The 115343-nt window shown below is 51.6% G+C and carries 100 protein-coding genes and 3 tRNA genes (1 of these 103 running past the window's edge); 37 read left to right on the top strand and 66 right to left on the bottom strand.

The genetic code is table 11. The features are described from left to right. Together rsgA and KSO86_RS06380 are read left to right on the top strand one after the other, a co-directional pair. On the top strand, positions 1–201 hold the 3' end of the coding sequence (gene rsgA, locus KSO86_RS06385) for a ribosome small subunit-dependent GTPase A (protein ID WP_216379153.1). 825 nt of this gene lie to the left of the window's left edge; 201 of the gene's 1026 nt are visible here — the last part of the coding sequence; the start codon falls outside the window, past its left edge; the stop codon is at positions 199–201. 4 nt (positions 202–205) lie between these two features. Then, complete coding sequence (locus KSO86_RS06380; RefSeq protein WP_216379152.1) at positions 206–1501, top strand: hypothetical protein; 1296 nt, start codon at positions 206–208, stop codon at positions 1499–1501. A gap of 67 nt (positions 1502–1568) precedes the next feature. Here KSO86_RS06380 and KSO86_RS06375 read toward each other — a convergent pair whose 3' ends face one another. Then, a complete protein-coding gene (locus tag KSO86_RS06375) occupies positions 1569–3059 on the bottom strand; it encodes a PAS domain-containing protein (protein ID WP_216379151.1) in 1491 nt (496 codons plus the stop codon). Positions 3060–3160: 101 nt separating this feature from the next. Here KSO86_RS06375 and KSO86_RS06370 point away from each other — a divergent pair, with 101 nt between their 5' ends. Further along, complete coding sequence (locus KSO86_RS06370; protein WP_216379150.1) at positions 3161–4339, top strand: exonuclease SbcCD subunit D; 1179 nt, start codon at positions 3161–3163, stop codon at positions 4337–4339. Between the two features lies 1 nt (position 4340). Continuing rightward, the gene (locus KSO86_RS06365; RefSeq protein ID WP_216379149.1) at positions 4341–7406 is read left to right on the top strand and encodes an AAA family ATPase; all 3066 of its coding nucleotides are present in this window, start codon (positions 4341–4343) and stop codon (positions 7404–7406) included. Here KSO86_RS06365 and KSO86_RS06360 read toward each other — a convergent pair. The 3 genes from KSO86_RS06360 to KSO86_RS06350 are packed head-to-tail and all read right to left on the bottom strand — an operon-like array spanning position 7403 to position 9566. Continuing rightward, a complete protein-coding gene (locus KSO86_RS06360) occupies positions 7403–7861 on the bottom strand; it encodes a DUF6912 family protein (RefSeq protein WP_216379148.1) in 459 nt (152 codons plus the stop codon). The genes KSO86_RS06365 and KSO86_RS06360 overlap by 4 nt on opposite strands. Then, complete coding sequence (locus tag KSO86_RS06355; RefSeq protein WP_216379147.1) at positions 7840–9036, bottom strand: CpaE/TadZ family protein; 1197 nt, start codon at positions 9034–9036, stop codon at positions 7840–7842. Before KSO86_RS06355 ends, KSO86_RS06360 begins: the two co-directional genes overlap by 22 nt. After that, the gene (locus KSO86_RS06350) at positions 9033–9566 is read right to left on the bottom strand and encodes a hypothetical protein (protein WP_216379146.1); all 534 of its coding nucleotides are present in this window, start codon (positions 9564–9566) and stop codon (positions 9033–9035) included. The genes KSO86_RS06355 and KSO86_RS06350 overlap by 4 nt, the downstream gene beginning before the upstream one ends. A 164-nt stretch (positions 9567–9730) precedes the next feature. Here KSO86_RS06350 and KSO86_RS06345 point away from each other — a divergent pair, with 164 nt between their 5' ends. Next, a complete protein-coding gene (locus KSO86_RS06345; protein WP_216379145.1) occupies positions 9731–9943 on the top strand; it encodes a helix-turn-helix domain-containing protein in 213 nt (70 codons plus the stop codon). Positions 9944–9959: 16 nt separating this feature from the next. Here the strand turns inward: KSO86_RS06345 and KSO86_RS06340 are convergent, their stop codons facing one another. Beyond that, the gene (locus KSO86_RS06340; protein ID WP_216431956.1) at positions 9960–10514 is read right to left on the bottom strand and encodes a hypothetical protein; all 555 of its coding nucleotides are present in this window, start codon (positions 10512–10514) and stop codon (positions 9960–9962) included. A 339-nt stretch (positions 10515–10853) separates the two neighbouring features. Between KSO86_RS06340 and KSO86_RS06335 the strand changes: the two genes are divergently transcribed. Next, entirely contained in the window at positions 10854–11279 is a 426-nt protein-coding gene (locus KSO86_RS06335; protein WP_216379143.1) for a LysM peptidoglycan-binding domain-containing protein, read from the top strand. 62 nt (positions 11280–11341) lie between these two features. Further along, on the top strand, positions 11342–11857 hold the full coding sequence (locus tag KSO86_RS06330; protein ID WP_216379142.1) for an Rv3235 family protein: 516 nt from the start codon (positions 11342–11344) through the stop codon (positions 11855–11857). Between the two features lie 74 nt (positions 11858–11931). Here the strand turns inward: KSO86_RS06330 and secA are convergent, their stop codons facing one another. The 18 genes from secA to KSO86_RS06240 form a co-directional block, all read right to left on the bottom strand. Further along, the gene (secA, locus tag KSO86_RS06325) at positions 11932–14742 is read right to left on the bottom strand and encodes a preprotein translocase subunit SecA (RefSeq protein WP_216379141.1); all 2811 of its coding nucleotides are present in this window, start codon (positions 14740–14742) and stop codon (positions 11932–11934) included. Between the two features lie 102 nt (positions 14743–14844). Then, positions 14845–15795 carry a polyprenyl synthetase family protein gene (locus KSO86_RS06320; protein ID WP_216379253.1) on the bottom strand — a complete coding sequence of 317 codons (951 nt, stop codon included), beginning with the start codon at positions 15793–15795 and terminating at the stop codon, positions 14845–14847. A 62-nt stretch (positions 15796–15857) separates the two neighbouring features. Beyond that, the gene (gene nuoN, locus KSO86_RS06315; RefSeq protein ID WP_216379140.1) at positions 15858–17459 is read right to left on the bottom strand and encodes an NADH-quinone oxidoreductase subunit NuoN; all 1602 of its coding nucleotides are present in this window, start codon (positions 17457–17459) and stop codon (positions 15858–15860) included. Then, positions 17456–18988: an NADH-quinone oxidoreductase subunit M gene (locus tag KSO86_RS06310; protein ID WP_216379139.1), complete on the bottom strand. Its 1533-nt coding sequence runs from the start codon at positions 18986–18988 to the stop codon at positions 17456–17458. Before KSO86_RS06310 ends, nuoN begins: the two co-directional genes overlap by 4 nt. Before the next feature lie 19 nt (positions 18989–19007). After that, positions 19008–20879, bottom strand: a complete 1872-nt coding sequence (nuoL, locus tag KSO86_RS06305) for an NADH-quinone oxidoreductase subunit L (protein ID WP_216379252.1) — start codon at positions 20877–20879, stop codon at positions 19008–19010. 75 nt (positions 20880–20954) lie between these two features. Beyond that, entirely contained in the window at positions 20955–21254 is a 300-nt protein-coding gene (gene nuoK, locus KSO86_RS06300) for an NADH-quinone oxidoreductase subunit NuoK (RefSeq protein WP_091278700.1), read from the bottom strand. Next, positions 21254–22258 (bottom strand): NADH-quinone oxidoreductase subunit J, encoded by a 1005-nt coding sequence (locus tag KSO86_RS06295; RefSeq protein WP_216379138.1) that lies wholly within the window; start codon positions 22256–22258, stop codon positions 21254–21256. The genes nuoK and KSO86_RS06295 overlap by 1 nt, the downstream gene beginning before the upstream one ends. Beyond that, positions 22258–22941, bottom strand: coding sequence for an NADH-quinone oxidoreductase subunit NuoI (gene nuoI, locus KSO86_RS06290; RefSeq protein ID WP_216379137.1), 684 nt, complete (start codon positions 22939–22941; stop codon positions 22258–22260). The genes KSO86_RS06295 and nuoI overlap by 1 nt, the downstream gene beginning before the upstream one ends. Before the next feature lie 3 nt (positions 22942–22944). Further along, a complete protein-coding gene (gene nuoH, locus KSO86_RS06285) occupies positions 22945–24264 on the bottom strand; it encodes an NADH-quinone oxidoreductase subunit NuoH (protein ID WP_253280616.1) in 1320 nt (439 codons plus the stop codon). Positions 24265–24269: 5 nt separating this feature from the next. Beyond that, complete coding sequence (locus KSO86_RS06280; RefSeq protein ID WP_216379135.1) at positions 24270–26864, bottom strand: NADH-quinone oxidoreductase subunit G; 2595 nt, start codon at positions 26862–26864, stop codon at positions 24270–24272. Then, complete coding sequence (nuoF, locus tag KSO86_RS06275) at positions 26861–28192, bottom strand: NADH-quinone oxidoreductase subunit NuoF (protein WP_216379251.1); 1332 nt, start codon at positions 28190–28192, stop codon at positions 26861–26863. The genes KSO86_RS06280 and nuoF overlap by 4 nt, the downstream gene beginning before the upstream one ends. Before the next feature lie 5 nt (positions 28193–28197). After that, complete coding sequence (gene nuoE / locus KSO86_RS06270; protein ID WP_091278707.1) at positions 28198–28878, bottom strand: NADH-quinone oxidoreductase subunit NuoE; 681 nt, start codon at positions 28876–28878, stop codon at positions 28198–28200. After that, a complete protein-coding gene (locus KSO86_RS06265; RefSeq protein WP_216379134.1) occupies positions 28878–30227 on the bottom strand; it encodes an NADH-quinone oxidoreductase subunit D in 1350 nt (449 codons plus the stop codon). Before KSO86_RS06265 ends, nuoE begins: the two co-directional genes overlap by 1 nt. Further along, positions 30227–30925: an NADH-quinone oxidoreductase subunit C gene (locus KSO86_RS06260; protein ID WP_216379133.1), complete on the bottom strand. Its 699-nt coding sequence runs from the start codon at positions 30923–30925 to the stop codon at positions 30227–30229. Before KSO86_RS06260 ends, KSO86_RS06265 begins: the two co-directional genes overlap by 1 nt. Then, complete coding sequence (locus KSO86_RS06255) at positions 30922–31479, bottom strand: NADH-quinone oxidoreductase subunit B (protein WP_216379132.1); 558 nt, start codon at positions 31477–31479, stop codon at positions 30922–30924. The genes KSO86_RS06260 and KSO86_RS06255 overlap by 4 nt, the downstream gene beginning before the upstream one ends. A gap of 5 nt (positions 31480–31484) precedes the next feature. Then, entirely contained in the window at positions 31485–31844 is a 360-nt protein-coding gene (locus KSO86_RS06250) for an NADH-quinone oxidoreductase subunit A (protein ID WP_091278715.1), read from the bottom strand. 64 nt (positions 31845–31908) lie between these two features. Beyond that, on the bottom strand, positions 31909–33192 hold the full coding sequence (locus tag KSO86_RS06245) for an NAD(P)/FAD-dependent oxidoreductase (RefSeq protein WP_216379131.1): 1284 nt from the start codon (positions 33190–33192) through the stop codon (positions 31909–31911). Between the two features lie 160 nt (positions 33193–33352). Further along, positions 33353–34093, bottom strand: coding sequence for a class I SAM-dependent methyltransferase (locus KSO86_RS06240; RefSeq protein ID WP_216379130.1), 741 nt, complete (start codon positions 34091–34093; stop codon positions 33353–33355). Positions 34094–34131: 38 nt separating this feature from the next. Between KSO86_RS06240 and KSO86_RS06235 the strand changes: the two genes are divergently transcribed. Then, on the top strand, positions 34132–35442 hold the full coding sequence (locus KSO86_RS06235; protein ID WP_216379129.1) for an isochorismate synthase: 1311 nt from the start codon (positions 34132–34134) through the stop codon (positions 35440–35442). Between the two features lie 63 nt (positions 35443–35505). Here the strand turns inward: KSO86_RS06235 and KSO86_RS06230 are convergent, their stop codons facing one another. The 3 genes from KSO86_RS06230 to KSO86_RS06220 all read right to left on the bottom strand — a co-directional run bounded on the left by KSO86_RS06230 (position 35506) and on the right by KSO86_RS06220 (position 39711). Then, positions 35506–37002, bottom strand: coding sequence for a S1C family serine protease (locus KSO86_RS06230; RefSeq protein WP_216379128.1), 1497 nt, complete (start codon positions 37000–37002; stop codon positions 35506–35508). Between the two features lie 86 nt (positions 37003–37088). Further along, positions 37089–38720, bottom strand: coding sequence for a 2-succinyl-5-enolpyruvyl-6-hydroxy-3-cyclohexene-1-carboxylic-acid synthase (menD, locus tag KSO86_RS06225; RefSeq protein WP_216379127.1), 1632 nt, complete (start codon positions 38718–38720; stop codon positions 37089–37091). A 1-nt stretch (position 38721) separates the two neighbouring features. Next, entirely contained in the window at positions 38722–39711 is a 990-nt protein-coding gene (locus KSO86_RS06220) for an o-succinylbenzoate synthase (RefSeq protein WP_253280599.1), read from the bottom strand. Between the two features lie 39 nt (positions 39712–39750). Between KSO86_RS06220 and KSO86_RS06215 the strand changes: the two genes are divergently transcribed. Genes KSO86_RS06215 through KSO86_RS06195 form a run of 5 tightly spaced genes read left to right on the top strand, consistent with a single transcriptional unit; the run spans position 39751 to position 43875 of the window. Then, positions 39751–40347, top strand: coding sequence for a class I SAM-dependent methyltransferase (locus KSO86_RS06215; protein ID WP_216379126.1), 597 nt, complete (start codon positions 39751–39753; stop codon positions 40345–40347). 10 nt (positions 40348–40357) lie between these two features. Continuing rightward, a complete protein-coding gene (locus KSO86_RS06210; protein ID WP_216379249.1) occupies positions 40358–41341 on the top strand; it encodes a 1,4-dihydroxy-2-naphthoyl-CoA synthase in 984 nt (327 codons plus the stop codon). Next, positions 41341–42531, top strand: coding sequence for an AMP-binding protein (locus KSO86_RS06205; RefSeq protein WP_216379125.1), 1191 nt, complete (start codon positions 41341–41343; stop codon positions 42529–42531). The genes KSO86_RS06210 and KSO86_RS06205 overlap by 1 nt, the downstream gene beginning before the upstream one ends. After that, a complete protein-coding gene (locus tag KSO86_RS06200; RefSeq protein WP_216379124.1) occupies positions 42518–43396 on the top strand; it encodes a 1,4-dihydroxy-2-naphthoate polyprenyltransferase in 879 nt (292 codons plus the stop codon). The genes KSO86_RS06205 and KSO86_RS06200 overlap by 14 nt, the downstream gene beginning before the upstream one ends. Before the next feature lie 47 nt (positions 43397–43443). After that, positions 43444–43875 carry a PLD nuclease N-terminal domain-containing protein gene (locus tag KSO86_RS06195; protein WP_216379123.1) on the top strand — a complete coding sequence of 144 codons (432 nt, stop codon included), beginning with the start codon at positions 43444–43446 and terminating at the stop codon, positions 43873–43875. A gap of 12 nt (positions 43876–43887) precedes the next feature. Here KSO86_RS06195 and KSO86_RS06190 read toward each other — a convergent pair whose 3' ends face one another. The 4 genes from KSO86_RS06190 to KSO86_RS06175 form a co-directional block, all read right to left on the bottom strand. Further along, complete coding sequence (locus KSO86_RS06190; protein ID WP_216379122.1) at positions 43888–44550, bottom strand: histidine phosphatase family protein; 663 nt, start codon at positions 44548–44550, stop codon at positions 43888–43890. Positions 44551–44576: 26 nt separating this feature from the next. Beyond that, a complete protein-coding gene (locus KSO86_RS06185) occupies positions 44577–45053 on the bottom strand; it encodes a MarR family winged helix-turn-helix transcriptional regulator (protein ID WP_216379121.1) in 477 nt (158 codons plus the stop codon). A gap of 214 nt (positions 45054–45267) precedes the next feature. Continuing rightward, complete coding sequence (locus KSO86_RS06180) at positions 45268–45366, bottom strand: 30S ribosomal protein bS22 (protein ID WP_005504750.1); 99 nt, start codon at positions 45364–45366, stop codon at positions 45268–45270. Positions 45367–45453: 87 nt separating this feature from the next. Beyond that, the gene (locus tag KSO86_RS06175) at positions 45454–45669 is read right to left on the bottom strand and encodes a helix-turn-helix domain-containing protein (RefSeq protein WP_216379120.1); all 216 of its coding nucleotides are present in this window, start codon (positions 45667–45669) and stop codon (positions 45454–45456) included. Between the two features lie 282 nt (positions 45670–45951). Between KSO86_RS06175 and KSO86_RS06170 the strand changes: the two genes are divergently transcribed. From KSO86_RS06170 to radA, 3 genes are read left to right on the top strand one after another with little or no spacing between them, the layout of a single operon-like run. After that, positions 45952–47397, top strand: a complete 1446-nt coding sequence (locus tag KSO86_RS06170) for a TrkH family potassium uptake protein (RefSeq protein ID WP_216379119.1) — start codon at positions 45952–45954, stop codon at positions 47395–47397. Between the two features lie 35 nt (positions 47398–47432). Continuing rightward, on the top strand, positions 47433–48101 hold the full coding sequence (locus tag KSO86_RS06165; RefSeq protein ID WP_216379118.1) for a potassium channel family protein: 669 nt from the start codon (positions 47433–47435) through the stop codon (positions 48099–48101). Positions 48102–48148: 47 nt separating this feature from the next. After that, the gene (gene radA / locus KSO86_RS06160) at positions 48149–49525 is read left to right on the top strand and encodes a DNA repair protein RadA (RefSeq protein ID WP_216379117.1); all 1377 of its coding nucleotides are present in this window, start codon (positions 48149–48151) and stop codon (positions 49523–49525) included. 2 nt (positions 49526–49527) lie between these two features. Here the strand turns inward: radA and KSO86_RS06155 are convergent, their stop codons facing one another. Further along, positions 49528–50415: a hypothetical protein gene (locus KSO86_RS06155; protein ID WP_216379116.1), complete on the bottom strand. Its 888-nt coding sequence runs from the start codon at positions 50413–50415 to the stop codon at positions 49528–49530. 99 nt (positions 50416–50514) lie between these two features. After that, on the bottom strand, positions 50515–50676 hold the full coding sequence (locus KSO86_RS06150) for a hypothetical protein (protein WP_216379115.1): 162 nt from the start codon (positions 50674–50676) through the stop codon (positions 50515–50517). Positions 50677–50853: 177 nt separating this feature from the next. Here KSO86_RS06150 and KSO86_RS06145 point away from each other — a divergent pair, with 177 nt between their 5' ends. The 4 genes from KSO86_RS06145 (at position 50854) to KSO86_RS06130 (ending at position 54395) form a co-directional block, all read left to right on the top strand. Continuing rightward, positions 50854–51300, top strand: a complete 447-nt coding sequence (locus tag KSO86_RS06145) for an MFS transporter (RefSeq protein ID WP_216379114.1) — start codon at positions 50854–50856, stop codon at positions 51298–51300. 212 nt (positions 51301–51512) lie between these two features. Beyond that, positions 51513–52991: an MFS transporter gene (locus KSO86_RS06140; protein ID WP_216379113.1), complete on the top strand. Its 1479-nt coding sequence runs from the start codon at positions 51513–51515 to the stop codon at positions 52989–52991. After that, complete coding sequence (locus KSO86_RS06135) at positions 52978–53508, top strand: TetR/AcrR family transcriptional regulator (protein ID WP_216379112.1); 531 nt, start codon at positions 52978–52980, stop codon at positions 53506–53508. Before KSO86_RS06140 ends, KSO86_RS06135 begins: the two co-directional genes overlap by 14 nt. After that, positions 53505–54395: an HhH-GPD family protein gene (locus tag KSO86_RS06130; RefSeq protein WP_253281452.1), complete on the top strand. Its 891-nt coding sequence runs from the start codon at positions 53505–53507 to the stop codon at positions 54393–54395. The genes KSO86_RS06135 and KSO86_RS06130 overlap by 4 nt, the downstream gene beginning before the upstream one ends. On the opposite strand, the gene KSO86_RS06125 is transcribed toward KSO86_RS06130, so the two are convergent. After that, entirely contained in the window at positions 54396–55346 is a 951-nt protein-coding gene (locus KSO86_RS06125; protein WP_216379111.1) for a sugar-binding transcriptional regulator, read from the bottom strand. Between the two features lie 180 nt (positions 55347–55526). On the opposite strand from KSO86_RS06125, the gene glpA reads away from it, so the two are divergent. From glpA to glpK, 6 genes are all read left to right on the top strand, one after another. Continuing rightward, the gene (gene glpA / locus KSO86_RS06120) at positions 55527–57251 is read left to right on the top strand and encodes an anaerobic glycerol-3-phosphate dehydrogenase subunit GlpA (RefSeq protein ID WP_216379110.1); all 1725 of its coding nucleotides are present in this window, start codon (positions 55527–55529) and stop codon (positions 57249–57251) included. Beyond that, positions 57251–58450: a glycerol-3-phosphate dehydrogenase subunit GlpB gene (gene glpB / locus KSO86_RS06115; protein ID WP_216379109.1), complete on the top strand. Its 1200-nt coding sequence runs from the start codon at positions 57251–57253 to the stop codon at positions 58448–58450. Before glpA ends, glpB begins: the two co-directional genes overlap by 1 nt. Beyond that, positions 58447–59709, top strand: coding sequence for an anaerobic glycerol-3-phosphate dehydrogenase subunit C (locus tag KSO86_RS06110; RefSeq protein WP_216379108.1), 1263 nt, complete (start codon positions 58447–58449; stop codon positions 59707–59709). Before glpB ends, KSO86_RS06110 begins: the two co-directional genes overlap by 4 nt. A 74-nt stretch (positions 59710–59783) precedes the next feature. Further along, positions 59784–60443, top strand: a complete 660-nt coding sequence (locus KSO86_RS06105) for an ATP-binding protein (RefSeq protein WP_216379107.1) — start codon at positions 59784–59786, stop codon at positions 60441–60443. 180 nt (positions 60444–60623) lie between these two features. Next, the gene (locus KSO86_RS06100) at positions 60624–61370 is read left to right on the top strand and encodes an MIP/aquaporin family protein (RefSeq protein ID WP_216379106.1); all 747 of its coding nucleotides are present in this window, start codon (positions 60624–60626) and stop codon (positions 61368–61370) included. A 59-nt stretch (positions 61371–61429) separates the two neighbouring features. Next, positions 61430–62962 (top strand): glycerol kinase GlpK, encoded by a 1533-nt coding sequence (gene glpK / locus KSO86_RS06095; protein WP_216379105.1) that lies wholly within the window; start codon positions 61430–61432, stop codon positions 62960–62962. Between the two features lie 75 nt (positions 62963–63037). Here the strand turns inward: glpK and KSO86_RS06090 are convergent, their stop codons facing one another. The 15 genes from KSO86_RS06090 to dacB form a co-directional block, all read right to left on the bottom strand. After that, on the bottom strand, positions 63038–63502 hold the full coding sequence (locus KSO86_RS06090) for a hypothetical protein (protein WP_216379104.1): 465 nt from the start codon (positions 63500–63502) through the stop codon (positions 63038–63040). Positions 63503–63727: 225 nt separating this feature from the next. After that, positions 63728–65311: a lysine--tRNA ligase gene (gene lysS, locus KSO86_RS06085; RefSeq protein WP_216379247.1), complete on the bottom strand. Its 1584-nt coding sequence runs from the start codon at positions 65309–65311 to the stop codon at positions 63728–63730. A 69-nt stretch (positions 65312–65380) separates the two neighbouring features. Continuing rightward, entirely contained in the window at positions 65381–65797 is a 417-nt protein-coding gene (gene panD / locus KSO86_RS06080; protein ID WP_216379245.1) for an aspartate 1-decarboxylase, read from the bottom strand. 16 nt (positions 65798–65813) lie between these two features. Continuing rightward, the gene (gene panC / locus KSO86_RS06075) at positions 65814–66641 is read right to left on the bottom strand and encodes a pantoate--beta-alanine ligase (RefSeq protein ID WP_216379246.1); all 828 of its coding nucleotides are present in this window, start codon (positions 66639–66641) and stop codon (positions 65814–65816) included. A gap of 59 nt (positions 66642–66700) precedes the next feature. Then, positions 66701–67582, bottom strand: coding sequence for a Rossmann-like and DUF2520 domain-containing protein (locus KSO86_RS08695; protein WP_216379103.1), 882 nt, complete (start codon positions 67580–67582; stop codon positions 66701–66703). Continuing rightward, positions 67572–69083, bottom strand: a complete 1512-nt coding sequence (locus tag KSO86_RS06065) for a PH domain-containing protein (protein ID WP_216379102.1) — start codon at positions 69081–69083, stop codon at positions 67572–67574. Before KSO86_RS06065 ends, KSO86_RS08695 begins: the two co-directional genes overlap by 11 nt. A gap of 3 nt (positions 69084–69086) precedes the next feature. Further along, positions 69087–69590, bottom strand: coding sequence for a PH domain-containing protein (locus KSO86_RS06060; RefSeq protein ID WP_216379101.1), 504 nt, complete (start codon positions 69588–69590; stop codon positions 69087–69089). A 45-nt stretch (positions 69591–69635) separates the two neighbouring features. Then, entirely contained in the window at positions 69636–70124 is a 489-nt protein-coding gene (locus tag KSO86_RS06055; protein WP_216431954.1) for a DUF3180 domain-containing protein, read from the bottom strand. After that, positions 70114–70989, bottom strand: coding sequence for a 2-amino-4-hydroxy-6-hydroxymethyldihydropteridine diphosphokinase (gene folK, locus KSO86_RS06050; protein ID WP_216379099.1), 876 nt, complete (start codon positions 70987–70989; stop codon positions 70114–70116). The genes KSO86_RS06055 and folK overlap by 11 nt, the downstream gene beginning before the upstream one ends. Before the next feature lie 12 nt (positions 70990–71001). Beyond that, positions 71002–71808, bottom strand: a complete 807-nt coding sequence (gene folP, locus KSO86_RS06045; RefSeq protein ID WP_216379098.1) for a dihydropteroate synthase — start codon at positions 71806–71808, stop codon at positions 71002–71004. Positions 71809–71820: 12 nt separating this feature from the next. Continuing rightward, a complete protein-coding gene (gene folE / locus KSO86_RS06040) occupies positions 71821–72411 on the bottom strand; it encodes a GTP cyclohydrolase I FolE (protein WP_216379097.1) in 591 nt (196 codons plus the stop codon). Further along, positions 72404–74644, bottom strand: a complete 2241-nt coding sequence (gene ftsH / locus KSO86_RS06035) for an ATP-dependent zinc metalloprotease FtsH (protein ID WP_253280596.1) — start codon at positions 74642–74644, stop codon at positions 72404–72406. Before ftsH ends, folE begins: the two co-directional genes overlap by 8 nt. Before the next feature lie 17 nt (positions 74645–74661). Continuing rightward, complete coding sequence (gene tilS, locus KSO86_RS06030; RefSeq protein ID WP_216379096.1) at positions 74662–75756, bottom strand: tRNA lysidine(34) synthetase TilS; 1095 nt, start codon at positions 75754–75756, stop codon at positions 74662–74664. Next, complete coding sequence (locus KSO86_RS06025; protein ID WP_216379095.1) at positions 75735–76601, bottom strand: zinc-dependent metalloprotease; 867 nt, start codon at positions 76599–76601, stop codon at positions 75735–75737. The genes tilS and KSO86_RS06025 overlap by 22 nt, the downstream gene beginning before the upstream one ends. A gap of 28 nt (positions 76602–76629) precedes the next feature. Further along, complete coding sequence (gene dacB / locus KSO86_RS06020) at positions 76630–78003, bottom strand: D-alanyl-D-alanine carboxypeptidase/D-alanyl-D-alanine endopeptidase (protein ID WP_216379094.1); 1374 nt, start codon at positions 78001–78003, stop codon at positions 76630–76632. A gap of 83 nt (positions 78004–78086) precedes the next feature. On the opposite strand from dacB, the gene KSO86_RS06015 reads away from it, so the two are divergent. Continuing rightward, a complete protein-coding gene (locus KSO86_RS06015; RefSeq protein WP_091278797.1) occupies positions 78087–78587 on the top strand; it encodes an inorganic diphosphatase in 501 nt (166 codons plus the stop codon). A gap of 61 nt (positions 78588–78648) precedes the next feature. Here KSO86_RS06015 and KSO86_RS08605 read toward each other — a convergent pair whose 3' ends face one another. Together KSO86_RS08605 and KSO86_RS06005 are read right to left on the bottom strand one after the other, a co-directional pair. Next, the gene (locus KSO86_RS08605) at positions 78649–80205 is read right to left on the bottom strand and encodes a C40 family peptidase (RefSeq protein WP_216379093.1); all 1557 of its coding nucleotides are present in this window, start codon (positions 80203–80205) and stop codon (positions 78649–78651) included. A 247-nt stretch (positions 80206–80452) separates the two neighbouring features. Next, positions 80453–81763: an MFS transporter gene (locus tag KSO86_RS06005; protein ID WP_216379092.1), complete on the bottom strand. Its 1311-nt coding sequence runs from the start codon at positions 81761–81763 to the stop codon at positions 80453–80455. Between the two features lie 155 nt (positions 81764–81918). On the opposite strand from KSO86_RS06005, the gene KSO86_RS06000 reads away from it, so the two are divergent. Beyond that, complete coding sequence (locus tag KSO86_RS06000) at positions 81919–82935, top strand: alpha/beta hydrolase (protein WP_216431953.1); 1017 nt, start codon at positions 81919–81921, stop codon at positions 82933–82935. On the opposite strand, the gene KSO86_RS05995 is transcribed toward KSO86_RS06000, so the two are convergent. The 4 genes from KSO86_RS05995 to KSO86_RS05980 all read right to left on the bottom strand — a co-directional run bounded on the left by KSO86_RS05995 (position 82932) and on the right by KSO86_RS05980 (position 91554). After that, on the bottom strand, positions 82932–84167 hold the full coding sequence (locus tag KSO86_RS05995) for a hypothetical protein (RefSeq protein ID WP_216379090.1): 1236 nt from the start codon (positions 84165–84167) through the stop codon (positions 82932–82934). The genes KSO86_RS06000 and KSO86_RS05995 overlap by 4 nt on opposite strands. Positions 84168–84293: 126 nt before the next feature. Next, a complete protein-coding gene (locus tag KSO86_RS05990; protein WP_216379089.1) occupies positions 84294–86141 on the bottom strand; it encodes an acyltransferase family protein in 1848 nt (615 codons plus the stop codon). A gap of 180 nt (positions 86142–86321) precedes the next feature. Next, complete coding sequence (ppdK, locus tag KSO86_RS05985; protein WP_216379088.1) at positions 86322–89060, bottom strand: pyruvate, phosphate dikinase; 2739 nt, start codon at positions 89058–89060, stop codon at positions 86322–86324. 226 nt (positions 89061–89286) lie between these two features. Next, entirely contained in the window at positions 89287–91554 is a 2268-nt protein-coding gene (locus KSO86_RS05980) for a bifunctional metallophosphatase/5'-nucleotidase (RefSeq protein WP_216379087.1), read from the bottom strand. Positions 91555–91746: 192 nt separating this feature from the next. Between KSO86_RS05980 and KSO86_RS05975 the strand changes: the two genes are divergently transcribed. Beyond that, the gene (locus tag KSO86_RS05975; RefSeq protein WP_216379086.1) at positions 91747–93087 is read left to right on the top strand and encodes a Na+/H+ antiporter family protein; all 1341 of its coding nucleotides are present in this window, start codon (positions 91747–91749) and stop codon (positions 93085–93087) included. Positions 93088–93251: 164 nt separating this feature from the next. Next, positions 93252–95435: a coiled-coil domain-containing protein gene (locus KSO86_RS05970; RefSeq protein ID WP_216379085.1), complete on the top strand. Its 2184-nt coding sequence runs from the start codon at positions 93252–93254 to the stop codon at positions 95433–95435. A gap of 168 nt (positions 95436–95603) precedes the next feature. On the opposite strand, the gene trpB is transcribed toward KSO86_RS05970, so the two are convergent. The 7 genes from trpB to KSO86_RS05935 form a co-directional block, all read right to left on the bottom strand. Next, positions 95604–96935 carry a tryptophan synthase subunit beta gene (gene trpB, locus KSO86_RS05965; RefSeq protein WP_253281451.1) on the bottom strand — a complete coding sequence of 444 codons (1332 nt, stop codon included), beginning with the start codon at positions 96933–96935 and terminating at the stop codon, positions 95604–95606. A gap of 261 nt (positions 96936–97196) precedes the next feature. Then, entirely contained in the window at positions 97197–99779 is a 2583-nt protein-coding gene (locus tag KSO86_RS05960) for an ATP-dependent Clp protease ATP-binding subunit (RefSeq protein ID WP_216431949.1), read from the bottom strand. Positions 99780–99869: 90 nt separating this feature from the next. Further along, complete coding sequence (gene dtd / locus KSO86_RS05955) at positions 99870–100319, bottom strand: D-aminoacyl-tRNA deacylase (protein WP_216379082.1); 450 nt, start codon at positions 100317–100319, stop codon at positions 99870–99872. Then, complete coding sequence (gene ygfZ, locus KSO86_RS05950) at positions 100319–101416, bottom strand: CAF17-like 4Fe-4S cluster assembly/insertion protein YgfZ (protein WP_216379081.1); 1098 nt, start codon at positions 101414–101416, stop codon at positions 100319–100321. The genes dtd and ygfZ overlap by 1 nt, the downstream gene beginning before the upstream one ends. Further along, positions 101413–102027 (bottom strand): heme-binding beta-barrel domain-containing protein, encoded by a 615-nt coding sequence (locus KSO86_RS05945; RefSeq protein WP_216379080.1) that lies wholly within the window; start codon positions 102025–102027, stop codon positions 101413–101415. The genes ygfZ and KSO86_RS05945 overlap by 4 nt, the downstream gene beginning before the upstream one ends. A gap of 33 nt (positions 102028–102060) precedes the next feature. Beyond that, a complete protein-coding gene (locus tag KSO86_RS05940) occupies positions 102061–102924 on the bottom strand; it encodes a hypothetical protein (protein ID WP_216379079.1) in 864 nt (287 codons plus the stop codon). A gap of 474 nt (positions 102925–103398) precedes the next feature. Then, the gene (locus KSO86_RS05935; RefSeq protein WP_216379078.1) at positions 103399–104841 is read right to left on the bottom strand and encodes an alanine/glycine:cation symporter family protein; all 1443 of its coding nucleotides are present in this window, start codon (positions 104839–104841) and stop codon (positions 103399–103401) included. A gap of 243 nt (positions 104842–105084) precedes the next feature. On the opposite strand from KSO86_RS05935, the gene KSO86_RS05930 reads away from it, so the two are divergent. The 4 genes from KSO86_RS05930 to KSO86_RS05915 all read left to right on the top strand — a co-directional run bounded on the left by KSO86_RS05930 (position 105085) and on the right by KSO86_RS05915 (position 110137). Then, complete coding sequence (locus KSO86_RS05930) at positions 105085–105711, top strand: DUF47 domain-containing protein (RefSeq protein ID WP_216379077.1); 627 nt, start codon at positions 105085–105087, stop codon at positions 105709–105711. Then, complete coding sequence (locus KSO86_RS05925; protein WP_216379076.1) at positions 105711–106724, top strand: inorganic phosphate transporter; 1014 nt, start codon at positions 105711–105713, stop codon at positions 106722–106724. The genes KSO86_RS05930 and KSO86_RS05925 overlap by 1 nt, the downstream gene beginning before the upstream one ends. A gap of 109 nt (positions 106725–106833) precedes the next feature. After that, positions 106834–107322: a hypothetical protein gene (locus KSO86_RS05920; RefSeq protein ID WP_216379075.1), complete on the top strand. Its 489-nt coding sequence runs from the start codon at positions 106834–106836 to the stop codon at positions 107320–107322. Between the two features lie 4 nt (positions 107323–107326). Next, positions 107327–110137: a PKD domain-containing protein gene (locus KSO86_RS05915; protein ID WP_216431947.1), complete on the top strand. Its 2811-nt coding sequence runs from the start codon at positions 107327–107329 to the stop codon at positions 110135–110137. Positions 110138–110201: 64 nt separating this feature from the next. Here KSO86_RS05915 and KSO86_RS05910 read toward each other — a convergent pair whose 3' ends face one another. Then, positions 110202–110798, bottom strand: coding sequence for a hypothetical protein (locus KSO86_RS05910; RefSeq protein ID WP_216379766.1), 597 nt, complete (start codon positions 110796–110798; stop codon positions 110202–110204). Positions 110799–111072: 274 nt separating this feature from the next. On the opposite strand from KSO86_RS05910, the gene KSO86_RS05905 reads away from it, so the two are divergent. Then, positions 111073–111146, top strand: a tRNA-Lys gene (locus KSO86_RS05905). A gap of 101 nt (positions 111147–111247) precedes the next feature. Here KSO86_RS05905 and KSO86_RS05900 read toward each other — a convergent pair. Genes KSO86_RS05900 through KSO86_RS05885 form a run of 4 tightly spaced genes read right to left on the bottom strand, consistent with a single transcriptional unit; the run spans position 111248 to position 114982 of the window. Then, complete coding sequence (locus KSO86_RS05900) at positions 111248–112156, bottom strand: EamA family transporter (protein ID WP_216379765.1); 909 nt, start codon at positions 112154–112156, stop codon at positions 111248–111250. 21 nt (positions 112157–112177) lie between these two features. Next, complete coding sequence (locus KSO86_RS05895) at positions 112178–112960, bottom strand: endonuclease/exonuclease/phosphatase family protein (RefSeq protein WP_216379764.1); 783 nt, start codon at positions 112958–112960, stop codon at positions 112178–112180. Beyond that, positions 112960–113412 carry a peptide-methionine (R)-S-oxide reductase MsrB gene (gene msrB / locus KSO86_RS05890; protein WP_216379763.1) on the bottom strand — a complete coding sequence of 151 codons (453 nt, stop codon included), beginning with the start codon at positions 113410–113412 and terminating at the stop codon, positions 112960–112962. The genes KSO86_RS05895 and msrB overlap by 1 nt, the downstream gene beginning before the upstream one ends. A 1-nt stretch (position 113413) precedes the next feature. Further along, a complete protein-coding gene (locus KSO86_RS05885) occupies positions 113414–114982 on the bottom strand; it encodes a mechanosensitive ion channel family protein (protein ID WP_216379762.1) in 1569 nt (522 codons plus the stop codon). 166 nt (positions 114983–115148) lie between these two features. On the opposite strand from KSO86_RS05885, the gene KSO86_RS05880 reads away from it, so the two are divergent. Continuing rightward, a tRNA-Glu gene (locus KSO86_RS05880) sits at positions 115149–115221 on the top strand. A 45-nt stretch (positions 115222–115266) separates the two neighbouring features. Continuing rightward, positions 115267–115343, top strand: a tRNA-Asp gene (locus KSO86_RS05875).

Raw genomic sequence — 115343 nt, 5'->3', positions numbered from 1 at the left:
GTTACCCCTGACGGTTTGCTGCGCGGATTCCCTGATTTAGAAGAGATTGCCGCCAACTGTCCGCGTGGATGTACCCACGAAGACGGCGTGATCGAGTGTGCACTGGATGATCCAGAATTCGTTGAGCCCGGTTCGATGCTGGCAACTCGAGTGGAATCCTTCAGGCGGCTCCTAGCTTCGCGTGGGAAGAAAGAGTGGTGAGACTATGCTTACGCGTCGTCGGTTGTATGCCATCGGGGCGGTTTTAATAGGAGTTATTGTTGCGTCTTTTGGCATCTCTTGGGCACGCTATCAGGAATCCCCTATCGTTGGGCAATCCGTGTTTCATGTCGCTGAAGACAAAACCGAAACATCTTCCAGTCCGCAACGTGTGACTACTCAACACATGGCTGCATGGTTCCACCGATGGACGACTGAGCATTCGTCGTTCTTCGTTGCCCCGTCTTTTCAGCTAAGTAACGGATCAGTGAACTCAATTAAGGAGCTGTCGCCTCCAATTAATCCTGACGGCTCTCAGGTTTTCCACCTTGACGTTACGCTTCGTCCCCGTTTTTCTGCGGTCGAACAGTTCTCTAAAAATACCGATTATTTACTTCGCAAAGATAACGATGGAGCACTCCACGGCGATTGGGTAATCTATCTCAATCGCGATAAAAACGTTCATGTTATTACGGATATGATGTTGCCAGCCCGATACGATATTATGACGAACCCGGAGCTTCTCGCCGATCCCATTCCAGCCGAAAAGCTCCCAGACACCACTGTTGCCAACACCTACCGCATAGCAGACCACACGCTGAGCGTCAGCTACGATTTCGGTAAAACATGGATAGAGGTTCCAGGCGCATATGATGCCGTTACCCGCACTACCAACGGTTCTCACAGCACGAGTTTAACGCGCGGTTCGTACGTTATCTCCCCGGACTTTACCGGTTTTATTGGTTTCAATGAGGATAAGGTGTCCTTGATCTTTTCTACTGATTCGGGAGCTACGTGGGCAACAACAGATATCGGTTCTGGTTATTCTGCTCCCTGTTTCCTTTCCTATACCGAAGGCAACGTGATTGCCACGTTCGCCCAAGAGCGCACCGGCGGATCGGATTATTATGTCTCTTGGCGAAGCGATGCAAAAACCAAATTTTCTCGCTGGGCATCACAGCCCCTTTTCCGCGATTTCCCGCCTCATCTTTCCCTAGCGACATGGCTATCAGCTGATAACGGTTTCATTGGATATGCGGGAGAAGAGCCTACTATTTACGTCACTTCCGATCGTGGAATCACATACCAGAACGTTGCACTGGACACTGTATTACCGGGCTATTCAACGCCTGAGATTTTCTACATCGATGACGCGATTTATGCCATTATCGGGCAGGGTTTAGACGGTGACGATTCGATTGACGGAATTGTGCAAGAGGCAGTCTATCGGTATGACGAAGAAAGCCATATGCTCACATTCGTCCGTAAGCAGGATGCTCCAACGTCTGTTGATGCCGGATAAAATCTCGAATATCAGCACGATAGAGCTGTATAGCGCACTACCGTGTCGGATCTCGTGATTTTGTACGTCACCCCTGCATGATCAGCACTTTTGCGTGGATTTCTAACACGATGCGAGACAGTGCATCAAAGTTCTCAGTACCGTTAGCCTCGATGAGGTCACCTTGGAAAGTAGTCAGGCGTTCGTGAGAGACGTGAGCATGATCAATTGCTTGCGAGACTGTAGCGTCAGCCGACTCCATGATCTCTGGCATTGTTACTTCACTAGCCGACATTTGCCAAAGTTCGAGTAGCTGACGCGGAATCGAAATCGCATGGAGTACGCGGTCCATGTATTTGGCGATGTCTGCAGCAAATTCTTGGTAGGTTTGGGCGTCCTTCTGAATTGTCTCGACGTCAGCCATCAAGACGGAACTGAGCATTTCTAAGGATTCTAGCCGCTCACGTATCTCGCGTTCTTCTGGTGTTTCATTCTTGGCAACATCGAACACTTCGCGCGTCACAAATCCGGGGGCTAAGCCTGGGACGCCGATCTTAGCGTCGTATCCAGTGTCGATCAGTTCCGCAATGAAAATGCCACACATATCGGAGTGCAAACGCGATAGTGCTATATGGAATCGGGTCTGCGCAATATGCGAATTCAGTGCAGTGATCTTAGAGATTAATGAGTTGAGGTATGTCCGGGTAACACCTTGCATCCGGTTCCACACCAACAATGGTTCAAGGGTTGTGGCTAGTGCTGGATTACCTTCGCCGAGTTGTGTGAACTCATGCGACACTGCAGACATTTTCTCCATGTCGTTACGTACATGTTCAACGACGGCGGTCAGCCGCTCACTCATCCGCACAAGTTCGTCTTGGTGACGCATCCACGTATCCAACGTGTCGTGCTCGTTGTGGACGGCGAGGAGCATGTCATGAAGTTGGGAGTCCCCGTCACGTTGCGGGAATTTCGCACCGGCAGCTTCTCTGATGGCGACTTCTTCTGGTAACGAACGGGTTTGGAAATCTTCATATGATTCGATTCCGATTTCACTGAGTGCCTGTGCTAGAAATGGTACGGCGGCTTCGGCGGCTTGCCGACGGTTGAGTCCGCCGTCGATCAGGGACTTTTCGTGGTCAAGTACGCGAGCATAGACGCCACGAATCTGCGCGAAAACGTCCTCGCGCATGGGCCGGGCACGCACGGATAAGTATCCACCACCAGGCAACGGAGTGATAGTTGCAAACACATCGTATTCGGATCCATCACCAGCTAAGTTGAGCATATACGCCGCGAATGGCTTGCCTGTTTCGAGATTGTCCCATACTAGTTTAAAAACAGAGGCAGGCATATCTGGGTGGCGAACGATGTTATGCGGTGCGCCATGCAACTGATCGACGTCGTAACGTGATAGCCGGGCAAAGACGTCGTTCGAAAGTTTGATAACGCCTTTTGAGTCCGTAGTGGAAAAGAACAGTTCGTGTGGAGCGACGTTTTGGATTTCTCCAGTAGGTTCAGGTTTCACGTAAATCTCCTTGAGGAACGACGGCGATGCCAAAGCCTGACAAGTTTTCATTTTACCAGTTTGCTAACCGACGGGTATGCTCGGCGCTGTTCGGACCCCAAATTTTAGGGCGCACCAGAAACTATGTGGGAGGTGCTCGCTAGACTGTAGACATGAAGTTTTTACATACATCTGACTGGCATTTAGGCCGTACTCTACATGGCGCGGATTTATACGATGCATTTATTTTGTGGTGTGATCACGTCGTGGAATTGGCACGCACACGCAGCCTAGACGCAGTGCTTATTGCCGGCGATGTATTTGACCGTGGAATTCCGCCTGTTTCTATGGTCCAGGTATTATCGGAAACCTTACAGCGGCTTTCTCAATACACGACGGTCATTCTTACCCCTGGCAATCACGATGCGCCCACTCGGCTCGGATTCACTGCAGGATTGTTGAAAGACGAAGTTGTTATTGCATCAGATCCACGGCTATCAGGTAAGCCAATTGATATTTGTCGCGATGGCGGGCTCGTAGGGCAAGTGTATGCATTGCCCTATTTAGAACCGGATGTTGATCGTGTACGGTTAGCGGCTGATTCTGAAAAACCATTGGCGCGCAGTCATGAAGCGGTTGTTAGCGCAGCTATGGGGCTAGTCCGTGAGGATATTGTGGCTCATCCAGATGTTGATGTTCCGCGCGTTGTGATGGCTCATGAGTTCGTTGTAGGTGGTGAACCATCAGATTCCGAACGCGATTTGCATATCGGTGGTGTTGATAGTGTTCCCAGCGCAGTTTTCGATGTCAGCGTTGATGGAAAATCAATGATCGATTACGTTGCACTTGGGCATTTGCACGGACCACAACAAGTGAGCGAAAAACCGTTAATGCGTTATGCGGGTTCCCCTATCGCCTTCTCTTTTTCGGAGGAGCACCACCATAAATCCGCTGTGATTGTCACGATTGATAAGCCAGGCGATACTCCGGAAATTGAGCTTGTACCAGCACCTATCTATCGCCCGTTGGCAACTATTCGCGGTAAATTTGAAGAACTTTTATCAGAACAATTTACCGGCTACCGTAATCATTTTGTTCGAGTTTACGTCACCGATATTGATCGTCCACCTCGAATGGTTGCCCGGCTTCGCCAACGTTTCCCGCATCTACTTGAAGCTCATCACGATATTCCGCTACACCACATACAGACACAAGAAATATCGCTCTCTCGCACTCGGCCGATTGATGTGTTAACCGAATTTTTCACCAGCGCTGGTGGCCGTGAACTACATGCTAACGAACGGGACTTAATTATTTCGCAGTGGGAAAATCTAACCAAGGGAGAAAACTGATATGTTGTTTCGTCGCTTAGTTATTGACGGCGTTGGCCCTTTTGGCGGACACCATGAAATCGATCTTGACGCTCTTACCGCTGGCGGATTATTCCTGCTCGAAGGCCCAACCGGATCAGGGAAATCGTCCCTCATAGATGCCATAGTTTTTGCACTTTACGGCAACCCGGCAGGGGCGAATTCAGACTATAACCGAATCCGTTCTACGCACGCTGAGGAAACAAAACCATCGCGCGTAGAGCTCGTTTTTACGGTCAGTTCCGGAACCTATCGAATCGAACGGATGCCCCGTTGGGATAAACCAAAGCGTGGTGGGGGCACAACTCAAGTCTCAGAAAAAGCAAATTTAATTCGGCTCTCCGAAACAGCTATAGAAGAAGGCCAATGGAGTAACGGTGAAGTTCTCGCTACCGGAGCTCGCGAGGTCGGAACTGAGCTGACCACTATCTTAGGATTAACCCGGGAACAGTTTGTTCAAACTGTTGTTCTGCCACAGGGCCAGTTCGCAGATTTTCTGCGTCTGAAGTCCGAAGACCGGTCTCATCTTCTGGAAACACTTTTTAACACCCGCCCGTATCGAGATTTTTCCCAAGCTTTACATCAGCAAGCGCTGGACTCAACACAGCGGATCGACAAAGCGAGACTTGCTATTTCACAAGCGGTGGCAACATGGTCTGGCAATTCTGCCGTTTCACAGTGGGAACACGTCATACAAGACTTAGTTGATAGCCTCACTGAACCTGATGATGCTCGATTGCTAGAGTTTCTAGACCAACGAGATCAAGAACTACGTGTCACTCAAGTTGCCACACAAGAAAATCTCACTCATCGGGTGAAAGAACTCGAAGATGCAACAACAGCTCTTGCTGATGAAAAAAGACGTTCCGAAAATCTCCAGAAACGCGCCGATTATATAGTGCAGAAAGATAAACTCGACAAACAGCGTTTCGAGATTGAGGAAGACAAAAAACGTATTGCTCAACATCATCGCGCAGTGGTGCCAATGGAGCGTCTGAAGGTACTCCATCATCTTAAAGACGATGTTCATCAGCAACAAGAAAGCGTCAGTTCTGCGCTGTCCAAAATCGACTCATCTTTAGTTATTTATGGAACATCAGATACCACCGATTTAGCATTGCTGTCCTTTGAGGAAACAACGCAAAACATTGAATCCCAACTCGAGGAGTATCGCGAACGAGTTGTGCATTTGCAACAGGCAGATGCACTTAGTAACAATGTCCGCGCTCGGGAAGAAAACATCAAACAGTCCTTAGCAAAGCGTGACAAGCTCACTAACGCTATAGACAAAATTAGTTCCAAATACAGCGAGCTTCCGGACCAGATAGCTCAAGCTGAAACCGAACTTGAACAGGCTCAATCTAGTGCACTCACGTTACCGAAGATTATTCAAGATATCGATAAGCTTAATGGCATATCTCAAGCTCTAGAAGCATTGACGCAAACACAAGATGGAGTATCTCAAGCAACGGAAAAGCACTCTGATCTTCTCACATCATTTTCTGTCACCAACCAACACTTCCAAGATGTCAATAACCGCTGGATTGCTTCTCAGGCAGCAATATTATCCTTGGATTTAGCAGAGGGTCTTCCCTGCCCAGTGTGCGGATCGTTAGAGCATCCACACCCGGCGCAAGCCACTGCAATTCATGTCGATAAGTCTGATGTGAAATCAGCACAACACGAGTTAGACATTGCACGCAATAACGTAGACGAGTCCAAAACCAAGCTCGCTGCTCTACAAGCACGATGCGAAACACTACAAACGCAGATTGGCGATATAGACGGTGAGCAAATCTCCGGTCAGCTGGCTGATTTAGACAAGCAGCGAAATGTTGCTATGCTAGCTCAACAGCGCGCCAAGGAGCTGACAGAAAGAATCACTCAGCTACGAAGTGAACGCGAAGAGAGTTTTACCGAGCTCACAGAACTGAAATCTACACTAGTCACGCTCAATGAATCATTGGCAAAGGAACAAGAAAGCCAACACCATGATCGCGAAGAAATATCTCGCGCACAAGGCGAAGCCGATAGCATCAGCGAACTCATTACCGATGCTAAGACACACATAACACACCTATCAGATGCTCATCAGGAGCTGCATGATTATGCTTTATTGTTATCGAAATTCCGGCAGTCTAAAGAACTCCTAGAAGAAGCACTCCTAGAAGCTGAACTCTGTCAAAACGAAGCGCAAGAAGCGTTTATCGAACCAGATCAACTAGATTTGCTAACAGATCGCGTCAGTTCCTTCGATTCAGCATGGGCTTATGTCACCACCCAGCTCAACGCTCCAGAGATTGCTAGTCTAACTGGGGATGAGAAAATTGATATAGAGTCGGCCGAAGAACGTTTTAGGCTAGCACAAGAGAACCATCACGAAGCCACTCAAGCCTCAGCACTGGCTAACGATGCAGTTAACACTGCACAGCGTGCTCAAATCGCAGTAACAAAGGCATACCAGCACTGGGCAACTGAAGTGAATAATTCCGGTCCAATAGCTCGATTGGACCAGCTCGCTCAAGCAGGTAAAGCTTCACATACCAACGTCAGCCTACACGTATGGGTCTTAATGCGTCGCTTCGATATGGTGATCGATCATGCTAACGAATATCTTGCTCGTTTCTCGCGCGGTCGTTATCAACTAGTGCGATCTGAAGGAGCTGAAAAAGAACGCAAAACAGGCCTTGGTATATCTGTTATTGATTACGATGCGCACGGCGAAGGAGAAAGCGATATCCGGTCAACACGTAGCCTATCCGGTGGAGAGACATTCTATACTGCGCTTTCACTTGCCTTAGGCCTAACTGATGTAGTCCAACAAGAAAATGGCGGGATCCGAATAGATACCCTCATGATTGACGAAGGATTTGGAACTTTATCCGGCGAAGTACTTGATGAAGTAATGAGCACCTTAACAGAACTAGCTCGGGACGGCCGTAAGGTCGGCATTATTTCGCACGTCGAAGAGCTTAAGTCCCGAATCCCCAATCAGGTTCGTATCAAGCCAACGAAAGGTCAGGGATCTACACTAAGCATTATTAGCTAGTCTAAGCCATCACGGCCTAGACGGTTGCGTTCGCTAATATCGAACCATAGTAATTCGATGTCGCCTGTCGCTAGGAATGCATCTTCATCGCCCTCGATAGCACGCTGAACAAGTTCCTCTGAGCCAGGCGCATCAATATGGAACGATTCCACGTTCTTCCAAAATACCTGCACGTCTAAATCGATTTCAGTTGGTAGATCTGGCTTAGATGCAGGAAGAAGACTGCCATCTGGAACCTCGGCTACGGCAACTATTCGTCGGCGGCGTTCATCCGGGTAGTTATTCAGCAGCCGCAACGAATCGTCTGCTGCAGCTAGCGTTGCTATATATTCGTATGATTCGTTATCCTCATGTGGCACCGACGCTCGTAACGCCGACGTCACTGCATGGACACGACGTGGGGAAACATGGTCAGCTAGTAGCTCGCTGAAAATCATTGGAATGTAGATGCGCATACCTGCATTCTAGCCTCAATCCAGGAACAAACCCGGGCAACATCACGAGAATACCCACTTTTCGGGAAAGAAACAGGCATTGAGCTACCTTGAATCAGCACCTTGTCCAGCCTATTCCTATCATCACGTATACCGAAAATAGGAATATCTCCTATTCCTACTTCCCGTAGAACGTTTTGCGCCTGAAATAACGGACGTGGACCTAAAGCAGTTGACCTCAGCGAGGTCAGGACAACAGCTTCATGCTCAACATGTGCCTCCGACAACGCATCCCAATGTTCAATTAGCCTGCGCAAACCGATTGGTGTAGCAGTAGCAACATGCAGGCGAATATCTGCCTGATCGACGACAGATCGAGTTAAACTCCACCGGTCAAGACGTTCTGCTCTATCATCTAGTCCCCCGGCACTATCTACTACAACACATTCGAATTCTGCGCACAGAACTGACCACAGCCGGTCTGCCACAAACCGCGATATCTCACGCCACCTCTGACCCGTATTCATGCCTGCTAACAAACTAACGTTTCCAAACATTGGCGACAAAGCTGAAAGCATCCCATCAATATCCACTTTGCGGCCTTGATCGATCATTCTCGCCACGCCAATAAGTCCCGAGCTTTCTTCGACGTCGAACAACTGAGCCAACGATGGCGAAAAGTTATCACCGTCACATGCCAAAACGCGATGACGTTCAGATAGAAGCACACTACAATCACGGACAAGTGCAGACCGCCCATGGGACCCTGCTGGTCCCCAGAACACTGTTAGTACTCCATGCGAAGACTGTCTACTGCTTACAAATACATCATCGGAGACAACTGAGGGCTTTCCTAGACCTTTGGTTTCTCTAATGCGGTTGGCGATCTCATGTGGTAGCGGGGAAAGAACATCGACATTGCTCAAATATCGTCTCGCATCGCTATCGCACGACGAACGACTACCAGCGACAAGCGCCACTGCAACATACTGACGAAGCTCAGCTATTGCCGTCATATCTAAACCGTCGAGGTCTTCAGAAACAATGGCCATCTGAGCAACTCGCGCGCGAGCACCTGCTAATACTTCTACTAGATCGGCACATCGTCGTGCAATCAAATGAGTTTGGCTTGTCTCTGCTAATTGGGCCAAAACTGCAGAGTCAAGCTCAGATGGCAAACAAAGTAGAACGCTCATTGTTCATCACTCGAATCAACAATGACAAAACTGTCCCCATGACTTAAAGAATCAATAATATTTGCTACTCCACCACGTGACACTCGAACTTCTACCGTAACTTTCCCGTCCGTCAGTGCTCGGTTCTCTCTAGCTTTCACAAAGGTGGCCTGCTGAGCCACAACCTCGCTATTGCCTTCCTTACTTCGCGGAACGCTCCATATCGTCACCTGATCTCCAGCTTTCATATTCGATGGGATCGGGAGCACAAGTGGCAACGCCAATACTGCCCCACTTTTCTTCCTACTTAATGTTTTAGTAGAAAGCAATTCACCCGTAGCAATCGATCGTTGTGCACGGCTCTCTAGTGGGATGGACATCCCATGCACATAACTCTCAGCAATATTCTGCGGGACTTCCACGAGCCTAAAACTATCTGTATGAAGATCACTTCCCACAGCAATATTCTCAATAGCCTGCGGCACTAGAACTGTCGTAGATGTGCCAGCCAAAGCAGCTCCTGCTACGCCACCGCCTAGAATTAATACCATACCTAAAAGCAAACGTGGATCTCTTACACGTTGCGAAAATTTTTGTAGCGAAACCATGCACATATCTTCTCAAAAAGTATCAAATCGGCATTAAAGTTATCCACAGGTCCCAAACCTGGGGATAAAGTTCTGCGACAAGAGCGAAGTCGTGGGAAAATATGTATATGCAAAAATTTCTTACAATCGCAGACGTTGCCGAGAACCTGAGCGTCTCAGCAGGGCAAGTGCGAACACTTATTAAAAACGGTGAACTCGCAGCTATTCAGGTTGGCGGACGAGGCCAATGGCGTATTTCCGAACAAGCTGTCGAAGACTATATTCAAGCCGGTTATGAGAAAGCTAGAATCAAGATCAATGCCAACGAGTTTGATGACTAACTAACACCATTTTTTATTAACCGATTCCCCGTCTGCTACTGACGGTGGAAATGTGCTTAATCGGCATATAAATTTCTGTTGCAGACTCTCCATTCACCGTAGACATCTCATAGCCTGCCGCCTGCACAGACGCGGACGGCAAAATAACGATATAGTCGCACCCAACTGCCAACAATTCGCCAGACAGAGACTTTCTACAACGATTGACCACGATGTGCGAACCTATTAACCGCCGCAATATTGAGTTTAGCGTCGGGACATACCGTGAATCGTCGGATACTGCGAGACTGAGTCCGCTGAGCTGCCACACATGATTAAGCGATACTATCTCTACTCCCAGTTGAGACCGATAGGTAAACCAGTCCGCTCCAGAGTCGATCAACATCCCCGATAACTCGCGATCGCCAACATAAAAATTCACATACTTCCCAAGTGAGCCACGTATTCTTTGGCTCAAATATACGCTGGCATGTTCAGCCTGAGAAAAATCATCTGCTTCTTCGAATAAGGCCTCTCGATGCTCAGATCGAATCCGAGCTCCGATTCTTTCGATTTCCGTCTGCCATGTCATAAATTACAGTCTAAATACTTACGGCTTCTAGCTTTTATTTTTATCCACAGAAACCTAGCCGGGTATACCCTATTCCGTCTCCTTAAATTCAGCTAAAGAATATTAAACGTAATCAAACATCATTAAATAGAGGATTAGATGATGGTTAAGGGTTTTATTCTCGGAGGCGCAGGATATTTATCCGGCTATGCAGCCTTCCGACTTTGGTCCAGCCAACCTAACCCGTCCACCAATACAACATTAGAATTGTTCGGGTTATGTTGTTTGACGCTTATATTCCTATGGAATAGTTTATCGTATTTATTGCTAGATGTGGGTGAAAATGGGCAATACCGCCACATGTTACAATTCGTTTCACGGTATGGTTCACCTAGAGCTCGCCGCTTAGCGCTCGCGGCCGTACTCATGTATCCAGCACCAGCATATGCAAGCTCGGTAAGCGATCATTCGCCAAACATAGAAACATATGAATACGGCGTTCAAGCTGTACACCATACCCCAGTATCACTTCGCCGGGTTCACCTCAAACCAGCAGTGCTCGATACAAACGTAACAGCACAGCCCCACGTAACAGGACAGCCCGGCATAACAGTGCAGCCCGGCGATAGCCTTTGGTCAATTGCGAAAGAGATCTCTCCACAGTACCCAAATGTTTCAATTACTCAGATTGCAACCAATTTATGGGAAGAGAATAAAGACCTTATTGCGGATCCCAACATAATTCACCCTGGCCAGCATTTCCAGCTTCCCACGTTCCGAAAGTAAACCTCATGTCCAGCGTCCTACACACTTCAGCGGTAAGCTACGAGTCCCCACGCTTCACGACAGTGAATACCACTACACGTCCAGCACTGTCACCTATACTTTCAGACGATCAGCACCTCTCCCATCAGCTGCCGATCTCTTCTCCAGAAGAACCGTACGATCGGCTGTCCATTTTCGTACAAACCCAGCAACCTATCGATTATGACGACGACGATCGCTTTGCTCTCGACCGCCCACTGCCTGCGGACATCGTTCCTGCCACAACCTTCTCCGCACGAATAGTAGGTCAGGCAATTGAAGTATTACACGGTCATCGTCCTGTCCGTCAGCTCCAATCGTGGCTTGCTTCCGGGGTATATCGTGCACTGGTTTGCAGAGCAGGACTAAATCAACGACTACACGGACCGGCACCGCAAACATCGCGCCCGGTCATACGCCGCGTACATGTAAATCATCCACGGCGACGCATCGCCGAAGTCTCAGTTGTTGTCCACGACGGTTTTCGAATAAGAGCAGTGGCATTACGCCTAGAAATACATCGAGATCACTGGATTGTTACCGCTTTAGAAATCGCCTGATACTCACTGTCAACATAACAGTGGTGGGGCATACAGACGACTCTGTATGCCCCACCACCTAGGCTTAATGCGGCTTACTTCTTTTTCTTAGCTGCCCGGCGCTGTGCACGATTCATATGTGGCTCACCAGAGCCTGCTGTTGTTTGTCCATGCACTTCACGACCTTGAGCATTAGTCGCCCGAGCTTGGCCAGATCCATCCTTCGCCGAGGATGTGTATGTCATCTTTGTAGCTGTTGTTGGACGCTTCAAACCAAGAATCTTCTCGGTAGCCGCTTTCGTCGCTTCTGATTTGGAAGCAGCTGCCGCTGCGGCAGCACGCGACACGGCTTGAGCATTCATCAGTGATTCTTGACCAGCCATCACTTCAGCAGCCTCAGCTGCTTCACGTGCAAGACGTTCCGAAGGCAACTCAAATCCCATCAGGAATGTTACTGTTTCACCGCGGATCTGGTCATTCATGGACTGGAACATCTGGTAACCTTCTTGCTTGTATTCAACAAGCGGATTACGTTGAGCCATGGCCCGCAAGCCAATGCCTTCCTTCAGATAATCCATCTCGTACAAGTGCTCACGCCAGTTGCGATCCAAGGTCTGCAACAAGACCTGACGTTCGATGAGTCTCATCTGCTCATCTCCGAGTTCTTCTTCACGTTCTTCATACAATGCATGAATATCTTGTTCGAACTCTTCTCGAACCACATCGGCAGTTAACAGCTTCTGGTCACCATGCTCTTCGATGAATTCAGCAGGAGTAAAGCTTGGCTTGTAGTAGCGACGCATATCCGCCCACAACATGTCCAAATCCCAATCATCGGGAGAGCCCTCAGTATTAGCTGAAACGATATCGTTAATAACAAAGTCCATGAACGACTGGATCTGGTTTTCTACATCGTCTCCAGCCAAAATACGCCGGCGCTCAGTATAAACAACAGTTCGCTGATCATTCATAACGTCGTCGTACTTGAGCACATTCTTACGCTGTTCCGCATTACGGCCATCAAGTTGTGCCTGGGCTTTTTGAATAGCGTTCGCCATCATCTTAAAATCAAGCGGTTCGTCTTGAGCCGAGTTACGTAGCGTATTAACAATTGTGGAGCCGAAAAGACGCAACAGATCATCGTCAAGAGAAAGATAGAATCGAGATTCACCCGGATCGCCCTGACGTCCTGCACGACCACGCAACTGGTTATCAATACGGCGTGATTCGTGGCGTTCTGAACCAAGAACATACAAACCACCAAGCTCGGTTACTTCATCATGTTCTGCAGCAACTTGGTCCTTTGCCGCCTGAAGTATTTCTGGCCAGCGCTCTTCGTACTCTTCTGTATTTTCTTCCGGGTCAAGACCGAGCTTGCCCATCATTTCCAACGCAATATGCTCAGCGTTACCACCGAGCATGATGTCGGTACCACGACCAGCCATGTTCGTTGCCACAGTGATCGCGTGCTTGCGTCCTGCCATCGCCACAACCGAAGCTTCTCGCTCATGCTGTTTAGCATTCAGTACTTCGTGCGGAATATGAGCTTTCTTCAGCAGACTAGATAACAGTTCCGAATGCTCAACCGAGGCAGTACCAACCAAGACCGGCTGCCCCTTGGCATAACGTTCCTTAATATCCTCAACAATCGCTGCGAATTTCAGTTCCGAGGTCGCATAAACGATATCGCGATGATCCACCCGTGCAACTGGCTTATTGGTTGGGATAGGCACCACACCAATATCGTACGTTGAAGCAAACTCCTCAGCTTCGGTCTCTGCCGTACCCGTCATGCCCGAAAGCTTGTTGTACATGCGGAAGTAGTTCTGCAAAGTAATGGAAGCCAAAGTCTGATTTTCGGCCTTGATCTCCACACCTTCTTTAGCTTCAATCGCCTGGTGCATACCGTCGTTGTATCGACGTCCAGGCAAAACACGGCCAGTATGCTCATCAACGATAAGCACCTCACCATCACGCACAATATAATCTTTGTCGCGATGGAACAGTTCCTTGGCCTTAATAGCATTGTTTAAGTAGCCAATAAGCGGGGTATTAACAGACTCGTAGAGGTTATCAATACCGAGCAGATCCTCTACCTTGTCAATACCTGGTTCAAGAATACCCGCGTTGCGCTTCTTCTCATCAACCTCGTAATCAGTATCCCGACGCATCTTGCCCACTGCGTCAGCAAACGCAACATACCAGCGGTTGGCATCGCCGTCGGCCTGACCCGAAATAATCAACGGAGTACGTGCCTCATCAATAAGAATCGAATCAACTTCGTCGACGATAGCAAAGTTATGGCCACGCTGAACCATTTCGCTTTCATCCATCGCCATGTTGTCGCGCAAATAATCGAAACCAAACTGGTTGTTCGTTCCATAGGTAATATCAGCGGCATACTGCTCACGACGCTGCTGCGGAGTCTGACCTTCCAGAATACAGCCGGTCGTCATCCCTAGGAACCGGAAGACACGTCCCATGAGTTCCGACTGATAAGACGCCAAATAGTCATTGACGGTCACGACGTGGACGCCATCTCCCGACAAAGCATTCAAGTACGAAGCCAGCGTCGCCACCAAGGTTTTACCTTCACCGGTTTTCATTTCGGCAATGTTTCCCAAGTGGAGAGCCGCGCCACCCATAATCTGCACATCATAGTGACGCTGACCGAGGGTACGCACCGAAGCCTCACGTACTGCTGCGAATGCATCCGGCATCAGCTCATCAAGAGTCTCACCTTGCGCTAACCGTTCCCGAAGCTCACCGGTGACGGCTTTGAGTTCATCGTCAGTCATGTCTTTGTAGACATCCTCGAGCAAGTTTACTTGCTGGGTAATAGCATTCAGCTTCTTAAGGATTCGGCCTTCACCGGCTCGAAGAAGCTTATTGAGAAGATTACGCACGTGCGACTCCTTGGTTCTGGGCGCTGTGATTAGCGCATATACTGCACACTATTTTACTCTGTTTTACCGGAATGAGAATAGTGAGATCGTGTGGGGTTCGTTCTAAGCGAGACGATCTACCATTGCTCGCGCGAACATCTCCAAGCCTTTCTTGACCTTTCGGTGCGAGACAGTATCAAGATGCTTCAACGCGTCATCCACCCACTTGTGGGCCAGTTGTCGAGTTTCTTCGACGACGGAGTGCTCACGTAGCATGCTTACAACCGTTGCGAGATTATCGTCTTGGCTAAGATCACGTTCGTCAAGGTATGACAATATGCGTTTCCCAGCTTCATCGATAGTGCCTTGTTGAGCCCGTTGACGAAGCAGTAACGTTGGCATCGTTGGCACACCTTCAAGGAGGTCAGTTCCTGGAGTTTTTCCGGTAACCTCTGGGTCTGACACGAGATCGATAACATCATCGGCAATCTGGAAGGCGACGCCAACTTTTTCACCAAACTGAGCAATATCGTCAGCAAGCTTCGGATCTCCACCAGAATAAAGCACTCCATAACGACCCGATGCCGCGATAAGCGATCCAGTCTTATCTGCCAAAACCTGAATATGATGCTCGATCGGGTCTTCGCCGTCACGTGGCCCAATAGTTTCATGAAGTTGACCCATACACAGCCGTTCAAACGTTTCGGCATGCAAAAGCACTGCTTCAGGGCCTAATTTAGCCACAATACCAGATGCTCGAGCGAACAGAACATCGCCGGCAAGAATAGCAGATGAATTTCCATAAATATATTGGGCTGTTGGCACACCGCGGCGCAGTGGAGCTTCGTCCATGACATCGTCGTGATAAAGAGTGGCCAAATGTGTCAGCTCAACTACCACTGCCGAATCTAAAACATCTTTATCTGCTGGACGCGGACCAAGCTGCGCAGTCAATAAGCACAATGCGGGCCGAAGCCGCTTCCCACCTGCTTTAGCTAGATGAGAAGTGGCTTCGTCCACAACAAGATCATCAACCTGGACGGCCTCTCGGAGCAAGCATTCAACTTCCTCCATCCGGGAAGTAAGCTCGGTGACGAGTGGCGTCGATTGTTGATCAAATAGTTTCGATATAAGACTCACTGGAAAATACCCGTAATAAAGTTGAGGATCGGACTTGGGAAGATACCAAGAACGATAGTACCAGCCAGTGCAACGCTAATGGCAACTATACTTAGGCCTTCCGATGAAACAACCTCAATCTGTTCGGTTTCTGGCTCAGTGAAGAACATTAGCTGGATCAGACGGAAATAGAAGAACGCAGTCACCACTGAAGCAATGATTGCAATAATAACGAGCACTGAGTTGCCAGCCACGATACCGGTACTGAACACCTCGAATTTTCCGATGAATCCTGCTGTTAGTGGGATGCCAGCGAAAGACAACAAGAACACAACCATTGCTGTAGCAAGGAACGGGTTAGTCTTGCCCAAACCTGCCCAGTGCGAAAGCTTGGTAGCCTCGCCGCCAATATTGCCATCACTATCTTTACTACGTACCAACGTGACAACGCCAAATGCGCCGACTGTTGCCAGACCATAGGCCAATAGGTAGAAAACAATCGAGCCTAGTGCCGCCAGCTGCACACCGTTAACATGTGCTAATACCGACTTCACAGCGATCAAGATGAATCCCGCATGGGCAATCGACGAGTATGCAAGCAGACGCTTGACATCATCTTGTACTAAGCCCATAACTGTTCCCACAACGATCGTGGCAATGATGATAACCCACATAAATATCTGGAACGAATCTGGGACAATCGCGACTATCCATGCGAACACACGTACCATTGCGATAAACGCAGCAGCTTTTGTCCCAGCAGCCATAAATCCGGTGATCGGAGTTGGCGCTCCTTGATATACATCTGGAGTCCAGGAGTGGAACGGCACTGCTCCAACTTTGAACAGCAAACCGATGACAAGCATAATTGCGCCGACAGCGAGGAACAAAACTGTGGCCTGCTGCTGTTGTGCCAAAACGGCTACGCCATAGAAACTGAGCGTACCGGTAGCCCCGTAAATAAATGCCGCGCCCATCAAGAAAATTGCTGACGAAAAAGCTCCAAGCAAGAAATACTTTAACGCAGCTTCTTGGGACAGCAGGCGACGTCGTCGAGCAGTTGCACTCAAAACGTACAGTGGCAAGGACAGTAGCTCAAGAGCAATGAACATTGCTAGCAAATCGAATGCTGAAACGAATGCCATCATGCCACCGGTAGCAAAGAGGGCAAGAGGGAAAATTTCAGTTTGTTCCCGCTGTGCTTCAGTTGATTCCCGCTCTGCGGCTGAACCTGGGCGCGTCGCCGCCGAAGCGACGAAAGCACCATCGCGCAACGAGGTACGATCAGCAATCAGCATGAAGGACAGCAGAGCACACAGCACGATAACTGCTTGGCCCATGACTGAAAAACCGTCTTCAACGAAGGCAACGCCAGAGAACGGAGCTTCTTGCGCAATCGACAATGGACGCAACATACCAGGAGTTTGTTGGTGGGACAAGTCAGTCCATCGCCAAATAATAGTGACAAAAGCAGCGGCAAGCGCCAAAAGCGAAACCGTTACTTGTACGATACGACGAATTGAGCGTGGTAGAAATGCCTCCAGCAATGTACCTAGCACGCCGGCACCCAGAACAATAATTAATGGTAACGATGCGAGCCAATTAATCGTGAGATTCACTTGTCGCTCCCTTCAATAGAAACCTGGGTATTGTCCGTTGCAGTGACCGGAATAATCGTGGCATTGTCAGCAACTGGGGATACCATCTCCAAAACCGGAGCTGGATAAAAGCCCAAAGCCAGCATCGCAACAATCAAGCCACCTGCAACGACCTTTTCCCGTCCGCCCATGTCTTGAACTTCGATATCTGGCTTTGGTCCAGTGAAAGCTCGTTGGTATGGCAACAAAATATAAATCGCGGCTAGAACAACACCGACTACTGCACACAGTGCGACCACCGGCCAAACACTATATGTTCCCATCAAGACTAGGTACTCCGGAATAAATCCGGATAGACCAGGTAGCGCAATGGTCGCTAGTCCGGCGATAAGGAATGTTCCCGCGATGATTGGTGTTACACGTTGCCAACCTCCATAAGAAGAAATCAAGTAGGAATGTCCACGTCGTTCTAAGAATCCAACGATGAGGAACAAACCAGCTGTACCAATACCGTGTGCCACCATGTAAAGAATCGAACCTGTTAATGCGAGTGCCGATCCAGAGAAAATACCCATGACCATGAAGCCAAAGTGGGAAATAGATGTGTAGGAGACAAGTCTCAAGAGGTTATCTGATGAGATTGCCATGAGGGCACCCCAGATAATCGAAATGATAGCCAAGGTAAGCACTACCGGTGCTGCAACAGTGACAGCACGCGGGAAAAGTGGCAAGCAAATGGCAATCATGCCAAAGGTGCCAAGCTTATCAAGGATTCCGACCAGCAATGTTGACGTTCCGGTAGAAGCGGAAGCAGCTGTATCAGGTAGCCACGTATGCACTGGCCACATCGGCGCTTTGATCGCAAACGCGATAAAGAATGATAGGAACACCCACATCTGAGCAGTATCGCTCAACCGCAGCGTACCTTGGATGTGGTCGAGAATGAACGCTTCGGATCCGCCTTGGCCATAGGCGTAAACGGCGATAATTCCGGCAAGCATAATAAGTCCACCAGCAAGAGAGAACAGCAAGAATTTCATTGCTGCTCGTACACGGCCGGTTCCGCCATAACGACCGATCATGAAGTAGACCGGAACGATCATGGCTTCGAATAGAACATAGAAGAGGAATACATCGCGAGCAGCAAAGAGACCAATCATCACCGCTTCTAGAACTAGTACCCAGGCAAAATAACCTGAGTCTTCGCGAGCGTCAAAGTCTTCCCATTCTGCGAGGATAACAAACGGAACCAGAAGTACTGCTAGGCCGATCATGACTGCGCCCATGCCGTTGATTCCCCATGTTAGCGAAACACCGATTTGAGGGATCCACGGATAGGACTCGTAGAGTTGCGTAGTACCAGCATTGGCCATATCAAAACTCGTTGCTAAAGCAGCAACAAATCCTGCTAGTACTAAAACAGAAATAGCTAGAGCGAATTGCCGAGCAAAAGTCCGAAGTTGCGGAACACGCCACAGCACTAATCCGCTAACAAACGGAATCGCAACGAGGACAGTGAGCCACGGAGCGGTTGCTTCAATGATGTTCATGTGAATAAATCTCCTAGTCTCACATCGATGCTTGAACTGCTAAAACCAAAGCCAGCACAACTCCGAATGTAATCCAGCTGGCATAGGTTCGAACATATCCTGTTTGTAGTTTTCCAACCAAATGGCCAGAAGAGTGGGTCGCCTTTGCTAGTCCTTCAACGCCGCCGTCGATCAACACCTGGTCAGCTACTGATGTACCCTCAACAACGGCGATACCTGGTTTCATAAATACGTTCTCATTAAAGGCATCCTGGTAAAGATCAACACGGGCAGCCCGCACAAGTGCGTTGCTGTGCGGAGCGAGCATCGGAACTTCGCTAGCAACATACATCTTCCAAGCCACTCCGACGCCGATCGCAACGACGACTAGCGTTGCAACCGTGATGAGCCAGACCGGCAAAACTGGGTCTGGATGCTCTCCGTGCCCGATAGCTGGCTCAAGCCAGGTCAGGAATCCGGTGTAGTTTAGAACCGCACCTAAACCCAACGAACCAAGTGCAAGAATTGCCATTGGGACCCACATAAACGGTGATGGATCATGCGGATGCTTTTCGTTGTGGTCCCAGCGTTCGTTGCCTAAGAAGATTGCGAAGAATACGCGCGACATGTAGAACGCGGTTAGCCCAGCAACCAACACTGTGATTGTTCCGAAAATCCACGGCTGCACACCACTACCTGTGAATGCGACTTCGATGATCTTGTCTTTGGAGAAGTATCCAGACAGGAACGGGAATCCAATGATTGCCAAATAGCCAGCCATAAATGTAACGAATGTGATCTTCATGTGGCGGGCCAAGCCACCGAAGCTGCGCACGTTAACTTCATCGTTCATAGCGTGCATAACTGCACCGGCTCCCAAGAACATGTTCGCCTTGAAGAAACCGTGAGTAACGAGATGGAAGATAGCAAACGCGGCGCCCACCGGCCCCATTGTTGCAGCGAGCATCATGTAGCCGATCTGCGACATTGTCGAAGCCGCCAAAACTTTCTTCATATCGTCTTTAGCCGCACCAACGACAGCTCCGAATACCAGGGTAATCAGGCCGATAATTGCGACTGCTAACGATGCCGTTGGCGAGGCAGCGTAGATAGCTCCAGAACGTACCATGAGATAAACACCGGCAGTGACCATAGTTGCTGCGTGGATGAGTGCCGAAACCGGGGTCGGGCCGGCCATTGCATCGCCTAACCATGCCTGCAATGGGAACTGCGCTGATTTACCACAAGCTGCTACCAATAGGAACAGACCGATAAATGTTGCGGTGCCAGGAGTTATCGCGGGAGCTCCCGCTACGACGTCGGTAAACGCGACTGACCGGAAGGATGCAACCATTGCCATCATTGCGATAAGCATTCCAAGATCACCAATACGGTTCATAACGAATGCTTTCTTACCGGCTGTGGCGTATGCCGGCACATGGTTCCAGAAGGAAATCAGCAAGTAAGAAGCTAAACCAACGCCTTCCCAGCCGAAGAACAACACCAGATAGGAGTTGCCGAGAACAAGAAGAAGCATCGAAGCTACGAACAAATTCAGATAGGCGAAGAAGCGACGGCGGTCCGGGTCATGTTCCATATACGAAATCGAATAGATATGGATAAGCGTTCCGACGAACGTTACCAGCATAACGAATGTCATGGACAGTGGATCCACACGGGTTCCAAAATCAATGCTGAGTTCACCTGCCGGTACCCAAGTATAAAGTGTTGATTCAAGAACGCGTTCGGTACCTTCCATGCCGAGAAGTTGCACGGTTGCGGTCAAGCCGACGACGAAGGCCGCAGCGGACGCTAGCGTACCGAGCCAATGTCCCCAGCGATCAAGACGGCGTCCACCGACAAGAAGAATTCCACAAGATACGAGCGGGATCGCTACAGCTAACCAAATCATGCTAGCTGCCCCAGTTGCCTGCCCAACCTGTGCTACTGCGGTTAGATTAAACAAGAGATTCACACCTGCTTTCCGTCAGTGCTTCATGAGGTTGGCACCGTCAAGCGATGCAGACCTACGGGTTCGGAAAATAGAAACAATAATAGCGAGTCCAACGACAACTTCAGCGGCTGCGACAACCATGACGAAGAACGCGAACTGTTGTCCGGCCAAGTTGCCATGCATTCGCGAGAATGTAATGAATGCAAGGTTGCATGCCGAAAGCATCAGTTCGATGCCGAGAAGTGCGATCACACCGTTGCGACGCGTGAGAACTGTGGCAGCTCCAATCGCAAACAAGATGGCCGCTAAAGCTATGTAAAACATGAGGTTCATCAGTTTTCCTCCGACTTCTCAGTGTTTTCTTCAGTAATGTCGCGCTCGTGTTTGAGCGTCTGCGCATCGGGTACTGAGGGCTCAGTTTGTTCGGAAGCCACAGCATCGGACTGTCGCGATGTGAGACGTGACAGCGCGCCATCATGATCTGGAGCTTGTTCACCAGGCATTCCGGCGACACGAGCACGGCCCGTTGCGCCGTATGTTGCTGGGCCATCAATTCCACCAGAGACGACACGCTTAACTGTTACTGGCGAGATTTCACCAACAGTGCGGACTTGGCCTCGGATGTGGAGCACTCGGCTAGTAGATTCCTCAACTGGCTGCCCGCCAGTTGTCAGCGCTGGATTGGCAGACGAATTTGATTCTGCATAGACACCCGGCGGTGGCTTCTGGCCAACATGGACCGCTTGCGAGGTAAATTCTTGCATCCGCTGGTGGGCTAGTTCTTCTTGAGAAATGCGCTTTTGCACCCGATCTCGATGAGTAAGTGTCATTGCGCCTAAAGCGGCCACAATCAGAAGTGTTCCGGTTAGCTGTAGGGTTAGTATCGAGCTAGAGAAGATCAGCTTTGCTACGCCCACTGGATTAGTCTCGGCATTTGCTTGTTCTAATCCAATGCCGGCCGGAGCGTGTGCACCGAAAGCAACACCGATCAAAATAGCTGCGATTCCTACGCCACCGAGAGCAGCAACGGGACGCTGTATCTTCAGTGTTTCGTGTCCTGAATCAGCTGAATCAACACCGATAAGCATCAGGACGAACAAGAACATCATCAAAATTGCGCCGGTGTAGACAACTACCTGAACCACACCCATAAAAGGTGCTTCAAGCGCGGTGTAGAGTACGGCCAGACCGACCATAACTCCGATGATGCTCAAAGTTGTGAGTACGGCTTTACGAGTAATAAGGAGACCAAAAATAGCTAAGGCCACCATGCATACTGAAGTGACTGAGAAGAGGATGGTCTCCCCCATACCAATTGTTAGCGTTTCGCTAGGCATCAGTGCTGAGCCTCCTTCTGCGGCGCGGACGTCACTTGTGCTGAGGTAATAGTCGGATCTTCAGGACGCGCCTGCTTGACCCATTCGACTTGGTCTTGAGTCGGACCAGTGATGTTACCTTTATAGTAGTCCGCGTCGGTAGTGCCTTCGGCCATCGGATGCGGAGTTGAGAGCATTCCCTCGGCTAACGGTACGAGCAAATCTTGCTTCTCGTAGATCAACGATTCCCGGCTCTCATCTGCCACTTCGTACTTATTTGTCATTGTCAACGCGCGTGTAGGACATGCCTGAATGCAATACGAGCAGAAAATACACCGCAGATAATTGATCTGATATACCCGTCCATAGCGCTCGCCAGGTGAGTATTGCTCTCCTGGATGGTTCGAGGAAGCTTCGACGAATATAGCGTCTGCCGGACAAGCCCACGCACATAGTTCACAACCAATGCACTTTTCCAGACCATCTGCATAACGGTTCAGCTGGTGCATACCGTGATAACGCGGCCGAGTTGGTGTTTTCTGTTCTGGCTTATGCGGCAAATACTGCTCGGTAACAGCTGGCCGGAACAACGTGGAGAACGTGACACCGAAACCGGCTACCGGTGCGAATGCCCGTCCCAGAATTCCTTTTTTATTCGGACTATAGAGCGATTCGTCTGGCTGTGCGAATTCTTTGTCAGACATTCCTCAAGCCTCCTCGGTCGTAGTTGGTGCAACATGGGCTACTCGGCGCGTGGCACGTGGCGACGGCGGTAAGTGCTGCCCTGGTAATGGTGGCACTGGGTACCCATCTTCGAATCCATCAAATTCTTGGCTTTCGCGCTGGGCAATAATTTCAGCTTGTGACAACGATTCATCATCGCGTACAAAAGCCCAGATCAGCATAATAATTGCGAAGCCTGTTGACAGGATGATCGTTGGCCAGCGGTCATCAAATTGTGGATTGACCATCTTATAGCCGTGTAGGACAAGAACAATCGTCAGCCAGATAAGCGCTGAAGGAATCAAGCCTTTCCAACCGAGTTTCATGAATTGGTCGTATCGGAAGCGCAAGAGTGTTGCGCGAACCCAAACGAAGATTCCGATAAACATCCACACCTTGACGATAAATACCAGCATTGGGAACCAGCCGATATTTGGATTAAAACCGATCAAGCCTCCAAGGAAAGTCAAGATTGGTCCTGAACGCCAACCGCCGAAGAATAGCGTCACAGCAAGCATTGACACGTTGAACATGTTGACGTATTCGCCTAGGTAGTACCATGCGAACTTCATTGATGAGTATTCGGTGTGTGGACCTGCGACGATTTCGCCTTCGGCTTCTGGAAGGTCGAATGGTAGCCGGTTAGTTTCACCGAACATCGTTACCAAGAACACTAAGAAAGCTGGGAGTAGCGATACGACATTCCACAAATCTTGCTGAGCAGCCACGATTCCCGACGTCGACATCGTTGCAGTTGCAAGGAAAATCGTTACGAGACTAAGTCCTTGCGCAAGTTCGTAGGAAATCATCTGTGTTGCCGACCGGACAGATCCGTAGAGTGGCAACGTCGATTTAGCAGACCAACCACCGAATACCAATCCGTATTCACCGAGTGCAGCAACTGCTAACACAAACAGCATAGCCACCGGCGAATCGGTGAGCTGGAGAGGCGTATGTAGCCCGAAGATGGAGACGGAGGGCCCCATCGGGATAACTGCCATAACCGAAAATGCACAGATCGCAGTGATTACTGGTGCTACCAAGTACACAACTTTTTCAGCGCCAGCAAGCCAGAAGTCTTCTTTCAGCAGAAGCTTAAGAGCATCTGGGAAGGACTGTCCCAAACCGAATGGTCCAACGGTGTTTGGTCCCACGCGGTTTTGGAACCGGGCAATGAGTCGTCGCTCGAACCACAGCGCAAAAATCACTGAGAAGATCAAGAATACGACGATAAATAGGGCTTTAAGGGCCGCAATCCACCAGGTGTCTTTAGAGAAATCAGCCGCGACCTGGGTAGCGATCATCGGATTCACTTCGTAACCTCCGTTGCTTGGATAGAGACGACGTCGCCAGCAACACTTCCAATCTCGGAAATGCAACTGCCTACTGAATTTTGTGGCACCCAGACAACGCCTTCTGGCATATCAAGTTTGGTAACTGGCAAGGTTAGGGACCCTTCTGGGCCGGTAATCTTGACCGCGCTACCAATTCCAGCATGGGATGCTGTTGCTGGTGACATCACTGCAACAGCGCGACGAGCAGTTCGCGCCAGGTTTGGTTCATTACTCTGGAGTGCACCTGCATCAAGCATAAGCTTCCAAGATGCCAAAACGGCCTGACCTTCACCGACAACCGGTGCCGGTCCAGGTTGAGCCATCGGGTCTGCACCGCGCTGGCCATCCCAATTTCGCATCATTGCCCATTCGTTGACTGCGTCAGCTAATGTTGCGAGTCCAAGATTTACCCCAAACTCAGCGGCTAAATCATTCAGCACACTTCGATCAGGCGAATTAGTCGATACGAGAGTTTGGCCAAATGGGCGCAACCGGCCTTCCCAGTTAACAAACGTGCCGCCCTTTTCAGACGGTGGTGCCACTGGCAAAACAACATTAGCGAATGGCGTGATATCGGTTTGACGGACGTCTAGTTGAATCACAAAGGCTTTTTCTAGTGCACGTCGAGCAACCGCAGGAAGATCGTTCAGTTCGACTCCGGCCACGATAAGTGCACCAAGTTCGCCCTTCGCAGCAGCTTGTAACATATCAAAAGTAGAACGACCAGGCTTTTCTGGCAGGCGCTCCACTCCCCAAGCAGCGGCAATATCAACACGGGCTGCTGGATCGGTTACTAAGCGTCCTGCTGGAAGAAGGTGTGGAACAGCACCTGCATCAAGAGCACCACGATCTCCGGCACGGCGTGGAATCCATGCCAACCGTGCACCAGTTCGTTGCGCTAATCTAACTGCTGCCGAGAACGCACCCGACGCATCAGCACAGCGCTCACCCAACAAGACAACGCCGGCCCCGCCGTCCAAGTCGCGGAAAGTATCGGCAAAAATACCAGTGCCAGATTCATTCATGGCGTCCAGGACTTCAGCTTCAGTTCCAGGAGTTGCCGGCACAAACCGCGCATTCATCTTTGCGGTACCGCGCGTCTGGTAGGCCGAGACAACCGTTACCGACGTCGTCTTTGCTAACGCAGCTTTTCTTAAGCGCAAGAACACTGAACCGATTTCTTCTTCAGCTTCTAGACCAACTGTTAAGACATGGCTGGCATGCTCAATATCTGCATAGGTGACGCCGAGTTCGCTACCTGCTACGCGTGCGGCTAAGAATTCGTCTTCTTCAACCGAATGGTTACGGGTACGGAAATCAATGTCGTTAGTTCCCAGCACAACACGAGCAAACTTTGAGTACGCGTATGCGTCTTCGAGCGTCAAACGTCCACCAGTGATAACACCAACGCCTTTGGCCTGCGCAGTCTTTAGCCCGTCTGCTGCGGCTTCAAGAGCTTCAGCCCATGAAACTGGCTCACTCGGGTCAACACCGGCAAGTTGCGGATAAATAATGCGGTCGTCACTGTGCTGCCAGCGGAATGCGAAGCGATCCTTATCGGTGATCCAGTCTTCGTTCACATCCATGTCTTCACGGGCCAACCGGCGCACGATTGTGCCGCGTCGGTAATCCACGCGAATGGCAGATCCAGAAGCATCATGCTCTGAAATTGAAGGTACAGAGACCAGATCGAATGGACGTGCCCGGAAGCGATAGGAAGCCGAGGTGAGTGCACCTACTGGACAAATCTGGATCACGTTACCAGAGAAGTAGGACGAGAACGGAGCACCCGTAACGTCCACTTCGCTTGGCTCAACTGGCCCAGAAGCGTATCCAACAGCAAGTCCAGATTCGCCACCAGGACCCGCGAATCCGTTCAGTGCAGCAATAGGCTCGTCGCCATTGCCGGCAGAGTAATCAAGAACGCCAGCGTCAAAATTACCGATTTGTGAACCGTGTAGTCCGTGGACTTCCATACCAGCGGTGCCGCCAGAACGTCCGTGGAGCTGGATGAACGGGTCGCCAGCGATCTGAGTAGAGAATCGGGTACAGCGCTGGCATAAAATACAACGGTCACGATCCAACAAGATGTTAGCGGACACCGAAATTGGCTTCGGATATGTGCGCTTAATATCGATGAAACGCGACTTCGTCCGGCCATCAGTCATGGCCTGATTCTGGAGTGGGCACTCGCCGCCCTTGTCACAAACTGGGCAATCCATCGGGTGGTTGATGAGCAAGAACTCCATCACCCCGTGTTGAGCCTTCTTTGCGACGTCGGATGTTTGTGCCGAATACACTTCCATGCCGGGCGCAACGGTTACTGCACAGGCTGGCTGTGGCTTAGGCATTTTCGCAATCTTGCCGTCGCGGCCTGGAGCTGCCACCTCAACCAAACACTGCCGGCAAGCCGCTGCTGGTTTCAACAGTGGATGGTCGCAAAAGCGTGGGATGTGAACCCCAACTTTTTCGGCTGCTCGAATAATCAAAGTACCTTTAGGTACGGAAACTTCACGCCCGTCAACGGTTAGTGTGACGAGTTCTTCGGTTTGTGAAACCTGCGCTGTCATCGAACACCTACTTCACTGAAAAGAGCCGATTTTTCAATCGGATACTGCTGTGCTGGTGCAGTTGTACACGCATCAACAAACTCTGAACGGAACAAATCAATTGCCGACCTAATCGGGGTTGATGCCGCATCGCCCAAGGCACAGAATGAACGTCCGGCAATATTTGAGGCAATTTCGTAGAGCAGATCAATATCTTCTTCCCGCCCTTCGCCAGCTTCGAACCGGTGCATGATTTGGCGCATCCAGAATGTTCCTTCACGGCACGGCGTACATTTTCCGCACGATTCGTGCTGATAGAAATCGGTCCACCGAGAAACTACCCGAACCACAGATACGGTCTCGTCGAATACTTGAATTGCTCGAGTTGCCAGCATCGAACCGGCTGCTGCAACTTCTTCATATCCCAACGGCACGTCGAGCTGTTCCGGGGTGAACAACGGCGCTGAGGAACCGCCGACGGCGAAGAACTTCAGTTCGTGTCCGTCTCGGATACCGCCAGCCATCTCGAGGAGCTGTCGTATAGTGATACCAAATGGCGCCTCGAACTGCCCTGGATTCTTCACATGCCCGGAAATGGAGAAAATACCGTGACCTGGCGAATTCTTGGTGCTAGCTCCCATTGCGGTGAACCATTCGGTGCCGTTCTTAACAATGCCTGGCACGGAAGCGATTGACTCTACGTTGTTGACGACGGTTGGTCGTGCATAGAGACCAGCGACTGCCGGGAATGGTGGCTTCAATCGAGGTTGTCCGCGGAAGCCTTCTAACGAATCGAGCAACGCTGTTTCCTCACCACAAATGTAGGCACCAGCACCGGCATGAACCGTGATGTTGATATCGTAATCGCCTTGTGGACCCAAGCCCTTGCCGATAATTCCGGCCTGCTTGGCTTCGCGCACAGCGGCAAGAAGACGGCGATAGACGTGGACTACTTCGCCACGCAAATAAATGAACCCATCATGGCCACCGATGGCCATCAAACAAATAGCCATTCCTTCGATGAGGAGATGCGGATTTGCCATCAGGAACGGCATATCTTTACAAGTACCTGGCTCGGATTCGTCGGCATTAACAACAAGGTAGCGGGCGCCGCCGTCTTCTGGTGGCAGGAATGACCATTTCAAGCCAGTAGGGAATCCAGCACCACCACGACCACGCAATCCTGATTCTTTAATCAGATTTGTTAGGGCGCCTTTTTCTTGGTTGATTTCCCAAGCTTTAGCGAGTGCCTGGTAGCCACCAGTTGCTTGGTATCCGCTTAACGTCCAGGGGCGTTCAGTATCCCAGTTATTTGATAGCACCGGGCTAAGGACGCCCGGTTCACGCATTTTCGTCACTGTACGTCTCCTTCTTCTGGACGCGGTGCAGTCCAGTCGTTCGCACGAGCGATCTTCAGACCGCGCAACGAGGCTTCGCCAGCTGCCGGACCTTCGTCAGCATGCCCATCTTCAAATCCCGCGAGAACTCGTGAAACTTCTTTGAATGTGTGGACTTTTTCTGGTCCACGGGTTGGGTGGATATCGCGACCAGCACGAATATCATCAACGATTTGTTTTGCCGACGACGGAGTCTGGTTGTCGAAGAACTCCCAGTTGACCATAATGACCGGAGCGTAATCGCATCCAGCATTACATTCGAGCTGTTCGAGAGTGATCTTTCCGTCTTCTGTTGTTTCGTCGTGCCCGACGCCAACATAGTTGGATAGTTCCTCCCAGATGATGTCTCCACCCATGACGGCACACAGCGCATTGGTACACACGCCAACGTTGTATTCACCGTTTGGATGACGACGATACTGCGAATAGAACGTTGCCACTGCAGAAACTTGGGCACGGGTCAAACCTAAAATGTCTGCCACCAAGGTAATACCGCGTGGCGAGCAGAACCCATCAACTGACTGCACTAGATGCAATAGCGGCATGATTGCAGATCGTGAATCGGGGTATCGTGCCACGACCTCGGCTGCGTCTGCCCGGAATTTTTCTTCTACTTCGGGTTCGTATGAGGTACTCATTAACGATCGACTCCTCCCATAACTGGGTCAATACCAGCAAGAGAAACAACAAGGTCAGCTAGCATTCCGCCTTCAGCTATCATCGATAGAGACTGGAGGTTATTGAAACCCGGGTCCCGGAAGTGGGCACGATATGGACGGGTACCGCCGTCGGAAACCAGGTGAACACCAAAGACACCCTTCGGATGTTCTACCATGGTGAAACTCTGCCCCGGTGGGACTCGGAAACCTTCGGTTACCAGCTTGAAATGATGGATCAGCGACTCCATTGACTCGGTCATGATTTCTTGGACGTGCTGCGGTGTGGAACCTTGACCGTCACCGGCAATCGAGAGTTGCGCCGGCCATGCGATCTTCTTATCGCCGACCATTACTGGCTGCCCTTCGGTCTTATCGAGTTCATCGAGAACCTGATAGCAAATCCGCAGTGACTCGTAGCATTCGCGGTACTTGACATCGATACGGTTGTAGGCGTCAGCCTTGTCCGCTACTGGTACATCAAATTCGTACTTTTCATACCCACAGTATGGCTGGGTTTTACGCAAGTCCCACGGCACACCAGCGGCGCGCACTGACGGTCCAGTCATTGACAACGCCATCATGGATGATAGTGGCGAGACGCCAACATTAACATGACGATCCACGTAGATCGGGTTCTTCATTGTCAGGTCTTGCATTTCGGAAATTGTTAACCGAATCTTCGGCAACAATTCGCGGCAATAATCAGTGAAACCTTCCGGAACATCATTCAGTACCCCGCCAGGACGGATGTATTCGTGGTTCATCCGCAGGCCAGTGACATCCTCAAGAATACGCAGGACATCTTCGCGAGCGCGGAAGGTGAGGGTCAACATGGTTGTTGCACCAAGTTCATTTCCACCTGAACCGATTCCAACGAGGTGCGATGAAATTCGAGTTAATTCCATCAGCAGGACACGAATTGCTTGGGCGCGCTCCGGTACTTGATCTGCAATACCAAGCATCTTCTCTACGCCAAGACAGTAAGCAACTTCTTGGAAGATCGGTGCAACATAGTCCATACGAGTACAGAAGGCTACGCCTTGGGTCCAGGTACGGTATTCCATGTTCTTTTCGATACCGGTGTGCAAGAACCCGGTTGCAGCACGCACTTCTTTGACGTTTTCGCCGTCGAGCTCTACTTGGACGCGCAAAACACCGTGAGTTGACGGGTGAACTGGTCCCAAATTGACGACGATGTGTTCTTCACCGACCTGTTCGGCTTGGCGCGTTACGTCAGCCCAGTCGCCGCCTACAGCTTCATAGGTGGTGTAGGAGCTGACTTCTTCTTCGTTTATTCCACGTGTTGCATGTGGCATTGGATTCGTCATTAGTTGTACTCCCTCCGGGTATCCGGTGGCGGAATAACCGCGCCCTTGTATTCAACTGGGATACCTCCCAAGGGGTAATCCTTGCGTTGTGGGTGTCCCACCCAATCGTCTGGCATGACGGAACGTGTTAAACCAGGGTGACCGTCAAAAATAATGCCCATCAAATCCCAGGCTTCACGCTCTGGCCAATCGTTGCCTGGGTAGACACCGACGATTGATGGGATATGCGGATCGTTTTCCGGTGCTGTGACTTCGATAGATAGGCAGCGATTGTGAGTGATTGAGAAGAACGTGTAAAAACCGTGGAGTTCGCGGTTTTCGTCTTCTGGGTAGTGGACGGCAGAGACACCCAAGCACAATTCGAAGCGCAGGTCTTGGTCGTCGCGTAGATAGCGAGCAATGTTGACCAGATATTCGCGCTTGACGAAGATGACGAGCTCGCCGTATTGCGTGGTCACCTTTTCAATGACTTGATCGGGACGCAGTCCATCCGCTGCCAGTAGCTCTTCGAGGATGTCGACGGCGTCGTCGAACCAACCGCCGAACGGACGGTGAGCTGGCTGGGCAATGGTCACAACTTCTTGTTGACCGCCGAAACCGGTGGTGTCTGCACCACTCTTCACTCCCCACAAACCGCGGCGAGTGGTGACGTATTCAGCGCCAACCTCGTTGGGTGTTAAGGAACTGTGATCGTTCATGCGAGCAATCCCTTCTGCGATTCAATTGGAAGAGCAGCTAATGCAGCCGCTTCAGCCTTACGAGCGACTTCTTTACGGTGTTCGCCCAACGGCCGGTTCTTCATAACGTTGTTGCGAAGCTCAAATACCGCGTTAATCAACATTTCTGGACGCGGTGGGCACCCCGGCAAGTAGATATCAACTGGAACAATATGGTCAATACCTTGCACAATTGCGTAGTTATTGAAGATACCACCCGATGATGCGCATGCTCCCATGGAGATAACCCATTTCGGATCAGGCATCTGATCGTAAATATTGCGAACAACTGGAGCCATCTTATGGCTGACACGACCCGATACAATCATGATGTCGGCGTGACGCGGGGAGGCGCGGAAAACTTCCATGCCGATACGAGACGCATCGAAACGAGTAGCACCGAAGGACATCATCTCAATAGCACAACATGCCAGTCCCATTGTGACTGGCCATGGTGAACGTTGTTGTGCCCAACCGGCTAGGGCTTCAACTGTTGTTAAGCCGATTCCGGCAGGAATCTTTTCTTCAATACCCATAACTCTTACTCCCAGTCCAAACCACCACGACGCCACTCATAGATGAATGGGATCGTGATAAGAAAAACGAACGACGCAATTGCAATGAGGCTCGCTAAACCGAGGCGGTTAGCTGCGACCGCCCATGGGTAGAGGAAAACAACTTCGATGTCAAAGATGATGAACGTCATTGCGGTTAAGAAATACTTAATTGGAAAACGTCCAGAAGCACCAGCAGATGGTGTTGGTTCCAAACCGCATTCGTAGTTAGCAACTTTGACTCTGTTGTATCGCTTCGGGCCCAGGATGGCACTGACTGCCAAACCTCCGATACCAACTAATGAGGCGACTGCAATCATAATCAGCAGTGGCACGTAGGGATTCATGCGACCTCCAACCCTTCAGATATATTTAGCCTATGCTTTTGTGGTAGCCATGTGGGAAGTGTTCTCATGCTTTCGGCACCACTTTCGTCAAACTTGTGATTACTTTGTCCATCCAATCCCCATCATGACGGTCATAAGAATCAGACAAAATTTTCATGACCAGTTTCATCAAGGTGGGCCGTGGTAGTCCGTATTTCACGCACAGATGCATGATTTCCGGGCGTTCAATGAGCGCCGCAAAAACGCGCCCAAGAGTGTAATAGCCACCGAGTTCTTGGCGAAGCTCGTATGGATATTGAGCCATGACGTGATCTTGTGCACGTAAGGTAGGACGGACCAAGGCTTGGGCGATTGCATCGGCCACCATCCGTCCACTGGCTAAGGCGTAGGCAATACCTTCTCCATTAAACGGTGAGACCATACCACCAGCATCGCCAACCAACGCTAACCCGTTGGCGTAATGTGGTTTGCGGTTAAACGCCATCGGCAGAGCGGCACCGCGTAACCGACCGATTTGGTTTTCCGGAGTCAATCCCCACTCTTCTGGGGTGTTTGCGATCCACTTAGCAAATACGGAACGATAATCCACGCCAGTAGGTTGGGCGGTTGAAGACAACGACCCCAAACCAACATTGACTAGTCCGTTGCCCACCGCAAACATCCACGCATATCCCGGGAGCAGTTCGGATTCACCAGGTTTCCCAGCCCACAATTCCAGCTGTGATTCCATCATGTCAGTATTAGCTAACGGCGAGCGGAAGTAGGTGCGATGAGCTACCCCCATAGGACGGTTCATTGCTTTTTCTCGGCCAGTCGCAATAGCTAGTCGCGCCGAAACACCGCCACAATCAACGACGAACCGAGCTGAAATAGTGAATTCTTCGCCGGCAGAGCCATCTGCGGTATTGCGGGCACGCACACCGATAACTCGTCCAGATTTTTCATGAATAACAGGGCCAAGAACAGTAACGCCTTCTCGTAGCCGCGCTCCTGATGCTACTGCGTGTTTGATAAGTAAGTGATCGAGATCTTTGCGTGGCATAGCCGAGCCAAAATGTGGCACCGAAGCCAATTCCGGCCATGGCACTTCGATAACGTGTCCGGCTCCGTATCCGCGCACGCCCCAATTGCGAACCCAGCCATCTTCCTCGCGCACAGATATCCCCATGCGGATTAGCTCACCAACGGCGCGTGGAGTTAGCCCATCCCCACAAACTTTATCGCGGGGAAAAGTAGCTTTCTCCAGGACGAGGACGTCCACTCCGTTTTGTGCTAAGTAATGTGCAGTCGCAGAACCACCCGGGCCAGCACCCACCACCACAACATCAGCGTGTTCAGGCCGAGACACTCTTCACCGCTTTCGATCATAAAATAGGACTTCTCTCCCCAGTCTACGGACTTTCGCAATCCGCTAAGAACTTGAGACAGATACATTTACGTCAGTATTTCGTTGCCAAAATACAGTCGTATCCTACGCCACATCAAAATAGAAGACGGGAATAACGATGTCACTCCCGAACCGCGCGATGTAATGCCACGATTCCGTTTGTAAGGTTCTTGTATTCAACTTGACGCCATCCCACTTGGGACATCAAGCGCGCTAATTCTTCTTGCGAATGCCAGGCCTCTATTGATTCACGTAAGTATTCGTACGCCGGCGCATCTGAAGAAAAGAGCCGGGACAGCAACGGCATTCCAATACGCATAAATTCAAAGTAGGTAGCGCGGAAAAGCGCATTTTTCGGCCGCGAGAACTCCGCAATAACGATCTTTCCGCCACGCTTGGTTACTCGAAGCATATCGCGCAAGGCCGCCTCGGTATCGACCACGTTTCGTAGCCCGTAGGAGATAGTAACGACGTCGAACGTTTCGTCGTCGAACGGCAACGCGGTGGCGTCACCAACACGCAAATCAAGACCCGGATGAAGCTCCAAGCCGCGCTCAATCATGCCTGGGGAAAAGTCACAGCCGATCACGTCTGCCCCGTCAGCCGCATATCCCGCTGCGGATGCACCTGTTCCACAAGCCACATCGAGAACAGACAGCCCTGGCTGAGCACCAACAGCGTCCCGAGTTACGCGGCGCCAGACATGGACTAAACCACCGGTGAGGACCGTGTTGGTGATGTCGTAGTGCTGCGCTACGTCGTCGAACATCTTCGATACGTCAGCGGGTTTTTTCTCTAACGATGCTCGGTGTTGCGAACTAGCGGACTCTGATTGTGTATTTTGCGATAGCAGACCTTTCATGTCTGCATTTAATCACTTTCCGCACTAACATTCGAAACATGTTTACCATCCCACATTTGCGCGTCCAAACAACACGGCTTCCCAGCACCCCGGAATTGGCCCAATTACTCACCGCTAAGCGTGGGCAAATTGCTTGGTTGAAGAATCGTACCGGGTTTGTGTGTGCCGGTCAGGCAGCTCGCTGCGAACTAGGTCCTAGTTCGGCTGAGCTTACCGACAATGGCCGCCGGTTTGCACTGGCTTCACAATGGTGGAAAGATCTCCAAGATAATGCAGAGATACGTGATGACCTCGCCCTTCCCGGAACAGGTCTGGTAGCCCTCGGCTCATTCAGCTTTGTTCCAAATTCACCGGCGGGCTCCACCCTGATCGTCCCGCAAGTTATCGTTGGGATTACTGGGCCAGGAACTGGTACCACAACCGCAGGAACAGCATTCTTAACGCTTATTGGTCCAGACGATCAGGACATTTTCGAAACACTCGATGAGCAATCGCGCGCTTTGCTTGACGCCGTACTTGTTGGGACGGAACTTCACTACGATTCCAGTGGAATACGTCAGGCGCAGCCACGCGAATCGCTTGCAGATTACCGCCAGCACGTTGCACAGATTAAATCGAATATTAACGCCAGTACTCTGACGAAGGCAGTTCTTGCCCGCCAGCTCGACATCACGAGCGATTCGCCTATTGACGAGCGACATATCGTCGCTCAGTTAGCCGGTTCTTATGACGATTGCTGGACTTTCGGAATCGATGGGCTGATCGGCGCCACTCCAGAGCTACTTGCCCAAAGCGAGGGTAATCAGGTGGTCACCCGAGTTTTGGCAGGAACATTCCCGAACACAGAAGCTTATGACGACGACGCTTTGCTCAACTCAGCAAAAAACATGCACGAACACGAGGTGGCAGTCGTTTCTGCCGTAGATTCACTGCAAAAGCTCGGCGAGGTCCAGGCAAGCCAACCGTTTGTTTTGCGACTGCCGAACGTGTCTCATCTTGCGACGGATATTGTTACTACTCTTGCTGCAAACACTGATGTTTTATCGGTAACCGGACTGTTGCACCCAACTGCTGCTCTGGGAGGTACCCCTACTGATAAGGCACTAGAACTTATTACCAAGTTAGAGGCAACTGATCGCGATCGATTTGGTGCCCCCGTCGGCTGGATTGGTTCTTATGGTGCTGGCCAGTGGTGCGTGGCACTTCGCTGCGCTCGTATCGACGACGAATTACACGCACGCGCTTGGGCTGGCGGTGGCATTATGGCCGATTCGGATCCGGATGAAGAATATGCGGAAACGCAAGCTAAATTTGATCCGATTATGGGAGCTCTTGGAATAGCACTGTAAAACCATGCGCAGGGAGGCTGACAGAAGTGAGTCTGTCAGCCTCCCCGCACGCTTTACGAAATACTACGGACGCGGATCTGGACGAGTTGCTAAGGTAACATCGACTTCCATCAGTTTTCCGCCACGTTCGATTTTCACATTAACTACATCACCAGAGCGGTATTGCCGAATGTAGCCGGTCAAAGCAGTAGCCGTAGAAACTTTTCGGCCGTTGACTTCAACGATGTTGTCGTCTTCTTTCAAGCCCGCTTTGGCAGCTGGTGTGCCTGGCTCAACAGTTTTAATCGTTGCAGCTGTGCGTCGCGTATCGTCAAACTTTGCCAGTCCGTTGGTGATAGTGACACCCAAATAGGCATGCTCGGCGCTACCCTTTTCAATCAGCTGGCTAGAGATGTTCTTAGCCAAATTCACGGGGATAGCGAATCCTAAACCAATCGATCCCGCCCCTTGGCCACCAAAACTTGTTTTTACGGTAATGATAGAGGATGCAATTCCGATAACCTTGCCTTGCTGGTCAAAAACTGGGCCACCAGAATTACCTGGATTAATTGCTGCATCGATTTGGATAGCGTTTGTGACGACGTTCGCACCTTGATCAGCTTGGGTTGGCCGGTCTAGCGCGGAAATAACACCTGTGGTTAGAGTCGAATCTAGTCCCATTGGGTTGCCGATAGCAGCAACAGCTTGGCCAACGTTCAGATCTGACGAATCGCCTAGTTGTGCAACAGCCAAATCTTTTGGCGGATCTACAAGTTCTACAACTGCCAAATCTGTAGCCTCGTCCGTCCCCATGACGTGGCCTTCAAAGACTCGGCCATCAGAGAACATGACAAATAGCTTTGTGGCTCCTGCGACAACGTGATTGTTGGTTAAGATTCGACCAGATTTGTCAATGATCACGCCTGATCCTTGAGCTTGGCCACCATCTGTAGTGACGTTGAGTGAGACCACTGTTGCGCCCACTTCATCGGCTACTTTTTCCCAATCAGGAGCCGCAGCCGTACTGTTGACTAGCTTGGTTGTCCCAGCATCATGTTGCGGCGCCGTAGTCATAGTAGCTGGCCGAAGCCCAGTTGGATGAATAAAACTACTTCCGGCAATCCCCATCCCAGCGCCTACCACTGCGGCAACTACCGATGCTGCAACTAGGGCAAACCAACCTGGCCTGCGCCGCCTTTTCTTCTGCTGAGCACCATTTGTTGCCTGTGCGAAGCTCGTAGGTGGAGTAAAACCTGGTTGATACTGAGGATTCGGTTGCCATTGCATAGGTGGCTCCCATTCGCTGGATGCTGGTGGTACGTATGATTCAGATCCAGACGCCGTCGACTCAGATGCAACCGGCATAGGCACAGCTGAAGCTGGTTCAGCCGGAATTGGTGTAGCCGGCGTTGGCACAGCAGCCGCAGGCGTAGCCTGTGCTACCGGAACCTCTTCAAAATCATTTCCGGCGTACGGCATATCCCCTGATAACGGTTGCTCCATAGGCTCACTGACATGTGGGTTCCCATCGGGGTTATGCTGAATATTATCCTCAGGACGTGGAACGTTATTTTCTTCCATCTTTCCTCCAAATGTCAGTTAAATCTCGGTTACAAAATTTAGATTCACACTGCGATCTTTCAATATCCGCAAAGGAATCTGAAAGTTTACTGAAAACTATTTAGCCTGCGGTGAACAGCGTCCAATACACGTTGCCGATTATCGTGCCGCAGTGCCCTATCGGACTTCATACTAGTATGTCCCAGAGTGATGTGTACGATGCGCACCTTCGCCGGTACATTCGCTAAAGCCGCCGCCAGTTCTTCTCGGCTTGCCACTGGACAATACTCCGCACCAACAGCCGCCGCATAGGACGCAATATCGAGGTCTTTAGCAGTGCGGAAAACTCGATCATACGAGTCCGTTTCCCCCTGCCCGTATTCGAGGGTAGCGAATAGCGAGCCACCGGCGTCGTCGATAACCACTACGTCGAGTGCGATAGCAGCTTGTCCCGCGGTGTGGACCAGCGCTCCGAGATCGTGGATAAACGTTAAATCTCCCAATACCACACGCACTGGCTCCCCGGTTGCTAACCCAATGCCGATGGCGGTGGACATTGTGCCGTCAATCCCGGCTAGCCCACGGTTTGCATGAACTGGGCGGGCCGGCAGGGAAGCATAGAGGTTCATCTCGCGGATGATGGACGATGCGCCAACAACTAACTGAACATTGCTACTGAGTTGGCTAATATCGCGGCCAACACTCGCAAATGTTAGTCCGGTCAGATGCTGTGCGATATGTTCGTTTGCCGCCATGCTCACAGCTTGCCATTGTGCGAGCCATGCCTGATTCGGTGTCGTCCACGTCGCTAGCTCGGCCTCTGCAATCACCCGCGCACGCCCGGCTACATCGGCGTAGGTCGGGGCGTCGTCCAGCACGTACACCTCAACTGTTTCATCCGCCAGCAACGCAGAAATTTCGCGGGTTAAGGTTGGATTCCCGACGACGATCGCCCGGTTAATCCGTTGCCGTAACTCAGATTGGAGCACGATCGGATGAGCCGTGATCGCATTGGGATGGCTCCGCAGCGGCGATGAAGGTTCGGCCAAGATCGGCAGTCCAGCAAACACCTGAGGGTCAAGGTTACGGTGACGCACCGTAGACCCGGCGACGACGACGCAGCGCACGTCATCTACTGCTATGTCTTGTTCAGAAAGGCAAGCATCCGCAATATCTTGAGTGAGAGTTGTCCAAGTATCAGCCGGCATCAGAGGTTCTACAAAACCAACATTTAGGTGTACTGGACCGGGAACGCTCCCCTGATCGAGTCCGCGAGCTGACCGCACAGCCCGCCGCACTAAGCCGCACGCATTTGCAAGAGAACCACCGGCTGGGAGCTCCCGAAAATGCCGGACCGAGCCAGCTAGCACTGCTTGGTGGTCGGTCGTCTGGCTAGCTCGAACCCCACGCATATGATGTGGCCGATCCGAACTAAGCACAATCATCGGTACGCCACCGTAATAGGCTTCTTCAACCGCAGGATGAAGATTGGCAACCGCGGAGCCCGACGTCGTTACCACCGCGGTTAGTTCCCCCACTGCGCCTGCACCGAGCGCAACAAATCCGGCTACTCGTTCGTCGGTTTCAATATGTAACCGAATCAGCCCGGCACGTTCGGCGTCGTATAACGCATAAGCGAACGGAGCTGACCGCGATCCCGGACACAAAATAAACGTACGCACATCGCACGCGATGAGGTTGGCAAGGAGAGTGCGGGCGGTCGTCGTCGAATCAGTCACGCTAGTTTCCTTCTCTAATGTATGCATCGGTATGTAACGTATAGCTGGCGTCAATACCCGCATAGGTCCACATCTGCGCTAACCGTTCTTGCCAACGCGCAGCTAATTCTGGTTCCGGTGCCGGAAGTGAGCTTGGGGCCACGTCACGTATCTGGATCTGCCCATCTACTGGCAACAATGGTTCCGGAGTTGGGTCATTGACCCATAGCTGGCTGGTGGCCAACCCACACGCATGATTCAATTCCGGCAAGGCAGCAGCGAACGCCAACCCGGCACGGATTCCGATCGAGCTTTCTAACGCGGATGAGACCACCACGGGTAGCTCGATATCGTGGGCAATCGCGAGCGCAGCTTGCACCCCGCCGAGCGGCTGATTTTTAACAACCACGATATCGGCGGCCGCTAGTTTTTTAACCCGCATCGGATCACTAGCTCGCCGGATGGATTCGTCTGCCGCGATCGGCACATTCGACTGCCGGCGAACCCGCGCTAAATCTTCCACATCTGCTACCGGTTGCTCGACATATTCCAGTCCGCCAGCTGCCCGATCCAACGCTGGAATAGCATCGCAGGCTTCAGCCACGCTCCACGCGCCGTTAACGTCGACCCGGATTTTTCCAGCCGGTCCCAACGCCTCGCGCACGGCCGCCACACGGGAGACATCATCGGCTAGGCTCTGCCCGGGCTCCCCAACTTTCACTTTTGCGGTGATACACCCGCCCCGCGCCGCAATCTGGAAGGCACGTTCGGTAGTGGTGGCGGGAACAGTCACGTTCACCGGGATCGAGTGGCGCAATGGTTCTGGGTAGCCTTGGGTGGCTGCCTCTACCCCGGCACGTAGCCAGGCTGCAGAATACTGCGGGCCGTAATCCCAAAACGGGCTGGTTTCACCCCAGCCGGCTGGTCCGTGAATGAGCAAACCATCTCGCGTAGTTAATCCGCGAAACCGAGTATGGAGGGGTGAGGAGTATATATAGACGTCCAGATACATACTCCCATTTTAGTCTGGATGCAGGTTAAACTGTCAGGCATGGATGCTCAGGGTTGGGAAGAAAAATATGCGTCAACTACACAATTGTGGCGCACAGAACCAAATCAGTTCGTTGTCTCACACTCGGCTTCGTGGCCGGCTGGAACAGCCGTTGATATAGGTTGCGGCGAAGGCCACGACGTCGTGTGGTTAGCTAAGCATGGCTGGATGGTTCGCGGAATTGATTTTTCTGCTACCGCAATTGATCGGCTGCGCCAAGCGGCTCAGCACGCTGGGGTGACTAATCGCGTATCAGGGTTTGTTGGTGAGGCCGCTAAGATTTTTGCGCGCGAAGGCTGGGCGGATCTCGATCTGGTTCTGCTGTCTTTTGTTCACTTCGAGCAGTTGCCACAACTTATTGAGACGGTTGCGCAGGGCGTGGTTCCCGGCGGCCGGATCATGGTGGCAACCCATGCATTCGCATTGCCGTGGCACCCGGCTTCGTTTGTTGCGTGGACTGGTGCAGACCTGATTGACCGCGTTCACTTGCCAGATTTCGACGTGGAGTCGTCTACCCGGTTGGAAACGGAACTGACGGACAAGAATGTGACGCGAGTGGACGACGTCGTCGTGTTCCGCCGTCACATGGCACAATAGTCGTATGACTATTTCACCATTACCCGAGCAAGTTTCTGAGATTTTTGATCCGCGCCGGTGGCGGTCGGTCGATGGTTTTCCAAATGCTGATGTGACTTATCATCGTGGCGTGGAACGTGAATTTGCTGCCGATGGGAGCGTTGTCAGCGAACGGGATCTTCCACTGGTACGTATTGCGTTTAACCGTCCAGAAGTCCGCAATGCGTTCCGGCCTGAAACGGTTGATCAGCTGTATCGCGCGATAGATCATGCCCGGTTAACTGGTGAAGTCGGTTGCGTTATTCTCACCGGTAACGGTCCGTCTGCTAAAGACGGCGGCTGGGCATTTTGTTCTGGTGGGGATCAGCGTATTCGTGGCCGGGACGGTTACCGTTACGACGGAGGCGACGACGATCCACAAGCCAACAAAGCCACTCGCGATTCGATTGATCCCGCGCGGGCTGGCCGGTTGCATATCCTCGAAGTTCAGCGGCTCATGCGTAACTCCGGCATGATCTTCATTGGTGCGATTTCTGGGTGGGCCACTGGCGGTGGTCACTCGTTGAACGTGTTGTGCGATTTATCGATCGCATCAATCGAGCATGCTCGTTTCATGCAAGTCGATGCGAACGTAGGTTCGTTCGATGCCGGGTATGGTTCGGCGTTGCTGGCTCGCCAAATTGGCGATAAGCGGGCACGCGAGATTTTCTTCTTAGCACGCGAATATTCGGCGCAAGATGCCGAGCGTTGGGGCGTAGTCAATGAGGCAGTTCCCCACGCAGAGCTAGAAAACAAGGCATGCGAATATGCCCAGATCATGGGGACGAAATCGCCGCAAGCCTTGCGTATGCTCAAATTTGCGTTCAATTTGGCCGACGACGGCCTCGCCGGTCAGCAAGTGTTTGCCGGTGAAACAACCCGCTTAGCCTATATGACCGAAGAAGCACAAGAAGGCCGGGACGCATTCTTAGAGAAGCGTCCACCGCGCTGGGACGATTTCCCGTTCTACGCATAATGACGGCTCCCGATTCATCTTTCGTACGCGCCTACGATGATCCAATCGTGGTGGTGTGTGACGGCAGCGAATTACCCGCGGTCGAGGACTACGTCCGTGCCGGTTTAGCAGGTGAACTTTCGGCTCCGCTTTTTATGGTCGGCCCGAATGTTGATCCAGCTCAGGCGCATGCAGAGATTGCGCACGCCGGATATCCAGTGGGTACTGGATTGTTGATGCGCACCTCAGGTTCAACGTCTGGCACCGGCACAATTGTGCCGTTATCGTGGCATTCGCTGCGGGCCTCGGCACACGCTACCCATCAGGCTCTCTACGGCCCGGGACGTTGGCTAGCTGATTTGCCGTTACACCATATTGCTGGATTCCAGACGATTGTGCGCTCAGTGCTCGCTGGTGTTGCGCCACTACACCAATTATTAACCGAGGTGCTGACGTCCGCGGATGCCAGCCAACCAACCTATTGCTCGGTTGTCCCTACCCAGTTACGCCGTATCTTGGCAGATAACCGGCTAACCACAGCAGCCCGCTCAGTTGTGCTGTTAGCAGGTGGCGCCGCAACGCCGTCGTCGTTACTGGCTCAAGCCCACGATGCTGGTTTGACCGTCCACACCTCCTACGGGATGACGGAAACATGCGGTGGCTGTGTGTATGATGGGCGACCGATCGGCGATGCCGTTATTGAGCTGTCAGACGCGGGCCAGATTTCGATCACTGGCACCATGGTGACTGGTGCCGGGTTACTGACCACCAACACACAATCCTGCCCACTAACCGCTACGTACCACACCCGAGATCACGGTCGGTTTAATGCCGACGGCACGCTCAGTGTCCTTGGCCGGATCGACGACGCCATCACTACTGGTGGCCTCACCATCATTCCGCATCTTGTGGAGGAAAAACTCGAGCAGCTCACTGGGATGCGCGCGATCGTCGTCGGCGTCCCTGATCAAACATGGGGTGAATCAGCGGTAGCGATCCTTGAACCAGGAGTTTCGCCTCTGTCTGGAGGAGCGGAAAAGCAGATACGCGACCACATCAAGCACAGTTTAGGAACCGGATGGCAACCACGCCGGCTCGTCCCGCTCACTACCCTCGGATACGATTCTTGGCCCCTAAAAGACTCTGGCAAAATAGACCGCCGTGCCATTACCGCTGCCGCTCGCCTATACTTTTCATGTGGTAACAGTTAACGATTGGCTCGAAGGCGCTCGTGTGCGCACCCTCCCAGCAGCAGTTGCACCAGTAATTATCGGTGCCGGAATAGCGATTTTCGATTCAGGTTTTTCGCTCCTGCGAACGCTGCTAGCGGCGTTCGTCGCGTTGGCATTCCAGATCGGCGTGAATTTCTCAAACGACTATTCCGATGGGATTCGCGGCACAGATGACGTCCGTCAAGGACCGCCTCGACTCACCGGTGGCGGCAAGGTTCGCCCCCGCGTCGTGCTCGTTATTGCCCTGAGTTTCTTCGCTCTTGCCTGCGTCGCCGGACTTACCTTAGTTGCCCTCTCCGGCCAGTGGTGGCTCATTGCGTTGGGTGCGGCTGCTACCCTCGCCGCCTGGTACTACACGGGCGGTTCTCACCCATACGGGTACATGGGTCTAGGCGAAGTTTTTGTGCTCGCGTTTTTCGGCTGGATGGCAACGGTTGGCACCGCCTATGTGCAAACAAACAGTGCTCCGTGGTATGCCTGGGCGGCTGGCACCGGTGTTGGCCTGATTGCCTGCGCGTTGCTGATGGTGAACAATATCCGCGATATTCCGAGCGACTCCCAAGCCGGCAAAATCACGTTGGCGGTACGTTTGGGCGATCGCTGGGCACGTATTTCCTACGCTGCCATGCTCATAGTCGCGGTTGTGATCCTGGTTATTACCGAGATGATCATCGATGGCCCCCTTGCGTTGCCGGGCATAATCTTGTTTGCGATACTTGCCTTCCCAATCAAACGTGTTAAGGATGGCGCGCAGGGTAAGGATCTTATCGTTGTCTTGAAATACACTGGCCTCTTTGAGCTACTCTATGCCATCGTGTTTTTCATCGTTTTTGCGCTCAGCTGACACCCGTGAGCTATCTTTACATCGAAAAGTTCAATAGACTATAAGACGTGGCTCGAATACTCATAGTTTTAACAGCGTTAGCACTTCACATCTACACTTTTATTGATGTGCTACGAACCGATCGCAATAATCTCCCGGCACGGCTCCCTAAGGCAGCGTGGGCGGTTTTAACCCTTATTGTGCCGTTAATCGGGCCTCTCTTGTGGCTATTTTTTAAGAACCAAGATTTGTTCCGCTCTGGAACTACGCTATCGTCTGATTCTTTGCGTAAGCCTTTTGGCACCGGCGCTAAATCGAACGGACCAGTAGCTCCCGACGACGATCCGGAATTTCTCGCGCGGCTTGAGGCCCGTAATCGTCGTCGTGCTTACGAGCAACAAAAACGAGCCGAAGCCGGCTTAGATCCAGAAGAAGAGTTACCGGAAGATCCTGATGACTCCGACAACGACGGCGGACTTTACGGCAAGCACAGTGGCTGATGCCTACAAGAACTATTTCTTAATCTGTGCTTTCGACGTGCCTGGAACCATATCGGCCGCCTGATCGAGAATATCTTCGACCGGCTCCCAGTAATCCAACGAGATTAGTTGACGGCCAACGAACGTCAATGTTGTTACGGAAGCCAACGAGCATTCGCGCTTGCGAGGATCGTGAGCCAATGGAAGTCGCTCAATGAACCGACGCATGGTCCAGATCGGGAGCTGGTGGGAGACGATAATAGCTTCACCACCACGCGCTTGAGTGATCGCATCTGAGATCGCGGCTGACATTCGAGCTACGATATCGGTATACGGCTCACCCCATGATGGCTCTAGTGGATTTGCGTACCAGGACCAGAATTTCGGCGACGCCAGCTTCCACCGGTTGGAATTAACATCGAGCCCTTCGAACTTGTTGTCAGCTTCGATGACTCGCTCATCAGTGCGGATATCTAAACCAAAATGTTGTGCAGTTGGGGTACCGGTTTCAATTGCGCGTTCTAGCGGCGAAGTAATAACGGTACGAATATCATGCCCATCAAATGCTTGGGCAAGCTTTGCAGCCATCTGGTGGCCTAGCTGAGTTAAATGATATCCAGGCTGGCGACCATACAGAACGCCTTCCGGGTTATCTACTTCTCCATGACGAACTAAGTGAACCGTTGTGATATCCATACGCCCTAGCTTACTAGATCGCGGGGTCACTGCCCACAAACGCGCTTCTCGGTTTCCTCGTCGTCAATAAGCTTTGCGAAAATCTCGCCAATCGTTAGCAGTTCCTCGCGTGAGAGCTTGTCGAGGAAATGCCGCCGCAACGATTCAATATGTTGCGGCGTAGCCGACTCAAGCTTTTCTTGTCCTTCTTCGGTGAGCCGACAGAAGATTCCACGCCGATCGTGTGGGCACTGGAAGCGCTGCACATATCCAGCTTTTTCGAGGCGCGCAACGGTGTGGGTCAGGCGCGAGCGTGAATGAACCAGTCCGGTAGCCAATGATGACATTCGTGACTGCTGTTCAGGTTCTTCAGCAAGCCGCACAAGCACCTCAAATTCGTGAAGTGCTAAGCCGAAGCTTTCCAGTCCATCGTGATTGACCGCGTCATGTACTGTGGCTTGGCCACGCAGGAAGTTCCGCCATGCCTGTTGCTCTTCTTGGTCAAGCAATCGTTTTTTCGCCATGGTATGCCTACCCTAACCCTATACAGCAATGTTTAATCTTTAATTATTTTAGATGGTGTTTCTTTTGGTTTCAACCATCGCTACCTTAGTTTAACCTGAGTTACACCCTAAAGCCATTACGCTCTAGCAAGCGAGCCGGATCGCCTGCCATCTAAACACTATAAGCCAATCAAGCCTAGATAGAAATCGAGAGCCCGTAGGCTCTCGATTTTCATCACTTCTTATTACGACGCTGGTGACGAGTCTTGCGAAGCAGTTTGCGGTGCTTCTTCTTCGACATGCGCTTGCGACGCTTCTTAATAACGGAACCCACAGGTTACCTCCGGACTTGGAACTGCCGCGGCTACGCCGCGATTACGAACAGAACAGATTCTACATGATTTTGAGCTGTGCAAACGAATCAAGATCCGGATGCTTCACGAAAATCTACCGACGCTCCTCCAGTAAGCAGTTGATCAACTGCCGATTTAGGAACGCGATACGAGTTGCCAACACGAACTGCCGGGAGATCTCCCGAGTGGACCATACGATAGACAGTCATCCGCGAAACCCGCGTCATATCAGCAACTTCGGCCACAGTAAAAAACTGTGGTGTTGATGATGGGAGTTGAGCCATCTACGTGTCCGTTCTCGTATCGGCGAGCTTGGCAAGCTCGAAGGATTCACATTATTGGTGCTTCGTCTCAATTTCGTCCGTGGTGAAAAACGCCACGTACCGAAACACTCTGTTCTTAGTTAATTGTACCTGATATTCCCTCAACCCACACCTTAAACACTAAGGTTTGTTCGCTAGATTACGGCTTCCGGTACGCCATAAACCGCTATCAATGCCACATTTACAACTCGAGCACGATAGGCTTAAAGGGATTAAATTTTCAGTTATCAAGGAGAAATATTCGTGGCGCACGGAGCTCCTCCACAGCCGCAGTCATCAGGCCGTGGACGGTTTGATATTCGCATGTCGTTAGGTCCGGATTCGGATACTGGTTCTACCGGTCATTCAGTTCGCTCCTACATAAACTCCTTAGCACGACGCTCTCCAGCCCGCTTAGCAATGCTCGTCTTTGCGGCCCTCATTCTTACTATCACCTTGCTACTGATGCTACCGTTCGCAACTCGCACCCCCGGGAGCACGTCCTTTGTCACTGCCTTATTCACAGCAACGTCAGCGGTATGCGTAACTGGCCTGACCGTCGTCGACACTGCTACTCAATGGACAGTTTTCGGAGATATCGTTCTGGCTTTAGGCATCCAGATCGGCGGATTAGGCGTCATGGTCATTGCGTCCATTTTGGCACTGGCGGTTTCCCGACACTTAGGGCTGACGCAACGTATGCTCGCGGCAACGGAAACGAAAAGCCGGCTGGGCGACGTCGGAGCCTTACTGCGCGCTGTCATCGCAACGTCACTTGTGGCTGAGACTGTTTTAACCCTTATCTTCTTGGCAACGTTCGTTGGCATCGATCCGTCCTTTGTAAGCGCACTGGGCCACTCCTTATTTATGGCTGTATCAACGTTTAACAATGCCGGCTTCGTAGTTTTAGCTGATGGACTTGGACAATTCGTCGGCAACTGGGCCGTAAGTCTACCGATTATTTTAGGAACCATCGTTGGCGCCGTAGGCTTTCCAGTTACGTTAAACATCGCTCAACATCTGCGCAACCCACATGATTGGACGTTACATTCCAAGCTGACGCTCGTCACCTACGGTTCGATACTCGGTATTTCGATCATTGTTATCGGCTTGTTGGAGTGGAACAATCCAGCAACGCTTGGTGGACTAAGCGGGTCAGATCGAATTCTGGCAACGCTATTTCACGCTACTACCCCGCGTTCGAGCGGACTGGCAACACTCGACGTCGGACAAATGCAACAATCCACGTGGTTCTTTATTGATATCCTCATGTTTATTGGTGGCGGTTCGGCATCTACTGGTGGCGGAATCAAGGTAACAACATTTGCCGTGCTGGTACTCGCGATCGTGGCCGAAGCACGCGGTGATCGTGACACCGAAGCATTCGGCAAACGGATCCCACCAGACGTTGTCCGGCTGGCCATTTCCGCTACTTTCTTGGGTGCATTTTTGGTGGGAACATCAACGCTTGCGATTCTGCACATCTCTGACTATTCCCTAGCTCAGATTTTGTTTGAGGTTATCTCTGCCTTTGCAACCTGCGGACTGTCAACTGGTATCACACCAGTCCTTCCGGAGTCCGCGAAAATTATTCTTATCGTGCTGATGTATCTGGGGCGCGTGGGAACGATGACCTTAGCTGCTGCGCTTGCACTGCGCAATCGCCGTCGAGTTATCCGGCTCCCAGAAGAACGCCCGGTTATCGGCTAACCTAGAATTGTCGGTATTCCAGAGAAAGAAGAGACATGGCTCGAGTTTCTAACGAAAGTCCAGATGCGGTTTTGGTGATTGGACTAGGACGTTTTGGTTCCGCTATCGCAGTAACGTTAGATAAATTAGGCCGCGACGTATTAGCGGTAGAGTCTGATCCTGATTTAGCTCAGCAGTGGTCACATCGTTTCCGCGTGGTTGAAGCTGATGCTCGATCTGCCGAAGCACTTCATCAGTTGGGCGCACAGGATTTCCAGATTGCAGTTGTTGGCGTAGGCACATCGCTCGAAGCCAGTGTTTTAATCACCGCAAACTTAGTGGACATGGGGATGCGGGAGATCTGGGCGAAAGCGACGTCGCGTGAACATGGCACAATTTTGCGGCGTATCGGCGCCAATCATGTTGTTTATCCGGAATACGACGCCGGTCAGCGCGTAGCCCACATGGTTTCAGGCAAAATGCTTGACTATATCGAGATGGAAGACCAGTTCACCATCGTGAAGATGTTGCCACCGAAGGACATGATTGGCTTTACCCTAGAGCAAAGCCGGATTCAAGAGCGGTTCGGGGTGCGGGTGATCGGAGTGAAATCGCATGGGCAACCGTTCGAATACGCGACCCCACAAACACTAGTATCTAGTGGGGATACGCTGATTGTTTCGGGAGAGCCGGCGTTGCTGGAAACGTTCGCGAACCGGCTGTGACGCGGTGTTCTACAAAGTATGTCGGACCTGGTTGGTAGGGTGTGGCTATGGCGAAAACTAAAGCATCTTTTGTTTGTACCGAATGTGGCTGGACTACCTCGAAATGGGTAGGGCGGTGTGGCGAATGCCAGCAGTGGGGCACAGTTGTGGAACATGGAACTGGCAGCATTGCACGCGCTGTCACCCCGTTAACCCCGCATAGTCCGGCACAACCTATTACCGATGTCAGTAGCCAAGCCTCTGTTAAATCGCCTACTGGCGTTAGTGAGCTTGACCGGGTACTTGGTGGCGGCATTGTTCCCGGTGTGGTTATTTTGCTCGCTGGTGAACCAGGAGTAGGTAAGTCTACGTTATTGCTTGATGTGGCAGCGAAGGCCGCAGCAGAAGCCGCTGCAGCTGGCAAGAATCCGGTGTTATACGTGACGGGAGAAGAATCTGCGTCACAGGTTCGTTCCCGTGCAGAACGCATCGGTGCGTTGCATCCGCATCTGCTACTTACGGCAGAAGCTGATTTGGCCCGGGTACTTGGCCATGTGGAGTCTTCTCGTCCATCGCTGTTGATCGTCGATTCTGTTCAGACCATTGCTGATCCTGATGTGGAGGGCGCGGCTGGCGGAGTGGCTCAAGTCCGGGCAGTTACGGCTGCGTTAGTTAATCGCGCTAAGAGCTCAGATCTTCCGGTTATTGTGGTCGGCCATGTTACTAAAGAAGGCTCGATCGCCGGCCCGCGAGTTTTGGAACATTTGGTTGATGTGGTCTGCCAGTTCGAAGGCGATAAACATTCGCGGTTACGCATGGTGAGAGCGGTAAAGAATAGGTATGGCGCTACCGATGAAGTGGGCTGTTTCGAGCTGATTGATTCTGGTATTCGAGGTCTTGCAGATCCTTCCGGACTGTTTTTAAGTGCCCGTAATCTTACTGTTCCTGGCACCTGCGTCACTATCACGCTAGAAGGACGCCGTCCGATGCCGGTAGAAGTGCAGGCACTACGGGTTCCGGCCGGTGGTCCACCGCGGCGCACTACCTCCGGTGTTGATTCTTCCCGAGTTGCCATGATGATAGCTGTTTTGCAGTCACGATTGGGCATTGCATACGATCGGTCCGACGTCTTTGTTTCCACGGTTGGTGGCGCGAAGGCCACTGAGCCCAGTGTAGATATCGCTACCGCACTAGCGCTCGCATCTGCTGCAGCAGATTTGCCGCTGGCGCCTGGCGTTGTGGCGCTTGGCGAGGTGTCGCTGACCGGAGAGTTACGCCCCGTCGTCGGCATCCAGCAACGGATCAACGAAGCTGCCCGGCTAGGATTTAATATCGCCTTGATCCCAGCCAGTGCAGATAATGTGTCAGCCCCGGGAAACCTAACGCTCCGCAGAGTAGCCGACGTCAAGCAAGCAGTAAATACGGTTCTCCCAGTTTCCCACTAGAGCTACTCAGCAGGTTTAGCTTCAGGCGGTGGCGCTGGAGCATTCAGCTCAAAGGCATATCCTTTAGCTGTTAGTTCCTCGCCAAGATAGTATACGCGGGCAATATACGTTCCTGGATTTGCAGGAGTCGTAGTTGAGCAGAGCTTGCCCGAATACATTCCATTCCAGGTAATTTTTTGGTTGGATTCAACATCTTTACTCAAGAGTAAGCGCGGCGCGGAAACACCTACGTCACACGTAGCTGAATCGAAAACTTTCAGGTCACCAGTTTCAATTGTGACCTTGAAATCTTTCGGACTAGTTTCCATCACACACGGAGCTTTACTCCGCGAATTTTTCACCTTAATCCCAATATTCACTGGCCGACCAGAGACTGAGCCCTGAAGGGACAACGTGGCCGACAAATCTTCAACAGAGCACGGCACCGGATCAAATACTCGTGCCGGGTCAGGTGGTGCAGTTTGCTCTTGAATCTTTTGTAGCGAAAAGGACACCAGCCAGATCGTAGCCGTTATCGCTACTATCGCACCCACAACACCAGCGATCCGCTTCCTTGTCCGGCGGCGCCGCAGCAAAGCCTCCCGGCTGACCTGTGCCTGAGTGGCTCTCCGGCGCTGAACTGTTGGATTTACGCGCCTATTTTCCACACTGTGCGGACGGGCTTGGGTGGTTCGTGGAGCGCGGGCTTGTTGGGTCCGAGCAGGACGCTCGGACGAATTCTGCCGCTTCCGTTCCTGCGAACGTGGTTGCGATTGAGCACGACGTGGACGTTGTTCTTGATTACGCCTAAGTTCCGAACGCTCAGCAGACTTTCGAGTAGTTGCCGACGACGGCGTCGGGCGCCCACCCTTGCGCGGGGAACGAGAACCTGGACCACGTTTAGTATTCACGTATTCAACCGTAGCGGGCTATTGCCGTTGAGCGAAACGTCCACGCCGATAACATGCTCCGACTCACGTGAATTTGCAACTTCACTCGGCGATATCACTCTAAAGTGAAAAAGACGCCTCTCGATGCTTACCGTAGGCCAGTTTTATTATTCGTCCGTTGGGAGCAATAGTTTTTGGCCATATCGGCGATACTCGCGGGCGCACCACTGCACTCATCACTTCTGCCATGCTGATATCTATCTCGATAGGCGGGATCGCCATTATGCCAGGGTACGCTACTATTCGGCATCTGGGGTGGTATCGCCGTTCTCGCTCTCCGAACATTAGCAGGTTTTTCAGTTGGCGCGGAGTACACCGGCATTATGGTCTACCTAATGGAAACAGCAAAGAAAGAACCCCGTGATTTAGCACCGAGTCGGGCAGCCGCAAAATCCATGGTTGGCGCCCTTCTCACCGCTAACATACACCGTCCGCGAACACGAACGTCCACTCGCCGTTTCTTTCCTTATCTCAACAGTCGGTTCAGCCACATACTGCTTAACAATTACCTATATCCCGACATATCTTGAGTCGGTACACAACGGCGATTCTCAAGCGGCCTTAAATCTCGGCGTCATTGCGGCAATTGCAGCTATCGCAGTTACCCTATTTATCGCCCTACTATCGGACCGAATTGGACGTAAGCATGCTTTTGCTTTAACACTAGCCGCCGTCGTTTTGTTGGCTGTGCCTGGATATATCATGCTCGGTTTGAACAACACAACGATCCTTATTATTGCTATTGCTATGTTAGCTATTCCAGCTGCTGCTTGGAGCGCAATTGGAGCGGCTGCAATCCCGGTAGCCACGGGCGCTTTTCTGGCATGGCGATTGGCTACAATGTAGCGACTGTCCTTTCCGGAGGTCTTACCCCGTTCGTGGTGAGTTGGTTAAGTAACTATTTTGGCAATCTACTGGCCCCTGCATACTATGCTTCGATCGTTACCTCACTTGCCGGGATCCCCGCTGTGTTGCTGATGATCGACCGAGTGAGAGATCGGCGACGAAACGCCAGCCACACTTCATAACCATACCGAACGTTCGGTACAGTTACGGGTATGTCGAATGCTCGTTATGATTCTCCACTTTCTGTACATCGTAAGTGGCTTTTCTTAGCTGTACTCAGCTCCGGCTTATTCCTCGTCGGAGTCGATAACTCTGTCCTCTATACTGCCCTTCCCCGCCTACGCGAAGTATTGCATGCGTCGGAACTGCAAAATCTGTGGATCATCAATGCCTACCCACTTGTTTTAGCCGGACTCTTACTCGGCACCGGAACCCTAGGAGACAAAATCGGCCATCGGCGAATGTGGATGATCGGATTAATCATCTTTTCGTTCGCGTCATTGGCAGCGGCTTTTGCTCCAGGTCCGTGGTGGCTGGTAGGAGCTCGAGCTATCCTCGGGTTTGCAGCCGCAACACTAATGCCAGCCACACTGGCACTGATCCGCACCACCTTTTTAGATCCTCGCGAGCTGGCCACCGCCATCGGTATCTGGGCGGCCACCTCAACGCTCGGTGCAGCCACTGGCCCAGTTATCGGAGGCTTCTTGCTTGAACATTTCTGGTGGGGTTCTATCTTCTTAATCAACATTCCGGTGGCTATCGCAGCTTTTATCGCAACGTTTGCGATAGCACCACCTAATCAAGCTAACCCAAGCAAACATTGGGATTTCATTTCGAGTGTGTACGCCATGTTCGCCATGCTTGGCATGGTCATGTTCATCAAGGAAATCTCGGGTCAACAAAACCTTTGGATCGTAGTTATTTCGCTAGCAACTGGCATCGTTGGCGCAGTAGCGTTCAAGCTCCGGCAAGACAAACTCATTGAACCACTCTTGGAATTCGAAATTTTCCGATCTTGGATGTTTACCGCAGGAGTCATTTCCGCCGGTATGACACTTTTTATTTTGGGTGGATCTGAACTGATGACAACCCAGCGTTTCCAATTAACTGCTGGATTCACTCCGCTCCAAGCTGGAATGCTAGTAGCTGTGGCGGCGCTATCGTCATTCTTCACGTCAGCTCTCGGGGGAGCAATCGTTCACATCATCGGATTCCGGACTCTTATCTCCGGTGGCTTAGTTACGTCCACCCTAGGGTTAACCGCGATGTACTTCGGTGTTTCACACACTATGTTGTGGCTAACTATTGTTGGTCTGGCATTAATGGGTGCTGGCGTAGGATTAGTTATGAGCGTTTCATCTACCGCGATTATCGGTTCTGCACCACGCCGTAAAGCCGGCATGGCAGCGGCTGTAGAAGAAGTCTCGTACGAAATTGGCACCGTTGTGGCTGTGGCAATTGTTGGTAGTTTGTTGCCGTTCTTCTACCGAATCAATGTACCGGAGGAAATCAGCACATCTATCTACGATGGGTTAGCTCATCCAACCTTAGCCGATACTGCCCGCGCCGGTTACGATGCCGCGTACCTGGATATTATTTTACTGATCATCGTCATCACGATTTTTGCCGCACTAGTTACCGCATATGCGTTGCGTGGCAATCCAAAGGAGACGCCTTATGCGCACGAATAAAAAGACCGACATTCTCGACGTGATCGTTGAGATTATCGAAGAATCTGGGGTGGCTGGCGTAACTTATGATGCGGTTGCTACCCGAAGTGGAATGAGTAAATCTGGACTGATTTATCATTTTCCGTCACGTGAAGAGATGATTCACGACGTTCACGAATATATGGCACAGTGCTGGGAACAACGGTTACTTGACGCAGTTAGGGACGACGACGCCGACGACGTCGCCACGAAACTTCGCGCTAACTTAGCAGTATCGAAAAACGCGGCTACCCGAGCTGAACTCATGATGACCATTGATGCCTCATCTGACCCGCAGATGTATTCGATCTGGGCGGATAAACTTGACCAGTGGACGTGTTCTCCAGAAAACATCACAACCGATGAACAAGCCTGCCGAGCCTATCTGGTCCAGCTCATAGCCGATGGTTTATGGGCACACGATTATATTAACGGGCGTCACCTCACCCCGAAGCAGCGTGAAGCACTCGCACAGGCAGCAGCTAATCTTATTCCATGACGATGCCAGAAAATTCATCTCTCTACAGCGATTTAACAAACTGGTTTGCTAGCAAAGCCCGTCCCTTGCCGTGGCGTCAAACTCGCGACCCGTGGGCAATTTTGCTGTGTGAGGTCATGAGCCAGCAAACCCCAGTATCGCGGGTTGAACCAACCTGGTATGCCTGGTTAGAACGGTGGCCGACTCCAGCCGACCTTGCAGCTGCTTCCCCGGCAGACGTTCTATTAGCGTGGGACCGAATGGGATACCCTCGTAGAGCCTTGCGGCTACGCGAATGCGCACAAGCAATCGTCCAACAATTTGCTGGGAATGTTCCACGGCAGCGGGAGGACCTGCTGAGTTTGCCTGGAATAGGCCCCTACACTGCCGACGCAGTACTTGCTTTCGCCTATGAGGACTATTCGGTTGTCTTGGATACAAATATCAGGCGAGTCTTAGCACGCTGGCATGGCGAGGCGCTACTCGCACCAACGCAAACTCAGGCCGAACGTAACCGCGCTACCAGTTTTGTTCCTACTGATCCAGCACAAGCATGGCGTTGGAACGCGGCGATTATGGAATTTGGCGCACTCGTGTGTACAGCACGGAATCCGCGGTGCGAGGAGTGTCCCGTCGTCGACGTGTGTGAATGGAAAAAGGCTGGCTACCCAGCCGATGCTTACGCACCTACTCGGACAACCCAGAAATGGGTCGGTACGAATCGACAAGCGCGCGGTATGATTATGAAAATTTTCCGTGCACAACCATCCCAGTCGTTTGCGGAAGAAACCTTAATTGCACGTAGCCAGCTTTCGAGCCAGCGGTTTACGCCAGCATTGGCCGGGCTGGTAAGCGATGGCCTACTCGTTCAGACAAAAGCTGGACATTACCGTTTACCACATAACTAACTAGCTGATTTCACGTAACCGCGCGGCAGCGTCTTCGTCGATAATAAGATCCGTAACTACGCCGGCACGCAACGCTGCCCGAGTAGCCAACACCTTATCAATACCCGAAACAACACAGATTCGGCGTTTAATATGCGACAGCTCATCCGGGGTTGGACCAGAGGCACGTTGATTAATCGCCAAGTCTCGCCAGGTTCCGTCAGCGCGCAATAAGACGGTACAGACGTCACCGACAACGCCATCTTCTTTAATAGCCATGAGATCTTGCGGGCTAAGATAACCGCCCGAATACACGAGTGAAACGTTATGTCCGGTCATGGACCCAACCCCGAACACTGCTACGTCTGCCGAAGCTTGGAGTTTGCGTACCGACGCGATTGAGCGCTCGCGCCACAAGGCTTCTTTGGTTGCAGTGTAGTCGAAGAATGCTGGAACCGAAAAATGTTGGACCATGCTGCCGTGGGCCCGCCCGAAAGCTTCCATGATTGCACCTGCATAAGGGATCCCTGTTGTTGACGGATTCGCGGCTCCGTTTAGCTGTACTACGACCGATCCTGCGGCCTGCCGTGGCACTAAATGATCGGCAATAGCGGAAACAGTATTGCCCCAGGCTACTCCAATTACTGTGTTTGGTTCCATTAATCCTGAAATGAGCACACCAGCCATTTGAGCTACCGCGTTCAGACGACGCACCTCGTTGGCCTGGAACGGTACTGGCACCACGTGAGTACGTACTTTGTATGTATCACTCACCCAGGTAGCAATAGTGGAGGCTACTTCCTGCGGCGGATGCAGAGTAATTTGCACTAGGCCTTCATCACGAGCTGATTTAATAAGACGAGAAACCGTAGAGCGTGAAACGTTTAACCGGCGAGCAATAGTTTCCATTGTTTCGCCTTGCACATAATGCATCATTGCTGCTTCATATGCGGTATTTACTCGTTCTGCCATATCTAATCTTTCTGCCACTCCAGTGAATACGGAACACCTCTCACTCTACATGAACGATCGTGCACAGTTGTTCACGATCCAAAAATTAGGGTCACTTAATGAGATGAGTGCACCATAAAACATTACAGTAGAACCAGGTGTGCGACGATGCGCACAATTCAAGAGTGAGGAAAAGATGCCATGAAAACATTGTCAACCGATGTTGTGGTAATCGGTGGCGGCGCCACCGGTGCTGGCATTTTGCGTGACCTAGCTATGCGCGGTTTTAACGCAATATTGCTAGAGCGTGCTGATGTTGCACAAGGAACATCCGGCCGTTTCCACGGCCTGTTGCACTCCGGCGGACGCTATGTCGTGTCGGATCCCCGATCTGCAACCGAATGCGCCGAAGAAAACGCCATTATTCGGCGGATCCATTCTGACGCAGTTGAAGAGACCGGCGGCCTATTCGTTGTCACTCCAGAAGATGACTTAGAGTTCTCTGATCGGTTCTTGCAAGGCGCTAAGGACACTGGTGTTCCGTGCGAAGAAATTTCAGTCAGCAAAGCATTGCAGCTGGAACCTCGACTTAACCCGGGAATCAAGCGCGCTTTCGCCGTCGAAGACGGTGCAGTTGATGGCTGGCGTATGTGCTGGGGACTAATCGAATCCGCCCGTGCACTCGGTTCCCAAGCTCTGACCTATCACAAGGCCACCAAGATCATTCACACCAACGGCACAGTTTCCGCCGTCATCTGCCAAAATGAGCGAACTGGTGAGCAGATCCAAATCGACTGCCGGGCAGTGCTCAATGCGGCTGGACCATGGGCGGGTCAAGTGGCAGCTATGGCTGGTGCCCACGGCGTCGACGTCGTCCCTGGCCGCGGAATCATGATCGCCATGAACCACCGCCTCTCCCACCGCGTCATTAACCGGTGTATCCATCCGGCCGACGGCGATATCATCGTCCCAGCTCACACCGTGTCTATCATCGGCACCACCGATAAGGCTGTTGAAAACCCCGACTTCCTCGAAATTGAGCATGATGAAGTTATCCAGATGCTCAACGCTGGCGAAGTACTTATCCCAGGATTCAAGAACTCGCGTGCAGTCCACGTTTGGGCTGGCGCACGTCCACTTGTTAAGGACTCGCGTGTATCATCCACTGATACCCGTCACATGTCCCGTGGTATGGCGATTATTGATCATTCCGAACGCGATGGCATTTCCGGAATGTTTACGATTGCCGGTGGAAAGCTCACCACATATCGTCTTATGGCGAAGAATGTGGTTGATGCACTTATGGAACACTGGGGCGAGAACCGCCCGTGTACCACCGAAACCGAAGCCGTCCCTTCGGCTAAAGGCAAGCGCACGCACCGCAATTCTGACCGGTTGGCTAAGGTTGAAGCCACCCGCGATCAAGATTCAGTACTGTGCGAATGCGAGCTTGTTACACGGTCGATGATTGAAGACCAACTCACTGCTCAGCCGGAAGCTAACTTGGACGATGTTCGTCGGCAGACTCGTCTAGGGATGGGTCCATGCCAGGGTACTTTCTGTGCGATTCGCGCGGCTGGCGTGATGCATGAAGTTTATCGCAAGGCAGAAACTACTACTGCTGAAGGCTCTGCTCCAGCGGCTGCCGACCGCACCTCAACGATGCTCCGGCTATTTACCACAAACCGTTTCGATGGCGTCTACCCACTGCTGTATGGTGAGCAAATGCGTGAAGCTGCGCTCAACCAATGGATTTTGCAGGGCACTCTTGACATTGACCATCTCCCGGCACCAAGTTCCGAAGCGAAGCTGGCAACTGGAGATCTGGCAATGGTTCACGGCCGACCAACTCCACCTAAGACCCAACTTGTTGGTCCACGTATGGCCCACACTGACTCCTCGGTTAACGAAGAAGGTGACAACTGATGAAAATTGTGGTTGTAGGCGCAGGACTCGCTGGACTGTCCACCGCTATGATGTTGACCGAAGCCGGACACCGAGTAGAGATTGTTTCTAAGGGAATCGGAGGACTGTTGTTGTCCTCCGGCGGCCTAGATGTTTACGGTTGGACCCCTGACGGCGTACCCGTATCTCAGCCGTTTGAGAAAGTTGCCGAACTTGCTGGCACTTCTCATCCGTATGCTCAGATCGGAGCAGATGCTGTCCGCAAGGGCATCGGCTGGCTCAGTTCCCGGATCCCGGCATTTTCGTTCCCTGCAGGGGAAGAAACGAACGCGCTAGTGCCGACGGCGGTGGGTGCAGTTCGCCCGATGCTCGGCTTACATTCAACTATGTCTGCGTTGGAAGATGGGCAAAAGCTCGTCGTCGTCGGGTTTAAGCAGTTCAAGGACTTCCCGGCACAGCTGATCGCCGATAATCTCAGCCGGTCTCCGCTGGTTGATGTTTCGGCACGAGCAATCACGATAAGCCTCGATGTTCGTTCTCACGAAGCTGATTCAGCGGCAACGAATATTGCTCGTTTCTTAGATACGCCAGAAGGTCGCGAAACTTTCGTCAGCGCACTGCGCGGGCAGGCACAGCCGGATGAAATCCTGCTGGTCCCAGCCATGCTCGGGCTAAATCCGCAAACCTACGAGCAGATTGTTGAAGCTCTAGGCGTACGGATTAGCGAAGTCCCAGTAGCACCGCCGTCAGTTCCGGGCCGTCGCGTTAACGACGCCCTGGTCCAGGCAGCTAAAGCTTCTCGCGTGGACCTCTCAAACAATGCACAAGTTATTGGCTGCGACCACGAAAATGGCCGTATTACCGCGGTTCATATTCAGCGCGCTGGCCGAGTTACCGTGGCTGAAGTCGATGCGGTCATCCATGCCGGTGGTGGTTTTGAATCTGGTTCACTCACCCGAACCCCGGAAGGTACCATTTTTGAACGCGCTTTCGATCTCCCTGTACACCACGCTGAGAATATTTTCAGCTCTGGGGTGCTCGTAGATGAGAAGATGCACCCGACCGATGAGGACGGCAACGTCGTCTTCCACAATATGTACTTGGCTGGATCTATTATCGGCGGAGCGCATGCCCCGGCAGAAAAATCCGGCGAAGGAATCGCGTTAGGTTCAGCTTGGGCGGCAGCTCATGCTGCAATGAGCGAAGGAGAAAACCGATGAGCCTGGAATACGCCAAAGCGTCTCTGGCGCGTATGTCCCTTGATTCGTGTGTTAAGTGCACGATCTGCGAATCTCAGTGCCCAGTTATTCGGGCAACGGATCTGTTCACCGGCCCGAAGTTCGTCGGTCCACAAGCCGAACGTTTCCGCGCTGGTAAATCTGTCGATTATTCGCTCGATTACTGCTCCGGTTGCGGCATCTGTACGACGTCGTGTCCACAAGGCGTGAAGATCGCAGAGATCAATGCACAAGCGCGTGCAGTGATGAAGGCCGATCACATGCCGATCCGTGACCGCATCATTCCGGAGACCATTCTCGAAGGTATGCTCCTAACTCCAGTCGCTCCAATCGCCAACGTGGTATTGGCTAACAAGCCTATCCGTACGGTCATTGAGAAAGTTGTGGGAGTACACCGCGATGCACCAATGCCAAAGGCGCGGATGCAAACCTTCCACGGCTGGTACAAGAAGCACAAGCGGCAACGTGATCAAAAGTTGGGTGCAGACTACATTGCACCACGCGGTCCACTCGTGTTCTTCCACGGCTGTGCTGGTGGCTATTTCGAGGTTGAAACATCGAAGGCTACTGTTGAAGTCCTGGAATACTTAGGCTACGAAGTGCTAGTTCCAAAGCAAGGCTGCTGTGGCTTGGCTCATCAGTCGAACGGTTTGTTTGGTCGTGCAGAATCGCAGGTTAAGAAGCTGGCTCGCCAGCTTGCCGATGCCGGCGAAGGCCTCACCATTATTGGTTCGTCTGGTTCTTGTGCAGGTATGTTGCGCCACGAAGCTCACGAAATCATGGGCGTGGACGATCCAGTGCTAAACGACGTTGGTTCGCGCGTTGTGGAGCTGTCTGAGTTCTTGCTCGAATTGATCGACAAGGGCGAATTCCCAGTCGAAGATTTGCATCACTGGGATATCACTGTTCCATATCACCAGCCGTGCCAGGTGAAGTCCCAGGGTATTGGTATGCCAGCAATTCGCATGATGGAAACCATTCCAGGAGTTAAGGTCATCGAGTCTGGGGAACCGTGCTGCGGTATCGCTGGAACTTACGGTTTGAAGAAGGAAAAGTACGAAGTCGCACAGCGTGTTGGTAAGCCACTGTTCGACATGGTCAAGAGTACTAATCCTCGCTTGGCTGCGTGTGAGACCGATACCTGCCGTTGGCAGATCGCCAAGGGCACCGGCGCGAAGGTTGTTCACCCGGTGCAGATTATGCATCACGCGCTTGGGCTCGGGAACGTCTTTGCTAAGTAAGCATTAATTCACAGTTGACAATGCCACGGCACCTCGTCTGATGACGGGGTGCCGTTGGTTGTAAACTGGGTGCTATGTCCACCCCACTGAGTAATGATGGCTTGTTCGACCTTCCGGAAGGCGCCCAGCGTGTGCCACGTGCAAAAGTTATTTTGGTTACCGGCCCTTCTGGTAGCGGGAAGACTCGTTTTACGTCACGTACCGGTCTTCCCGTGGTTTCTTTAGACGATTTTTATTACGACGGCGATCGGCCGGGTTTGCCACATCGGCACGGCATGGTGGACTGGGATTCCCCCGCAACCTGGGATCGTGCTGGTGCAGTTACTGCGCTCGTAGAGCTGTGCACAAAAGGCGAAACGACTGTTCCCATTTATGACATGCCTTCGAATGCTCGTGTCAGTGAACGAATACTGAGCATGGATGGCCGGCGTCATGTGCTAGCAGAGGGTATTTTCGCCGCTGAGATTGTTGATGATCTACGCAAAGAAGGTATCTTGGCGGATGCCTTGTGTATTTCACGGCCGCGAGTTCAAACCTTCTGGTTCCGCTTGATGCGCGATCTTGATGAGGCGCGTAAACCATTACCTAACTTGTTGCGCCGCGGTATTGCACATTTTTTCCACGAGCCACAGATGTATCGCGATCTCGAGGCTAAGGGTGCTCGCCGAGTTTCTTATCAGGAAGCTCAAGAAGTACTGACTCAAATGTTGGCAGCACAGCGCTGGTCGATTTAACAAATCGCAACGAAAACTAGTGCATGATTAACAGCTAATCGTGCACGATTGTGCATCTGAGATTTCACCTTAACAACGCACCCCAATATATGTAAAAGTAGGAGTGTGTGCTGGATTACACGTCAGCATTCGTGTTATCACGCTCCCCGCAAGGAGGCGGGTAGGGAAAGGCAGGAGAATATGACTCTTCTCGAAATTTTTGTGTCCGAAATGATCGGTACAGCATTACTTATTACTCTTGGTGTTGGCGTTGTTGCCACAACATTGCTTACAAAGTCCAAAGGAAAAGGCACTGGTTGGTTGCTTATCAACTTTGGCTGGGGTTTTGCAGTTATGATCGGTGTCTATGGTGCCTGGAAGACCGGCGGACACCTTAACCCCGCAGTAACTCTTGGTATCGCAGCAACCGGAGCAGAGGAGTTCGTCCCTGGCGTTGCTATTACATTTTCTACCATTTCTGCCTACATTGCTGGCCAAATGGTTGGAGCTATGGTGGGTGCAGCGCTCGCTTGGTTGGCTTACAAGGACCATTACAATGCTCATGAAAACCAAGCAGAGATTCTTGGCACTTTTGCAACCGGTCCAGAGATTCGTAACTACACATCAAATATCATCACTGAGGCAATTGGAACCTTTGTTCTGCTGGCCTGGGTCATCATTAACGGTAGTACCCCTACACAGATTGGCCCGTTGGCTGTAGCCCTTGTCATCGTGTCTATCGGCGCCTCTCTCGGTGGCCCGACTGGATACGCAATCAATCCTGCCCGTGACCTTGGCCCACGTATTATGCACGCAATTTTGCCAATCAAGGGCAAGGGTGGTTCAGATTGGGCATACGCATGGGTACCTGTCGTTGGTCCGATCATCGGCGCAGTTCTTGCTGGCCTGCTCTTCGGCGCTAATACACTCAACATTGCCGGACTATAAACCACACTATTCATAGGCGACGATGACGTCGCCAAACGCTACTAAGTTAGGACTACTCAATGACTGAGAAAAAGTACGTAATCGCAATCGATCAGGGAACAACATCGTCCCGCGCTATCGTCTTCAACCATTCCGGCGAGATCGTTTCCCTTGGACAGAAAGAACACGAGCAAATTTTCCCGAAAGCAGGCTGGGTTGAGCACGACCCAATCGAGATTCGGGATAATATTCGTGAGGTTATTGGTCAAGCTCTGTCAAAGGCAGATATTAACCGCCACGAAATTGCCTCGGTTGGTATCACAAACCAGCGTGAAACCGCCGTCGTCTGGGATAAAAACACCGGAGAACCTGTTTACAACGCAATCGTTTGGCAAGATACCCGAACTGACGCGATCGTGCGCGAGCTCGCCGGTGACGAAGGCCCAGACAAGTATAAGGAAATCTGTGGCCTGCCACTGGCAACCTACTTCTCAGGTCCAAAGATCAAGTGGATTTTAGACAACGTGGAAGGGGCTCGCGAAAAGGCAGAAGCTGGCGACCTGCTCTTCGGAAACACTGACTGCTGGGTTTTGTGGAACCTTACCGGTGGACCAAACGGTGGCGTCCACGTCACTGATGTCACCAACGCATCTCGTACTATGCTCATGGATGTTCGCAAGCTAACGTGGGATGAAAGCATCTGTAACGAGATGGGCATCCCGATGTCGATGCTGCCAGAGATCCGTTCCTCGTCTGAGGTTTATGGTCATGGTGCAAAGAACTCCTTGCTGATTGATACCCCGATTTCAGGTATTTTGGGAGACCAACAGGCTGCAACTTTCGGCCAGGCTTGTTTCCAGAAAGGCATGGCAAAGAACACCTACGGCACTGGTTGCTTCATGCTCATTAACACCGGACATAAAGCCGTAACGTCGGAAAACGGCCTGCTCACCACCGTATGCTACAAGATTGGCGACCAAGAGCCGGTTTATGCACTTGAAGGTTCGATTGCAGTCACCGGATCTCTTGTTCAGTGGCTACGCGACAACCTCGGCATTATTTCAACTGCTCCTGAGATCGAGGAGCTAGCCGAGACAGTTGAAGATAACGGCGGAGTCTACTTCGTTCCAGCGTTCTCTGGCCTTTTCGCTCCATATTGGAAGGACGATGCTCGTGGCGCAATCGTTGGCTTAACACGCTTCAATAACAAGGGCCACTTGGCTCGCGCAGTTCTGGAAGCTACCGCATTCCAGACTGCTGAAGTTCTTGAGGCTATGAATGCTGACTCTTCGGCCGATCTTACTGAATTGCGCGTCGACGGCGGTATGACCGCGAACAACACGCTCATGCAGTTCCAGGCGGATCTGCTTGGAGTTGACGTTGTGGTACCAGAAGTCGCCGAAACAACTGCACTCGGTGCCGCATATGCAGCCGGTATCGCAGTTGGTTTCTGGAACGGCGAAGATGACGTTATCGCTAACTGGAAGGAAGGCAAGCGGTTCACACCGAAGATGCCTAAGTCAGAGCGCGATCGTCAGATGCGGCTATGGAAGAAGGCTGTTACCCGCACCTTCGACTGGGTCGATGAAGATGCCGAAAAGATTGACTACTAATCAACTGAACGATTAACTGAGTGGAGCCCAGAGAAATTCTCTGGGCTCCACTCCTTTAACACGTGCCAATTATGCTTAAATTCTCGGCACTGAACGCGTCATATTCACAAGCCCAGCCAGACCAAGCACCGCAAGTAGAAAAGCTGGAACTGATACTTCCCATGCGTAATCACGAACAAGATCTGGCGTGTGTGTAATCGTCCATACGCCGTATATGAACGCATAAGAAGCAACGCCAACGATCAAGGAAACACAGTACGTTACGGTTCGAAGAAACGCTCGTGCAACTCGGTTCGATAGCAGGATTTGAATAATAGGAAGAAAGAGCCATACGGCTAGTGCTACCAAATGACTTAGCGCAACTACATACATAGGCGAATGCTCGAGAGTAGCAAGACTGTAGCGTCCAGCAAGAGCCACACCTACAATCAATACGACGAGACAGTAACAAATCATCAACCCGTCACTGCGTTGAAATGTAGAATCTTTTCTTTGCCACCGCGCTACGTCTGAAAAGAATCCAGGCAATGCCATTCTCATCGTTACTCCTCCCAACAACTACCCATTGAGTAACATCTCAATGCTGCCCAAAACGAAGAAGCACGCCAAAGAATCGGTGTTTGTGTAGACATTCGATGCTCCTTTGAATCATTTGTTACATCTACAGAAAAACTATAACACCACAAATCCATAAAAATATGCAAAATCGGCTGGTTCGGAAATTTCTTTGCAGAATTTCCGGACCAGCCGATAACGCAGTTAAAATCAGCCGCGTGGTTTCACGAATGGGAAAGTAATCGTTTCGCGGATACCGAGGCCGGTCAAAGCCATCAGCAAACGATCGATACCCATACCCATGCCACCGGCCGGCGGGAAGCCCTGCTCCATAGCTTCGATGAAGTCCTCATCGAGTTGCATAGCTTCCGGATCACCGTTAGCAGCGTCAAGCGACTGCTGAGTGAGACGCTCACGCTGGACCACCGGATCGGCTAGCTCGGTGTATGCGGTAGCAGTCTCTACACCGCGGATGTAAAGATCCCACTTCTCCGTCAAACCCGGCTTCGAACGATGGTTACGGGTAAGCGGTGAGGTATCTTCTGGGAAGTCACGAACGAATGTTGGCGCCCATAGCTTATCTCCAACGAGTTCTTCCCAAATGTCTTCCGCAATCTTGCCAGCAACAGCGTAATCCTTGACTTTGATGCCGTGTTGCTCAGCGATCTCAACCAAGCGTTCGCGTGGGGTTTCAACTGTGATTTCTTCACCCACTGCTTCTGAAAGCGATTCGTAAAGCGTGACGGAGTCCCATTCGCCGCCCAAATCGTATTCATTGCCATCAGCCAAGGTCACCGTGGTAGAACCAAACACATCCTTAGCTGCGTTCTGAACCAACGCCTGCGTTAGCTTAGCCATGGAATCGTAAGTGCCATAAGCCGCATAGGCTTCAAGTGCTGTGAACTCTGGAGAGTGCGAAGAATCGGCGCCTTCGTTACGGAAGTTCTTACCAATTTCGTAGACACGATCAACACCACCAACAACTGCACGCTTGAGGTACAGCTCAGTAGCAATACGCAGGTAAAGATCTTGATCGTAAGCGTTAATGTGCGTGGTGAACGGACGAGCTGCCGCGCCACCATGCAAAACCTGCAAAATCGGGGTTTCTAGTTCGATGAAGTCATCCGACTCGAAGGTGTTGCGCAATGAGCGCATAACCTTGGCTCGGATACGAACCATATCGCGAGCGCTCTGGCGGGTAATAAGATCCAAGTGGCGAGCACGCACCCGCGACTCTTCGCTGAGTGCCATCTCTACGCCGTCGGCGGTGGTAAAAGTCTTAGGCAACGGACGGATAGACTTCGACGCCATCTGCCATTCGTGCGCGAAAACAGAAAGCTCGCCACGCTTGGAGGTTCCCACGTGTCCGTGAACGAAAATAAAGTCGCCTAGATCGACATCGGCTTTCAATGCATCGAAAGCTTCCCTGCCAACGTTAGCAAGCGAGAAAATAACTTGAAGCCGATTACCAGCACCGTCTTGAAGTACGGTGAACGCAATCTTTCCAGATGGACGCATAAACATGACACGGCCAGCAAGACCAACCATGTCCTCGGTTTCGTCACCGGGCGCTAATACCTGGACACCCTCGCAAGACTGCTCGACGACGTTGCCGTCTGCATCGAGTTCAGCAACAGCGTAGCTTTCCCGAACCTTCAGGACCGAGGACGTAATAGGCAACTCGGCCGCATAGGCGTCACGTCCTTCAGCAAGCAAGCGTACGCGCTTATCTTTACGAACCTGGATCTGATCCGAGGTATCGTCAGCAACAGATGGAGTATTATTTTCGTTCATATTCACCCTTTAAGATTACAAGGAAAACGTGAGCTTATTCAGACAATCGGACGTGAGATGGAGCGCGAATTAACGCACCTGATCAAACGGAACACCAGAAGATTGAAGACCAGGCGTTCCCACTGGGACTTGACCAGGTTCGTTACCGATATCGATTGGCTTGTTGTCGCTATCTACCAAAACAACGCGAGGGTCAATGGTACGTGCGGTTTCGTCGTCGAGCCACGAATAGCACATGATAATCACCAGTTCCCCAAGGGACACTTTATGAGCGGCTGCACCGTTGAGAATAATTTCGCCTTTACCGCGCTCCCCCGGAATGGTGTAGGTTGTGAGCCGGTTACCGTTGTCGACGTCAACAATGTCTACCGCTTCGCCAGGCAGAATATCGGCTGCGTCTAGCAGATCAGCGTCAATCGTCACTGATCCAACATAGTGCAAATCAGCCCCGGTAACAGTTGCGCGATGAATCTTTCCAGTAATCATCCGGCGCAAACGCGTGTTAGCCAATCATAACCTCCAAGTTATCAATCAACCGGGTGGTTCCCACCCAGGCTGCTGTGACAAGCAGACCGTTTCCACTACCGTTCAGCTGAGTGAACGTATCGCGGTCAACGAGCTCAAGATAATCTACTTTAATTCCTGGTGCGTGCGCTAATGATTCGCGCGCTACAGCCAAGGTTTGGGCGGCACTCCCGCCAGCATCGGCTACCCGTTTTCCAGCGGCGAGAGCTTGAGATAGCCCTAGAGCTTGTTCTTTTTCAACGTCCGAAAGGTAGCTGTTTCGAGAAGACATTGCCAACCCAGATGGCTCGCGTTTAATCGGCACCGACTTAATATCCAACGGCATATTCAAATCCGCAACCATGGTCCGAATAAGCGCGAGTTGCTGAGCATCTTTTTGCCCGAACCAGGCAGCTCGCGGACGCACCAAGTTAAATACTTTGTGCACCACCTGCAACACCCCAGCGAAGTGAGTTGGGCGCGTCTTGCCTTCCAGAATCGTCGCCACTGGGCCCGGATCAATCCGAACTAGCGGGGTGCGCGGATACATGGCTTCGTCAGTAGGTGCGAAGACGACGTCGACGCCGTCCAGCTTTGCCACGTCACCTTCGAGATCGCGTGGATATGCTTCAAAATCTTCTCCCGGCCCGAACTGCAACGGGTTAACATAGATAGAGACGACGACGTGATCGGACTCGCGCCGAGCTGCTTCTACTAAAGACAAGTGCCCTTCATGCAATGCACCCATCGTCATCACCAAGCCGATGTCGCCTTGCAACGGCTTCAACGCTTCGACCAGTTGCGCTGGGGTGGTAGCGATAATCATCGTTTCTCCGATCATCCGCACAATAGAATGTTATCTACGTTTCGGTAACTAGTTTCCGGTTAGAGTTTACTCCGAATCTGTTCGAAAACATCGTCAGTAATAACTCTGCGAGCCAACGCACGCTCAGCAGTCGCTTCCGCTAATGCCCGATAAGTCGTAGCCACGTCTTTCAGCTCCGGGTCTTCTTCTCCCACAGTAGTCAAGGTCGCCACATGTTCTGCTACTGTTCCCACGTCACCGCGGACAACCGGACCAGTTTGCAACGCCTCCCCCGAACTCAACGCGCCCTCAACTGCGGCTGTAATAAGAGGACGCATATACTCCGCTTCTAACCCAATACTACCTAAGAGTCGAGCAGCCTGAGCAATAACTGTCACCACATGGTTAGCACCATGAGCAAGCGCAGCATGATAAAGCGGACGATCACCCTCAGCAATAACGAAACCCTCCCCGCCGATATCAGCAACCAACGCCAAGCCGATAGGCTGAAGCATCGTTGGAGCAGTCACCGCGAACGGACATCCGCGAAGCCGAGCAACATCCAAGGTAGTCCCGGTGAACGTCATCGCTGGATGAATTGCTATCCCTAAAACGCCTTGAGCTACCGCCGGCGCCAAAATTTGAGTACCGTAACGCCCCGCCACATGGATCACCAGCTGTCCTGAATGCCAAGATCCACTTTTCGCTAGACCCGCGATAATGCCAGCAAGTTCGTCGTCGGGAACAGCTAACAGAACAACCTCGCTGCGTTCCACAATCGCACGAACATCGAGTGCCGGAACTCCGGGAAGCATCGTCTCTAACCGGTCAACGCTTGCTTCAGATGTTGCGTATGCGCCAATAATTTGGTGACCGGCAGCACGCCACGCAGCGCCGAGGGCAGCGCCTACTTTTCCCGCTGAAATAATGCCTATACCTAGACGGCCAGTTTTATTCTCCACGGGTAGGCTCCTGGGTTGGCGCGGTCAGCCCGAGCCGAGCCTTCCATTCGTCAATGTTTTCGCTCACCTCAATAGCGCGGGCTTGCTTCGTTAGCTGGTTTTCTTCGCGCAATAGCTGACGCATATCTGCAAGTGCAAAGTTCTTCACCACACCATCGCACGGTCCAGCAAGAAGATGGATGTTAAGCGACGATAGTCCTAGCATGCGTTGCAGTGGGCCTTGCAAAACGGCAACTGACTGAGTGTGGTCTTGGAAAATCAATTGAACCTGGCGCCAAAACCTGCCACGCCGAATCGCGAAAACATCAACGTTAGCAAAATAGCCACCCACGGTTGCCGCGATCGGATTGATCCACCGCGCCCGCTTCGGCGGGGTATGAACATAGTGGTTCTCGCCGCGGCGATACAACAGCTCATGCATCAACAACGAGTCATTATCAGTACCGAGAGTGGGGAAAATAGTAGCCAGAATCCGCATGACTTCTTCGCGGTTCGCGCATGGTACCAGCGCCCCAATATTCCCGTCCTCCACCGCAACTGAAATAGATTCGCCAGCAACCGTGACGCGAATCTGCCACCAGTCAAAACGCCGCCACAATAATGGTTGCTTGATGCTTACTGCATGGATTCGCGTGGGCGGTAATGATCGAGTCACTAGTTTCGTTAACCCGTGCCGAGACTTCAGCCCAGTTTCAGCAACAAATAAGGTGGTGCCATACGAACGCGAAACATACTGAATCGAATTAACCACCGAGCCAATAATGATAATAAGGAAACCAATTGATAAGCCACTGCCAAAAACAAACTGCCAGATAGCTGCCAGAATCAGACCGGCAAAGGCAAACCACGCATGGCCTGTGAGCACAGTTGATCCGATGAGCCGTTTAGTGGAGAGCTGATACACATGGTGCTCATCAGCAGGTGCTACTACCGAAGCTTGCAACTCCTCCCGAGCGGTGATGCCCTTACCTGCTCGCGCATCAGCCAAGCCGGCCAGGATCTCCTGGCGCAGTCGTTCGCATTCGTCACGGCGAAGTAAACCAAGCTCGACTGGGTCTTCATTGAAACCAGCCGCATCAACTTTGACGGCACCGAAACCAAAAATACGAGCAAAAAGCTTCTGTTCAATCTCAACTGACTGGATGCGATCCCAGCGCACATGCTGGTATTGCTTGATAAACACACCGTTGCGATAATGGATTCCGCTCGGCACAATCGCATAGGACTTGTATCGCCACATGATTGTGCCCACGCCGAGGAAAATCAAGGTGACACCCAGCAAAATTCCGATACCAACAGCCAACCGGAACGGGGTAATGAGCTCGATATATAGCCCAATATTATTGAACGCATCTTCGATCCATTGGGTGACGATATAGAAACCACCCGCAATAAGTGCGAGCCAAAAACTTCCGACGTCTGCCAGTGGGGTCACCTTGTGGAATTTTCGCCACGACCCGGCAGGCACACTGGTCTGGCCAAGTTCATTCTTATGCTTCATGGTTTAGAGGCCTTCCAGCTTCGCTTGACCCATCCGCGTCAGCTTTTCCCGCAAACGTTCGGCTTCGGGTAACGGCAAGCCTGGAATAGAAGCATCCGATCCGGCCGATGCCGTAATCAGTTCAACAGATGCTAGACCGTAGGCATTCAAGAGTGGTCCAGAACCGAGATTCACTTGTTGCATCCGGCCGTATGGAACCATGGTGACACTTTGGAACATGATTCCTTTACGGACAAGAAGCTCATCATCAAGCTCAACGTATCCCAGTGCTTTAGCCCGGCGAACCGCAAGCCATATGTCCCAAACAGCACCTACAGCGATACCGCCAACCACGATTAAACTAATGATGCCGAACCAGCTCGTCACATCGTCTACGGCGAAATAAAAGACCACACCCACGCCGATTCCTGCCAATATCCACCAAATAATATGGCGGATAAATGTCACTTTGGCGAAGGCCGGATCTACCGGCTGAAATTCAGTATCTACTAATAAACGGTTACGCATATGCCTAGTCTATCGGCTAGGGACTCACAACACTCAGTGCAAAAGTTAAGCTGCTGCAGCCGGTGGAACCGATTCGTCGTCGTCATCGTTTTTGCACCACAATTCGGCGATGACTCCGGCCACCGTCATGCCAACCGATACGGCACCTGCAGTTCCCACGGCGATAGCCTGGTACACCATCACATCAGAATGAAGGTAGCCAACGTAACTGGCTGTTATTCCGGCGCAAACCCCAGCCATAACAGCCCCGGTACGCGAAGTCGCTTGCGCCAGCAACCAAATTCGGGCGGCACTGAGCATATTCAGTGGCCGATTCCCCATCCGATAAGAGCGCACCTTCCATGCTTCCCACAACACAAATACGCTTACGATCGCCGGAACAACAAATGTGTAGATCGGTATTAACACCGGAGCATAGCCGTAGCTCAGCCAGGCGTCGGTAACAAAAAATGAGGTTATTGCAGCAACGATAAAAATACTGGAGAGGAAGATCCAGGAAGTCGGCTGAATATCTGGGTCCGAATTAGCTGCCATCACCAAACCCAACCTTGCTCACTCGCTGGTCTAATACGTGCGGTAATAGATCGCTCACCTGAGTGCCGTTGAGCTGGGCGTTAGGATCAATCTCTAGCCACGGTTCCAAAACAAAACGACGTTCATGTGCTCGTGGATGCGGTAAAACCAGTACTGGATAATCAGACACCACACCAGAGACATCGATGATATCCAGATCGAGCGTGCGTGCTCCCCACCGCTCGTTTCGTTCCCGACCATGTGCTTCTTCAACCATGTTCAAAAAGTTCAACATTGCCATCGGCGGGGTGGGCGAGGTGATCGACACAACCGCATTAATATAGTCTGGTTGCGGATCCTGCCCCGGAGCTAACTGTGGTGCGCTGCGGTAAAGCGAGGAGACATCTTCCACCCGCTCGCCAAAGTCTGACAATTCTGCGATCGCTTGGCGAACGTGCTCTTCCGGATTATCCAGATTCGATCCAATCGCAATAACGTATGTACGTAATTGCTCGCTAAAGAGTGGACCTTCGCGCACAATCGATACCGAGACGTCAGAAAACTGGTGACCAATCGGGGCATTCGGTTTATGGACAACAACTTCCGCACTGACAATTCGAGCATTCATAATAGCGTTGAGAATCCGATGTGCTAAGGTCTCAATCAAATCGCAGTGCTCACCTTCGATTTGGGCCACAATCGTATCGGCAAGTTCCGCGTAGTTGATCGTATCGGCAATGTCGTCAGTTTCTGCGGCTCGATCGGTGTCCACCAACAGATCGACGTCGACGACGAATTCCTGCGGTTCGTAATGCTCATGGTCTAACACCCCATGCGTGCCGTAAGCCCGAATCCCCGCCAAATGTATCGAATCGTTCAGTGCCATAATACTCCCAAGTTACTTCGCGGTGTATTGCTGAATTTTATTCAGCGTAGCAAGAACTAGCGCCGACGCTCGTACGTTATGCACACGTGCTGCCCAAACCCCGTGTTGTGCCGCGTATCCGGACACGACGGCTGTGGATAAGTCACGTTCTGCTAAATCGTCGCCAACCAGGCGACCAATAAAGCGTTTCCGTGAGGCGCCAATCAGAACCCGGTGTCCTAGGGAAGCAAAGCCGTCTAATCCGGCGACGATCTCCCAATCGTCGTCGCCCATTTTGGCAAATCCTAAACCTGGATCGAGGATGATTCGCTCGGGCGCAATCCCGGCGGCGACCGCCTGATCGCGAGCCGCAATAAGTTCGTCCCGAACATCTGCCACCACGTCACTATAGGTAGCCAGAGTGTTCATTGTTTGGGAGGTCCCGCGCGAGTGCTGCAAAATGTAGTCACAGCCCAGCTCAGCTACCGTAGCAAGCATTCCCGAATCGCCGCGTCCACCTGTGACATCGTTGACGATCGCGGCACCAGCTTGGACCGCTAACTGCGCTGTGCGCGCATGGTAAGTATCAACTGATACCACCACCCCACGTTCTTGACCTTGCGCACTGAGTTCTCTCACGACGTTTTCGATGCGTCCCCATTCTTCGTCCCATTCCAACGCACGCGCACCTGGCCGAGTCGATTCGCCCCCAACGTCGATGATGGTGGCACCCTGATCCATCAGCTCGATGCCATGGGCGATCGCTTCGCTGGCGCTTTCCCACTTACCGCCGTCAGAAAAAGAATCTGGCGTAACATTGACGATTCCCATGATGTGCATACGATTGTTACCTCACTTTGCCATGATTAGGCTCATTGCTTCAGCCCGGGTTGCTGAGTCGCGTAATATCCCGCGAACCGCTGACGTGACAGTTCTCGAGCCAGGTTTTTGTACCCCGCGCATCGACATACACAAGTGTTCTGCTTCGACGACGACGATCACGCCCTGCGCATGCAACCGTTCCATAATCGCGTCCGCAATTTGCGAGGTGAGCCGTTCTTGAATTTGTGGCCGGCGAGCAAACCCGTCAACTAAGCGGGCAAGCTTCGATAGACCAGTCACAAGCCCATCAGCACTTGGAATGTAGCCAACGTGCGCCACTCCGTGGAACGGTAACAGATGATGTTCACACATCGAATACATGGAGATATCACGTACTAGTACGAGCTCTTCATGATGGATATCGAAGGTAGTGTTCAAAACATCTGCCGGGTCTTTTTCTAGACCAGCAAACATTTCTTTGTAGGCTCGTCCCATCCGTGCTGGAGTGTCCCTTAGCCCGTCACGATCAGGATCCTCCCCAACTGCAACCAGAAGCTGACGAACTGCGGCAACTACCGCATCTTCATCGTAGTGACCCACATGCACAGCTGGCTCACTCATGGGTTTCTCCCGCTTGCGCGTCTTGTTCCGCCGGAGCTTCCATCGATTCCGAAGTTTCGTCAGATACCTGCGCTTCGTTCGGCGTAGCTACCGGAAGCGAAACTGGCGGCAGATCAGATACTGGACGATTTGGCGAAGACAGCCACTGCTGACGTGCTGGAGCTTTCACGATCTTCGTGAAAATCTCCGCAAGTTCCTTCTCCAAAATTGTTTCCTTTTCCAGCAAGGCAGCCGCGAGCGCATCAAGCACATGACGATTTTCCATCATGAGCGTCCACGCTTCTTGGTGTGCTGTTTCGAGGAGCTGATGTACTTCGTCGTCGATAACACGGGCAAGATCATCGGAGTATTCGCGTTGTCCGCCACCGCCAAGGCGAGTCATCGGATCTGACTCATCCGGAACTAAGCGCACTGAGCCGACCCTGGCAGACATGCCATATTCCATCACCATCTTGCGAGCAGTATCAGTAGCTTTCTGGATATCGTTCGAAGCGCCAGTTGATGGATCGTGGAACACGATCTCTTCGGCTACGCGCCCGCCCATGGCGTAGACAAGCTGATCAAGAAGTTCGTTGCGCGACACCGAATACTTATCTTCGGTCGGCATCACCATGGTGTAACCCAAAGCGCGACCACGCGGCAAAATAGTTACCTTAGTGACTGGATCAGTATGGTTCAACGCAGCAGCAGCCACCGCGTGTCCACCTTCGTGATAAGCAGTCATTCGTTTTTCATCCGCGTTCATCACATGGGTACGACGCTGTGGACCAGCAATGACACGGTCAATTGCTTCATCCAGATCGTCTTCTTGAATCGCCTCATGTTCTCGGCGCGTAGCTAGCAAAGCAGCTTCGTTGAGTAGGTTAGCTAATTCCGCACCAGCAAAACCAGGGGTACGCCGGGCAATCGATTCGAGTTCAATGCCGTCAGCGAGCGGCTTGCCTTCCGCGTGGACCTTAAGGATCGCCGAGCGACCTTTGAGATCTGGTGCGTCAACCGCGATTTGGCGATCGAAACGTCCCGGACGCAACAAAGCAGGATCCAGAACGTCTGGCCGGTTAGTCGCCGCAATAACGATGACGTTCGCACGCTCATCGAAGCCGTCCATCTCCACCAAAAGTTGATTGAGGGTCTGCTCGCGTTCATCGTTGCCGCCGCCCATGCCTTGGCCGCGGTTACGACCAACCGCATCAATTTCATCGACGAAAATAATGGCTGGGGCAAGTTTCTTTGCTTTGGTAAACAAGTCACGAACTCGCGAAGCACCTACACCAACGAACATTTCCACAAATTCAGATGCCGAAATATGGAAGAATGGCACACCGGCTTCACCCGCGACTGCTTTAGCTAGAAGAGTCTTTCCGGTTCCTGGTGGGCCATAGAGCAACACGCCACGCGGAATCTTTGCACCCATCTTCCGGAACTTATCCGGGTGATCAATAAACTCTTCGATTTCTTGGAGTTCTTCAACAGCTTCATCGGCTCCAGCAACATCTGCGAACGTCACGTCTGGCCGGTCTTCTTCCAAGCCGTCCTTCTTCACGCGGCCGAAAGCACCCATGCTACCTTGCTGGATCTTCGGCAACATCCACATCAGCAAGCCAAACAGAATCAGCAGCGGAAGCACTAGCGTCAGTAGCGATCCTAAAAACGACTGCTGTGGAACGACCGAGTTATAGCCGTTCTTCGCTTTCGCGTGAGAAACTAAATCCTGAACTTTGTCAGCTTGCGCAGAGACGAACTGGAACTGGACTTTCTTTGTTGGAGAGCCTTTCCTGCCTTCTAGATCATGTGGCGTGAATTCCTTAGCTAGCCACACTTGAACAACCTGGCTACCGTCTGTGACCTGGATACGTTCCTTGGCTATCTCACTCGTTTCGAGAATCTTAATTCCTTCAGACGTCTTGATAGCAGAGAAACCACCCGGCGCGAAGAACCAGAAAACGCCTGTGCCGATCAGTAAAACAACGGCGATATAGCTGACGATCGAACGGAATGGACGCTTTTTCTTATCATCCTTGCCATCCGATTTTTTCGTAGAGTGCTTCTCCGCATTCTCCGCGAGCTTCTTGGCTTCCTCCCAGCGCGCACGCCAGCTCTTCGGATCCTTGCGCTTGTCAGAATCCGATGACTGGCCCTTTTTACCGCGCCGGCCGCGCCGACCATTAGAGTTGAATTCCTCTAGTTTACGACGGTTCTCTGACTGCGTCGTATCCTTTTCGGGGTTGCTCATGTATCCTCCATCGGTGCTTACGCGACCGGATTAGATTGAAAATGTAGGCGATGTCGGGATTGCGCACCGGGTTCAAATCTCAGTTGATGAGAGTCACGCCAAGCTCGCACTCCAGGCAAGTCGAGCCCACAGTTGTTCTTACGTTCTGTTACGAGTTTATCAAGTCTTGCGATATGCCAATAGACTAGTTCGCCGCCACGTACGCCACTTTCTTCCAGGGCGTATTTAAGTACACGACGTCGAACCGCCTGCGGAACATCCGCCAAAGCTAAACAATCAATAGTTACTGGCTCACTGCTGAGGCACACTCGATCATATTCAGCCCGGGCGTAAAACTCTAACGCCTGGTTGTCTTCTTGAAGCATCGTTGCCGTCCGGCCGATCGCTGAAACGGTTCCTGGACCGAGCACATCTTGTAGTTGAGGCAAAATCTGGTGCCGTACTGCAGATCGGCGCAACGAAGTTCCGTCCGCGCACTTCCACGGACCATCTAGCTCGTTGCTCGGGTCATCAACCCACGTCACCCCCAACTCGTTGCATACAGTACGCAACTGGTCACGAGTTAAGCCCAGAAACGGCCGCACCATGGGAACATCCGAATGCAACGGCAACTGCCCCGTCTTAGGCATACCAGCAATCGATTTTGCCCCGGAACCACGCCCGAACCCCAGCATGACTGTTTCAGCTTGGTCATTAAGTGTGTGCCCCAAAAATACCGGCGCCGGATGTGAATCTCCCAGCAACCGAGCCTGCTGCGCGATCGCGCCATAACGTGCTACTCGCGCATTTCCCTCCGGACCGTCGTCGCCGGCTAGATCGACTTCAGCGATATGCACGTCGACGCCCCACTGCCCCAGCATGTGCGCAACATACTGGGCCTCGCGAGCTGATTCTGGACGAATCTTATGATCTACACAGATAGCGTGAAGCTCCACGCCATATTTCGGGCCGATGAACGCCGCCGTTTTTGCCATCGCCATCGAGTCTGACCCACCAGAAACTGCCAACAAAAGTGGCGCTCCGTGTGCCAGTCCAGCAATAGCCTCACTCATCGCGTGCCGAGTGACATTAACAAGATGATGCGGTGGCGTCACGACACACTCGCAATCCATTCGGCAGGATTGTGCAACTGTTCTAAAGTAGGAGCATTCTGCGGTGCTATCCACACTCTGTTGAATCCGTCTAGCCCCATCTGTTCCACAACCGCCTCAACAAACTCATTTCCTTGGCTATATTGCTGAGCCTTCTTCGCCAACCCAAGCATCTTCTCAAGACGTTTCATCATAGCCCCACCAGCGGCCCTCCGCTTCGCCATGGCGTCAATAAGTGTCGATCGGCAAGGCAACACGTCGTAAGACACATTATTCATAACATATGTGGCATGTCCCTCTAGGAGGGACATAATTGCAGTGATCTCATCCAAAGTAGCGTCAACCACGGCGTCGTCGTCAGCAGATACGAGCACGCTGGCCCGCTGACCGATATATTCTGCCAGCCACGGCGCAGCCTGAAATTGTGCCACATGCGTCCACTCATGCACGGCAACCCATAATCCCACATCGGCTTGGCTAACCGGAGATTGGTTATAAAAATCAGCAATATTTGGGGCAACAAGATACAAGCTTGGGTTAGTGGAATAGGGATCGTACTGTCCCAGAACTTTCATCGACAAGACTGAGGTGGCGAAACCAATCTGGTTGTCTTTTATCTTTAGCAATCCAGATTGTGCATCCATCATCGCTTTAATCGAGGCGATGGCTTGATTCGCCCACACCGAACGATCGACGATACGCACTGGCACCAGTGCCACCGAAAGCCCCGACACGTCTTCCACGACTGCCCGCGCGCGCCCGGCCGACTCCCGCAAATCTGACACAAATGTCTGCGCCTGTTCTTCTTGCCATGACGGCCCACCACCAGTAAATAACCGCGATAAGAGCGCCACACTTGCTACCATTTAGTCCTCCCAAAACCGCTTCGCATTGCTACAGCGTATCAACGAGTTTCCCGACCATATCGTCGATGGCACCACGTATCTCAAGTTGTGCATTTTCCTGATGATCCGAAACGAGTGCCACCAAGATGAGTGGGCGCCCAGCCTTTGTGGTGACGAAGCCAGCCAGCGCCGTCGTCGTCGATAATGTTCCTGTTTTCGCACGAACCATACCGCGAGCAGGTGAATCCAAGAATCGCTGTGCTAACGTGCCTTCTAGCCCACCTACCGGAAGTGCCGAACCGAGCGCACTGATCTTACACTTGTCACACTCCCAAGCTTGTTGCAGCACCTGAGCAAGTAGTGGTGCGGGCACTCTGTTGTTTTCTGACAGACCCGAATTATCATCGATTACCATGCCACCGGTTGAGTATCCGCCAGAAACCAGAGCTTGCGTCACTGCTTTGCTAGCACCGGCGAAGGTAGCTGGCTGCTCAGATGCGATCGCCACTTCATGCCCGAAAACTTCAGCCAAAGTATTGTCTGATTCAGTCATCATGACGTCGATCAGTTCCCGAACTGGCGCACTGTGGGTTCGTGCAATTTCAGTGGCATCCTGGGGTGATTGCGCCCGATCTGCGACTGTGGCCGAAATTCCAGACTCCGTCAGCCGCGTAGCGAATTCGTTGGCAGCTGCAAGATCTGGATCTGCCACGAAGGCCGAAAATTTATCGTCCGACACTTTTCCACGGTTGATGGCGATCGGCCGGATTGGCATCACAAATTCAGTGTTGTTTTCTGCTACTGCTTGCGGATGGAAGAGCGGCTCCTCGTAGCGCGAGGAATCGACGTGTACTGTCACGGCGGTTACCCCGTCACGAGACAGCTCTGCGCTGGCTTGCTGCGCTAGGTCGTTGAGTCCTGCCCTGCCAATCACACTCTTGCTATCGCCATCGCCGGCAGCTAACGTAACGTCGCCGTCGCCAACAAGATAAATATCGTCACCACTGTGGGTTACATGTGTATCAAGGGTCGTGTTCGGGCCGAGCGTGGTCAAGGCGGCTACTGCGGTCACATACTTCATGGTGGAAGCTGGACGCAACGGGGTTTGTGATTCGAGTGAACCGAGAGTTTCCTTTGTTTGCGGATCGACGACGACGACGGACGCCACTCCACTCATGCGCGCATCTGTGCGAAATTCTTCGAGAATTGTGCGCACATGTGCAGAATCTTCAGCAGTAAATGTGGTGAATTCTGGAAGAGATTCTTTCGTGAGGTGCAACTCATTTAGGTGCGGATAGGGCAAAGGCGCAGTAAGTGGCGGTTTCGTAGTAAAAAGTCCGGGAACAAGGTCCCAGGCGTCTGCAACAATATATCCCCCGACAGCAGTGAGGAACACAGAAATTCCGATCTTTACTTTCTTCACTCTTCAAGTCTCCCACACGCTGACGCTAAACACCGGCTACAATCGTTAAAAGCAGATTAACTGACATGCCAAAGGAGTCACCCATGGAGTTTGATGTCACCATCGAAATTCCGAAGGGCAATCGTAACAAGTACGAAGTCGATCATGAGACTGGGCGTATCCGTCTTGATCGTATGCTCTTCACATCTACCCGTTATCCAGACGATTACGGTTTCATTGATAACACGCTCGGCGAAGATGGCGATCCATTAGACGCTCTTGTCCTTTTGGATGAACCAACGTTCCCGGGTTGCGTTATTCGGTGCCGCGCACTCGGGATGTTCCGCATGTCCGACGAAGCTGGTGGCGACGATAAGGTACTTTGTGTACCAGCAGCCGATCAGCGCGCATCTTGGCGTACCGAGATCGAGGATGTTTCCGAATTCCATCGTCTTGAAATCCAGCACTTCTTTGAGGTTTATAAGGATCTCGAACCTGGCAAGTCGGTAGAAGGTGCTCACTGGGTGGGCCGTGAAGCAGCGGAAGAAGAAATTCGCGCCTCATTTAAGCGAGCTGAAGATACTGGTTATTACGCCAAGCACTGAGCTATAACGAGTTGTGGGGGCTGACCTTTTGGTCAGCCCCCACAACTTATATCAAGTATTTTTAGTTATCGACTACTCGGATGTATACCGGGTTTCCATAGACTGGGCCTTCTTGAGTCCCCATAGCCGGGTTGTAAGCTGCAATATGCATGCCATTTCCGGTGTACATTCCAACGTGGCCTGGCCACCACAAGACGTCTCCAGGACGTGCTTCGGATGGAGAAACACGACGATAGCCAGCAGACATATACCCTTCAGACACGCGCGGGACACTGATGCCGTGGTTATTGAAGATGAACTTCATAAATCCGGAGCAGTCCCAACCAGCTGGAGTTACTCCACCCCAAACATATGGTGTTCCAAGGTAGCGACGGCCAAAATCAACAAGCTTTTGACCAGTTGTTCCACTTGATGCCTGCGGAGCTGGTGCTGGCGCAGGGGCTGGAGCTGGAGCTGGTTGGGCGGCCTGAGCAGCGGCCTGTTGCTGGGCAGCAGCGCGATCTCGCGCAGCTTGCTCTTCAGCGGCTTTCCGCTCTGCTTCAGCGCGAGCTTGTGCAGCTTCTTCTGCCTTACGAGCTTCTTGAGCTCGACGCTCAGCTTCAGCTCGTTCTGCTGCCGCACGTTCTGCTGCCGCACGTTCTTCGATCGCACGCTGATTTGCTGTGGTAGATTCACTCGACTGTTCGGCGCGTTGCACTGCTTCGCGAGCCAACTTAATAGCATCAGGATTACCAGAGGCCTCAGCAGCCTGGAGGTTAGCGCGAACCTTAACAAGTGCTGCAGCCGCTTCTTCGCTAGCTTGACGGGCGACGCTCACGGCTTGATCGAAACGATCTGCATTTGCACCTGCGATAAGCGCGTCCGCCGCCGCCTGGGACCTCTTGGCACGATCTAATTCGATATCGCTGAGTCGCTGCGCTTCCAGCGCCTCAGTTGTACCACGCTGATGTGCCAATACGGTGACAAGTTCGGCTCTCCGGTCTGCCGCGAGGCTGACCTGCTGTTGAGCCTGTTGTGCTAGCTGATCAGCTTTTTCTTGAGCTTTGGTTGCGCTCTCTGCAGTATCACGTTGCGCATCTGCCGCTTTATCAGCCTTGCTCTGCAATGCGCGGGCAATTTCTTCAAGCGCGGTGAAATGTTTAACTTTTGAGTCAGCTTGGGTAGCAACAGCGTCATAGGCGCGGGTGCGCTGATGAGCATTTTGGAAGCTCTCAGCGCCCAGAAGATAGAACGACGACGTAATGTTCGCTGCCGAATCACGGTAGACAGCTTGCGAGATTGAGCCGAGCTGTTGCCGAGCACGATCAACATCCTCTAGCGCTTTATTAGCATGATCCTGAGTACGGATTGCCTGGGCAATAGAGTCAGCCAGTTCGCCTTGAGCCTTCAAGCTTTCTGCCTTAGCTCGGGCAGCTTTCATCTCTAGCTTCGTTGATTCACCAGATAGCCGCGCAATTTCCAATTCGGCATCCGCGATAGACATTTGCGCAGTTTCTTCAGCCGACCGTGACCGAGTGATGTCATCATCAGAAACTGGGGCAGCAATAGCTGTTTGTGACGACAAGACAAGCATGAGCGCGCTGAGTGCGCCTCCAACACTATAAGCTCGCTTCTTCACAAAAACCTCCACATGTTTTCTTTTCTCCCGCGTGTCGGCTTGATTTAATCCAACAACCCAGGATTGCTACGTAACGACCTTATAACAAATTGCACCAATAAGAAACACGAAAAACAAAATTCACGTTAATCGCACCTTTAACATTTGTAACAATAAGCACTTCTTGATCACAGAAGCAGTTTTTACAACGAAAAGGTGCGGATGACGCTTATCGTCATCCGCACCCAGTGCAAACAGTCGCTAACTACTAGAGCTGCTCCAATACAGCTCGTTCCTCATGGCTCCGGTTCAAAACAGCAAGCCACCAAGAAAGACCAGCACCAACTAATCCCACAACTGCCATAGCTATGAAAATGATGCTGAAGCCGGTAGCCGGATCATCCTTGTATGCATCGAGGATAGAGCCATTCAACGTCGTCGCCCACAAAATACAAGCGAACGCCAAGAACGAATTAACTGACATCGCAGATCCCACAATTGAGTTAGGCAAATTCAGTTCCGCAACCGGAGCTTGCTGAATACCTTTGGCCATCATCGTCAAGAAAACAAAAGCGGAAATCAATCCGAGCGCAACGTAGAAATTGCTTGCCTGAGCTGGCAAGAAGGCCAAAATAATCAAGAATATTGCGCCGCCGAATAGCGTTGCCGCCAGAGTCTTGGCCGAGGACCTAAACACCTTATCAGCAACGAGTCCGCCCACCAGACCACCGCCTAGACCAAGCAGAATTGCGTTGACCGTAGCATAAAGCGCAGCAGATTCTTGCCCCATACCGTACACGCGAACGAAATACGGCGTCGTATAAATAAGAGTGGTGTACACCCAGTAGACATTCATGCCAGCGAAACCGGCAAGCCATACACGCGGAATCCGCAGGGTATGCCACAGCCCAGCCAAAGCTTCAGAATTGGTTAGCTCAACCGTTTCTGCATCGGCAGACACGTCACCGTCTTCCTTCGGATCTGCTGGAACATAGCGGTAGATCAGCGCAATCAACGGCAAGGTCAGCAACGCATAGGCAATCATCCCAGAGCGGAAAGCGAGCATAGAACCATTCGCAATCGCCATGATGCCGATAAGAATGCCGTTAAGCGTGGCTTCACCACCGGCTCGGAACGCCGTCAATGTACCAAGCGCAAAGCCCTTATGCTCTTTCGAAGAAAACAGCACAACACCTTTAACAACAGCTGGCCAGAAAATTGCGTCAATAACACCCCAAGTAAAGGTAATAACAAGCATGAATGCAAAGGCAGGACGCAGAATAATCATGATTAACGCCGTCACACAGCGATAAGCAAGACCCCACATCAGCACGGTACGAGCGTTGAAACGGTTGTTCACCCATCCTGCAGGGATATAGAAGAAAACAGCCACACCAAGCATCGTGAATAGTAGACCGAACTGCGTATCAGTTAGTCCATAAAACTCTACTAACCGCTCATAGAACGGAATTTTGAAGGACTCAAAAGCTGAATAGATTATCTGCCCGGAAAAAACCACAGTCAGAAATGCTGCCACTTGCTCTTTGCTGTGGAAGCCATTACGACGGAAAAACCCCATGGAAACCCCTATGTTTTCATGACTAATACGAATACCAGATAGATTTTACACATAAATCGACTTGTCATACGAATTTCTGGAAAATATGGCAGAAACAGGGCTTCTTTGCCATTATTAGTTGTCTCGCTAGGTTTGTGCCAGATACCCTTATAAGCATGACAACGTGGTACCCAGATTTTCTTGGAAAAGATTACACTTATACAACTATTGACCTGCAACCTGACGATCAAGGCCCAGTTAAAGCAACGCTGGTACGGCACCTACCGGAAGCCGCCCAAACTGCGGACGCACCTAAGTTTGCTTTCCTCGGTGTGCACGGCTGGAATGACTATTTCTATCAGACGGAACTAGCTCAAGCCGTGACCTCGTGCGGGGGCCGTTTTTACGCCCTGGACTTGCGCCGCTACGGCCGGTCCCATGAAGAAGGTCAGATGTGGGGATACATCAGCGATTTGAAGAAATACGATGAAGAAATCCTCGCCGCGATGGAGATCATCAAGGCTGAACATCATGAGGACTTCCCGATCATTCTTTACGGTCATTCAACTGGTGGATTAACGACGAGCCTGTTTGCCTCCCGGCACGCCAGCAAACTCGCTGGACTTGCATTGAATTCACCGTGGCTGGAGTATCAAGATTCCCCGATCACTCACCATGTCGGAAAGCCCTTCGTGGATACCGTAGCGCGTTTTTCGCCAGAAAAAATTCTCTCGGAATCCGATAATGGCTTCTATCAACGCGTACTTACCGGATGGAAGGAAGAGGACGGGCCAATGCCAGTCCATCAAGCTGGTGACCCGTTCTTCGAGGGCGGCTGGAAGCCGGACGAAAGATTCCGTCACTTCCCGTCCTTCCCTATTCGTGCCGGCTGGCTTTCCGCTGTTCTCAACGGTCACGCTCAAGTCGCGAAAGGTCTGAATATGGACCTTCCAGTTTTGGTGATGACCTCGGCTCGCTCCGATATCACGGAAACATGGAATCAGGGACAACGCAGTGTCGACGGCGTGCTCGACGTCGAACTGATTTGGAAGCGCGCCGTTTACCTATCTAATCACACCACTATTGTGAAACTATCGGGCGCAATCCATGACGTAGTTTTTTCGCGAGCAGAAGTTCGTACTGAAGCTTTCGCCCAACTGCGCAACTGGATCACGCACGTAGCACGTATTTAGTGGCGGCGTGAACGGCGTCTACGCGCTGGCTGCGGCTTATTATTAGAAGCAAGTTGTTCGGCTCGCTGGATGGTAATCCACTCAGCGAGCTTTGTACAATCCTTTTCGGCTGCTTCAGCTACCGCACGAGCCGCCATATTGGCCGACTTCTCCTCAGAGAAAATAGTTTTCTCGGTGTGCACCTGCGGTGCTGACCGGTCCCATAGACGCTGTTCGGCGCGCTTGGTACGTTCCAAAAGCTGTTCGTATAGAACGGTCCCCGATTTCGATTTCGGCAGATGCGGGGTGCTGGCTGGCGCTGTGTCACGCTCGTTGACCGATACGTGTTCTGATTCAGTTTGGCCTGCGGTGGCACGACGCCGCGCCCGACGGCTACGACGACTGGGCTGCTCAGTTAGCTCAGCCAACATAATTGCCGTATCAAAACGACTTACTTCCGCTTCTTCTGATGCTTCGCGGACGCCATCTTCTGAATCTGGAAGGATGAAATCAGGTTGCTCTGTGGGAAGATTATCGGCCTGTGATTGCTGGGCGACTGCTTGATGATACGGTAGCGGCGGAATGCTGGGACGCTCCGCCCATCCTTGAATATCCCACAAAGATTGATCAAGTAAATTTTCGGCTTCCTCGCCGCTACTAGAACTCCCGGCGCTGATCATCCACGGTGCTTGTGGCTGGTTGATGACGTGCGGCAAATGCTGATCCACATCCACAACTTCTATCAGCGTTCCATTTGCGCCCTCATGCGCGACGATAAGTTTAACATCAACGTCTACACCACTAAGTGAGTTGCGTGCTTCGTCGTCGAGATCTTGACAAAAGATGTATAACCGAGGAGCTTGCTGCGATGATGGTGCTGTGCTGTCGATAAAAAGTCCCCACCGGTGGGCAAAATCTTGTTCTGTCCCCGGATAAAAATCAACGAGTTGTTGCCGGCTAAGAGAACTAAATTTTCCGGCTCGCGCTGACGCCTGAACCAACGACGCAGCAGTCAGGATATCGACAACTTCAATCGTGACAACACGTTTATCTGAATCCAAGGCAATTAGCGACTGCTTCGGATCGCCACTATCCTGATTCGTCACATACCCGATTGGGAACAGCGGACGCTGAATTAAAGCTAAAGTCTGAGATTGCACTGCATGGAGAATATCTTTAATAAGACCTCGAGAAAACTGGGAATATGTAGGTGCTTCAACGAGTCTTCCATCACTCAATGCAAACACTGACATGTTCCACTCTTCCTTCCAATACGCGTATCTACAAGACTATCGGATAATTCAGCATCTTATAAGATGATCGGGACGCGATATAGCCCACCAATTGCACTTCAGTATCTTATCTTACCTATGAAAATCTTACCTATGAAAACTGTGTAATGCCTGAGAAACAGCAGCCGCGAGAAGCCGGGCTCCATCAGCATCCGGATGTATTCTGTCTCCGGCGAGATTATCCTGGTGTGCCAATGCGATCTGTTCCCAATCTGCAATTGCCACACGATCGGGATAGCGCGCGGCCAAGTCACGTATTGTTGCATTAGAAATTGGAACCCAAGTTGCATATTCGGGGGCACTGGCAGTTATGAAAACGATTCGCCTATTTGGGCCCACGCTCTTCATTACAGCTTCCGCATCTGCAGCTGTAATAGCCACGTTTGTCCCCAGACCTACAACCACGTATGGGCGAAGCTGGTTACGACTGTCATAATCAGCGGCGATAGCCGGAAACTGCTTTATCGATCGAGACACCGCACCATCTACGATGACTCCGGGTAGAGCTTCGGCGAATGCGGGCTGTGCCGCCAACGTGACTGAGTCACCGATAATAGTTACGTTGCTTCCTACTGGATCTGGAAATTGGCTTGGCTGGTTATTTTCTGGCTCCGGAGCTGCAGTATTCGGTGCCTGCTCTGGAGTAGGTTCAGCTGGAGCTGGTTCTTGCGATTGTGGATCGTCATTTTGCGGATCCTCCTGCTGCCGGTTCTTTTCCACCTGCTCTTGAGCTTGACGAATAAAGCTTTCGCCCGACGACGTTTTCTGCTCGGTCAACAAGCCGATAACTGCCAGGCTCAGCAAAACACCAAAAATAACTCCACCAGTTATCGCAGCAGTCTTATGAGATGCCAAGTTCTTCAACCACGCAATAAAACCATGCCGACGGATCGGGGTTTCAATGAGGCGGTAGGACAGATCTGCAAAAATAATGCTCAGGAGAAGGACGATGATCGACGTCGGAAACGCTTTGAGCGGCGAGTGATAGAAACCGATAACGTGTAACGGCCAGTGCCACAGATAAATACCGTACGACCTATGCCCTAGCCAGGCCACTGGACGAAATTCAAGAATTCCTTGCAGCACTCGCGCTCCCCAACCCGGAACATCTGGTAGTAGACCACGGACGACGATAACTGTAAGTATCGAGAAAAGAACCATTCCCCACGGGTACATGAGTTCGCCGTCGGGCACGATGGCACTCAACGCCACGATAGATGCCAACGCCAACCAGGAAGCGTACCCCCACCACGAACTAGTCTGTTTCCGAGTCCCGCGGAGTAATCCGGGTAAGCTCAGTGCCATGGCAGCGCCCATCATGAGACCAAACGAATGACTAAAAGTCGACACATAAGCAGTTGTGGGATCAGCGCCAACCGTCACTGCGTGTAGCGCGATCGAAGCAACCGCCAAAACCACTGCGGTTACTGTGCGAACTTGGAACGGGAAAAGAAAGAGAATGAGGACGAGAACTGGTGGCCAGATCAGGTAAAACTGCTGCTCGACTGCCAAGGACCACATATTGTTCAGTATCAGTGGCGACTGTTGGTCGAAATATGAGGAAGAATGAGCGATTTGGAACCAGTTATATGAGCCGGTAACCGCACCAAGCGCTTGCCAACGCAACTGTGTTAAAGCATCTCCGCCGAAAAGTCGCGCCAGAGCTAGAGCCCCAACGGTTGCCACAACCACTGCGGGAACAAGACGGCGAATACGGCGCATCCAGAATCGACCGAATGAGATCGAACCGTTTGTTTCATATTCCTTCATCAGCAGTGAGGTAATAAGAAAGCCCGATATAACAAAGAACATATCGACGCCGATATAGCCCACATCAGCAACACCGGGGATGAGGTGATAAACCACGACGATTAGCGCAGCTATTGCACGTAAGCCGTCTAAGCCTAGGATGCGTCCGTGCTGTTGTTTCTTCACTTATCCTCCTCAGCCGCCTGGATTTCTATTCTACTTGCCTGCTTTTACCATCGCGATTGGCAAACATCGCTGAAAGATAGTGTAAGAATCTTCACCGCACTTTGACCAGATACACTACTGGCGCATATTCGCCAAGAATATGCGCCAGTGTGCTACTGAATTATGTCAGTTCATGGTTACTCAGGCAGTACGGTTAGCAGCACCGCCAGCCGCCCGTGGCGATTCGTTGGAAATCGCTGCACGACCGGCTTCGAGGCGTGCCACTGGGACACGGAATGGAGAACACGACACATAGTTTAGACCGATCTCAGCAAAGAAATGGATCGATGCTGGATCGCCGCCGTGCTCACCACAAACGCCCATCTTCAAGCCCGGCTTGGTTGACCGGCCACGCTCAACTCCCATTTCAACAACCGCACCAACACCGTGAACATCGATGGATTCGAATGGCGAAATGCCGAATACACCGTAGTCGAAGTATTCGTTGAAGAACGTGGATTCGACGTCGTCACGAGAGAAGCCCCAAGTTGTCTGAGTGAGATCGTTGGTACCGAAAGAGAAGAAGTCAGATTCGGCCGCGATCGTATCGGCAGACATCGCTGCGCGAGGTAACTCAATCATGTTGCCGATGGGGAGGTCAAGCTCAACGCCGTGCTCCGCAGATACTTCGGCCAATACTTCTTCTGCCATATCGCGAACGATCTGCATTTCGCGCGAAGAACCGATCAGCGGAACCATGATCTCTGGGCGTGGATCCTTGCCGGCCTTCTTTAGTTCAGCTGCTGCTTCAGCAATGGCTCGCACCTGCATAATGATCAAGCCGGGGAGCTTAAGACCAAGACGAACACCGCGCAAGCCAAGCATTGGGTTTTGCTCATGGTTACCCTTGACTGCTTCCAGCAATGCTTGCTCTTCGACGCTGATCTTCTCGCCCTTAGCCTGCTTCACTGCGAGCTCTACCGACAGCGCAGTCATGTCAGGAAGGAACTCGTGCAATGGCGGGTCAATCAGGCGAACTGTAACTGGTAGTCCATCCATCGCCTCGAAAATACCGAGGAAATCACCCTTTTGGAGTGGTAGCAACGCATCGAATGCAGCCTGCTTAGCTTCCTCAGTCTTTGCCAAAATAACCGTTTCGATGAGCTTACGACGATCTCCGAGGAACATGTGTTCGGTACGGCACAAACCGATGCCCTGAGCACCAAACTCGCGAGCGCGTTGGGCATCTTCTGGGGTATCTGCGTTGGCGCGAACAAGGAGCGTACGAGCGTTATCTGCACGAGTCAAAATAAGGTCAACTGCGCGGACTAAATCCTTGGTGTCGTCGTCTTCAGCAACCTTGAGCGCCTCATCTAGACCGTCAGCAATGTAGGTCATAACTGGCGAATTAGTGACCGCTACCGCTCCGGCGAAGACTTCACCGGTTGTGCCGTCAATGGAGATAATATCGCCAGCTTTAAAGACCTTATCCGATCCCTTGATAGCGACCGTTCCAGCAGCTTCTTCGACGAGGAGCTCATCGGCGCCGACAACACAGCACCGACCCATGCCACGTGCCACCACAGCCGCGTGGGAGGTCTTGCCGCCGCGCGCGGTGAGCACGCCGGATGCAGCAACCATTCCTTCTAGATCGTCTGGGTTGGTTTCGCGACGAACGAGAATAACTGATGCGCCAGCTGCTACACGTTGTGTTGCCTGCTCATTGTTGAGGACGATTTCACCAACGGCTGCGCCTGGAGAGGCTGCCATTCCGTGGGTAAGTAGCGTCTTTGGTGCCTTCTTATCAAACTGCGGGAACAGCAAGGACGTCAGTTGTTCGCCGGTTACCCGGGTTACCGCTTCGTCTTCACTAATCAAGCCTTCTTCAACAAGCTGCTTGGCGATGCGGAAGGCGGCTGCCGCGGTACGCTTACCAACTCGGGTCTGAAGCATCCAGAGCTTACCTTGCTGAATAGTGAACTCGATATCACATAGATCGCGGTAGTGGTTTTCGAGCTTCTTCATAATGGCAACGAGCTCATCGTATGAGGTCTTGTCGATCCGCTCGAGATCAGCTAGCGATAGTGTGTTTCGGATACCGGCAACAACGTCTTCACCTTGTGCGTTCTCGAGGTAGTCGCCGTAGACACCCGAGTCACCGGTAGAAGGGTCACGAGTGAAGCAGACTCCGGTTCCGGAGCCTTCGCCCATGTTGCCGAACACCATGGTTTGTACGTTGACTGCGGTTCCAAGATCGTTCGGAATGTGCTCCCGACGGCGGTAGATGCGCGCACGATCCGTGTTCCAGGAATTGAACACTGCGATAACTGCTAGGTCTAGCTGGTGACGTGGGTTCTGTGGGAAGTCCTGACCGGTTTCCTTCTTAAAGATCTCCTTGAAGGTAGCAACGAGTTCTTTGAGGTCCTCGGTGGTCATGTCAAGATCGCCAGCGTAGCCTTTACGTTCTTGGAGACCGTGGAGGGCGTTGGCGAATAAATCGCCATCGATATCCATAACTGTTTTTCCGAACATCTGAATGAGGCGGCGGTAGGAGTCCCATGCAAAACGTTCGTTGCCAATTGCGGCAAGGCCCTCGACGGACTGATCATTCAAACCAATGTTAAGCACGGTTTCCATCATGCCTGGCATGGAGAACTTTGCACCGGAGCGAACTGACATAAGAAGTGGGTTAGAAGGATCGCCGAGTTTCTTCCCCATCGCTTCTTCGACACCAGCAATAGCTGTACTCACTTGTTCTTCAAGTTCTGCCGGAATATCGTTTTTCTCGAGGTAGTATCGGCAGGTATCGGTGGTAATGGTGAAGCCGGGTGGCACTGGCAATCCCAGCTTCGTCATCTCAGCAAGGTTTGCTCCTTTGCCGCCGAGAAGATCTTTTTGATCCTTGTCGCCTTCGGTAAATTTGTAAACATACTTCGTCATATGTAGTAGCCCCTCCAGTGGGTCAAATGAAATGGCCGGACACAGCCACACTAATCGCTGTTAAATGTACCACCTTAGTCCCACGATTGAGAACTTTTATGCGACCTGGGTCACTATATTTAGGACGTTAGTCGCACATTTACGAGTTATTTGGACACTCCTTCCCAAAATATGATGGGGATGGGCCGTTCTGACCCATCCCCATCAACTGGTAGGAAACTACAGATTACTCTGCGTCGTCGTCCTTACGACGGCGAAGCAACGCTGCACCACCAAGTACTGCAACTACAGCCAATCCACCTAGAACACCAACGGATGCACCAGTGTGTGCAAGCTGGCCATGCTCAACTGGCTTTGGCGATGTTGGAACACCACCACAATCCACGTCTACACCGACCATCTGATCGGCACTGACAAGCACCTTGCCCTGATCGTTCATCACAACAAGCGGAACATGAACGCTCTTTGCACCGGCCGGGCACTTGAAATTAGCGTGAATGTTGAATGCCTCGGTGTATCCGGCACCGTCTGCAACAACAACCGCGTTTTCGGTAGTCGCCTTTGTATCAATAACCGAGTTGTTGACCGCGGCAGTGAACGTTTGATCGCCAAACTTGACGGTAACTTCCTTTGTTTGAGCCTCGGAATCAACCGTGAACGAAAGTCCACGCAACGAAAGCTTCGCGTTAACGTTGCCATCCTTGGTGTCCACATCGGTGATAGTGACACCAATAGAAGATGTGTAGTCACGTGGCTGTACTGCCTGGTTGTTCTTCAGGTACTTCTGCATCCAGTCGCGGTCCAGACCATCCGGAATAACCTTATATGTTGCCTTCACTGCAGGATCGGCGAGGATATTAAAGGAGTCACCGCCAGCGAGCAAGAAGGTTACCGAGCCAACGGTGTAGTGACCAGCAGGATCGATCGGCTTGCCATCAAGCATGATTGAGGTGATGCGGTCCCCCATCGGGCGGGATGGATCGAACGTGTAGGTAACATTCTTTGACAATCCCAGCTTGAGCATTGGTCGGGAGGAATCGCCGCCGAGAGTCTTCCACTGCTCTTCTAGTAATGTCTTAAACTGAGCGCCGGTCAACGTCACATAGCCAACCTCGTTCGAGAACGGCATGAATGCGAAGACGTCACCAACAGTTACAACGCCGTCCTTCGGCGTCAAGTCTGCACGAATACCACCAGCGTTGATGATACCGATGTCAATTGGCTTCTTATCAAGAGTCAAGAAGGAATCCTTCATCGCATCGGCGATCAAACCACCGATTGTCGATTCCACACCACGGTTAGAGCCTGGCGCAGGCTTCTTGGCTGGATCGGTTGTGTGAATACCACGGTAGAAGTTGCCGGTGCCTTCCGAAACAACCTTTTCCTTCTCTGCCTTTGCGTTAGCAGCGGCTTTATCCACGATTGCCTTCACAACTGGGTCTTGACCACAAGCGAAAACATCGGTTGCGGAGATCTTGTCTGCCCGTGATTCAACGACCTTCTTGGCTTCCTTATCGTATTTGACGACGACGTTCGACAAGTTATCGGTGAATGAACCAGAGGCTGTAGCGGTGATCAAATGACCATCCTCAGCAGGAACCATATCCAAACCGAAGTATGGAACGTGGGTGTCGCCACCCATAATGATGTCAACATTCTTGTTCATCTTCGGGTAGGACAGCTTGACGTCGTTGTCGTACATAGCAACAACGATATCTGCTTCGCCGTTCGTCTCGTCGCCGTCCTTGAGCTGATCAGCAAGCTTGTTGATTGCTGGTGCAGCTTCGTGGAAGGTCAGCGAATCAACAGTTCCGGCTGGAAGCTTGGTAGCGACGTCGTTCTCGATGCCACCAATGAAGCCAACCTTCACTCCAGATGGCGATTCCCAAATCTTGTAGTCACCGAGTTCAGATAGGCCTTCAACATTGGCTCCCAAATACGGGAAACCAATCTTGGTGAAACCATCAGTACCAGCAAAACGTGACTTCAACGCCGGGATACCTTTATCGAATTCGTGGTTACCGATCGTGGATGCAAAAACGTCCATGGCATTCAATGCTTCGATGGTTGGGTTATCCATCGCTGAACCAGAGGTAAATGGTGAAGCACCAATGTTATCGCCCAGTAGCGTGAACTGGGTGTTAGCGTTAGTTCCTTTAACCTTGTCAATGTAGCACTTAACTGCAGCAAGCCCAGATTCCGCGTAAACGCCTGGCGCCTTGTACTTTTCTGCCGGCTCGATGTGACCGTGAATATCGGTGAGGTTGAAAAGGTTGAGAGTAACAACGCTGTCTGCTTTTTCAGCCTTCTCCTCTTCCTTAGCGGTCGATTCTTCGGCGGCAGGCTGAACCGTTTCAGCCTTAGTTTCCGCAGCAGCTTCAGCTGGCTTCTCTGCCGGCTGAGCAGGTTCATCCGCCCATGCAGTAACAGGGGCCATAATCAGCGATGCGGCAGCAAATGCTCCAATTGCCACACGCTTCATCGGATTCTTCATAGAAATTCTCCTAGAATTTTGGAAGCTAGAAAATAAACTTCACTAACTAGATTAGCAGTCAAGAAAGATTGCCACGGCAATTACGACAAGAATTTCCGCAGAAAAACGCCAAAATCACCTGCCGAGGTGTTCATATAGTGAGAAGAATTCTGGTTTCTTGAGCTCGTCTTGGTTCACCGTTAGAGTAGCCGTATGAATGCTGTATTAATTGCTGTTGTTGCCATGCTCCTGCTAGCTCTTATGCGAGTCCACGTGGTCATTGCATTATTTATGGGCGCACTTATTGGCGGCTTCACTGCCGGTCTTGGCCTAGACGGTACCATGCTTGCCTTCCAAGATGGTTTGGGAGCCGGCGCTAAAATCGCGCTATCTTACGCACTCTTGGGAGCATTCGCGATGGCGGTCGCACAGTCGGGCTTGCCGGATTTACTGGCATCGTGGCTTGTCTCTCGCACTGCGAAGCGCTCTCCTGGCGGCTCTACCGCGGTGATCAAGTACAGTTTGCTCGGCGGCATTCTTCTCATGGCTATCTTCAGTCAGAACCTTATTCCGGTTCACATCGCATTCATTCCGATCCTCATTCCGCCACTGCTACCAGTATTCAACAGGTTGCAGCTCGACCGGCGCATTGTCGCGTCCACCGTCACGTTCGGACTCGTGACCACATACATGTTTATTCCGTTGGGATTCGGTTCGGTCTTCTTGAACGATATTTTGCTCGGCAATATTGAATCTGCCGGGCTCGATACCTCGAACATTAACGTCATGCATGCGATGGCAATTCCGGCAGCCGGGATGCTCGTTGGGTTGCTAATAGCTATCGGTTTTTCATATCGTAAGCCGCGCATCTACTGCTCGGGTGAGGCATCGACGTCGACGTCGAAACCACAAGTTTCCACAAAAAACACCATCGTTGCGATCGTAGCTGTGCTGGTCACCTTCGGGACTCAGCTCACGCTGAACTCTCTCGGCTACAAAGCCGATGCGCTTCTCCTCGGTTCACTCCTTGGTTTAAGCGTTTTCCTGTTTACTGGCACGCTCAAGCTTCGCCAAGCCGACGAGGCTTTCACCAACGGTATGAAGATGATGGCAATCATCGGCTTTACCATGATTTCTGCTCAAGGTTTCGCTTCGGTCATGAACGCGACCGGTCACGTCGAATCACTTGTTGAGTCGGCCAGCACCCTGGTGGCTGGCAACAAAGGACTGGCCGCAGTAGCTATGCTGATTGTGGGCCTGATTGTTACGCTTGGAATCGGATCCTCGTTCTCTACTTTGCCGATTATCACCACGATCTACGTACCACTATGCGCTTCGCTCGGGTTCTCTCCATTGGCGACTGTCGCCATTATTGGTACGTCTGGCGCGCTTGGCGATGCTGGCTCCCCAGCATCCGATTCGACGCTCGGACCTACGTCTGGTTTGAATGTGGATGGCCAACACGATCACATTCGTGACTCGGTTATTCCGACCTTCCTTCACTTCAACATTCCACTGTTAGTCGCCGGCTGGATCGCTGCAATGGTGCTGTAGCTATTCTCCGCGGGATTCATACCAATCAGTGGAACCCGTGAAGGCCTGAATAGTCTTGTTCGTATACAAGGAAAATCACACGAGCTCTGTTACCCTTATCTCCATCTCAGGGAATTTACGTTTTGAGTTTGATTCGTCAACTTATTGTTGGTTATTTTCTCAACATGACTATTATGAATTTTTCTTCTCGCTCAGCCCTCGCGCTTGCTATCGCGGGCCTAAGTATCACCTCTACGACTGGAATAGCTTCGGCAACTTCGGATGCGCAAATCGACAAAAAGTGCGAGCAAGCGCGGATTACCCTTTCTGAAGAGAATAAAAAGATTGAACGATTAACTCAGCTCAAAGCTGAGTTAGAAAAGAAAGTAGCCGAGGAAAAGTCTCAGCGCGTTGCGTTGCAAGAAGCGCTCGCTAAGCTGGCACAAGATTCCAATAAAGAGACTGCCACCGCTAAAGCGCTCACAGAAAAAATTACTGCTACTACTCAGACCATTGAATCTGTCAAAGCTCAAATTACTGATATTAAAACCCAATTGGCTGGCACAACAGCTAAGATCGCCGAAGTAAAGAAGGCACTTGCTGAGGCTACCGCACAGCGCGACAATGCGAAGAAGGTCGCTGATGCAGCAATTGCAGATGTTACTACAAAGAAGTCTGATAATGACACAGCGGCGCAAAAGGTGGCACAAGCCGAGAACACCGCCAAGGGGGCACGTGAAAAGTACGAGCTAGAACTTTCGAATGCGCAGAAGGAAATCAGCGATCTTACTAAGAAAGTAGACGAAGCGAAAGCTCAAGAAAACGTTGCTAAAGATGCAACAGATAAAGCCAAAGCGCTGCAGACGGCAGCAGAGGAAGCTTCACGTAACGAGGAAAACAAGCTCATCCAACTCAAGAACGATAAAGAGACTGCCGCTAAAGAAATCGGTAGTACTTTCGACAAAATACAACAGTCGTTCAAAGATCGAACAAAGATTAATGATCAGATTACTGCCCTAAAGAAAAAGACGTCTGAACTTGGCGAAGAAATAGCAAAGGTTCTAGAAAAGCAACAAACTATTAAACAGAGCAAACCCGAGAATAAGCTTTATGAGAATCAGAATAATGCAGCTCGCACTTCGCTTGATCTTCATTTAAAAAAATTAAATGAAGAAAAGGCCTGGGTTGATAAATACGAAAATGATTTAAAACAAATTGAAGAACAAATTAAAACGAATCCTGAAAAAGTAGATGCTCTAAACCGGGAAAAACAGAGCGCTCAGAATAACCTAGACGTAGCACGAGTAGATTACGAGAAAGCCAAAGCTGAAGTTGATAAATTTACAGAAAAAGTTAAGCTTCTCGATAAAGAAAAAGCTGAAATACAAGCAAAGTTAGCCGAAAATGACAAGCTAACTAAGCAAATTGCAAACTTGTCCTCCCAAAATGTCGCTTTCGAGCTAACTCTTGGAGAGCTTGACAATAAGCTAAATGTAACTGATAAGAAAATCAAAGATTTGCAGGACAAGCAAGCTAAGCTTCTTACTGACCAGACCACACGCAACCGCGACATTCAGGATTCACAGCGTCGTCTTGCAGATTTACAAAAGCAGCAAGCCACAGCCGAAGCTGAGCTCATCAAGACTGAACAGGCCCTCACACTAGCCACACAAAAAAAGATGGCACTTGAGAAGAAGCTAAATGAGGCCCAAAAACAGGTTGACGATTCAGAGCTTCGTAAGGCCGAGGACACTTTAACAGCTGCTAACGATACCTTAGCGAAAGCTAAGAAGGATCATGCCGCAGCGACCAAAAATGCCGAGGAAGCCCAACAAGCACTTACCCAGGTGGAAGCCAATATTAAGGCTGCGCAACAAATGCTTGATGAGCAATCTCAAAAGCTCACTCAGCTAGAAAACAAGCGAAATGGACTCCAAGCAAAGCTCGATATGCTTACTCATGAAGTAGCTTTGTTGGACAAAGATCTAAAGCTATCCGAAACTCGACACGAAGAACTGAGCAAAAAGATTGCTGATACTGAATCGCTTCTTAAAAAGGTAAAGGATTCAAGTGAGGAACTAGCAAAGGCAACCTTAGATCTAAATACGGCAAATATGCTGGTAAAGGAAGCCGCAAAGACGCAGAAGAATTCATGCACCCCTAAAGCAGACCAACCTCACACGAACAATACACCTGAATCCCCGGTAGCTCCTCAATCTGTTTCACAGATGGGTAAGCACAAACAACAAAATAACGGTCTTGCACACACAGGACTCTCCGCTCAAGAAGCTCTATTCGCAAGCGCAACATTAGCAGGCCTGGGAACGCTGGCTCTAGCTACTCAGCGTCGCCGTCGAGATGCAAAATAATCCACATAATCACATACATCATATAGAACAGTTTCGTCTGTGAAAGTCGGAACGAGCTGATTCTAGTGTATTAACAGCTGAAGGGCTTGACTCCGATATTGTCGACGTCAAGCCCTTCAGCTTTACATTATTAGGATCATATCCATCGTTGCACTCGCGACTGTAATTTCACAGTCTTTCGTGACGGTTCGATTCGGCCGTCATCTGAGCTAACACTTCCGCGACAGCCGGATCAGTCACCGGCGAGATACACGGATCTTCGTATATTAAATCCCCCAGAATATTGTGCACATAGGCTACGTCTTTATCGCCTCGGCCAGAAAGATTGACGAGGATTGCTAGTTCGGAATCGTCGTCGGAAACATTTGCCGAAGCTGACTGGGCTATCTTCAACGCATACGCAACCGCGTGAGCCGATTCGAGAGCTGGGATTATTCCTTCGTACCGGGAAAGCAATCGAAATGCCTGGAGGGCTTCAGCATCCGTGATGCCCACGTATTGTGCTCGGCCACTTTCCATTAAATAAGCGTGCTCCAGTCCAACGCCTGGATAATCCAAGCCAGCCGAAACCGAATAGGACTCATTAACCTCACCGGATTCGCCCAGTAGCACGTATGATTTGCTGCCGTGGAGCAACCCGATTTTTCCACGCTCAAGCGGTGCACCATGCTTGCCCGAATCCAGGCCTTCGCCCGCCGGCTCCACACCGATTAAACGCACCTGATCGTTGCCGGGCTTGTCGGTAATATAATCAGCAAACGCGCCGATCGCATTCGACCCGCCGCCTACGGAGGCGACCACGATGTCTGGCAACCGCCCAATACGATCTAACATTTGCTGACGCGATTCTCGCGAAATAACTGCCTGGAACTCTTTGACCAACGTCGGGAACGGATGCGGACCACACGCAGAGCCAAGAAGATAATGTGTTGTTTCGAGGTTTTCTACCCAATCATCTAGGGCGACATCAATCGCTTGCGACATCGAACTTTCCCCAGCATTAACCGGGACTACCGTAGCCCCCATCATACGCATCCGCAACACGTTCGGTTGCTGACGCGCCACGTCTTTCGCACCCATATAAATCGTGCAGTCCATTCCCATCAACGCCGCCACCATCGCAGTAGCAGTACCATGCTGACCAGCACCGGTTTCCGCAATCAGGCGAGTTTTGCCGAGCCGCTTCGCGATCAGCGCTTGAGCCAGTACCTGGTTTCCTTTATGCGCACCGCCGTGAACAAGGTCTTCGCGTTTGAGGAAGATTCGGACCCGACGACGGCTCTCCGGCTGCATAAACGGCAGGTTTGCGCACTCAGTGATCGGGGTAGGCCGGCCGAGGAAGTTAGCGCGCAGATCATTAAGTTCACGGAAAAATTCCGGATCTGCAAGCGCCTCAACATACGCGGCTTCTAGCTGGTCTAGCACCGGCAGAAGCTTGTCCGGCACATACTGGCCACCGAACTGACCAAAGTAAGCATTGAGAAGAGTAGAACGAGTCATGAGTATGCCTTTCATCGAAGTATGTAGCAGAACACTTCTTGAGGCAGCCTACTCAGAAACAAAAACCGGTCCGCTACTTCAAGGAAGTATGAGCGAACCGGAAAGAATCGTCACTAAACGGCCCGCCTACGCGAGCCACCACCAGTTTCGATTCAATGTGATCATGGTTAGAGCATACGAAGAGATAATCTAGAATGCAACTTAAGTAGCTCTAAGTTTAGGGGGAGCTACCATTTCGGTAGCTCCCCCTAAATGTCGAGTTTAGTTCTCGGTAACAGGCTGTTCCGGTTGGTCACTATCCGGCCCTAACGAGGCCGGCTGAGCAAGTCCGTTAATCTGCTCAGCTTCGGCTGCCGGTTTGACACCTTCCGGTAGTCGATAGTCAGAATCTTGACCGGTAAAAGTGAACGACATTGGAATATTTTCCTCATTCACATCAACCACGATCGTTTGACCACTCGAGAACTCACCAAACAGCAGCTTCTCAGACAGCTCATCTTCAATATCGCGCTGAATTGCACGGCGTAACGGACGAGCGCCCAGAACCGGATCATATCCGCGTTCAGCAAGCAGATCCTTAGCCTTCTGCGTCAACACAATGCTCATGCCCTGATCAGCCAATCGGACATCGAGCTTGCCGATCATCAGATCCACAATCTGCAAGATCTCCGGCTTCTGCAACTGCGGGAAGACGATAATGTCATCAACACGGTTCAAGAACTCCGGACGGAAGTGGTTCTTCAACTCGTCATTAACACGAAGCTTCATCCGCTCATAAGACGTTGTCTGGTCACCATCGATCTGGAATCCGGTAGCAACACCGCGAGCAATATCCTTCGTACCAAGATTGGTAGTCATAATAATCACGGTGTTCTTGAAATCAACCACTCGGCCCTGTGAATCAGTCAAGCGACCTTCTTCAAGAATCTGCAACAACGAATTGAACAAATCCTGATGGGCCTTCTCCACCTCATCAAACAACACAACCGAGAACGGCTTACGGCGAACCTTCTCAGTCAGCTGGCCACCTTCGTCATATCCAACATATCCCGGAGGAGCACCAAACAATCGTGAAACCGTATGCTTTTCCTGGAACTCAGACATGTCCAGCGTAATAAGAGCTTCTTCATCACCGAACAAGAACTCTGCCAACGCCTTCGCAAGCTCAGTCTTACCAACACCAGTCGGTCCAGCAAAAATGAACGATCCACCCGGACGGTTCGGATCCTTCAACCCCGCACGAGTACGGCGAATAGCTTGCGACAGTGCCTTAACAGCCTGATCCTGACCAATCACACGCTTATGAAGCTCATCTTCCATACGAAGTAGCTTCGCCGATTCAGCTTCGGTCAGCTTAAAGACCGGGATACCAGTAGCCATCGACAGAACCTCGGAAATCAGATCCTCATCAACTACCGCAACAACGTCAAGATCACCTTCACGCCAAGCCTTGTCTCGCTCTTCGCGCTTCTGCGTCAGCTGCTGCTCCTGATCACGCAAAGCCGCTGCCTTCTCGAAATCCTGCCCATCAATAGCAGCTTCCTTTTGGCGCTTAACTTCAGTAATTTCTTCATCAAGTTCCCGCAACTCCGGTGGCGCAGTCATCTTCCGAATCGCCAACCGAGCACCTGCCTCATCGATAAGATCAATAGCCTTATCTGGCAAGAAACGATCGTTAATATAACGATCTGCCATCGTTGCCGCAGCTTCCAACGCCTCATCAGTAATCGTCACACGATGGAAAGCCTCATAGCGATCGCGCAAACCTTCCAGAATCGCAATCGTTTCCTTCACTGACGGCTGCTCCACCTGAATCGGCTGGAAACGCCGCTCAAGCGCCGCATCCTTCTCAATATGCTTACGGTACTCATCAAGCGTGGTAGCACCGATAACCTGCAATTCACCGCGAGCCATCATCGGCTTCAGCAACGACGCTGCGTCCAGCGCACCTTCTGCTGCGCCAGCGCCAACAAGCGTATGAATCTCATCAATGAACAAGACAATATCGCCACGGGTGTTGATCTCTTTCAAGATCTTCTTCATCCGCTCTTCGAAATCACCACGGTAACGCGAACCGGCAACAAGCGAACCCATATCCAACGAATAGAGCTGCTTATCCTTCAAAGTCTCCGGCACATCGCCATGTGCAATAGCCTGAGCCAAACCCTCAACAACGGCAGTTTTACCCACACCAGGTTCACCGATCAGAACCGGATTGTTCTTGTTTCGGCGCGAAAGCACCTGCATCACGCGCTGAGTCTCAGTGTGCCGGCCAATGACCGGATCCAGTTTGTTATCCCGAGCAGACTGAGTGAGGTTACGACCAAACTGATCCAAAATAGTAGAACCAGCCTTGACACCTTCGCGCGGGCCACCGCCACCAACACCAACAGCTTCTTTACCTCCTTGATACCCGCTCAACAGCTGAGTAACTTGCTGGCGAACCTTAGGCAAATCTGCATCGAGCTTAACTAAAACTTGGGCTGCTACGCCTTCTTGCTCTCGGCACAAGCCCAGCAAGAGGTGCTCAGTACCAATATACGAGTGACCCAATTGCAGGCCCTCACGCATCGCGTACTCAAGAACTTTCTTAGCCCGAGGCGTGAACGGAATATGGCCAGAAGGCTGTTCTTGCCCTTCACCAATAATTTCTACAACCTGATCACGGACAGCATCGAAAGAAACATCTAGTGCTTCGAGCGCTTTAGCTGCTACGCCTTCGCCTTCTTTAATCAGACCCAGCAGAATATGTTCGGTGCCAAGATAGTTATGCTTGAGGTTGCGTGCTTCCTCTTGCGCTAGCACGATTACTCGGCGTGCGCGGTCAGTGAACCGTTCAAACAATGTGGTTTCTCCTTCAAAATCATGTAACTGCCACCTACCTTAGCGACAAAAACCCATTTTAGGGTAACGCGTTCGCCACAGGCTTGACAGTTAAATATCGAGAATTATGGTGAATGGGCCATCGTTGAGAAGCTCAACGTCCATCATCGCCCCAAATTCCCCGGTTTGCACGTCAAGTCCATATTTACCCACGGCCTCCACCAGCTGATCAAATAAAGGTTGAGCAACCGGCCCCGGCGCCGCATGCGACCACGACGGTTTCGTCCCCTTACGCGCATCCGCATACAACGTAAACTGCGACACCAACAAAACACTGCCGCCCGCATCCGCCACGCTCACCCGATTCTTCGGATCATCCGACCCCTCAAGATCCCGCATAATTTTCAGCTGCGCAATTTTCTTTGCAAGCTTCGCTACCTGGGCAGATCCGTCGTCGTGAGTGATACCAACCAACACCGCCAAGCCGGTACCGATCTGGCCCACAATTCGGCCCTCAACCGTCACACTCGCATGCTTTACCCGCTGAATAACAGCTCGCACTATTTTCCTCCCAGCGACTTCGCCTGCATCGTTGGCGCTGGACCGCCCAACCGGCGAGAATTCAGCCCCGTTCCCGGACGCTGCTGTGGCGACGCCGACGACTTCCCGGCACGCCCCACAATCTCCACCTGCGAAGCAACCGCATCCCCGACCTGAACAACAGCCGAAACCGGAACCTGCCGTTTCAGCAATGCCAACCCGATCGGACCATCTTCAACCGAACGCGCCACCGACGTCAACACCCCAACCGGCTTACCATCCAGCGTCACCTCGCTACCAACGGCCGGTAAATCTTCTTCCACTTCAAGATACAAGAACGTCAACCGACGCGGCGGCTTACCCAGATTCACCAGCTTCGCCACCGTCTCCTGCCCCGGATAGCAGCCCTTCGCCAAATGCACTGCAGTACGCAACCAATCAACCTCGTGCGGCAACGTCGAATAAGCAGCCTCGTGCGACAGCGCCGAACGCCAATCCGCCACTCGCGCCGCCTCCCACGCGCTCAAACCCGCCGCAGAAAGCCCCGCTTCCCGTAACGTTTCGATCGCACGCTCAGTTTCGCTACGCGGAACGACGACGACGCAACGCCGACTCCCGAAAGCCGGATGATCGGCGTCGGCAACCCCATAGTGAGCTCCACCTACTGCCGTGAGCGGCCACGGATCATTCCAGACCGCCACTGCCCGATCACGAAGCTCGGCCGGCAACACCTCGGTGAACAAACCAATCGTGGTACCGTCCACAACCGAAGTCTCCACCCGCATCATGAACGTCATCCGTTGAATATGCTCAGCCAACGCAGCACCACGCCCATGCTCCGTCAACAACCACACCTGCTCCGCGGCCACAACCACGCCAGCCGCATGGGCAATGTGACCCTGCGCGTCAAGCACCAGCATCTCCGACGAATCACCAGCAGCCAAAACCTCAAAGTTTTGCGACGAAATCAGATGGAGTAGCTTAGCCCGGTCAGCACCAGAAACCGCAATCACATCCCAATCCAGCAATGTGAAAGCATCCCCTGAACGCAACCGTGACTCCTCCATAAACGGGTTGCCGTAATGAGACGGAACCACAGCGTCGTCGTCAATACTCACGCGCACGCCTCATCATCACCAGCTGGATCAACCGACTCATCGAAAGTTCGCGACAGCCGGCCCGCCATATACGAGCGCATTTCAGCACCAAAGGCAGCCATATCGATCGCGTAGAACAGATCCGAAGCAACCGAACCCGCCATCAACTTAACGCCATCAATCTGCGCCCCCGAACCAGAACGCATCACCGAATCCGTCACCATCTGCAACCGCGGACCATTAATCAAACCAACCCACGCATGTGACACACCAACCGGAGAAGCCAACATTGCCTCCAGCTCCACCGAGCCATCCTTGCGCTTATCAGCCTCTGGATTAACACGGATAAAACCAGTATGTTGCATCCACAACTCACGCTTAGTCAGCTGATTGTACGTAGTCTGCCCAGAAAGCTCTTTATCTACAACACCAGCCGGCTCATTCGCCAGCCACACCTTCGACGTGACCTTCAAGTACGGGCCACCGTCGGACGCATCAAAACGCACCTCGTGAAGATAGGCCGCCGGCTCCACATTCTCATACTCAAGAATGCCGCCGCCGACCCACGAATCAATCATCCACGCGAGAGCAGTATTTTCAGGAACTAAATTTTCAGGAAGTCGAATAGCCATACTCTAAGGCTAAACGACTATCGCAGTTACTGCCTAGCCGGCAATCAACGCAACAACGCCCACCAGCAATGGCGGAATCATCGCCCGAGCCGCCCCATTAATCGCTGGCGACGGGCGTGGCATCTCCAATACTCCGCGTGCAGTCAGCAAATAAGCACTCGCCGTGAATACCCCGATCAACACCGACGATTCAACCCACAGCTGAGTCAAATAGCCAAAACCAATCGCAAAAGCAATACCGTTAACAAAACCAGCAATCCGCGCCGCCACTGAATCAAACGCATGCATAACTGCCACAATCGCTATCGCCATGGCAGTCACAATGACAACATTTTTACCGTGACTTAACCGCATTGCATGGATCCATAGCGAGCCCGACATCAACACAACCGCGCCAGCAAAACCGCCCGAGAGCTGCTCGATCAAACGCGGTCGCCCATCGGTGCGGAACATTTCCGCAATGAACGCAGCAATAACACTCGCCGCCCCGACAATAGCCGAATGTGCAACAGTCCCAAAAAGGCCCGTCACAATCAGTGCGATAGCCAACAACGTCAGCATTGTGCGCGGGATTGCATGGGCCGGCAAATCGAGCAAGCTCGGCCAGCCTGCGATAAAAATCGCGCTCATGATTGCTACCGCAGCCGCAATAGCATACGGGCCAAACACAGCTCCAACTGCCAATGAAGTTGCGGCATAAATCCCGATCAATGCGCGCGCATAGCCAGCTCGCTTTGCCCAGGCTGCGGTTAAAAGCTGATCTGATGGCGACTGGGCCGAGGCAGGTTGCGGCGAGGCAAGTTGCAGTGAGGCAAGTTGCGGTGACGCAGGCACAGACTGAACCGGCACCGACGCAGACACTTCATCAAGGGTTGATTGTGGTTCCGTTGTATTCACAAATTACATTGTTTCACAACTGGCAAATTATTGGGAAAGATGGGACGAAACACAAGATAGTGAATCCGCTAAACCCGTCATGCATCACCTAAGCGACCCTGCAACAGTGTGCAGTAGAAATGGAAAGTGTGCACCTATTTTGGGGTGACAAACCAAGGCAGGCACCACTATAGTTTTAGACAAGACACCGGGTCGTGAAAGCCCCGGGCTCCAAATATTTGCCGCTACGAGCGGCCTTCGCGCCGACAGGCGCTCTCGGATCCGGTGTCCTTGACTTCGGCAGGGGTCGCGGCGAAAGGTTGCGACCCCTGTTGCGTTGCCCGGCCCTGGCTGCCCACCCGGCGGCTCCACCCAGTAACCCTGGCCCGGCTGCCTCACCCGGCAGTACGCACAAAATCTCGTCCAGCGAAACGGTAGTACTCTATAGGCCTCTACCGTGCTGGATTTCGAGATTTTATACGTAGCAGAGAGAGTTCACCAAACATCGGACGGCAATTCGCCCGGTATTTCAGCCTGATCAGCCCGGAATACCGCCGGAGACCTCCCCTGGCGCTCATAGTCCCGAAGCAACGCCACAATCCAGGGTGCCAACGCCCAGATCGCAACAAGGTTCAGTAACGTCACCACAAACATTGCGGTGTCCATAACTGTCCATACGAACGTTAAGGCCATGATTGAACCGATGAAGCTGAAAACCACCAACACTGCACGGGAAATCAACTCAAGTGGTCGCGATTTTTTCAAAAAGACCAGATTAGCCTCACCATACGCATAGGCACCCAAGATTGAGGAGAATCCGAAGAAGAAAATCATGATTGACACCGGCCACGCCATCCACGACCCCAGGGTAGCGGTGATTGCATCGGTGGTGATATGCGCAGCATCTTCGGCAGTGACGGATGAGTAATCGAGCGCTCCGGTGGTAGATACAATAAACCCGGTTGCAGTGCAGATAACAACTGTGTCCAGAAATACCCCGAACGCTTGAATTAAACCTTGCTGAACCGGATGATCTACCGTTGCTGTCGCGGCAGCATTCGGAGATGTCCCCATGCCTGCCTCATTAGAGAACAAACCACGGCGCGTCCCGTTCAGCAACGCCGCTACGAAGGCCGACCCCGTCCCCACGAAAGTTTCCCGCAACCCAAAAGCCGACGCGAAAATATCGGCAAAGAACTGCGGGATTGCACCGATGTTTAAGCAAATAATAATAAGAGCTACCACTAAGTAGAACAGTGCCATCAACGGCGCAATAATCTCGGTCGCCTGTGCTACCCGGCGCACGCCGCCAAAAAGCACGAGTGCGGTTAGCCCAGAAATAATCAGCCCAATAACCCAAGGCTCGACGCCGTGAGCACTTGAGATAACATGCGAAATTGTGTTCGCCTGAACCATTGGCATCGCAACGAACATACAAAAGACCATGGCAGAGGCAAAAACAACTGCTAGCTTGCGCGATTTCAAGCCGTCCATAATATAGGAGGCCGGACCGCCTCGAAAAGACCCATCGTTATGGCGAAATTTGAAGATCTGCGCCAAGGTCGCCTCCGAAAAAGCAGTGGCCATGCCTACGAGTGCAACTATCCACATCCAGAAGAGCGAACCGGGACCACCCAGGATCATTGCCAAAGCTATACCGGTAATGTTTCCAATTCCGATGCGGGTAGACATCCCCATTGCAAATGCTTGGAAAGATGAAATCCCACCCCGCGCACCACTACGTGAATGCACGAGGTTGCGTGCCATCCCTGTGAAATGCCGGAGCTGGACTGCTCGAGTTCGAACCGTGAGATACAAGCCGGTCCCCACTAAAGCACAGATCATTATCCAGGTGTAGAGCCAATCATTAACACTGCTTAGCCAGGTAGTCATATCCTGAATCACGTCGTCAACAGCCACGCCTACACCTCTTTCCATAGGAGTATTTTCGTCATAAACAACGCCATCTTACCGGCTTCTCGCACTAGATAGACCAGTTGTCCACTATATAGTCATGAAACGGCTGCGCCACAGAAGCGCATATAAGCTGGCTGTCCAGAGACAAAAGACCTTGTGAAATATGCGACTCACGTCTACTTAATTCATGATTTAACAAGCGCACTTAGCTTTCGCCACGTAAGGTGAAAGCGACAACTGTTCACTTAGTGTTCTGAGGGCATTGTGAGTCTAAGTAAATTTGCACCGGGTAAAGCCGTGCTGGAAATGTTCGCAAAGCAAGCCAACCATATCGTTTCTGCTGCTGAGATTTTGGCACAGATGGGTACGGCTGACCGTTCAACTCGTAAGGATCTGAACAAGAGACTTCACCAAGTTGAAAACCTCGCAGATGACGGCACCCATGACGTCTTGCAGAAGGTTGCCCACAGCTTTGTTCTTCCTTACGATCGTGAAGATATCTACGGTCTTGTTTCAACTGTTGATGATATCGTTGATCTGATCGACGAAGCTGGCGACAACATGGTTCTGTACCGGGTCAATGAGCTTCCTGAAAAAGCACTGGAGATGATCGACATCATTTCTAAGTGTGCAGTTCTGACGAACGACGCCATGAAGCTTATTGCGTCGATGGGCGAGCATACAAAGAAATTCGCGTTGGAGATTAACCAGCTTGAGAACCAAGGCGACAAGATTTATCGCAAGCTTATGCGAGAGATCTTTGCCGACGACGACGCGAACGCTTTAGAAGTCTTGAAGATCAAGTTCGTTGTTGATGCACTCGAAGCAGCAATTGACAGTTTTGAAACTCTAGCCGTGTCAATCGAGGGCATCGCGATCAAGGAGTCCTGATGTTCGCTTCGACCACCCTTATCGTTGGCATGGTGATCTTGATTGCGTTCGCATTCGATTTCACCAACGGCTTCCATGATGCCGCGAATGCCATTGCTACCTCGGTAGCTACCCGTGCGCTTGCACCGCGAACTGCGCTAATCATGGCCGCGATTATGAATTTCGTCGGCGCCTTGTTAGGAACTGGTGTTGCTGAAACTATTGGTTCAGGCATTGTTGACATCAGCGGTGTGGAGAATCAGCTCGTAGCCTTATTCGTTGTTTTGTCTGGACTTGTTGGTGCAGTTACCTGGAATCTCATAACGTGGTGGCTGGGGCTTCCGTCGTCGTCGTCACACGCATTGATCGGCGGACTTGCGGGTGCTGGCTTGGCCGCATCTATTTCAGTTCAGTGGAGCGTTATTGGCGAAAAAGTTGTGTTGCCGATGTTCGTCTCTCCCGTTGTGGGATTCGTGTTGGCTTACCTACTGATGTCAATTGTGATGCGCGTCTTCGCTAACTTCGCCTACCGTCCTACGATGCGCCGGTTCCGTTATGCGCAAACGGTTTCCGCAGCAGCAACCGCTTTGGGTCACGGCTTGCAAGACGCGCAGAAGACGATGGGCGTTGTTGTTCTCGCCTTGGTCGCTGGCGGATTTCATGAGGGACATGCGGTACCACTGTGGGTCAAACTCGGTGCAGCTTCTGCGATTTCGTTGGGAACCTATTCTGGCGGCTGGCGAATTATGAAAACGTTGGGTTCGAAGATTATCGATCTTGATCCGTCGCAGGGTTTTGTCGCCGAATCGGTGGCGTCGTCGGTCCTTTACACGACGGCTTTCTTGTACCACGCTCCAATTTCGACGACGCACACTATCACGTCTGCGATTATGGGTGCGGGCGCAACGAAGCGGCTTTCGGCTGTTCGCTGGTCAGTCACGAAGTCGATTGTAGGCGCATGGTTCTTAACCATGCCGGCAGCCGCGATTGTGGCAGCTGTTTTCTATGCGGTTTTCCATTTCTTGTTTATCTAACGCGTAGTAAGCATTAGTCCTTTCTTTCATTTGTTGGGCAGTCAGGTCTTTCCGATTTGGCTGCCCAACATTTATAGTTACTGGTAAGGCTTTATCCGAAGGAGCAACCATGTCCACTTCCACACCCAGCACGTCGTTTTTTGCAAACCGTCTGACTATTTTCGTCACAGTTTCCTTGATTGTTGTGGCCGCCGTTGGATTTGGGATTTGGCGTTGGGGACAGAGTCTCAATTACTGGGGAACACCGAAAGCATTGTCGGCTTTGCTAGCAGAGGATATTTCGCGCCCGACGGCGCTCGGCTTGGAGCCAATAGATTTTTGGCAAACTCCCCCGGCTGGTTTTATGGGCAAGTCTCTACCCTATGAGGTTCGGTATTCTGTTAGCGAGGATGCCGACGGCGAGACGCTGGCAGTCCTTCAAAAGGCCGCTACCGACGACGGATGGGTTGCCGATTCTTCATGCCCCGAATCACTTTTATGGTGTGCAAATAAACGAGATTCATATGGACCGACTAAACGACTAACGATCTCTTTACCAGAAGATATCTCACCTATCGGGAACAACTTCCCAATAATAGTGTCTGTAACATACTATTAGACTCATGAAATTTGTAACGAAGAAGTTATTCGCAGGTTTTGTTGCACTATCAGCATCATTATTCACTGCCTCTCCCGCATTAGCGGACACATCTCACCAAGATGAAAAGTATCTGACCTTAACTCTCATTGGAGATTCCTACACAGCCGGTAACGGTGCTGGTTTGTATTATGGACCAACCGAAGCATACCGGAGTATGCGAAACTGGGGTCACGTTTACGCTGACCAGCTTAATGCTGCGGGCGTCCACACCACAGTACATAATCTAGCCGAATCGGGGCAGGTTACTAAAGGAGTATTAGATAAACAGATCTCCCAAGTTCCAGTAGATTCAGATATCGTTCTGTTTACTATCGGCGGTAATGACATCGAGTTCCAAAATATTATATCGGGTTGCTTTGTTCCATATCCTGTTGGAGAATATGCCAAATGTAAGGCGGCTATTTCTACGGCTAACGATAAGATCGATGCGACCTTTAAAAATGTGGAAGAGATTCTTAACCAACTAAATGAACGCTTATCAGCAGATGCTGAAATCGTCATGGTTGGGTACCCGTATTTATCGCTAGACAAAGAATTTATCTTGTCTAGTGGCTGGTTTGGATCAGGTGACAAATACGATGCTTCACGTGAAGTACGAGCCTTTGGTAAAAAGGCAGTTGATCTACAAACTGGTCTTGTAGCTAAGTGGAACGAAACTCCTTCTCATGTGAAAGTGAAATTCGTTCCAACTCATGTTGCTTTTGAAGGCCACGAACCAGATCCAAGCTCAATTACTTACAACCCGAAACGCTGGTTTAATGAGCTAGCCGAAGAAAATGGTCGCGCTGACAAAAACGGCATTACTCAAGCAGAGTGGTCAAAGAACACCATGATGTTCTATCATCCGAATATCACTGGTCATGAAGAAATTGGAAAACTTCTTTATAAGGCTATTGGAGTGCCGAATTCTGCCCGCACACAACAAAGTTACGCTCGCCCGATCGACGTTACTTTCCTAGTTGAAGCGTCCTCGCAGACAAAAGCAAAGCTACCTGAAATTAAGAAGCAGATTCGTCGTATCGCTACAGAAACTTTTGATGCCTCTGCGAATGCGGACAAAGATGCCCGTTTTAGCTTAAAATCGTACGTTGGCGACGAGCCAATTCCTTATGCGGAAGCTCAGGCTGATACCAGCCTCCCAGATGTTCCACAATCTGAAGCAAATTCTCCAGTAGAATCAGTTGTACCTGATCTACCAGATGATTCCCAGCCTAAGGCCACTGCCACTCAGCCTTCAGAAACTACTGCGCCAGCAGAAGCTATCGAGCTAGAAGAGAACGCTACTCAGTCCACGGAGACTACTAAGCCCGCAGCGGGCACTGAGCCAGCAGAAGTTGCCGATCCAGCACCAGCAGATGGCAACGTGGATGCCCCAGCTGAAGGACCAGCTGCAACAACGTCATTCGGCGAGCTTTCTGATGTCCTTAACTCACTTAACAATTTAGGCACAACCACGGACCAGAATGCACAAGATTTCTTGACAACCCTTAAAGCTGTAACCGAATCGAATGAATGGCGCGCTGAAGCTCGAAAGATTGTCGTCGTCATTGGCGATGCAGAGCTGAAGGATACATCCAAGCTTGGTGAGAAAGTTCAGAGCCTGCTCCTGAGCGCATTCGCAGCTAACACTGTCGAGTTTAACCTCATCGACCTTGACGCTGACCGTACTGATCCCATCCCATCTCTCTTTACCCGAACTGGTGGTCGGATGCAGCTACTTGGCGATTTACGTCCACTGATTCTGGAAGCACCTACCGCAAAACTCGGTCAAGTTCCTACCCAAAAACAAGGTCACGCCGTCGAGTTCAGTGCTGATGGATCTTTCTCACCTAACAGCGACATTGAGTCATATGCATGGGATTTCAACGGCGATGGACAACCAGATGCCACCACATCAGAAAACAAGATATCGCATGCTTTTACAACAGTAGGCGAGCATACTGTTTCGGTTACCATCACAGATAAGGACAAGCAAACCGCAATCGCTACCATCATGGTTGGTGTGACAGAAGATGGCGACTTAGTCGATCAAAGCATCGACAACTGCCCAGATGTTGCGAATGAAGATCAGCTCGACACCGATAGCGATGGAGTCGGCGATGCTTGCGATAACTTGAACCTTGCTGAAATTCAGAAGAAGGTTACCATGGGAGCTGAAGCTCAGAGCTTCGACATTCATTCGGTATTACCTAAAGCAACCGACATCAAGTTAGCACTGGAGTCTGAAACTCCACAGTCATGGAATGTATCATTGAATGATTCCACTCTTTCCTACGCTACGACTGATAAAGCAAAAGCAGGCGACACCGTAGCCGCTATGTTGACTATGAAGGTACCTGCTGGAACAACGTTTAAGCGAAGTGCGCAAGAGATGAAGGATATGGCAGTTCGAGTGACATTGACTGCTACCGAAATCATTCCGGCACTGGATCTGACCCCAGCCAAGGAAACAATCCCAGCACTAGAGCTCACCCCAGCCACAGAAACAGTCCCAGCCATGGAACTCACCCCAGGTAAAGAAACAATCCCAGCCATGGAACTCACCCCAGCCAAGGAAACAATCCCAGCACTAGAGCTCACCCCAGCCACAGAAACAATCCCGGCACTGCCGCTCGTACCGGCAACCACGTTGCCACAATCACCAAAGGTTGTGGAGGCACAAGCAACGGGAACTGGCCTAGCTAAAACAGGATCGAGCGTTGGCGCAGTTGTACTATTCGCGATGATTCTTATTACCTCTGGTATGACCCTTAGTATTCGCAAGGAAAGCTAAAATAGTCATCTGATAGAGAACCAAGGGGCCGGCGAAGAATGATTCTTCGCCGGCCCCCTGCTAGCTACACTTGCCCGTGATGGAATGCTTTCTCCCCCGCCAAATAGAACTCTTGAGCAGTCCGAGCCATGGCAGTATTTCGCCTAGTCACCTCGGTAGCAAGCGGATGATCATCGTCCGAGATCCACAGTGGCTCAACGCTAGCAATAAAGTCAGTAAACCGTGCAGACTGCCGGACAACATCTAAAAAGTCCCCATCAAACGAGCCGGAAAAGACTCGATCCCATAGTTTTTTCACACCGATAGGATCTAAAACGCCAGCATGTTCAACGCCTGCCTTTTGTGCTGCGCTAAATCGTTGCCGAACGTCATCAGGGAACCGACGAATCCATTCCCGAAGCAGGTAACCACGCCACAAAATACCAGGCAACGACGTTTCCGGTGTATCCACCCATGACTCTGCTACTACATCTATACCTTCATTAGCAATTACTTGGTGGAGCCTTGCTGTAACCGCATCATCGATATCCGCATCAAACGGGATAAGAGCATGTGCAGTCGCATAAGCTAATTCCAGCTTTGCTTCAATATTGACGTCACCATCAATAACCTCTAGTTGCTCTGGACGTAACTGAGCTGGACGGCGAAACGATGTATTCATGGGATAGGCCTCCTTCAAAGCACTATAGCTACAGTCAGGATTTCTCAAGCCATAGTTTACTGACCATCATAACCAAAACACTGTTGGTGGCATCGCAAAAAGATACTGATTGCGAAATCCACTAGGCAAAACCAATAAACAGAAAATTTGGCGAGACCCCACGGCACACTGATTTTCGTCACATATTCTGATTTTTACTCTGAGCCAATTAAGCGCTATACTAATAAAAGTTTCGACGCAAAAATGCATCGAAATGACGCTTGGTTTCAAGCGTGGGCCTCTAGCTCAACTGGTTAGAGCTGCGGACTTTTAATCCGTAGGTTGTGGGTTCGAGTCCCACGGGGCCTACGAAATATCGCCGGTACTTAATGTACCGGCGATTTTCATGTCTACTATTGTCTGTTAAGTGTCAGCTATTCGTCCGAGTCTCACTGCTCAACCGACGTAGGTTACTCGTTCGCCGTTTGCGCCAAGGCGCGCGCTTTACGGTGCCCAAACGGCTGAAAATTAACCAGCGCCACCGCCGTCGTAATAAACACAAGACCTGATAGTTCACCAACGGTCGGAACCTGCCGTAAAATAATCAACCCCACAAGCAACGACGTAGCCGGCAGTAACGAATTGAGCAATGCAAACGTGGGTGCGCTTATCCGACGCATGATTACCGCATCCATCGCATAAGGTGTCACCGAGGACAGCAACGACACAACCATGATCAGTCCTAACACACGCCCGTCAGTAAAAATCGGCCCCACATGCGGCAAAGCCACCGGAAGCCAGACGAGCGAACCCACAAACATGCCGATTGCCAGCGAATCGAGCCCGTTCCCGCTAACCGCGATTTTGCGACCCACATACATATAGACCGCCCAGCACAGTCCAGCCAAGAGCGCGAGTATTAAGCCATGCATCACCTGCGGATCACTAGTGTCTACGCCGATCCACGAGATAGTGAAGACGCCGGTTGCCGCGAGCACAATGCCAGCTCGAACCCGCCATCCGGTTCCTAAAAGCGTTGCCAGAATAACCGGGCCTAAGAATTCCAACGCAACCGTGGTGCCGAGCGGGATTCGCGCAATCGCCATATAGAAAATGACGTTTGTAGAAACAATCGACACCCCGTAAAACATGCTGTGCCCGAAATCTCGGCGGCCTTGCGCAGTTACTAAGGATATGCGGGGCCGCCGCCAGGCAAGGAGCATAAGTGAACCGAAAAAGCCGCGCCCCCATGCCACTGCGATTACGGCGACGCTGGAAAACAGGCCGATTGCTATAGTTGCGCCAGTGTATTGGATTGCGGCCGTGGTGAGCAGTATAACCGGCGCCCACGCCCATGTTTCAGTTGAGTTCTCGCCCATGAAACCTTGCCTTTAATGCTTTTAGTTGAGATCTACCTCAATAATAAGGCCCGCATGGTCCGAGATTAGTGTGCTTAACGAACGGGAATGTTTCGCAACTATGCGATGCCCGAGCATGTGGTCGATCTGCCAGCGAGGTTCAGTGTGGGGGAAAGTCAGCTCGGTAGCAAGAACAGTTCGCGGAATCGTGGTGGCCTCCGGTATCTTCGCGAGCGTGTCCGCCACTGCGTCGGGACGCAGGTTCATATCACCGCTTAGCAATATCGACGACGACGCAGCCCCACCGGGAACGCCCCACATCGTGGCAACGTGCTCAAATCCTTCGGCGACGATCTGTAGCTGGCGTGGCGCTGCTTGCTGGTCAATATCTAGATGTGTGGTGCCAACAAGGAGTGGCTGAGCTCCCGTGTCCAGTTGTACGTAGAGGGCTACTCGCGGTTCGGGCCACCGTATTTTCCAGCTCTCATCTGGCTTGCGGTAGATGGGTTTCACGATTGGTGGCAGGCGCAAATACCGTGCTGCACGGATAGGCAGCCTGCTGAGAATCCCCACTCCGTAACCGAAAGCAGATGGGGCGTAAGCGTATGCCATATTCAGGTTTTTCGCTAGTATCTGCACCTGACCGCCTCGTTCCGTGTGACCGGTCGTGAATCGGGCACGGTACGGACCGTCAGCTTCTTGGACCATCATCACATCAGGTGCGAGGTCCTGTAGCTGTGCCACCGCTTCTGTGAATGCTCCTTCGTGGTTGTCACAAGCGGGGCGCCCATGTTCTAGATTTAGTGTGACACAGCGCAAGCTCATCAGTTATCGCCACCATCTGGCTCGAAACGCAAAGACACTGAGTTCATGCAGTAACGCAAACCGGTAGGTGTTTGTGGCGAATCATTAAAAACGTGCCCTAGATGCGAACCACAGTTAGCGCATCGGACCTCGGTTCGGATTCGCGGCGCCAAGGTGCGATCCTCAATGTAAACGACTGCCCCTTTTTCATCCGGGTCATAGAATGACGGCCAACCGCAGTGGGAATCGAACTTCGTTTCCGAAGAAAATAGTTCCGCATCGCAGGCCCGGCAGTGGTAAATACCGGAACGGTTTTCGTGTAGGAGCTCGCCGGTTCCTGGACGTTCTGTGCCAGCTTCACGCAACACAAAGAACTCCATATCGGTGAGAAGGTTTCGCCATTCTTCTGGCGTCTTATCCAGCTTGTATTCAATGTTTTCCGTGGGCTTTGGAGTTTGTTCTGCGTAAGCCATATTATTCTTCCTCATCGGTTGTACTATCAGTGTGATCGTCAGCGTCTACTTTTTTCGTATTCGCTGTCTGCTCTAGTTTTCTATTGCGTTCTTCATAGGCGTCCTCACCAGGTCCGGCATATTGCTCTGCACGTTTCTCAGCTTCTTCAGAACCGTGGAATATTGCTGACTGGTATCCTGCTGGAGCTTCGTCGGTGCCGACGACGTCGAATTCGTCCGTTACTGGCTTCATCTCAAAATTATCATCGCCGACTCGCTCAGCAAGTGGGGTGCGCGCAAATTTTTCGAGCTCAGACCGCGAGATCACAGTAGTTGCAGCGGTGGTCGTCGTCGGCGAGTCTGGTGTGAAAGCTGGCGGCTGCGAGCCGAGACGCTTATCAACGCGAGCTTCGGTTGCTTCGGTGGCTTCCGCAAAATTCGGAGCGTCGTCAACAATGCGACGATAATGTGGAATGGCTTGCGGTGCTTCATGTTGGATCCACTCAACCATTGATTCACGTAAATAGTGTCGCAAATCAATGAGAGCACCAGCATTACGAGCAGAGACGATGGCACGCAATAAGATCGTACCGTTAACAGCTTCGGCAACCTGGAGAACACCAGTACGACCATCCCATAAATCAGTGTTAGCCAACAGGTGATCGAGCTGCTTGCGCGCCTGCTGTACCGGCACAGCCCAGTCGACCTGCCATTCGACCATACCCATCATTTCTGGCGATCGCCGGGTCCAATTCTCAAATGGCTCCTCCGTCATTTTGGTTGATGGAACCATGATGCGCCGTCCATCCCACACTGCTAGCACAACGTATGTCAGTGTTATTTCTTCAACCGTGGCCATTAGGTCATTGAAATAGACGATGTCTCCCACGCGCATTGAATCTGAGAAGGCAAGCTGGAGTCCTGCAAACACATTGCCGAGCACTGATTGGGCCGCTAAACCAGCAACAACCGATAAGAGGCCTGCTGATGCGAGTAGCGAGGTTCCTGCAGTGCGAGCAGCTGGAAAAGTCAACAGGATGAGGCCGACTGCGAGCACCCAGATAATTGCTCCAACTACTCGGTGGATCACTTGGACTTGGGTTTCGATACGGCTTGCTCGTTCTTCAGACGATACTTCCATACGTAGATAGACGGATTTAACCAGTCCGTTCGTCAGCGACACAATTGCGCCGGCAGCCACCACAATGAACAAAATAAGGAAGGCATGATTGAGCCACCCGTACCAATGTGGCACATGCGACTCGTCGATTCGCTCAGCTACAATTCCAAAGCCGATCCATGCTCCCAGGACAATCAGCATCAGACCAAGCGGTTTACGAATCGTGGTATGCACCGGGGTGTAATACTTATATCGCCCCGCAAAAAGATGGCTAATTGACATCAGCACAATCGTGGTTACCAGCCCAACGAGAGCGCCCACTACAGCGCCCGCAACAAAACTCAGCACATCAACCGTCACCTCCACAACAGCTTCGGCTTTTTCCGCAGCTGGGGTGGCGGGATCGTCTGTTGTTTGGAGGAATAGCGGTATCTTCGCAATCACGTCGTGAACTAAAGTCAAAGAAGTCATAATCTAAGCCTAGGCTATATCCGCTTAATACCAACGAAAAACTGGCTTCTAGCGAACAGTGACAGGCAACACAGTGGATTCGTTTTGCATTATGGGGCCACTTCTGGCTAAGCTATAGGGGTTCCACTCGAACGGAAACGTTCGGAACAAGAAGCCTTCGGGTTTCGCCCCCATCGTCTAGCGGCCTAGGACCCCGCCCTTTCACGGCGGTAGCACCGGTTCGAATCCGGTTGGGGGTACGACTTCCCACAAGGAAGCAAGATATCGAAAGATATCGGCCGTAAGGCCCTGTAGCGCAGTTGGTTAGCGCGCCGCCCTGTCACGGCGGAGGTCGCGGGTTCAAGTCCCGTCAGGGTCGCCA

This window comes from Arcanobacterium phocae (assembly GCF_018913465.1).
Lineage (GTDB): Bacteria > Actinomycetota > Actinomycetes > Actinomycetales > Actinomycetaceae > Arcanobacterium > Arcanobacterium phocae_A.
The sequence above is the reverse complement of the archived record's forward strand: the minus strand, read 5'-3'. Positions and strand labels throughout refer to the sequence as shown.

Bases quoted from the DNA above. Each gene is read 5' to 3' on its own strand.
- KSO86_RS06380 (WP_216379152.1), top strand. From the start codon at position 206: ATGCTTACGCGTCGTCGGTTGTATGCCATCGGGGCGGTTTTAATAGGA.
- KSO86_RS06375 (WP_216379151.1), bottom strand. From the start codon at position 3,059: ATGAAAACTTGTCAGGCTTTGGCATCGCCGTCGTTCCTCAAGGAGATT.
- KSO86_RS06370 (WP_216379150.1), top strand. From the start codon at position 3,161: ATGAAGTTTTTACATACATCTGACTGGCATTTAGGCCGTACTCTACAT.
- KSO86_RS06365 (WP_216379149.1), top strand. From the start codon at position 4,341: ATGTTGTTTCGTCGCTTAGTTATTGACGGCGTTGGCCCTTTTGGCGGA.
- KSO86_RS06360 (WP_216379148.1), bottom strand. From the start codon at position 7,861: ATGCGCATCTACATTCCAATGATTTTCAGCGAGCTACTAGCTGACCAT.
- KSO86_RS06355 (WP_216379147.1), bottom strand. From the start codon at position 9,036: ATGAGCGTTCTACTTTGTTTGCCATCTGAGCTTGACTCTGCAGTTTTG.
- KSO86_RS06350 (WP_216379146.1), bottom strand. From the start codon at position 9,566: ATGGTATTAATTCTAGGCGGTGGCGTAGCAGGAGCTGCTTTGGCTGGC.
- KSO86_RS06345 (WP_216379145.1), top strand. From the start codon at position 9,731: ATGCAAAAATTTCTTACAATCGCAGACGTTGCCGAGAACCTGAGCGTC.
- KSO86_RS06340 (WP_216431956.1), bottom strand. From the start codon at position 10,514: ATGACATGGCAGACGGAAATCGAAAGAATCGGAGCTCGGATTCGATCT.
- KSO86_RS06335 (WP_216379143.1), top strand. From the start codon at position 10,854: ATGTTACAATTCGTTTCACGGTATGGTTCACCTAGAGCTCGCCGCTTA.
- KSO86_RS06320 (WP_216379253.1), bottom strand. From the start codon at position 15,795: ATGGAGGAAGTTGAATGCTTGCTCCGAGAGGCCGTCCAGGTTGATGAT.
- KSO86_RS06310 (WP_216379139.1), bottom strand. From the start codon at position 18,988: ATGAACATCATTGAAGCAACCGCTCCGTGGCTCACTGTCCTCGTTGCG.
- nuoL (WP_216379252.1), bottom strand. From the start codon at position 20,879: ATGATTTGGTTAGCTGTAGCGATCCCGCTCGTATCTTGTGGAATTCTT.
- nuoK (WP_091278700.1), bottom strand. From the start codon at position 21,254: ATGAACCTCATGTTTTACATAGCTTTAGCGGCCATCTTGTTTGCGATT.
- KSO86_RS06295 (WP_216379138.1), bottom strand. From the start codon at position 22,258: ATGCCTAGCGAAACGCTAACAATTGGTATGGGGGAGACCATCCTCTTC.
- nuoI (WP_216379137.1), bottom strand. From the start codon at position 22,941: ATGTCTGACAAAGAATTCGCACAGCCAGACGAATCGCTCTATAGTCCG.
- nuoH (WP_253280616.1), bottom strand. From the start codon at position 24,264: ATGATCGCTACCCAGGTCGCGGCTGATTTCTCTAAAGACACCTGGTGG.
- KSO86_RS06280 (WP_216379135.1), bottom strand. From the start codon at position 26,864: ATGACAGCGCAGGTTTCACAAACCGAAGAACTCGTCACACTAACCGTT.
- nuoF (WP_216379251.1), bottom strand. From the start codon at position 28,192: ATGCGTGAACCGGGCGTCCTTAGCCCGGTGCTATCAAATAACTGGGAT.
- nuoE (WP_091278707.1), bottom strand. From the start codon at position 28,878: ATGAGTACCTCATACGAACCCGAAGTAGAAGAAAAATTCCGGGCAGAC.
- KSO86_RS06265 (WP_216379134.1), bottom strand. From the start codon at position 30,227: ATGACGAATCCAATGCCACATGCAACACGTGGAATAAACGAAGAAGAA.
- KSO86_RS06260 (WP_216379133.1), bottom strand. From the start codon at position 30,925: ATGAACGATCACAGTTCCTTAACACCCAACGAGGTTGGCGCTGAATAC.
- KSO86_RS06255 (WP_216379132.1), bottom strand. From the start codon at position 31,479: ATGGGTATTGAAGAAAAGATTCCTGCCGGAATCGGCTTAACAACAGTT.
- KSO86_RS06250 (WP_091278715.1), bottom strand. From the start codon at position 31,844: ATGAATCCCTACGTGCCACTGCTGATTATGATTGCAGTCGCCTCATTA.
- KSO86_RS06240 (WP_216379130.1), bottom strand. From the start codon at position 34,093: ATGAAAGGTCTGCTATCGCAAAATACACAATCAGAGTCCGCTAGTTCG.
- KSO86_RS06235 (WP_216379129.1), top strand. From the start codon at position 34,132: ATGTTTACCATCCCACATTTGCGCGTCCAAACAACACGGCTTCCCAGC.
- KSO86_RS06230 (WP_216379128.1), bottom strand. From the start codon at position 37,002: ATGGAAGAAAATAACGTTCCACGTCCTGAGGATAATATTCAGCATAAC.
- KSO86_RS06220 (WP_253280599.1), bottom strand. From the start codon at position 39,711: ATGTATCTGGACGTCTATATATACTCCTCACCCCTCCATACTCGGTTT.
- KSO86_RS06215 (WP_216379126.1), top strand. From the start codon at position 39,751: ATGGATGCTCAGGGTTGGGAAGAAAAATATGCGTCAACTACACAATTG.
- KSO86_RS06205 (WP_216379125.1), top strand. From the start codon at position 41,341: ATGACGGCTCCCGATTCATCTTTCGTACGCGCCTACGATGATCCAATC.
- KSO86_RS06190 (WP_216379122.1), bottom strand. From the start codon at position 44,550: ATGGATATCACAACGGTTCACTTAGTTCGTCATGGAGAAGTAGATAAC.
- KSO86_RS06185 (WP_216379121.1), bottom strand. From the start codon at position 45,053: ATGGCGAAAAAACGATTGCTTGACCAAGAAGAGCAACAGGCATGGCGG.
- KSO86_RS06175 (WP_216379120.1), bottom strand. From the start codon at position 45,669: ATGGCTCAACTCCCATCATCAACACCACAGTTTTTTACTGTGGCCGAA.
- KSO86_RS06165 (WP_216379118.1), top strand. From the start codon at position 47,433: ATGGCTCGAGTTTCTAACGAAAGTCCAGATGCGGTTTTGGTGATTGGA.
- radA (WP_216379117.1), top strand. From the start codon at position 48,149: ATGGCGAAAACTAAAGCATCTTTTGTTTGTACCGAATGTGGCTGGACT.
- KSO86_RS06150 (WP_216379115.1), bottom strand. From the start codon at position 50,676: ATGGCGATCCCGCCTATCGAGATAGATATCAGCATGGCAGAAGTGATG.
- KSO86_RS06140 (WP_216379113.1), top strand. From the start codon at position 51,513: ATGTCGAATGCTCGTTATGATTCTCCACTTTCTGTACATCGTAAGTGG.
- KSO86_RS06135 (WP_216379112.1), top strand. From the start codon at position 52,978: ATGCGCACGAATAAAAAGACCGACATTCTCGACGTGATCGTTGAGATT.
- KSO86_RS06130 (WP_253281452.1), top strand. From the start codon at position 53,505: ATGACGATGCCAGAAAATTCATCTCTCTACAGCGATTTAACAAACTGG.
- KSO86_RS06125 (WP_216379111.1), bottom strand. From the start codon at position 55,346: ATGGCAGAACGAGTAAATACCGCATATGAAGCAGCAATGATGCATTAT.
- glpA (WP_216379110.1), top strand. From the start codon at position 55,527: ATGAAAACATTGTCAACCGATGTTGTGGTAATCGGTGGCGGCGCCACC.
- glpB (WP_216379109.1), top strand. From the start codon at position 57,251: ATGAAAATTGTGGTTGTAGGCGCAGGACTCGCTGGACTGTCCACCGCT.
- KSO86_RS06110 (WP_216379108.1), top strand. From the start codon at position 58,447: ATGAGCCTGGAATACGCCAAAGCGTCTCTGGCGCGTATGTCCCTTGAT.
- KSO86_RS06105 (WP_216379107.1), top strand. From the start codon at position 59,784: ATGTCCACCCCACTGAGTAATGATGGCTTGTTCGACCTTCCGGAAGGC.
- KSO86_RS06100 (WP_216379106.1), top strand. From the start codon at position 60,624: ATGACTCTTCTCGAAATTTTTGTGTCCGAAATGATCGGTACAGCATTA.
- glpK (WP_216379105.1), top strand. From the start codon at position 61,430: ATGACTGAGAAAAAGTACGTAATCGCAATCGATCAGGGAACAACATCG.
- KSO86_RS06090 (WP_216379104.1), bottom strand. From the start codon at position 63,502: ATGAGAATGGCATTGCCTGGATTCTTTTCAGACGTAGCGCGGTGGCAA.
- lysS (WP_216379247.1), bottom strand. From the start codon at position 65,311: ATGAACGAAAATAATACTCCATCTGTTGCTGACGATACCTCGGATCAG.
- panD (WP_216379245.1), bottom strand. From the start codon at position 65,797: ATGATTACTGGAAAGATTCATCGCGCAACTGTTACCGGGGCTGATTTG.
- panC (WP_216379246.1), bottom strand. From the start codon at position 66,641: ATGATTATCGCTACCACCCCAGCGCAACTGGTCGAAGCGTTGAAGCCG.
- KSO86_RS06065 (WP_216379102.1), bottom strand. From the start codon at position 69,083: ATGAAGCATAAGAATGAACTTGGCCAGACCAGTGTGCCTGCCGGGTCG.
- KSO86_RS06060 (WP_216379101.1), bottom strand. From the start codon at position 69,590: ATGCGTAACCGTTTATTAGTAGATACTGAATTTCAGCCGGTAGATCCG.
- KSO86_RS06055 (WP_216431954.1), bottom strand. From the start codon at position 70,124: ATGGCAGCTAATTCGGACCCAGATATTCAGCCGACTTCCTGGATCTTC.
- folK (WP_216379099.1), bottom strand. From the start codon at position 70,989: ATGGCACTGAACGATTCGATACATTTGGCGGGGATTCGGGCTTACGGC.
- folP (WP_216379098.1), bottom strand. From the start codon at position 71,808: ATGCACATCATGGGAATCGTCAATGTTACGCCAGATTCTTTTTCTGAC.
- folE (WP_216379097.1), bottom strand. From the start codon at position 72,411: ATGAGTGAGCCAGCTGTGCATGTGGGTCACTACGATGAAGATGCGGTA.
- ftsH (WP_253280596.1), bottom strand. From the start codon at position 74,644: ATGAGCAACCCCGAAAAGGATACGACGCAGTCAGAGAACCGTCGTAAA.
- tilS (WP_216379096.1), bottom strand. From the start codon at position 75,756: ATGGATTGCGAGTGTGTCGTGACGCCACCGCATCATCTTGTTAATGTC.
- KSO86_RS06025 (WP_216379095.1), bottom strand. From the start codon at position 76,601: ATGGTAGCAAGTGTGGCGCTCTTATCGCGGTTATTTACTGGTGGTGGG.
- KSO86_RS06015 (WP_091278797.1), top strand. From the start codon at position 78,087: ATGGAGTTTGATGTCACCATCGAAATTCCGAAGGGCAATCGTAACAAG.
- KSO86_RS06005 (WP_216379092.1), bottom strand. From the start codon at position 81,763: ATGGGGTTTTTCCGTCGTAATGGCTTCCACAGCAAAGAGCAAGTGGCA.
- KSO86_RS06000 (WP_216431953.1), top strand. From the start codon at position 81,919: ATGACAACGTGGTACCCAGATTTTCTTGGAAAAGATTACACTTATACA.
- KSO86_RS05995 (WP_216379090.1), bottom strand. From the start codon at position 84,167: ATGTCAGTGTTTGCATTGAGTGATGGAAGACTCGTTGAAGCACCTACA.
- ppdK (WP_216379088.1), bottom strand. From the start codon at position 89,060: ATGACGAAGTATGTTTACAAATTTACCGAAGGCGACAAGGATCAAAAA.
- KSO86_RS05980 (WP_216379087.1), bottom strand. From the start codon at position 91,554: ATGAAGAATCCGATGAAGCGTGTGGCAATTGGAGCATTTGCTGCCGCA.
- KSO86_RS05975 (WP_216379086.1), top strand. From the start codon at position 91,747: ATGAATGCTGTATTAATTGCTGTTGTTGCCATGCTCCTGCTAGCTCTT.
- KSO86_RS05970 (WP_216379085.1), top strand. From the start codon at position 93,252: ATGACTATTATGAATTTTTCTTCTCGCTCAGCCCTCGCGCTTGCTATC.
- trpB (WP_253281451.1), bottom strand. From the start codon at position 96,935: ATGACTCGTTCTACTCTTCTCAATGCTTACTTTGGTCAGTTCGGTGGC.
- KSO86_RS05945 (WP_216379080.1), bottom strand. From the start codon at position 102,027: ATGGCTATTCGACTTCCTGAAAATTTAGTTCCTGAAAATACTGCTCTC.
- KSO86_RS05935 (WP_216379078.1), bottom strand. From the start codon at position 104,841: ATGGAAAGAGGTGTAGGCGTGGCTGTTGACGACGTGATTCAGGATATG.
- KSO86_RS05925 (WP_216379076.1), top strand. From the start codon at position 105,711: ATGTTCGCTTCGACCACCCTTATCGTTGGCATGGTGATCTTGATTGCG.
- KSO86_RS05920 (WP_216379075.1), top strand. From the start codon at position 106,834: ATGTCCACTTCCACACCCAGCACGTCGTTTTTTGCAAACCGTCTGACT.
- KSO86_RS05915 (WP_216431947.1), top strand. From the start codon at position 107,327: ATGAAATTTGTAACGAAGAAGTTATTCGCAGGTTTTGTTGCACTATCA.
- KSO86_RS05910 (WP_216379766.1), bottom strand. From the start codon at position 110,798: ATGAATACATCGTTTCGCCGTCCAGCTCAGTTACGTCCAGAGCAACTA.
- KSO86_RS05900 (WP_216379765.1), bottom strand. From the start codon at position 112,156: ATGGGCGAGAACTCAACTGAAACATGGGCGTGGGCGCCGGTTATACTG.
- KSO86_RS05895 (WP_216379764.1), bottom strand. From the start codon at position 112,960: ATGAGCTTGCGCTGTGTCACACTAAATCTAGAACATGGGCGCCCCGCT.
- msrB (WP_216379763.1), bottom strand. From the start codon at position 113,412: ATGGCTTACGCAGAACAAACTCCAAAGCCCACGGAAAACATTGAATAC.
- KSO86_RS05885 (WP_216379762.1), bottom strand. From the start codon at position 114,982: ATGACTTCTTTGACTTTAGTTCACGACGTGATTGCGAAGATACCGCTA.